The 115343-nt window shown below is 45.1% G+C and carries 109 protein-coding genes, 1 riboswitch and 1 other annotated feature (2 of these 111 cut by a window edge); of the genes, 35 read left to right on the top strand and 74 right to left on the bottom strand.

All coding sequences use genetic code 11. The features are described from left to right. Nucleotides 1-477: the 5' end (the start) of an aldehyde dehydrogenase gene (gene adh / locus ABE021_RS08470; RefSeq protein WP_430288190.1), read on the bottom strand. Its footprint begins 1044 nt before the window's first position; only the first 477 of its 1521 coding nucleotides appear in the window; its start codon is at nucleotides 475-477; its stop codon lies beyond the left edge, outside the window. Between the two features lie 315 nt (nucleotides 478-792). Between adh and ABE021_RS08465 the strand changes: the two genes are divergently transcribed. The 4 genes from ABE021_RS08465 (at nucleotide 793) to ABE021_RS08450 (ending at nucleotide 4718) form a co-directional block, all read left to right on the top strand. After that, nucleotides 793-1950 (top strand): S1C family serine protease, encoded by a 1158-nt coding sequence (locus ABE021_RS08465; protein ID WP_430288053.1) that lies wholly within the window; start codon nucleotides 793-795, stop codon nucleotides 1948-1950. A 120-nt stretch (nucleotides 1951-2070) separates the two neighbouring features. Continuing rightward, nucleotides 2071-2766: a winged helix-turn-helix domain-containing protein gene (locus ABE021_RS08460; RefSeq protein WP_430288051.1), complete on the top strand. Its 696-nt coding sequence runs from the start codon at nucleotides 2071-2073 to the stop codon at nucleotides 2764-2766. Continuing rightward, entirely contained in the window at nucleotides 2763-4175 is a 1413-nt protein-coding gene (locus tag ABE021_RS08455) for a sensor histidine kinase (RefSeq protein WP_430288049.1), read from the top strand. The genes ABE021_RS08460 and ABE021_RS08455 overlap by 4 nt, the downstream gene beginning before the upstream one ends. A gap of 81 nt (nucleotides 4176-4256) precedes the next feature. Then, nucleotides 4257-4718: a universal stress protein gene (locus ABE021_RS08450; RefSeq protein WP_430288047.1), complete on the top strand. Its 462-nt coding sequence runs from the start codon at nucleotides 4257-4259 to the stop codon at nucleotides 4716-4718. Nucleotides 4719-4770: 52 nt separating this feature from the next. On the opposite strand, the gene wrbA is transcribed toward ABE021_RS08450, so the two are convergent. Together wrbA and ABE021_RS08440 are read right to left on the bottom strand one after the other, a co-directional pair. Further along, on the bottom strand, nucleotides 4771-5382 hold the full coding sequence (wrbA, locus tag ABE021_RS08445) for an NAD(P)H:quinone oxidoreductase (RefSeq protein WP_430288045.1): 612 nt from the start codon (nucleotides 5380-5382) through the stop codon (nucleotides 4771-4773). Between the two features lie 58 nt (nucleotides 5383-5440). After that, the gene (locus ABE021_RS08440) at nucleotides 5441-6640 is read right to left on the bottom strand and encodes a DUF3238 domain-containing protein (protein ID WP_430288044.1); all 1200 of its coding nucleotides are present in this window, start codon (nucleotides 6638-6640) and stop codon (nucleotides 5441-5443) included. A gap of 91 nt (nucleotides 6641-6731) precedes the next feature. Next, nucleotides 6732-6839: riboswitch (TPP riboswitch) on the top strand. A gap of 117 nt (nucleotides 6840-6956) precedes the next feature. Here ABE021_RS08440 and tenA point away from each other — a divergent pair. The 5 genes from tenA to thiW are packed head-to-tail and all read left to right on the top strand — an operon-like array spanning nucleotide 6957 to nucleotide 10419. After that, nucleotides 6957-7643, top strand: a complete 687-nt coding sequence (tenA, locus tag ABE021_RS08435; protein ID WP_430288043.1) for a thiaminase II — start codon at nucleotides 6957-6959, stop codon at nucleotides 7641-7643. Next, complete coding sequence (gene thiM, locus ABE021_RS08430; RefSeq protein WP_430288042.1) at nucleotides 7640-8449, top strand: hydroxyethylthiazole kinase; 810 nt, start codon at nucleotides 7640-7642, stop codon at nucleotides 8447-8449. The genes tenA and thiM overlap by 4 nt, the downstream gene beginning before the upstream one ends. Continuing rightward, on the top strand, nucleotides 8446-9285 hold the full coding sequence (gene thiD, locus ABE021_RS08425; protein WP_430288041.1) for a bifunctional hydroxymethylpyrimidine kinase/phosphomethylpyrimidine kinase: 840 nt from the start codon (nucleotides 8446-8448) through the stop codon (nucleotides 9283-9285). The genes thiM and thiD overlap by 4 nt, the downstream gene beginning before the upstream one ends. Then, the gene (thiE, locus tag ABE021_RS08420; RefSeq protein WP_430288040.1) at nucleotides 9272-9925 is read left to right on the top strand and encodes a thiamine phosphate synthase; all 654 of its coding nucleotides are present in this window, start codon (nucleotides 9272-9274) and stop codon (nucleotides 9923-9925) included. The genes thiD and thiE overlap by 14 nt, the downstream gene beginning before the upstream one ends. After that, entirely contained in the window at nucleotides 9925-10419 is a 495-nt protein-coding gene (thiW, locus tag ABE021_RS08415; RefSeq protein WP_430288039.1) for an energy coupling factor transporter S component ThiW, read from the top strand. The genes thiE and thiW overlap by 1 nt, the downstream gene beginning before the upstream one ends. A 162-nt stretch (nucleotides 10420-10581) precedes the next feature. On the opposite strand, the gene ABE021_RS08410 is transcribed toward thiW, so the two are convergent. The 10 genes from ABE021_RS08410 to ABE021_RS08365 form a co-directional block, all read right to left on the bottom strand. Further along, entirely contained in the window at nucleotides 10582-11124 is a 543-nt protein-coding gene (locus ABE021_RS08410) for a histidine phosphatase family protein (RefSeq protein ID WP_430288038.1), read from the bottom strand. Between the two features lie 82 nt (nucleotides 11125-11206). Beyond that, the gene (locus ABE021_RS08405; RefSeq protein WP_430288189.1) at nucleotides 11207-12043 is read right to left on the bottom strand and encodes a dimethylarginine dimethylaminohydrolase family protein; all 837 of its coding nucleotides are present in this window, start codon (nucleotides 12041-12043) and stop codon (nucleotides 11207-11209) included. Nucleotides 12044-12257: 214 nt separating this feature from the next. After that, the gene (locus ABE021_RS08400; RefSeq protein ID WP_430288037.1) at nucleotides 12258-13592 is read right to left on the bottom strand and encodes a D-serine ammonia-lyase; all 1335 of its coding nucleotides are present in this window, start codon (nucleotides 13590-13592) and stop codon (nucleotides 12258-12260) included. A gap of 29 nt (nucleotides 13593-13621) precedes the next feature. Further along, nucleotides 13622-14239: a response regulator gene (locus ABE021_RS08395; protein WP_430288035.1), complete on the bottom strand. Its 618-nt coding sequence runs from the start codon at nucleotides 14237-14239 to the stop codon at nucleotides 13622-13624. 7 nt (nucleotides 14240-14246) lie between these two features. Further along, entirely contained in the window at nucleotides 14247-15380 is a 1134-nt protein-coding gene (locus ABE021_RS08390) for a sensor histidine kinase (protein ID WP_430288034.1), read from the bottom strand. A gap of 90 nt (nucleotides 15381-15470) precedes the next feature. Then, entirely contained in the window at nucleotides 15471-16523 is a 1053-nt protein-coding gene (locus ABE021_RS08385) for a fatty acid desaturase (RefSeq protein ID WP_430288033.1), read from the bottom strand. A 150-nt stretch (nucleotides 16524-16673) separates the two neighbouring features. Then, complete coding sequence (fabG, locus tag ABE021_RS08380; RefSeq protein ID WP_430288031.1) at nucleotides 16674-17423, bottom strand: 3-oxoacyl-ACP reductase FabG; 750 nt, start codon at nucleotides 17421-17423, stop codon at nucleotides 16674-16676. Nucleotides 17424-17510: 87 nt separating this feature from the next. Then, nucleotides 17511-17834 carry a bacillithiol system redox-active protein YtxJ gene (ytxJ, locus tag ABE021_RS08375; RefSeq protein WP_430288029.1) on the bottom strand — a complete coding sequence of 108 codons (324 nt, stop codon included), beginning with the start codon at nucleotides 17832-17834 and terminating at the stop codon, nucleotides 17511-17513. 16 nt (nucleotides 17835-17850) lie between these two features. Then, nucleotides 17851-19461: an aminotransferase class V-fold PLP-dependent enzyme gene (locus ABE021_RS08370; RefSeq protein ID WP_430288028.1), complete on the bottom strand. Its 1611-nt coding sequence runs from the start codon at nucleotides 19459-19461 to the stop codon at nucleotides 17851-17853. Next, on the bottom strand, nucleotides 19458-20024 hold the full coding sequence (locus ABE021_RS08365; RefSeq protein ID WP_430288027.1) for a glycerol-3-phosphate acyltransferase: 567 nt from the start codon (nucleotides 20022-20024) through the stop codon (nucleotides 19458-19460). Before ABE021_RS08365 ends, ABE021_RS08370 begins: the two co-directional genes overlap by 4 nt. A 103-nt stretch (nucleotides 20025-20127) precedes the next feature. On the opposite strand from ABE021_RS08365, the gene ABE021_RS08360 reads away from it, so the two are divergent. The 4 genes from ABE021_RS08360 (at nucleotide 20128) to ABE021_RS08345 (ending at nucleotide 22335) form a co-directional block, all read left to right on the top strand. Continuing rightward, a complete protein-coding gene (locus tag ABE021_RS08360; RefSeq protein ID WP_430288026.1) occupies nucleotides 20128-20796 on the top strand; it encodes a phosphatase PAP2 family protein in 669 nt (222 codons plus the stop codon). 16 nt (nucleotides 20797-20812) lie between these two features. Then, nucleotides 20813-21142, top strand: coding sequence for an MGMT family protein (locus ABE021_RS08355; protein WP_430288025.1), 330 nt, complete (start codon nucleotides 20813-20815; stop codon nucleotides 21140-21142). A gap of 43 nt (nucleotides 21143-21185) precedes the next feature. Then, on the top strand, nucleotides 21186-21629 hold the full coding sequence (gene mscL / locus ABE021_RS08350; protein ID WP_430288024.1) for a large conductance mechanosensitive channel protein MscL: 444 nt from the start codon (nucleotides 21186-21188) through the stop codon (nucleotides 21627-21629). A 337-nt stretch (nucleotides 21630-21966) separates the two neighbouring features. Then, nucleotides 21967-22335 carry a VOC family protein gene (locus tag ABE021_RS08345; RefSeq protein WP_430288023.1) on the top strand — a complete coding sequence of 123 codons (369 nt, stop codon included), beginning with the start codon at nucleotides 21967-21969 and terminating at the stop codon, nucleotides 22333-22335. 23 nt (nucleotides 22336-22358) lie between these two features. On the opposite strand, the gene ABE021_RS08340 is transcribed toward ABE021_RS08345, so the two are convergent. The 11 genes from ABE021_RS08340 to ABE021_RS08290 form a co-directional block, all read right to left on the bottom strand. Then, entirely contained in the window at nucleotides 22359-23309 is a 951-nt protein-coding gene (locus tag ABE021_RS08340; RefSeq protein WP_430288022.1) for a hypothetical protein, read from the bottom strand. Between the two features lie 118 nt (nucleotides 23310-23427). After that, nucleotides 23428-23904, bottom strand: a complete 477-nt coding sequence (locus ABE021_RS08335; RefSeq protein ID WP_430288021.1) for an acyl-CoA thioesterase — start codon at nucleotides 23902-23904, stop codon at nucleotides 23428-23430. Between the two features lie 80 nt (nucleotides 23905-23984). After that, entirely contained in the window at nucleotides 23985-24929 is a 945-nt protein-coding gene (locus ABE021_RS08330; protein WP_430288020.1) for an NlpC/P60 family protein, read from the bottom strand. Nucleotides 24930-24941: 12 nt separating this feature from the next. Then, on the bottom strand, nucleotides 24942-25862 hold the full coding sequence (locus ABE021_RS08325) for a S66 peptidase family protein (protein ID WP_430288019.1): 921 nt from the start codon (nucleotides 25860-25862) through the stop codon (nucleotides 24942-24944). Nucleotides 25863-26004: 142 nt separating this feature from the next. Beyond that, a complete protein-coding gene (locus ABE021_RS08320) occupies nucleotides 26005-26961 on the bottom strand; it encodes a DUF4003 family protein (RefSeq protein ID WP_430288017.1) in 957 nt (318 codons plus the stop codon). A 98-nt stretch (nucleotides 26962-27059) separates the two neighbouring features. Further along, a complete protein-coding gene (gene trpA / locus ABE021_RS08315) occupies nucleotides 27060-27842 on the bottom strand; it encodes a tryptophan synthase subunit alpha (RefSeq protein WP_430288016.1) in 783 nt (260 codons plus the stop codon). Beyond that, nucleotides 27839-29035, bottom strand: coding sequence for a tryptophan synthase subunit beta (trpB, locus tag ABE021_RS08310; protein WP_430288015.1), 1197 nt, complete (start codon nucleotides 29033-29035; stop codon nucleotides 27839-27841). Before trpB ends, trpA begins: the two co-directional genes overlap by 4 nt. A 2-nt stretch (nucleotides 29036-29037) precedes the next feature. Beyond that, nucleotides 29038-29655, bottom strand: a complete 618-nt coding sequence (locus ABE021_RS08305; RefSeq protein WP_430288014.1) for a phosphoribosylanthranilate isomerase — start codon at nucleotides 29653-29655, stop codon at nucleotides 29038-29040. Then, nucleotides 29648-30448: an indole-3-glycerol phosphate synthase TrpC gene (gene trpC / locus ABE021_RS08300; protein WP_430288013.1), complete on the bottom strand. Its 801-nt coding sequence runs from the start codon at nucleotides 30446-30448 to the stop codon at nucleotides 29648-29650. Before trpC ends, ABE021_RS08305 begins: the two co-directional genes overlap by 8 nt. Then, entirely contained in the window at nucleotides 30445-31476 is a 1032-nt protein-coding gene (trpD, locus tag ABE021_RS08295; protein ID WP_430288011.1) for an anthranilate phosphoribosyltransferase, read from the bottom strand. Before trpD ends, trpC begins: the two co-directional genes overlap by 4 nt. 43 nt (nucleotides 31477-31519) lie before the next feature. Next, nucleotides 31520-32896: an anthranilate synthase component I family protein gene (locus ABE021_RS08290; RefSeq protein WP_430288010.1), complete on the bottom strand. Its 1377-nt coding sequence runs from the start codon at nucleotides 32894-32896 to the stop codon at nucleotides 31520-31522. A gap of 75 nt (nucleotides 32897-32971) precedes the next feature. Further along, nucleotides 32972-33209 (bottom strand) — a binding site (T-box leader). A 209-nt stretch (nucleotides 33210-33418) separates the two neighbouring features. On the opposite strand from ABE021_RS08290, the gene rluF reads away from it, so the two are divergent. Then, entirely contained in the window at nucleotides 33419-34123 is a 705-nt protein-coding gene (rluF, locus tag ABE021_RS08285) for a 23S rRNA pseudouridine(2604) synthase RluF (RefSeq protein ID WP_430288009.1), read from the top strand. A 179-nt stretch (nucleotides 34124-34302) separates the two neighbouring features. Here rluF and ABE021_RS08280 read toward each other — a convergent pair whose 3' ends face one another. From ABE021_RS08280 to ABE021_RS08270, 3 genes are all read right to left on the bottom strand, one after another. Further along, nucleotides 34303-35028 (bottom strand): amino acid ABC transporter ATP-binding protein, encoded by a 726-nt coding sequence (locus ABE021_RS08280; protein WP_430288008.1) that lies wholly within the window; start codon nucleotides 35026-35028, stop codon nucleotides 34303-34305. Nucleotides 35029-35042: 14 nt separating this feature from the next. Continuing rightward, the gene (locus ABE021_RS08275; protein ID WP_430288007.1) at nucleotides 35043-35672 is read right to left on the bottom strand and encodes an amino acid ABC transporter permease; all 630 of its coding nucleotides are present in this window, start codon (nucleotides 35670-35672) and stop codon (nucleotides 35043-35045) included. 75 nt (nucleotides 35673-35747) lie between these two features. Then, nucleotides 35748-36584 (bottom strand): transporter substrate-binding domain-containing protein, encoded by an 837-nt coding sequence (locus ABE021_RS08270; RefSeq protein ID WP_430288006.1) that lies wholly within the window; start codon nucleotides 36582-36584, stop codon nucleotides 35748-35750. A 316-nt stretch (nucleotides 36585-36900) separates the two neighbouring features. Here ABE021_RS08270 and mgtE point away from each other — a divergent pair, with 316 nt between their 5' ends. Next, entirely contained in the window at nucleotides 36901-38283 is a 1383-nt protein-coding gene (gene mgtE, locus ABE021_RS08265; protein ID WP_430288005.1) for a magnesium transporter, read from the top strand. A 64-nt stretch (nucleotides 38284-38347) separates the two neighbouring features. Here mgtE and ABE021_RS08260 read toward each other — a convergent pair whose 3' ends face one another. Together ABE021_RS08260 and ABE021_RS08255 are read right to left on the bottom strand one after the other, a co-directional pair. Beyond that, on the bottom strand, nucleotides 38348-38965 hold the full coding sequence (locus tag ABE021_RS08260; RefSeq protein WP_430288004.1) for an NAD(P)-dependent oxidoreductase: 618 nt from the start codon (nucleotides 38963-38965) through the stop codon (nucleotides 38348-38350). Then, nucleotides 38962-40482, bottom strand: a complete 1521-nt coding sequence (locus ABE021_RS08255; RefSeq protein ID WP_430288003.1) for a succinate CoA transferase — start codon at nucleotides 40480-40482, stop codon at nucleotides 38962-38964. The genes ABE021_RS08260 and ABE021_RS08255 overlap by 4 nt, the downstream gene beginning before the upstream one ends. A 355-nt stretch (nucleotides 40483-40837) precedes the next feature. Between ABE021_RS08255 and ABE021_RS08250 the strand changes: the two genes are divergently transcribed. Continuing rightward, on the top strand, nucleotides 40838-43258 hold the full coding sequence (locus ABE021_RS08250; protein ID WP_430288002.1) for a sensor domain-containing protein: 2421 nt from the start codon (nucleotides 40838-40840) through the stop codon (nucleotides 43256-43258). 37 nt (nucleotides 43259-43295) lie between these two features. Here ABE021_RS08250 and ABE021_RS08245 read toward each other — a convergent pair whose 3' ends face one another. Beyond that, a complete protein-coding gene (locus ABE021_RS08245) occupies nucleotides 43296-43901 on the bottom strand; it encodes an SAM-dependent methyltransferase (protein ID WP_430288001.1) in 606 nt (201 codons plus the stop codon). A gap of 19 nt (nucleotides 43902-43920) precedes the next feature. Continuing rightward, nucleotides 43921-44859, bottom strand: coding sequence for a magnesium transporter CorA family protein (locus ABE021_RS08240; protein WP_430288000.1), 939 nt, complete (start codon nucleotides 44857-44859; stop codon nucleotides 43921-43923). Nucleotides 44860-45130: 271 nt separating this feature from the next. Between ABE021_RS08240 and ABE021_RS08235 the strand changes: the two genes are divergently transcribed. After that, on the top strand, nucleotides 45131-45763 hold the full coding sequence (locus tag ABE021_RS08235) for a CBS domain-containing protein (RefSeq protein ID WP_430287999.1): 633 nt from the start codon (nucleotides 45131-45133) through the stop codon (nucleotides 45761-45763). Between the two features lie 50 nt (nucleotides 45764-45813). On the opposite strand, the gene ABE021_RS08230 is transcribed toward ABE021_RS08235, so the two are convergent. Together ABE021_RS08230 and ABE021_RS08225 are read right to left on the bottom strand one after the other, a co-directional pair. Beyond that, nucleotides 45814-46995, bottom strand: coding sequence for an MFS transporter (locus tag ABE021_RS08230; protein WP_430287997.1), 1182 nt, complete (start codon nucleotides 46993-46995; stop codon nucleotides 45814-45816). Then, nucleotides 46992-47612, bottom strand: coding sequence for a TetR/AcrR family transcriptional regulator (locus ABE021_RS08225; protein ID WP_430287996.1), 621 nt, complete (start codon nucleotides 47610-47612; stop codon nucleotides 46992-46994). The genes ABE021_RS08230 and ABE021_RS08225 overlap by 4 nt, the downstream gene beginning before the upstream one ends. A gap of 178 nt (nucleotides 47613-47790) precedes the next feature. On the opposite strand from ABE021_RS08225, the gene ABE021_RS08220 reads away from it, so the two are divergent. From ABE021_RS08220 to ABE021_RS08210, 3 genes are all read left to right on the top strand, one after another. Beyond that, on the top strand, nucleotides 47791-49464 hold the full coding sequence (locus tag ABE021_RS08220) for an ABC1 kinase family protein (RefSeq protein ID WP_430287995.1): 1674 nt from the start codon (nucleotides 47791-47793) through the stop codon (nucleotides 49462-49464). Between the two features lie 156 nt (nucleotides 49465-49620). Continuing rightward, nucleotides 49621-50733, top strand: coding sequence for an ABC transporter ATP-binding protein (locus tag ABE021_RS08215; protein ID WP_430287994.1), 1113 nt, complete (start codon nucleotides 49621-49623; stop codon nucleotides 50731-50733). 177 nt (nucleotides 50734-50910) lie between these two features. Next, nucleotides 50911-52323: a glycine betaine ABC transporter substrate-binding protein gene (locus ABE021_RS08210; protein ID WP_430287993.1), complete on the top strand. Its 1413-nt coding sequence runs from the start codon at nucleotides 50911-50913 to the stop codon at nucleotides 52321-52323. Nucleotides 52324-52386: 63 nt separating this feature from the next. Here ABE021_RS08210 and ABE021_RS08205 read toward each other — a convergent pair whose 3' ends face one another. Further along, nucleotides 52387-53415 carry a YeiH family protein gene (locus tag ABE021_RS08205; RefSeq protein WP_430287992.1) on the bottom strand — a complete coding sequence of 343 codons (1029 nt, stop codon included), beginning with the start codon at nucleotides 53413-53415 and terminating at the stop codon, nucleotides 52387-52389. Nucleotides 53416-53522: 107 nt separating this feature from the next. Between ABE021_RS08205 and ABE021_RS08200 the strand changes: the two genes are divergently transcribed. Further along, nucleotides 53523-54431 carry a LysR family transcriptional regulator gene (locus tag ABE021_RS08200; protein ID WP_430287991.1) on the top strand — a complete coding sequence of 303 codons (909 nt, stop codon included), beginning with the start codon at nucleotides 53523-53525 and terminating at the stop codon, nucleotides 54429-54431. Between the two features lie 522 nt (nucleotides 54432-54953). On the opposite strand, the gene ABE021_RS08195 is transcribed toward ABE021_RS08200, so the two are convergent. Then, the gene (locus tag ABE021_RS08195; protein ID WP_430287990.1) at nucleotides 54954-56330 is read right to left on the bottom strand and encodes an FAD-binding oxidoreductase; all 1377 of its coding nucleotides are present in this window, start codon (nucleotides 56328-56330) and stop codon (nucleotides 54954-54956) included. 124 nt (nucleotides 56331-56454) lie between these two features. On the opposite strand from ABE021_RS08195, the gene ABE021_RS08190 reads away from it, so the two are divergent. Beyond that, entirely contained in the window at nucleotides 56455-57000 is a 546-nt protein-coding gene (locus tag ABE021_RS08190) for a YusW family protein (protein WP_430287989.1), read from the top strand. A 39-nt stretch (nucleotides 57001-57039) separates the two neighbouring features. Here the strand turns inward: ABE021_RS08190 and ptsP are convergent, their stop codons facing one another. The 8 genes from ptsP to ABE021_RS08150 form a co-directional block, all read right to left on the bottom strand. Next, on the bottom strand, nucleotides 57040-58749 hold the full coding sequence (ptsP, locus tag ABE021_RS08185) for a phosphoenolpyruvate--protein phosphotransferase (protein ID WP_430287988.1): 1710 nt from the start codon (nucleotides 58747-58749) through the stop codon (nucleotides 57040-57042). Continuing rightward, a complete protein-coding gene (locus ABE021_RS08180) occupies nucleotides 58746-59012 on the bottom strand; it encodes a phosphocarrier protein HPr (protein ID WP_191688761.1) in 267 nt (88 codons plus the stop codon). The genes ptsP and ABE021_RS08180 overlap by 4 nt, the downstream gene beginning before the upstream one ends. A gap of 21 nt (nucleotides 59013-59033) precedes the next feature. Continuing rightward, nucleotides 59034-59756, bottom strand: a complete 723-nt coding sequence (locus ABE021_RS08175) for an SIS domain-containing protein (RefSeq protein WP_430287986.1) — start codon at nucleotides 59754-59756, stop codon at nucleotides 59034-59036. Nucleotides 59757-59761: 5 nt separating this feature from the next. Further along, entirely contained in the window at nucleotides 59762-60484 is a 723-nt protein-coding gene (locus ABE021_RS08170; protein ID WP_430288188.1) for a GntR family transcriptional regulator, read from the bottom strand. A gap of 32 nt (nucleotides 60485-60516) precedes the next feature. Continuing rightward, nucleotides 60517-61680, bottom strand: coding sequence for an N-acetylglucosamine-6-phosphate deacetylase (gene nagA / locus ABE021_RS08165; RefSeq protein WP_430287985.1), 1164 nt, complete (start codon nucleotides 61678-61680; stop codon nucleotides 60517-60519). A 69-nt stretch (nucleotides 61681-61749) separates the two neighbouring features. Continuing rightward, complete coding sequence (gene nagE / locus ABE021_RS08160) at nucleotides 61750-63660, bottom strand: N-acetylglucosamine-specific PTS transporter subunit IIBC (RefSeq protein ID WP_430287984.1); 1911 nt, start codon at nucleotides 63658-63660, stop codon at nucleotides 61750-61752. A gap of 206 nt (nucleotides 63661-63866) precedes the next feature. After that, nucleotides 63867-64424, bottom strand: coding sequence for a PTS sugar transporter subunit IIA (locus ABE021_RS08155; RefSeq protein ID WP_430288187.1), 558 nt, complete (start codon nucleotides 64422-64424; stop codon nucleotides 63867-63869). 73 nt (nucleotides 64425-64497) lie between these two features. Continuing rightward, nucleotides 64498-66120, bottom strand: a complete 1623-nt coding sequence (locus ABE021_RS08150; protein ID WP_430287983.1) for a M20/M25/M40 family metallo-hydrolase — start codon at nucleotides 66118-66120, stop codon at nucleotides 64498-64500. 185 nt (nucleotides 66121-66305) lie between these two features. Between ABE021_RS08150 and ABE021_RS08145 the strand changes: the two genes are divergently transcribed. Together ABE021_RS08145 and ABE021_RS08140 are read left to right on the top strand one after the other, a co-directional pair. Next, the gene (locus ABE021_RS08145; RefSeq protein ID WP_430287982.1) at nucleotides 66306-67406 is read left to right on the top strand and encodes a carbohydrate kinase; all 1101 of its coding nucleotides are present in this window, start codon (nucleotides 66306-66308) and stop codon (nucleotides 67404-67406) included. Further along, nucleotides 67403-68317: a pseudouridine-5'-phosphate glycosidase gene (locus tag ABE021_RS08140; RefSeq protein ID WP_430287981.1), complete on the top strand. Its 915-nt coding sequence runs from the start codon at nucleotides 67403-67405 to the stop codon at nucleotides 68315-68317. Before ABE021_RS08145 ends, ABE021_RS08140 begins: the two co-directional genes overlap by 4 nt. A gap of 56 nt (nucleotides 68318-68373) precedes the next feature. Here the strand turns inward: ABE021_RS08140 and ABE021_RS08135 are convergent, their stop codons facing one another. Further along, the gene (locus ABE021_RS08135; RefSeq protein ID WP_430287980.1) at nucleotides 68374-71418 is read right to left on the bottom strand and encodes an efflux RND transporter permease subunit; all 3045 of its coding nucleotides are present in this window, start codon (nucleotides 71416-71418) and stop codon (nucleotides 68374-68376) included. Between the two features lie 213 nt (nucleotides 71419-71631). Between ABE021_RS08135 and guaC the strand changes: the two genes are divergently transcribed. After that, entirely contained in the window at nucleotides 71632-72615 is a 984-nt protein-coding gene (guaC, locus tag ABE021_RS08130; RefSeq protein WP_430287979.1) for a GMP reductase, read from the top strand. A gap of 220 nt (nucleotides 72616-72835) precedes the next feature. Here guaC and ABE021_RS08125 read toward each other — a convergent pair whose 3' ends face one another. After that, the gene (locus ABE021_RS08125; protein WP_430287977.1) at nucleotides 72836-73474 is read right to left on the bottom strand and encodes a YIP1 family protein; all 639 of its coding nucleotides are present in this window, start codon (nucleotides 73472-73474) and stop codon (nucleotides 72836-72838) included. A gap of 76 nt (nucleotides 73475-73550) precedes the next feature. Here ABE021_RS08125 and ABE021_RS08120 point away from each other — a divergent pair, with 76 nt between their 5' ends. The 4 genes from ABE021_RS08120 (at nucleotide 73551) to ABE021_RS08105 (ending at nucleotide 76320) form a co-directional block, all read left to right on the top strand. Further along, on the top strand, nucleotides 73551-74504 hold the full coding sequence (locus tag ABE021_RS08120) for an alpha/beta hydrolase (protein WP_430287976.1): 954 nt from the start codon (nucleotides 73551-73553) through the stop codon (nucleotides 74502-74504). Nucleotides 74505-74755: 251 nt separating this feature from the next. Continuing rightward, nucleotides 74756-75379 carry a DUF421 domain-containing protein gene (locus ABE021_RS08115; RefSeq protein ID WP_430287975.1) on the top strand — a complete coding sequence of 208 codons (624 nt, stop codon included), beginning with the start codon at nucleotides 74756-74758 and terminating at the stop codon, nucleotides 75377-75379. Between the two features lie 24 nt (nucleotides 75380-75403). Beyond that, entirely contained in the window at nucleotides 75404-75901 is a 498-nt protein-coding gene (locus ABE021_RS08110; RefSeq protein ID WP_430287974.1) for a metallophosphoesterase family protein, read from the top strand. A gap of 71 nt (nucleotides 75902-75972) precedes the next feature. Next, nucleotides 75973-76320, top strand: coding sequence for a carboxymuconolactone decarboxylase family protein (locus ABE021_RS08105; RefSeq protein WP_430287973.1), 348 nt, complete (start codon nucleotides 75973-75975; stop codon nucleotides 76318-76320). A 237-nt stretch (nucleotides 76321-76557) separates the two neighbouring features. On the opposite strand, the gene ABE021_RS08100 is transcribed toward ABE021_RS08105, so the two are convergent. After that, nucleotides 76558-77316, bottom strand: a complete 759-nt coding sequence (locus ABE021_RS08100; RefSeq protein WP_430287972.1) for an ABC transporter permease — start codon at nucleotides 77314-77316, stop codon at nucleotides 76558-76560. Continuing rightward, nucleotides 77313-78062 (bottom strand): ABC transporter ATP-binding protein, encoded by a 750-nt coding sequence (locus tag ABE021_RS08095; RefSeq protein WP_430287971.1) that lies wholly within the window; start codon nucleotides 78060-78062, stop codon nucleotides 77313-77315. The genes ABE021_RS08100 and ABE021_RS08095 overlap by 4 nt, the downstream gene beginning before the upstream one ends. 130 nt (nucleotides 78063-78192) lie before the next feature. On the opposite strand from ABE021_RS08095, the gene ABE021_RS08090 reads away from it, so the two are divergent. Beyond that, a complete protein-coding gene (locus tag ABE021_RS08090) occupies nucleotides 78193-79524 on the top strand; it encodes a TrkH family potassium uptake protein (protein ID WP_430287970.1) in 1332 nt (443 codons plus the stop codon). A gap of 198 nt (nucleotides 79525-79722) precedes the next feature. Here ABE021_RS08090 and ABE021_RS08085 read toward each other — a convergent pair whose 3' ends face one another. The 14 genes from ABE021_RS08085 to ABE021_RS08020 form a co-directional block, all read right to left on the bottom strand. Further along, nucleotides 79723-80427, bottom strand: a complete 705-nt coding sequence (locus ABE021_RS08085; protein ID WP_430287969.1) for a CBS domain-containing protein — start codon at nucleotides 80425-80427, stop codon at nucleotides 79723-79725. A 94-nt stretch (nucleotides 80428-80521) separates the two neighbouring features. After that, the gene (gene opp4A, locus ABE021_RS08080; RefSeq protein ID WP_430287968.1) at nucleotides 80522-82336 is read right to left on the bottom strand and encodes an oligopeptide ABC transporter substrate-binding protein; all 1815 of its coding nucleotides are present in this window, start codon (nucleotides 82334-82336) and stop codon (nucleotides 80522-80524) included. A gap of 21 nt (nucleotides 82337-82357) precedes the next feature. Beyond that, nucleotides 82358-83263: an ABC transporter permease gene (locus tag ABE021_RS08075; protein WP_430287967.1), complete on the bottom strand. Its 906-nt coding sequence runs from the start codon at nucleotides 83261-83263 to the stop codon at nucleotides 82358-82360. Between the two features lie 27 nt (nucleotides 83264-83290). Continuing rightward, on the bottom strand, nucleotides 83291-84259 hold the full coding sequence (gene opp4B, locus ABE021_RS08070) for an oligopeptide ABC transporter permease (RefSeq protein ID WP_430287965.1): 969 nt from the start codon (nucleotides 84257-84259) through the stop codon (nucleotides 83291-83293). A gap of 1 nt (nucleotide 84260) precedes the next feature. Then, nucleotides 84261-85199, bottom strand: coding sequence for an ABC transporter ATP-binding protein (locus ABE021_RS08065; protein WP_430287963.1), 939 nt, complete (start codon nucleotides 85197-85199; stop codon nucleotides 84261-84263). Beyond that, entirely contained in the window at nucleotides 85186-86205 is a 1020-nt protein-coding gene (locus ABE021_RS08060; protein WP_430287961.1) for an ABC transporter ATP-binding protein, read from the bottom strand. The genes ABE021_RS08065 and ABE021_RS08060 overlap by 14 nt, the downstream gene beginning before the upstream one ends. Before the next feature lie 416 nt (nucleotides 86206-86621). Further along, nucleotides 86622-87233: a pyroglutamyl-peptidase I gene (gene pcp, locus ABE021_RS08055; RefSeq protein WP_430287960.1), complete on the bottom strand. Its 612-nt coding sequence runs from the start codon at nucleotides 87231-87233 to the stop codon at nucleotides 86622-86624. A gap of 14 nt (nucleotides 87234-87247) precedes the next feature. Beyond that, nucleotides 87248-88264, bottom strand: a complete 1017-nt coding sequence (locus ABE021_RS08050) for an ABC transporter ATP-binding protein (RefSeq protein ID WP_430287958.1) — start codon at nucleotides 88262-88264, stop codon at nucleotides 87248-87250. Beyond that, nucleotides 88261-89385, bottom strand: a complete 1125-nt coding sequence (locus ABE021_RS08045) for a mandelate racemase/muconate lactonizing enzyme family protein (RefSeq protein WP_430287957.1) — start codon at nucleotides 89383-89385, stop codon at nucleotides 88261-88263. The genes ABE021_RS08050 and ABE021_RS08045 overlap by 4 nt, the downstream gene beginning before the upstream one ends. A 76-nt stretch (nucleotides 89386-89461) precedes the next feature. Beyond that, nucleotides 89462-91105, bottom strand: coding sequence for a peptide ABC transporter substrate-binding protein (locus ABE021_RS08040; RefSeq protein ID WP_430287956.1), 1644 nt, complete (start codon nucleotides 91103-91105; stop codon nucleotides 89462-89464). Between the two features lie 123 nt (nucleotides 91106-91228). Beyond that, on the bottom strand, nucleotides 91229-92209 hold the full coding sequence (locus ABE021_RS08035) for an ABC transporter ATP-binding protein (RefSeq protein WP_430288186.1): 981 nt from the start codon (nucleotides 92207-92209) through the stop codon (nucleotides 91229-91231). A gap of 134 nt (nucleotides 92210-92343) precedes the next feature. Next, a complete protein-coding gene (locus ABE021_RS08030) occupies nucleotides 92344-93282 on the bottom strand; it encodes an ABC transporter permease (protein ID WP_191688787.1) in 939 nt (312 codons plus the stop codon). Beyond that, the gene (locus ABE021_RS08025; RefSeq protein WP_430287955.1) at nucleotides 93282-94217 is read right to left on the bottom strand and encodes an ABC transporter permease; all 936 of its coding nucleotides are present in this window, start codon (nucleotides 94215-94217) and stop codon (nucleotides 93282-93284) included. The genes ABE021_RS08030 and ABE021_RS08025 overlap by 1 nt, the downstream gene beginning before the upstream one ends. Nucleotides 94218-94229: 12 nt before the next feature. Then, nucleotides 94230-95054, bottom strand: coding sequence for a M55 family metallopeptidase (locus tag ABE021_RS08020; protein WP_430287954.1), 825 nt, complete (start codon nucleotides 95052-95054; stop codon nucleotides 94230-94232). 211 nt (nucleotides 95055-95265) lie between these two features. Between ABE021_RS08020 and ABE021_RS08015 the strand changes: the two genes are divergently transcribed. Next, entirely contained in the window at nucleotides 95266-96216 is a 951-nt protein-coding gene (locus ABE021_RS08015; RefSeq protein ID WP_430287953.1) for an MJ1477/TM1410 family putative glycoside hydrolase, read from the top strand. Between the two features lie 302 nt (nucleotides 96217-96518). Continuing rightward, on the top strand, nucleotides 96519-97787 hold the full coding sequence (locus tag ABE021_RS08010; protein ID WP_430287952.1) for an MFS transporter: 1269 nt from the start codon (nucleotides 96519-96521) through the stop codon (nucleotides 97785-97787). A gap of 114 nt (nucleotides 97788-97901) precedes the next feature. Here ABE021_RS08010 and ABE021_RS08005 read toward each other — a convergent pair whose 3' ends face one another. Next, on the bottom strand, nucleotides 97902-98966 hold the full coding sequence (locus ABE021_RS08005) for a P1 family peptidase (protein ID WP_430287951.1): 1065 nt from the start codon (nucleotides 98964-98966) through the stop codon (nucleotides 97902-97904). Nucleotides 98967-99035: 69 nt separating this feature from the next. Between ABE021_RS08005 and ABE021_RS08000 the strand changes: the two genes are divergently transcribed. Further along, on the top strand, nucleotides 99036-99314 hold the full coding sequence (locus tag ABE021_RS08000; RefSeq protein WP_430287950.1) for a hypothetical protein: 279 nt from the start codon (nucleotides 99036-99038) through the stop codon (nucleotides 99312-99314). Between the two features lie 8 nt (nucleotides 99315-99322). Here ABE021_RS08000 and ABE021_RS07995 read toward each other — a convergent pair whose 3' ends face one another. From ABE021_RS07995 to fdrA, 8 genes are all read right to left on the bottom strand, one after another. Beyond that, nucleotides 99323-100033: a hypothetical protein gene (locus tag ABE021_RS07995; RefSeq protein ID WP_430287949.1), complete on the bottom strand. Its 711-nt coding sequence runs from the start codon at nucleotides 100031-100033 to the stop codon at nucleotides 99323-99325. Between the two features lie 73 nt (nucleotides 100034-100106). Beyond that, on the bottom strand, nucleotides 100107-101363 hold the full coding sequence (locus ABE021_RS07990) for an MFS transporter (RefSeq protein ID WP_430287948.1): 1257 nt from the start codon (nucleotides 101361-101363) through the stop codon (nucleotides 100107-100109). 250 nt (nucleotides 101364-101613) lie between these two features. Further along, a complete protein-coding gene (locus ABE021_RS07985) occupies nucleotides 101614-102330 on the bottom strand; it encodes a response regulator transcription factor (protein WP_430287947.1) in 717 nt (238 codons plus the stop codon). 3 nt (nucleotides 102331-102333) lie between these two features. After that, a complete protein-coding gene (locus ABE021_RS07980; protein WP_430287946.1) occupies nucleotides 102334-104955 on the bottom strand; it encodes an ATP-binding protein in 2622 nt (873 codons plus the stop codon). 118 nt (nucleotides 104956-105073) lie between these two features. Next, on the bottom strand, nucleotides 105074-106012 hold the full coding sequence (arcC, locus tag ABE021_RS07975; protein WP_430287945.1) for a carbamate kinase: 939 nt from the start codon (nucleotides 106010-106012) through the stop codon (nucleotides 105074-105076). Then, a complete protein-coding gene (locus ABE021_RS07970) occupies nucleotides 106009-106929 on the bottom strand; it encodes a DUF2877 domain-containing protein (protein WP_430287944.1) in 921 nt (306 codons plus the stop codon). The genes arcC and ABE021_RS07970 overlap by 4 nt, the downstream gene beginning before the upstream one ends. Continuing rightward, nucleotides 106929-108191, bottom strand: coding sequence for a DUF1116 domain-containing protein (locus ABE021_RS07965; protein WP_430287942.1), 1263 nt, complete (start codon nucleotides 108189-108191; stop codon nucleotides 106929-106931). The genes ABE021_RS07970 and ABE021_RS07965 overlap by 1 nt, the downstream gene beginning before the upstream one ends. Nucleotides 108192-108292: 101 nt before the next feature. Next, entirely contained in the window at nucleotides 108293-110041 is a 1749-nt protein-coding gene (fdrA, locus tag ABE021_RS07960) for an acyl-CoA synthetase FdrA (RefSeq protein WP_430287940.1), read from the bottom strand. 327 nt (nucleotides 110042-110368) lie between these two features. Between fdrA and ABE021_RS07955 the strand changes: the two genes are divergently transcribed. Together ABE021_RS07955 and allD are read left to right on the top strand one after the other, a co-directional pair. After that, nucleotides 110369-111247, top strand: a complete 879-nt coding sequence (locus ABE021_RS07955) for an alpha/beta hydrolase (protein ID WP_430287938.1) — start codon at nucleotides 110369-110371, stop codon at nucleotides 111245-111247. 31 nt (nucleotides 111248-111278) lie between these two features. Then, nucleotides 111279-112328 carry an ureidoglycolate dehydrogenase gene (allD, locus tag ABE021_RS07950; RefSeq protein ID WP_430287937.1) on the top strand — a complete coding sequence of 350 codons (1050 nt, stop codon included), beginning with the start codon at nucleotides 111279-111281 and terminating at the stop codon, nucleotides 112326-112328. A gap of 326 nt (nucleotides 112329-112654) precedes the next feature. On the opposite strand, the gene ABE021_RS07945 is transcribed toward allD, so the two are convergent. The 4 genes from ABE021_RS07945 to ABE021_RS07930 all read right to left on the bottom strand — a co-directional run. Continuing rightward, nucleotides 112655-113887, bottom strand: coding sequence for a Zn-dependent hydrolase (locus ABE021_RS07945; protein ID WP_430287935.1), 1233 nt, complete (start codon nucleotides 113885-113887; stop codon nucleotides 112655-112657). 293 nt (nucleotides 113888-114180) lie between these two features. Next, entirely contained in the window at nucleotides 114181-114426 is a 246-nt protein-coding gene (locus tag ABE021_RS07940) for a glutaredoxin family protein (protein WP_430287933.1), read from the bottom strand. Between the two features lie 20 nt (nucleotides 114427-114446). Beyond that, complete coding sequence (locus ABE021_RS07935) at nucleotides 114447-114629, bottom strand: hypothetical protein (protein ID WP_430287931.1); 183 nt, start codon at nucleotides 114627-114629, stop codon at nucleotides 114447-114449. Between the two features lie 39 nt (nucleotides 114630-114668). Continuing rightward, nucleotides 114669-115343: the 3' portion of a dicarboxylate/amino acid:cation symporter gene (locus tag ABE021_RS07930; protein ID WP_430287929.1), read on the bottom strand. The gene runs 582 nt beyond the window's last position; only the last 675 of its 1257 coding nucleotides appear in the window; the start codon falls outside the window, past its right edge — the gene reads right to left on this strand; its stop codon occupies nucleotides 114669-114671.

Genomic DNA, 115343 nt, shown 5'->3' with positions numbered 1-115343 from the left:
CCCAACGACACCAATAGGCTCATGAAAATGATAGGCAACCGTATCATTATCAATTTGGCTAACGCCGCCTTCTTGAGCTCGTATTGCAGATGCGAAATAGCGGAAGTGGTCAATTGCCAATGGCAAGTCCGCATTCAGCGTCTCACGAACGGCTTTGCCGTTCTCCCACGTTTCCGCTACAGCAAGCATTTCCAGATTATCTTCTATCCGATCTGCAATTTTCAATAGAATGTTTGAGCGTTCAGTTACAGAAGTCTTCCCCCAAGCGTCCTTTGCTGCATGTGCTGCATCGAGTGCCAATTCAATATCCTCCGCAGTGGAGCGTGCAACTTGAGTAAACACTTTCCCAGTGACCGGAGTCGGATTGTCAAAGTACTCGCCATTGACAGGGGCTGTCCATTTACCATTTATGAAATTATCGTATCGTTCCTTGAAATTCACCTTAGCACCTTCTGTGTTCGGGTTTGCGTAAACCAGGTTTTCAACTTGTTGTACCATTTCCATTCCTCCCATTTCTGCAAGTTTAGTAGAAAATTGGTGCATGTACATTGCACACTGCTCCATTCTATGCCGGCTTACCCATAGGCATGAGTGATGTATGCGCTTTCAATTGAAATTTTAAAAATTCGTGTTCACTATCACTATATCTGACTAGTTAGATTATTACAATTTTATTTTAAGATAGTGATCATTTCCCGAACGTTTAGTAGTGTATTAACAACTTGGTAATAAGTTGTTCATAATTCCGATTTACACTTATATTATCAACAGTAGACAAAGGAGAAATGGACAATGAATAATTCAAAAAGCAAATGGCTTCTATCCACAGTAGGTGCAGGTGTTCTTGGCTCTGCTTTAACACTCGGTGCAGTGGCGAATACGGACATCTTGAAGATGGACAGCGGACTTCAATCCGCTGCACAACCTGAAACGACAACTCCTTACAACGTGCAGAATACCAGCACTCAATCTCAAAACTCCCTATCTGATATGGTGGCAGATGCCTCTAAAGCGATTGTTGGAATCGACAATTATCAATCCGCTGGCAATCGATTTGCTGGTTCTTCCGAATCTCAAAGCGTCGGAACGGGTTCAGGGGTTGTTTTCAAAACGGAAGGGCACAATGCATACATTATTACAAATAATCATGTAATTGAGGGTGCGACAAAACTCGGAATCACAACAGCAAGCGGCGACAAAACGGAGGCTGTGCTAGTCGGTACTGATCCTCTTACGGATTTAGCAGTCCTTAAGATGGATAAAAAATATGCAGAAGGTACCTTAACATTTGGAGATTCTGAGAAACTTCGTGCAGGTGATTCGGTGGTTGCAATCGGTAATCCGCTCGGTCTCGACTTTTCCGGTACTGTGACACAAGGGATTGTCAGTGCGCCGACACGTTCAATAAACGTGGACACATCCGCCGGGAAGTGGGAGCTGAATGTCATTCAGACAGACGCTGCTATCAATCCTGGCAATAGCGGTGGCGCGTTAGTAAATGGGACTGGGGAATTGATCGGTATCAACAGCTTGAAAATTGCTCAAAATGGTGTTGAAGGATTGGGGTTCGCCATTCCTAGTAATGATGTGAAGCCGTTAGCAGAGAAGCTCCTGAAAGACGGTGAAATCCAGCGCCCTTATATCGGAGTGGGTCTCATCGATCTTGCAGATGTCCCTGAAATGTACGTGCGGGACATCCCGGACAGTGTGAAAGGCGGCGTCATGGTCGGGAATGTGGACGCAACTTCCCCTGCTGGAAAAGCTGGATTCAAAGAACAGGATGTCATCACTGAAGTGAATGGAAAAGCAATCGACTCTTCTACAGCTTTACGGAAAATCCTCTACACAGATCTGAAAGTGGGAGACCAAGCGAAATTCACCATTTATCGCGGTGGCAAACAGCAAGTGATAAACGTAACCCTCTCGAGTAATGCAGATGTAGAGAAGTAAGTCGAAAAGCAGCTGTTCGGGTACCTGCAAGTTGGGGCTGGACAGCTTTTTCCTATTGGACAAATGAGTTGCATGAACAAGCATTTCCCGATAGCTTTAAACTAAAGGAGGCGAATATCGTTGAAGATTCTTGTCATTGAAGATAATGAAAGTGTGTCTCAGATGATCGGTTTGTTTTTTGAAAAAGAAGGCATTCACGGCGAGTTCGTCTTGGACGGAAAAAAGGGGTTTGAAAGAGCCCAGCAGGATTCATGGGATTGCCTGATCATTGACTGGATGCTCCCCTCAATGGATGGTGTGTCGATTTGCAAATCGATTCGAAAAGCAGGAAACGATGTCCCGATCATTATGCTTACAGCGAAAGATGGTGAGTCCGATCAGGTGCTTGGTCTGGAAATGGGAGCAGACGATTATGTGACGAAACCATTCAGTCCACTTGCGTTAATGGCGCGCATTAAAGCCGTGACACGCAGACGGCCTGCAAAAGAGGCGGTAACGAATTCCATGCTTGAAACGGTACATTTCCGTGTGGATGAAAATGCACGCGAAGTCTACGCAGACGGTATGGCTATTGAAAACCTCACTCCAAAAGAATATGACTTGCTCGTTTTTTTCATCCGCCATCCGAAACAGGTTTTCTCACGGGACCAGTTGCTTGAACGCGTCTGGGGATTCGATTTTTATGGAGATGACCGGACAGTGGATGTCCACATGAAACGTCTGCGAACGAAAATTTCCTGCATTGGCAGGCCAGTGCTGCACACCGTTTGGGGAGTCGGTTACAAGTTTGACGAGTCGGAAGAGGCTTCTTCATGAAAGTGAATTACTTCACCCAACAGTTAGTCAGTCACGTGAGTGTGATTGTGGCCGCAGTTCTTCTGGTCGGATTGCTGTTTTCCCACTTCTTCGAGCAATATGTGTACGATACGAAAACCGACGAGCTCACACAGTATGGACATGCCCTGCTGACTGATATCGATAGAAGTGCGAATCCATCACAGCAAACGCTTCAATCGTTCGGTCAAGTTCTGAATAGCCGGGACATCCAGTATAGTTTGTTCGATGAAGACTCGAAAATCATCTACTCAACCGGGCTCAAGACTCCATTAATTGAACTCAATGGGTCTGAGTGGGCGCAGCTTCAAAGCGGGAGAGCCGTTTCTGTGCGGCAGGAGCGAAGCCGTTTCGACCAGGCAGTTACATTTGTACTGCTCCCTTATTTCCAAGGCCGGCAGTTCGTCGGCGGCGTCCTTCTCACCTCTCCAATTGAAGGCCCTCGCGCGATCATTTCACAGATGAATCGATATTTAGTCTACGCTGCGCTCACTGCATTTGTGGTTGCTGTCATTCTAAGCGGCTTGCTGTCCATCTATCACGGGCGCCGTATTAAGCGGCTTCGACTAGCAACCGCAGCAGTCTCTGCAGGTGACTACGCCATTCGGATTCCTGAAAAGGGACGGGATGAAATTGATGCACTGGCGACTGATTTCAATGCTATGGTGAGTGATCTGCACACTTCTCATGAAGAGATTGAAAACCTGGAAAACCGCCGCCGCCAGTTCATGGCAGACGTCTCCCATGAACTGCGGACGCCGCTAACTACAATCCGCGGCACAATTGAAGGGTTACGGAGTGATCTGATTTCCGAAAGTGAAAAAGACAAAGCGCTGCAGCTTGCGAGCGGAGAGACGAAACGTTTGTTACGGCTCGTTAACGAAAATCTCGATTATGAAAAAATCCGATCGAACCAAATCACATTATGCAAGCAACCCATCCGGATTTTGGAATTGTACGAAGTCATTCGAGAGCAGTTGCAACCTGCAGCTGAACAACGCGGTACGACAATTGACGTGAAATCACCTGAAGCATTGACCGTCTTCGCCGATTATGACCGTCTCACTCAAATCTTGCTGAACATTACGAAGAATAGTATCCAATTCACGGAAGAAGGAGAAATTTCGTTATTGGCGAAAACAGATAATCATCATGTAGTTTTAGAAATTCGCGATACTGGCATCGGTATGGATTCGGAAGAAGTGGAAAAGATCTGGAGTCGTTTTTATAAAGCCATCGACTCACGGGCATCCAATCCCTACGGAGAATTCGGCCTTGGTCTCTCCATTGTGCGTCAGCTTGTAACACTGCACGGCGGCACTATTGACGTCACAAGCAGCAAAGGTGAAGGATCGCTGTTTACCATTCGTCTTCCTAAGGAACCTGTATGATTCAGTGGCAGCCGCCGCTATAACATATGGAACTGCAGAACTTGCCCAAGTTGACGGCACCATCCAGCAGGCGTCTGCTCAATGAGCTCATGGTCTGACTCTTTGGTAATTGAGGTGATAACGATGTACCAGAATATCATGCTGGCTGCAGATGGATCAGATAACTCCATTCGGGCAGCCCGTGAAGCTGCGAGGCTTGCTAATTGTTCAGATGACTCCACCATCACCATCGTTTTCGTCACGGACTTTGACAGAGTGAAAGAATCCGTACTGTACAAAGGGACGCAGGATTCACCAGACCGGACTTACAGAAAGCAGCTGAAACCTATAGAAATGGTCTTGCGGGAATACGACGTGCCTTACAACGTACAAATTCTTCATGGCGAACCGGCATCCGTCCTGATTGACTATGCGCATACAGAGTTGTTTGACCTTGTCGTCATCGGGAGTCGAGGGCTGAACTCTTTTCAGGAAATGATTCTTGGCAGCGTTAGCCATAAAGTGATAAAGCGCCTTAGCTGTCCTGCATTACTCGTGAAATGACAAAACCGTCACCCGGGACTAGGGTGACGGTTTTGCAGCATTATTGACTTGGTCACTCCAAATGCTGAAGCGCTTTTGCAACTGAAATCGTTCTTTTCGTCTGATAATCGACCGCAGCCTGAATCGCTTTTCGATCGGTCTTCATTTCACCATCTGGTCCTACTGCGACACTCGTTCCGTATGGGTTGCCCCCAGCTTCAAAAAGAACGGGATCTGTATAGCCTGGTGCTACAACAATCGCTCCCCAATGGTACATCGTGGTATAGAAGGATAGTAGTGTAGCCTCTTGACCTCCATGTTCGTTTTGTGCCGACGTCATGGCACTCACCGCCTTGTTAGCAAGTTTTCCTTGAGCCCATAGACCTCCAACCGTATCGATGAAACTTTGCACTTGACCAGGAATATTACCAAAGCGAGTCGGGACGCTAAAAATGATTGCATCTGCCCATTCCAAATCTTCTGGCGTCACTTCGGGGATATCCTGCGTTGCATCATGATGCTTCTTCCACAATGCATTTGACTCAATTGCTGCAGCAGGTGCCGTTTCTTTCACTTTCAATAACTTCACTTCAGACCCAACTTCCTCAGCCGCCGCAACTGCCCATTCAGCTAGCTGATGGTTAGTTCCCGTTGAACTGTAATATACGATTGCCGTTTTCGTCATATTTGCCGCACTCCTTTTTTATGTCAATTTCAGGTTGAAAGTCGTTACTCCACTATCTTTATTCGATATTGGAAAAAAGCCAATACTGATAAGCCGTAACTCCACTCATATAAGCAAGGCCCTCACTTCGGCTTTGATGAACAGGAATCCAATCTGATCCTTTACCCGAACGCAGATAGATTTCATGATTGGGGGACTGATCGTGATAACCGGTAAGATTGAAAATACCATTTTTCCTGAAGACTGCTTGAACTTCATAATTTATCTCCGGGGCAGTTGTCAGGGGGTTGCCCACCGCGTGCTCCAGTTGGAATCCTGTTTCGCCTTTCTTAGGATCTAAGCGTTTCATGGTGATTCCGTCATCAGATGCAGTTTGACGCTCACGTACTTTCTTATCCAGCCCCAAAGCAATACTTTCTCCTACTTCTTTTGTGAATGTAAGCGGATTATCCGGATCTTCATAATCAAGTTCAATGTCTACACAAGTGCGATATGCATCTGATTCGGGGTCGAATTCCCGATTATCCCCTTTAAAATATCGATTAGGTGAAATCACATTCGGATTTTCCAAAATATCATCTTCTAGAAATGTTTTATAGCGAAACTCCCACTTTCCAATAGACGAGGAAGTTCTGTACTCAGCATAGGGAACCAACAACTTTGACGGAACTCCTATAGATTTCATCATTGTAAAGCCTTCCACCGAGGCTTCTTTTTCAGTCGTTTTCGGATATAGGAAACCAAATGCTTTAGCAATGAATGACCTTGCATTATTGAAAGTTTCCTCTGATTTTGCAATGGAACGTTCACAATACACTGCGTATGTCAGTGGTTCGTCCATCGGAAAGTCTCTATCGATGTAACGGTTAGACTCGACCTGAGCCAATTCCTTCCCATTCCGATAGATTGTATACATCTCTGTATCCTTTAAGCGCTCCCACGATAACGCTACTTGTGTCTTGGCTACAATCGTAGTGATAACCAATGATTGGAGAGGATTGTCCGCATTTTTCTCAACACTTAAAGCAGACGTTTGCATGACGATCACATCTTTCACTTCGTCATTTGCATGCCGTTCAATTGTATATTTATAATACGTGTCCGCTAAAAGATCCGTATCTTGAAAATCCGGGGAAGTCCCTTCATAAATGTGCTCGCCGTCTTTATACACATGGTACGTTCCACCTGCGTCGTCCCATTCAAAAGCAATTCTTCCAACTTCATGGGTAACGGAAGTGATTTCAAAGCGCTGCGGCATGTACTTGGCCTCCTTTTCACGTAGTAGTTGTATTTTGCCCTAATTGCCAATTTTTAAAACTATGGTATAGTGGTGAGGAAAACTGAAAACGATTGCCCACTGGGGGAGTCTTTGTAAAAGACTGAGACGCGTATAGATATGCGGACCCTTGGAACCTGATCTGGCTCATACCAGCGGAGGGAAGTGGATCGCATATGGATGAGTCTATTCCCAGATAGATTCCTTTGAAAATTCCTATTACGCGAGCCGCTCCTTCGACTGACGAGTCGACAGGGGCGGCTTTTTTCGGTTCATTCATCGAAAGGGGCGTTTTAAAATGACATTTTGTGAAGAGGTTCGTGCACGTTGTGATGAAAGCTGGGAGGCAAGTTTTAACCATCCGTTTATTCAACATTTGGCGGCTGGGACACTGCCTGAAGACATTTTCAGATTTTACGTTCTTCAGGACTCGTATTACTTGAAGCATTTTGCTAAAGTCCATGCACTGGCTGCTGTGCAAGCCAAAGACTTAGCGACGACTCAACGCTTTGCACAGCATGCAGAGGAGACTTGTGGAGCTGAGATTTCATTGCACGAAGGATTCTTTGAACTGCTTGCCGTGACAGATAAGGATCTAACATCTTTTACAGCTGCGCCTACTGCGTACGCCTACACTTCCCATCTCTACCGGGCAGCGATGCACGGCGACCTTGCGGATACGTTAGCGGCACTCCTCCCTTGCTATTGGTTATATTACGAAATTGGTGAACGGTTAAAACATGCCACGCCGAATCATCCGATTTACGATAAGTGGATTGCAACCTACGGATCGGAATGGTTTGAACAAGCGACCCGTGAACAAATTAATCGAATGAATGATCTAGCAGAGTCTGTTTCTTTAGAACGCCGTGAAGAACTAATGGCGCACTTCGTTAAAAGTAGTCATTACGAATTGCAATTCTGGGAAATGGCTTGGACTCAACAACAATGGGAATCCGATTCTAAGATGGAGGTCCAGATATGATGCGGCAGCATACCATTCTCACAGACTTACGTCATACCAATCCACTAGTTCACTGCATTACGAATATTGTGGTGGCTAACTTCCAGGCGAATGGCTTATTGGCTCTTGGAGCTTCTCCTATCATGGCGGATTCCTTGGAAGAGGCTGCGGATGTTGCCGCAATTTCTTCTTGCACCTTACTGAATATAGGAACACTGGATCCGTCAACTGTCGATTCGATGATTGTTGCTGGAAAGAGTGCCGTACAACATGGACGTCCCCTTATACTTGACCCGGTAGGTGCGGGTGCAACTAGGTTTCGCCAGCAAACAGTCGATCATCTTCTGGATGCCTTGGAATTCACATTAATTCGCGGGAATGCTGGTGAAATTGCCGCCATCGCTGGTGTTTCGTGGAACGCCAGAGGCGTTGACGCGGGAAGTGGTGATTCTGATATAACTGACGCCGCGAAGAGAGTTGCCCGATTGAATAGCTGTTTAGTTGCAGTCACAGGTGAAACAGATCTGGTCACCGATGGAGAAAGGGTGATTCGAATAACAGGCGGACATGAGTTCATGTCGCTAGTGACTGGTTCCGGTTGTCTTCTTAGTGCAGTGATGGGAGCATTTTTAGCAACTAGTGATGGGGATTCCCTTCAAACAGCAGCTGAAAGTCTTGCATTCTATAAGAAGTCTGGAGAAATTGCAGCAGAGCAGTCCTTCGGTCCTGGTGATTTTGCTATGAATTTTTTGAATACACTTCACTCCCTTGAACCTCAGGATATTACTGATGAACAGTTCCAGTATGAACAGGGGGCGATTTCATGACATCAGTAGCTTTAACGATTGCCGGTTCCGATAGTGGCGGCGGGGCTGGTATTCAAGCGGATTTGAAAACATTTCAAGAACTCGGAGTTTTTGGCACTTCCGTACTGACAGCGATTACTGCACAAAACACGCTCGGCGTACATGCTGTCCAATCCGTTGATGTGAAGATGGTTACAGCGCAACTACAGGCGGTGCTCGATGATTTACCCGTGAAAGCCATTAAAACCGGCATGTTATTCTCTTCTGAAATCATTGAAGCCGTCGCGAACGAATTAACAGCTTATTCTGCGGTCCCTTTAGTCATTGACCCCGTCATGATTGCAAAAGGAGGAGCTGCTTTGTTGCAGAACGAAGCAGTCATTGCGCTCCGAAGTCACTTGCTTCCAGCAGCGACACTCATTACACCGAACATCCCTGAAGCGGAAGTATTGACGGGTCAACCGATTCTTTCAGAAAGGGACATGACCCATGCAGCAACTGTTTTATTATCTATGGGAGCTTCTGCAGTTCTATTAAAAGGGGGGCATCGCCAAGATGTTCCCTATGCGGAGGACTTATTCATGACCGCAAGTGGTGAGCACTTTTTGATGCGCTCAAAACGGATTGCAACTCAACATACACACGGCACCGGCTGTACATTTGCTGCGGCGGTTACGGCGGAATTAGCAAAGGGTCATTCTTTGGAAGAATCCGTTGTGACAGCCAAGAACTTCATCCAACTAGCTATTGAAGATGGAATTGAACTTGGACATGGAAATGGACCCACCAACCATGCTGCATTCAGGAAGAGCGATCAGTTGAAAACCGGGGAGGTGGAACTCATTGAGAGATGTTGACTTGCGTGTGTATTTCATTATGGGTTCGTTTAATGCACCTAACGGCGACCCCTTAAGCGTGTTAGAAAAAGCGCTAAAGGGTGGAATTACGTGCTTTCAGTTACGTGAAAAAGGACCGGATGCATTGTCAGGTAAAGAGAAACTGGCTTTCGCCAAAAGTTGTCAACGATTATGTAAGGCATATGACGTTCCATTCATTGTGAATGATGATGTGGAGCTCGCAGTTCTGATTGGTGCAGATGGGGTGCATGTTGGCCAAGACGACTTATCTGCATCTGTGGTACGTCACAAAATCGGGGAACAGAAACTGTTGGGGGTTTCAGTACACTCCGTTATAGAAGCGACTATCGCTCTGGCTGCTGGTGCCGATTACATAGGAATGGGACCCGTGTATCAAACAGTTTCCAAACCGGATGCGAAACCAGTGGCGGGTACTGCAAGAATATCAGAAGTGGCGGCTATCTTTCCGGAACTCCCGATTGTCGGGATTGGGGGGATTACTGCTAGTAATTTGGATATCGTGATGAACAGCGGAGCGTCAGGGGTTTCTATCATCTCAGCAATATCAGGTGAGGAAAACCCCGAAGCGGCTGCCCGTTCAATATTTGACGCTGTTCAGCGGGTTAAGGTGGGAATCTAATGGGGACTCGTAAGCTGGCCATTATGGCCTTGCTTGTTGCGATTGGGGTTGCTGGTTCTGCCTTCGTTTCCTTCCCGGCAGGCATTGCACGTGCATACCCGGTTCAGCACGCTGTTAACGTCGCTTCGGCTATATTTTTGGGTCCTGTTCCTGCCATTATGATTGCATTCGTCACTGCGATCATTCGAATTCTGACGGGAACAGGTTCGTTGCTGGCTTTTCCGGGCGGGATGATTGGCGCTGCTCTTGCCGGTATGCTGTTTCAAAGAACAGGGCGAGTTTGGGCCGCAGCGCTAGGAGAAATGATGGGTACAGGGGTCATCGCCTCTCTGTTGTCGGTGCCCTACGCGGCAATTTTGATGGGATCCTCTGTAGGAGCGTTCTTCTTCTTGCCGCCTTTTCTCATTTCGAGCGTGAGTGGGGCCATAATAGGCGCTGTTCTAGCAGCTCGTTTGCTGAATCACCCTATAGGAAGACGATTGCAGCATTTGTGAAAAAGACTGCTGGACTGTGGGCTATCAATGCTTCTGTCCAGCTGGCCATTTTTGAGGGGGGCGGCATGGTGGGTTTATGAGCGTTTTTCTGCTTTTATGAACAGTACCCATTGTTTTATGAGCACTTCCCCCAACTTTCCAGCAACTCTTTTAGTTATTTTTTCACTCATGTTCCCACAAATGGGTTATCTGCGCACCCGCATCCGCCAACCGCATCTCATAAACGTCAGGATGCTTGATCGCTTGCCAATCTTCAAATCCAATACGCTGATCGAAACAGCGCATGAGCAACACGAGCAGCAAACTGTGTGTGACCAATACCGAATGACTGTTATCTGGAAGTTCATCGACGACATCACACACGCGCTGCATGGCATCATTCGATGTTTCACCGTCTTCATAAGAAAGATTCAAATCTAAAAAAGTGCCTTCCACTTTCACTAACCAATCATCAAAGACTCGCGTGCTCATTTGACGCTCCGCTAACCTGCTGTCATCTTCGATACGAATTCCAAGTTTGTCACCAATTTCGTTTGCAGTCTGCCGGGCCCGCATCAAAGGACTTGTGATCACTCGTTCAATGGGATAACCCTCTAAAAATTGTGCAAGTTCACTGCCGTGTAAAATCCCTTCCGCTGTTAACGGGTCCTGCGCGGCAGAACCTTCTGCTTCTCCATGATTCACAAGATAAATCACTTTTTCCATTACATAACCGCCTCATTGTAAAATGGGAATCGCAATCATAATAAAAAAACCGCCCCTCAGATACAAGAAGCGGCTTTACCATTTAATCGTTTCGTACTACTGGCATGGAACAGCAACGGAATGAGCCTCCGGATTTAATAATTTCTGAGAAGTCCACTTCAATCACTTCGAAGCCCTTACTCCGCATCGCTGAATTGACATGGGGGTTCTGAGGTAAACTGAACAGCTGACCGCTTCCAATCGACAAGACATTTGTACCCATCGAAAATTGCTCGTCTTTGTTGACTTCGATAAGATTGTACATCGACTCTAGTTTTTTTCGTGTTTCTTCATCGAATGCTTCTGGAAAATATAATCCGACTTCGGGAGAAATCACATTAAATACACAGTCCAAGTGTAAATACTTTTCATTGAACGGTACACGGATGACTTCGTGATCAGGTAGGCTTTGTTCTAAATGCTGAACAGACTCTTCACTCGTACGGCTGCTAATTCCAACAAACACACGATTGCGGTCGACAATCACATCGCCGCCTTCCACCCTGCTTTCTGAAACCCGGAAAGGTATGTTCTCTTGAAGGAGCCAGTTTTGCAGAGCTGCCTCCTCACCTTTTCGGATATCACTTGCCATATCCGCAAGGAATAGACGATCTCCAACTGTAAATCCGATATCCCTAGTGAAAACCTGCTCAGGATAACGTTCAGAAGATGGTAACTTAATGACTTCTACATTATGCTCTTTCAGTTTCCTTTCAAACTCTTCATGCTGATCCATCGCCTTAACGCGATCGATATTTTCATCTTTATATTTCTTCTGCACATCATTAATGATATCTTTAATGGCCATATATTTAGGTTCACACAAAACGACCCGCCGTAATGTATCATATTCGGTTACACATTTTGCTGACGGCATCATTCGACGAGGCTGATCTTTTTGGTTATCCATTGCTTGGGTAACAGGGGAGTTCATAGTTATTCATCCTCCAGTTATAGTTGTTAAGTATCTTCTTTAAATATTCCCCTTGTGTGTGTTTTTCAAACGGATATGGACTCCTAATAACCATCCATTTCGATGTATAAAAAACAGTTACCGTTTCAAATGAACGATAACTGCAAATGAATTATTCCACCTATTTTGTCGATTTCCCGGGAAATAATTCGACATTTCCGCCTTCTTCGTAATACTCATTCATTACAACTTCCGGAACCATCCCCCCGCCTGTAGACCAGACGAGATGCCGTGCACGCTCACTTTCCGCAAGCTTTACACCTGATGAAACTGTGTGAATAACTCCCATCATTCCTGCAAGAGCTGATGGTTCGGCTTGAATTGACTCTGTATCCGAGAGCATTCGTAACAAACCAAATAGAGTTGGGTCTTTTACTGTGTATATACCATCTAGCAAAGTTTTCATGACAGTACCAACAAAGCCTGAGGGACGCCCCACAGCCAGTCCATCTGCTGCTGTTTTATTGTCCAATCCTATGTCTTGTACGCTGATTTCATTCTGCAGCTCCGTCATCATACCCAACAACATACATGGCGCATTGACAGGCTCTGCAAAATAACAATGCACGGCATTGCCAAAGGCCAATTTCAATCCAAATGCAACGCCGCCAGGTCCTCCGCCTACACCACATGGTAAGTAGACGAAAAGTGGATGCATTTCATCGACTACGATTCCCTGTTCTGCGAACTGCGCGGCAACTCGTTCACCTGCAACTGCATAGCCCAAAAACAAATCACGGGAGTTTTCATCGTCTACAAAATGACACATCGGATCTAGTTCAGCTTCCCGTCGCCCTTCTTCTACAGCTCTGCTGTAGTCATCCTCATATTCAATGACGGTCACGCCTTTACTCCGAAGTAATTCCTTTTTCCAATGTTTTGCGTCCGCAGACATATGAACTGTCACTTCAAAACCGAGTGCAGCGCTCAAGATGCCGATGCTCAACCCCAGGTTTCCTGTCGATCCGACCGCAATTTTGTGGGAAGCGAATAACTCTTTGAAGCGGTGCTCTGTAAATTGACGATAGTCCCGCTGTTGTTGAATCATGCCATGCTCCATCGCCAACACTTCTGCATGCTTTAGCACTTCATGGAAACCACCGCGCGCTTTTATCGAACCGGATACTGGCAGCACGTTGTCTTGTTTAATAAGTAGAGTACCTTTCAGGTCTATGCCGGTCTCATCGATCAGCATTTGTTTCATAAGGGGAATTTCAGTTAGGGGAGATTCAATGAGTCCTCCTGCAGCTTTCGTTTCTGGAAATACTTCTGCGAAAAATGGTGCAAATCGTTTTAGACGGTCGGAAGCAACTTTCACATCGGCTGCCGTCAAACCTGAAGAACGGATACCGGCAGTCGCATCTCCGAGATGTGGATTCATCCATAAAACTTCTTCCTTGTTCCTCATCTCCCCTATTAGTGGAAAGTCAGCAATCAATCTCTCCATTTTCTGCATGAAAACCCCTCCTAGTTAAATTGACCTTTCTACGATCTCTTGGACCAGCCTTTTTCCTGGAATCTTTTCACTGCTTCAATTCGGCTGCCTGCAGACATTTTGTCTAAGATAATGGAAATATAATTCCTTACAGTACCCGGAGTCAGATGTAAGACATTCGCAATTTGTTTCGTAGTTTGCCCTTCTGCAATCAGTTCAAGGACCTGCGCTTCCCTATCGGTCAAAGGGCTTTCGGTTTCCCGATCGTCGCCATAAGCGATATCTACAAGTTCAGGCGCATAAATGCGACGTCCTGCCATAATGGAGCGAATTGAACTGACAAGTTCTTCAATTGGACTATCTTTTAGCAAATATCCACGCACCCCTGATTTACGGGCACGCTCAAAATAGCCTGCACGGGCAAAAGTTGTCAAAATCACTATCTTACAAGCTTCTGCTTGTAGCTCCTCGGCTGCCTCAAGACCAGTCATTACCGGCATTTCGATGTCCATAATACAAATATCAGGCTGTAATTCCTTTACAAGCTTTACCGCCTCATCTCCGTTTCTTGCTTGCCCGACGACTTCCATATCATCCTCCAGACCAAGCAAGGATCCTAGGGCTCCCAGTAGCATGCCCTGATCTTCAGCTAGCACAATCCGTATCATGTACCACTCACTCCTTTACAATATTTTTCAATATAGACGGGATCATGAACGTCATTGCTGTGCCGCCATCCTGTCCCTTTTGGATTTCAAGATTACCGTTCACAAAGTCCAATCGCTCTCGCATGCCATTTAGACCGTTTCCAGGCAAAGCCTCTTTTCCTTCCAAAAGTCCGATTCCATTATCTGAAACGGTAATCGCAAAATGATCAGATACGGGATGAAAGGTAATCACACATCTGGAAGCGAAGCTATGTTTGACCACGTTTGTCACCGCCTCTTTTAGGCACATACTTAGTACATTTTCCGCGATGGGGGTTATGTCTTGATACTTAGCCTCGCCAATGATTGTGAGGTCAATTTCCGCAGCCCGAAAAACTTGCTGCACTCTCGCCAATTCTTCTGTAAGACGCACTGCTTTCATATTGGAAACCAACTCACGAACTTCATTGAGTGCAACACTCGCGGTTTGTCGAATATCCTGTAATTCTCTGGCAGCCCGTTCAGGGTCTCGGGTAATCAGTTTTCCTACCAAATCACTTTTAAGGCCAATTAGAGAGAGTTTTTGACCGAGAGTATCATGGAGATCCCTTGCAATTCGTTGTCGCTCTGCTACTACTGTCAATTCAGAAATCCGTTCCTGCGCATAGACTAGCTGACCTTCCAGCTTTTCTTGGTTGTTCCGATTGTATAAATTGAAAGGCAGCAGGACCACGCCGATCAGTGTCAAGATCAGGAAGTGGACTTGCGGTAAAAACAACTCTATTTCGATGAAAAATCCTGCAACGATAGCCCCGATTGTGAGCGCTATATGAATGCCATACATAATGAAAAAACCAACTGGCCGTCTGATATTGCCGATGAAGAACGCGGTAAATAAAGCTAGATAAACATAACCAAACAACAAAGTCAGCCCGATAGTAATCGCCATTTCAAATGCAAGCCACATATAGACCAATCCGCTTTGCGATTTGAAGGAAAAACGATAGCAAAGAAGAAACAAAAAAACCATGACGATTCCGATTCCGATATTGATCGGCTCGGACGTCCTGAAGATAAAGAAAAAGGGCAGGACACAAAAAATTACCCAGATGTAGATACTTAACCATGGATATCGGGGAAATAAATTATACCAGCTGCTCACATTCACTCCTCCCATTCCATTCCATATCTCTCTAGTGTACCGGTTCAAAAGTAAAAAAGCCATCTCTCATTGAGATGGCCCTGACCTAACTTATTCCGAGTCGAATGATGTCTTTTTCGGTTTCAAATCGATAGAAATATTTTTTAATTTTGCTGCTTTTTGAATGCCGCGAAATGTTACAAATGTCTTATGCTCAGGATCATAAAGCTTATAGCGCAATGATTCGAAGCTCTTCTTCATATCGATTGTTGTCGCTTGTTGAAGTGGTGGCGTCAATTCATGGGCCATTTCCAAGTTATAGTTTGGTACGCGCGGTGCCAAGTGATGCACGTGGTGGAAACCGATGTTGCCCGTTGCCCATTGAAGGACTTTCGGTAATTTGTAGTATGAGCTTCCTTCAACCGCCGCTTTCACATAGTCCCATTCCGTTTCTTCTTCGAAATAGGAATCTTCAAATGTATGCTGGATGTAGAACAACCAGATGCCGAGTGCACCCGCTGTAAACATAATCGTGCCTTGGATCAGAACAAATGCCTGCCAGCCCACAACTAAAATGATTCCTGTATAAAGAACAACTAGACAAACATTGATAAGATATGTGTTCATCCGCTCTTTTTTACGTGCATCTTTTCTATTGAATCTGCTTGTGATGAGAACGAGATACAATGGTCCGATTCCAAACATAACAAGTGGATTACGGTAAATACGATACGCTAGACGCCTCCATGAAGATGCTTCTTGGTACTCCTGTACCGTCATGACCCAAATGTCACCAACACCACGTTTATCAAGGTTTGAACTTGTTGCGTGATGGATGGCATGCTCGCGTTTCCACTTTTCATAAGCGAACAATGTGAGAATCCCTGTAATCGTCCCTACAATATCATTTGCTTTTTTGTTTTTAAAGAAAGAGCCATGTGTGCAATCATGGAAAATAATGAATGTCCGAACGACAAATCCAGATGCTACCACACAAATCGCTAGTGTCAGCCATATGGACACAGACAGCGCTTGATACGCTGCGAACCATAGAATCAGTAGCGGCGGTACGGTATTGACAAGTTGAATAACGCTTTTCTTTAAATCCGACTTTGCAAATGGAGCAACATTTTTGTGTAGCTGCTTTGTTTTTTCTTTACTCATGACAGCCTCCTGATAAGCGGTCCGATTACTCGGCCGTTACTTAGTAAATTCATCTTACAAGGAAATTGCAAGATGAAATAGGCATGAATGTCATGACTTTTGATGTGATAAGTGTCATATTATGTGAAGATTTTCACAAGAACGGATACATCACTTCAACATTCCACCATCTACTTCCAGGACTGTTCCGTTGATGAACGATGCTTCATCGGACGCTAAAAACAAATAGGCATTCGCAATATCTTCAGGTTTACCGAATCGGGGATATGGAATCAGATGTTGAATCTGTGCAATCACCTTATCCGGAATCGTCTTAATCATTTCGGTTTCGATGAAGCCTGGAGCCACTGCATTTACTGTAATCCCTTTTGGTCCAAACTCTTTTGCCCAAGTTTTTGTCATGCCGATGATGGCTGCTTTAGAAGCCGCGTAATTCGCTTGCCCTACATTGCCGCCTGTTCCTGCTATGGAGGATGTGCTGATGATGCGCCCTGCACCGGCTTCCACCATGCTCGGTAAAAATGCTTTCGTACAGTTGAATACCCCTGTAACATTCACATCGAGTACGTGTCGGAACGCGCTTGTTTCCATTTTCAATGTCATCGCATCCAATGTAATGCCCGCATTGTTGACTAGAATATCCACTTTACCAAATTGCTCATTGATGAGGAGAGCTGCATGGTTCACATCGGCCTCATCTGACACATCTGCTTTGAAAAAAGCTGCATCATAGCCTTCAGCGTGTAATTGCTGAGCCAGTGCCTCACCGGCCTGTTCATCAAAATCGATAATGGCAACCTGAGCCCCTTGTTCACAGAAAGTACGAGCAGCTGTCGCTCCTATTCCTTTTGCCCCGCCAGTGATTACAGCCGTTTTTCCGGAAATTCGCAAACACAACACCTTCTTCCTTTTAGACTATCTGATAATCACATCGTATCACAGTTAAACAAAACAGGCACCGCTATTTACGAGTGCCTGTTCGTTGTTTTAATTCGTATTCACTGCTTGTTCCAGAGCGGATTGCTGGATATCATAGTGGGCAGCGTGCCAAACAACTTCGCCATTTTTCAGCAACAATGCTTGAGGGGATTCGTGCCTTACCCCGGTATCCACAGCAATCTTCTGAGATATGTCCCTACTTGTCTGTACAATCACGCAGTATTTCGGAGTCTCTGTATCAAAGGATTGAAATTCCCGATATCCTGCTGCGCTGATCGGACATGTCGTACTGTGCTTGATGACGAGAACGGGTTCGGTATTCGACATTTCGACTACACGATGCCAATCGTCTACTGTATGAATTTCTTGCATGTAAATCCTCTCCTTATTAATTGTATATGTTCAATTCCCTTATTGGTTCCCGATTAAACGATGTCAAACGCTCTAGCACCTGTAAGAAACGTGTGACTTCGATGTCACTCATCTCATTCATTGCAGCAAGCTGCAGCCAGTTTCTTTTACGTAAATAATTACTTTCATAGTGTGTTCTATACCCATTCAAAAATAAGTCTTCTCCCAAGTGCACTGCAGATTCGTCCTTTTTCAGAACAATTGTGAGAATACCAGGACTTGCATCAGGTTCCTGGGCTAGAATTTGGTAACCCATTTGTTCAATAGCTGTTCGCAGCATGAGTGATCGTTTCTGAATGGCCAAGAAATGGCTTTCTGGATTGTGCATTACCTGAAGCACCGCTTTATCGAGCGCTAGAAGAAGATTTGAGGATTGCGTAAAAGGGATCCCCTCTGCACTGATATAATTCCCAAGGTCCAGATAGCGCGGAATTTTCGAGTCTGGTTGTATGTCCTGTTTATGGAATACGAGTGCCAGCCCTGAATAACTTCCCAGGCCTTTTCCGCTTCCAGACGTCCCAAAGTCAACCGCCTCCAAATTGACTGGCACAGTTCCGAGTGAACTGGCACAATCTACGGCAATCCGGATATTGCGCTCTGAACATAGTTTATTTATCCTATCCAAATTGTTCAATACACCTGTGGAGGTCTCGCAATGAACGAACCATACCCAGCAGATTTTTTCAGAGTCCAGCACGGCTTCCAATCTCCTCATGTCGAACGTCTCCCCCCATCCTACTTCCAGGGAGTCATAGTGCAAACCGAATCGTGAACCATGATCACAAAGGCGAGCACCAAATTCTCCATTGACTAGAATGAGCCCCTTTCCAGAAAGACGACCAAGCTGTGCAGCTACTACATCATTAGCTAGTGTTCCCGTACCTTGCAGCACTTGTACGTGGCGGGCTTTTGTTAACAGCTTCAGCTGCTTCTGTACGGATTGCATGGTACGGGCATGGGCTGACGACCGGTGAGAGATTGGATTTGCCGATAAGGCTTTCCGCACATCATCTGTTATTGCCGTCGGTCCTGGAAGAAAATTCAACATCGGTTTTGTGATACGACCTGATATCCCGGTTTCATATGTTTCATGTGTTAAGATCATGGGGACAAAACTCGCTTCTTCGGTTCCTGTCGGTTCAGCAAAAGGTACAAAACCTAGTTGGCGATATAATTTCAATTCACGAACCGTACCGGAAATGACTGCGGCGTCATATCCTGCTTTCAAACACCAATTCACCAGTGCTTGCAACATACCTAGAAATGGACGTCCAGTACGGTACTGCGCTTCTATCGAAAGTAATCTGATTTCAACTGGATCTCGAGGAGGATTTGAGAGTTTCTTCTCCACGGGGCCAAGTTTCTTATCGAGTGAGAACGGCCGGTTTGAGCGTACTGCAATCATTCCAATAACTTTCGAATCTTTCATGCATAGTAAATACGTATTCTCTTTATGAAAGGGATCCATCAATCGTCTGTCGTCGTTTGGACAATGTTGAGGGATTTCTTCAACGAAGGTTTTGTAATTCAGCTCATGAATTTGTTCTTCATCCCGTTTCGTCCTTGCTATTCTGTAAAAGTAGGTCATCGCTTTCGCTTCCCTTCTATTGAAATATGAAGATCTGATCGATGGGTCCATAGCAACAGTCCAACTATGGATATCGACATCACAGCGACCTTCCCGTCATATAACCACATGCTCCAAGGGACAATTGCGATTGTCGCTAGCACACTGGCGGCTGTGAATTTCTTGACAACTGGATACAAAAGGACAAAACCTAATAGGATAGGAAGGATCCCCAAGGGATTAAAGATAAGGAAACCTCCGATGAACGCAGCAGCTCCTTTGCCTCCTTTAAAACGATGAACAATAGGATAACAATGGCCAAACATGACAGCCGCTAATGCCAGCAATTCGACAGCAGGGCGGCCATCAAGTGAACCCGTTATGTAAACAACTAATGCACCTTTACCGCCGTCCAGTAAGAAGACGAGCAAGAATGCCTTTTTACCGTATACTCTTCCTGCATTTCTTGCTCCGGGATTTCCACTCCCTTCACTTGAAATGGTCTTCCCTGAACGTTTCCCAATGAATAATGCAGGCAGAAAATTCCCTAGCATATATGCCATCAGTGTTAGTAATAAAACCATTTCTCAACTCCATTTCCAGTATTTCAGCTATATTACTTGCATTTCATAATCAGCTTCGTGAAAATTGATGAGAACGCACTTACTATAGAAAGGTTTGAATTCAATGCGTGAATTATCGGGCCGATTGCTCACAGCCTTTGTATCCTGTCTCATTCTGGCTGCAGTCTTTGGATATGTCGCTTCCTCTATAGGAAATGGAAACATCGTCCAATTTGATACACCAATTATTCACTTCGTTCAAGGTGCAGAAACCCCGTGGCTAACTGAAGTGATGAAAGTCTTTACTGCCATCGGCTCAACTAACGGAGTTCTCGCCATCTCTGCTATCACGTTAAGTCTGTTACTATACTTTCGACAAAAAGCACTTACAATCCTGTTTGTGATTGTGGTTGGAGGCACCGCTGCTCTGAACTTGGTGCTTAAGCTATTCTTCCATCGTGCACGTCCAGACTTGAACCGACTCATTGAAATCAGCGGTTACTCCTTCCCTAGCGGACATACGATGATGGCTACAAGTCTATACGTCATTCTAGCTTTCATTCTATGGAGAAACGCGAGAAATTCCAGTCGTATTATTTACGTTATCGGTGCGATTTTCATGATCGGCATGATTTGTATCAGCCGTATATACCTTGGTGTCCATTATCCAAGTGATATTGTTGGCGGAATTATATCGAGCGCATTTTGGTTACTGCTTGCAATAAGTGTCTACAACGTTTCTTTGAACAAAAGATACTCCAAATCCCCTTTACCAACGCGCCGATCATCCTAAGCTAGGAGGACAAGTAGTGAACCCATTTACCGGAAAAGCGATACAAGCCATTCAATCCATTCCTCCAGGGTACGTCATGACGTATGGTCAAGTTGCTGCGGCTGCAGGCAATCGTCGGGCAGCGCGTCAAGTCGTACGCGTCCTTCACTCTATGAGTGCAAGTCATCATCTTCCTTGGCACCGGATTATCAACGCCAAAGGCGGGATTTCGACTCCCGTTGATGCCGAAGAGAAAGGGAATCGTCAGCGGCAGCTATTGGAAGCTGAAGGGGTTTCTTTTCTTCCGGACGGTACGATCGATTTGACCGTATATAGATGGCTTGGTTTCAATGGGGAAGAGGAATAAAAGCTTGTAAGAATTTATATCACTATAGAAAGAGGTATCTCCTATGTGGAAAGACTTTAAAGAATTTGCTTTCAAAGGAAATATCTTTGACTTAGCAATTGCGGTCGTAATTGGTGCCGCTTTCGGAAAGATTGTAACCTCTCTGGTTGCAAACATCATTACGCCTTTAATCGGATTAATCTCTGGAGGCATCGATTTGTCTGATAAGGCATACCTTATCCCGGGAACAGAAACGATTGTTCCATATGGCGTCTTCATTCAATCTATTATCGATTTCCTGATTGTGGCATTTTCAATCTTCATGGTCATCCGGTTACTTGCGAAGTTCAAGAAGAAGGAAGTCGATCAGCCTGCTGAAACGCCTTCCATCGATGCAAAAGAGGAGCTTCTGAAAGAGATCCGCGACTTACTGCAAGCTCAGCAATCGGCAACAACTGATATGCCCTCTGTAAACAGGAACGTCCCCCCAAGGGATCACTCTGAGTAGTTTGAAAAGATTCTCTACCGACGCACTAGTATATATGGCATTGCTGTAAGCTACCTAGCATGGTACAGTAATGGCATGACATGGTAAAGGAGGGGCTTCTTCATGTGGTTCATATATATTATGTTTGCGCTGTTTGCATTTGTACTAGTTGGCAGTGTTGCAGGAGTAGCGCTATCATACAAAAATCATAAATAACTTCTTCCAAACCACTTCCTAATGTGAAGTGGTTTTTTTAACTATACGCTCGGTCATTGGAGAAACTTAAGATAAGTCATCGAATAATCCAACTATTCAACTTGAATGTGGAACAGTATAGTGAAGCAAAGGAGATGTTATGATGAAACCCGTATTCAAAGGAATCGACCATATCCAAATCGCCGCACCTCCGGAATCTGAAGAAAAAGCAAGAGCGTTTTACGGAAAGCTGCTAGGCATGCAAGAAATCGAGAAGCCCGAAAACTTGAAAACGCGCGGTGGCTGCTGGTTTCAATGTGGCGCCCAGGAAGTTCATATTGGTATTCAGTCCGATTTCGTACCAGCAAAAAAAGCACATCCCGGCTTTATGGTAGATAACCTTACTTCGCTGAAACGTCAGTTGCAAGATGCAGCATACCTGATTAGTGAAGAGCCTCCCATTGAAGGGCGCGCTCGCTTTTTCATCACTGATCCATTTGGCAATCGAATCGAATTTTTAGAATACATTTGACTGTTTTGCTAGTCCAACAGCGTTCATGACATGAGAATGCGCTTCTCTTCCGCTTCAAGCGAACCGAGTTCGGCATCTGCTTCCTCCAACTTCCGTTTCAACTGGGCTTGTGTCTGGCGAACGTCTTGGAGTACTGCATTCAACTTTCTTTTCCCTTCAGTAATCCGCGAGTGTACGGTAAAATCCGAAAAGATGTTATCGAAAAACAGATCAGTAAATGTGAAGATATCATTTTTATTCACCTGATAAGACTCCGTTGCAGCTTCTTGGATGTCCGATAACTCAGTCTCATAGTGACGCAGTGCACGCTGCGCTCTATGAACAAGATCATCGGAGCTATTCACCTCAGAATACTTGAGTGCAGAGACGAGCAGCCCGCCGCCAAGAAATGTATCCCACATCGATAAGCCTTCCGCATTATTCAGCTTATCGATTGCCCGATCAAGTGCACGTATCGCCTTTTCTCCGGCTTCATATGCTTCCTTCACCTCGCGGCTCATTGAACGGACACGGACTCTGTCATCTGCGATTTTTCGTAAAGTGGCGCTGGCTATGGAAACATTCTGCCGAATCCAATATTCTTTTTCTTGCAAAAATTCAGCCCAATCATCTTGGATGTGTATATACTCCGGATTGAGGGAGGCTGCTTTTAACAAACCCACTTCCTCTGTTAAATCCTCGACATGCTTCCGGGATTCGTTGAATGCGACTTCCGCTGTCGCAGCTTCAGCAATTTCTCTTTCCATTTGCTGATCCCATGATCCTGTCAGTTCTTTAAGTTTGTTCAGAAACGAAAACTTGCCGAGTCTCATGACATCCTGTTGCTCTTTTGTCAGCTGACGTTCCAGTCGATCCCTTTCTGCAGTCGCTTTTTCCAAGCGGTTTTCAGCCTCTGTCAGTCTACGTATGATCCGGTTCGACTCATTTTTCAATAGAGTGAGCGCCATTTGACGCTCTTGCATTGTTTCCTTCATCTGTCATACGCCCCCTTTTTCTGTATATACGGTTGAGTTTCAAGGAAGGTTTCATTGCAATACACTCCCCTGCTTGAAGACACAAAAAAACGGCCGCTGGTTTTAGCGGCCGCTCTCTTTAATGTGTCATTTCAATGCGTTGCTTCCGGTGAAGTCGACGAGCAGGAGCAGTTTCAAACAACCGTTTCTCCCCTTCGCTCTCTGGGACTACGCTCGGCACAGGAGCAGGACGATTATCAGGTCCGATTGCCACCATCGTCAAAAATGATTCTGTTGTGAGTTTGCGTTCGTTCGTCAATAAGTTCGACGAATGCACCATGACGAACACTTCCATCGACGTACGTCCTGTTGAAGTGATATTCGCTTCCAGTTCCAACACATCCCCTACGACTGCGGAAGACAAGAAGTCCACAGAGTCTATGGATGCTGTTACAACCGGCATCTGCGCATGCTTCATCGCAGTAATTGCTGCAATTTCATCTATATAAGCGAGAACCTTACCCCCAAAAATAGTTTCCATGTGATTGGCATCTGGAGGAAGTACCAGCTTTGTCTGAATCGTTCTCGATTCGCTCATTTTCCGTGTTTCGATCATGTCCATCTTCCTTCCTTGGCTGCTGTCAGTTATTACGTACCCATTATACACTTCCGGAACGCACCTCACAGGATTCCCGCTTATTCAGTGTACCGCCGGACTGCATATAATCTTTTTGCATAAGAAGTTTCAGTGAGGACGCATACTTCTACGGCGCCGCTTTTGGAAGAAGTTGCATGGACCATCTGACCCTCTCCGTAGTAGAATCCCACGTGATCCACATTGCCCGATTGTTCATCCGCAAAAAATAACAGATCTCCGCGCTCCCAAACATTCGGGTCACCCTTTGGAATCTCTTCACCTTCCGCCGCCTGATCACTCGCATCCCTTGAGATGAACAGCCCGCATGCTTTGAACATGTTATATGTCAATCCGGAACAATCATACCCATAGGAAGACATACCTCCCCAGAAATACGGTAAATCAAGAAACTCTATAGCTCGCTCTGCCGCAGTCGCTGCTGAGTATTTTTCGAAATGATGGACAGATGGTGCTATACATACATCCTGTTTCCTAATAAGCCGTTCGCCTTCAGGTGTGAAAACAACAACCCAGTCCCCATCCTTTTTGACCATGGGCAAAACCGTATTGAACGGTACAACTATCGATGCGGGAGTTCCATCTGAATGCCAAAGCTGACACTTCGGAACATCAACCCGTATCACGCCCTCGGTATCATCCAATGGTTGCGATTCCTTTAGCTGTGCAAGTGGAACCCATCCCGGATATCCGCGCTCATCTTGCTCCGTGCGCTGCCACACCGCGAGGATTCTCGCCCACCCGTTTTGGATAGACTCCACTATCACGGGCTCTCCATAAATGAGCTGACTTTGAATCCGCTTTTCTTTACACAATGCAAAGCGTTCTTCTAGTGTCATCGCTGCAATCCATCTGTTCATACTTACCGGATTCCCGATTCCGGCTTCGTCCAGTTCCCTTACTGAATCAGGTGATGTCCAAATTGTTGCTACCGGCACTGCACAAGAATACATCAACTGCATCTGCTCATCGATCCCCTTTCCCATTGGTCGTACTGCTTACTCCACGCCCGGTAAAATCGTCAATGTTTTCTGGTCCGCGTCCAGTCTGGCTTTCGTACCGAATGGAATTGCAAAATGCGGCTCACAATGGCCGATTTTAAAACCGCTTACAACCGGTTTTCCAAGATCCGCTGTATAGTGGCGCAATACTTCGTCAAGCGTTAAGGAGGTTTCCTTTTTGGGCTCCGCCTTTGCAAAGTCCCCGATTACGATACCTGCAGCATCCGAAAACTTCCCCGCCAACCGCAGCTGGTTCAACAAATTATCAACACGGTAAGGTTCTTCTCCAACGTCTTCAATGAGGAGCAATTTGTCTTTTGTATTCACTTCAAACTTCGTACCGATTCCACTAGCAAGTAACGATAAATTCCCACCCGTCAGCTCACCCGACACAACTCCGGCTGAAAGGGTCTCCAGCGGGCTGATTGCTTCGGAATAATGCAATTCCATCGGCTCGAAAAGCTGGCGGAACATTTTAGCCGATAATTCATGAAACGTCTCTTTTCCTACACATGACGCCAGCATCGGACCGTGGAACGTGACAAGATCGGTATAGTTGGCAATAGCGGTATGAAGGAAGGTGATGTCACTGAAGCCCCAGAACACTTTAGGATTTTCTTGAATGAGCTGGTAATCCAGCCGATCAGCAAAGCGCGCAGATCCATAGCCCCCACCAGCACAGATGATGCCTGCGATTTCAGGATCTGCGAACATCTCTTCTAAGTCCGATAGACGGTCGTCATCCGTTCCTGCCAGATACCCATTGAGGTCTTTCACATGTTTTCCGATTTTCCACTTCAGACCCATACTTTCTAAAAACGCAAAGGACCGGGTCAAACTTTCCTGATCCGGTGGACTGGCTGGAGCAACAATGCCAATCGTATCTCCTGCCTTCAATCGTTTAGGTACTAGTTTCAACAGATTTCCTCCTCGGAATACGTACTATTTCTTTAAGTCTATCACACAACGCCCTATAGGAAGTAAGAGATTTATCCTCCCATAAATCGCATATGAAAAGCCCAGCAAACCAGGCTGCCGGGTCTGTTAGCTATGTAGTGAATCATGAGAGAGCTGAAGTCGTTGTGGAGGCAATCGTTGCGATCGTTGCAGCCATGATAGCTTGCTGGATAAGACCATTCAACTCTTTTGAAAAGCCGCAGACTTCATTACCTTCCATCAGTTGCTGCAAAAAATAACCAGAAGCAAATGAAAACGCCAACGTTTTATGCCATTTAAACATTTCTCCTTTTGCAATGAAGTTCGTGAGTCCGATCAGCTCTTCCACTTGGCTATCTTCACATTCAAGTATGGCTAAAAATCCTATTACAGGATAATGCATCGGTTTAAAATTCACACGCTTACGTATATGGGACATCAATTGTTCTGCACGGATCACTTTCCCCTGATCAAATGAACAACAATCGATCGTTAGTACTTGAGATAACCATTGCAACTCAGCACCGGATTTAAATCCTGCTTTGATCAATTCGTCAAAGTACTGGCGCATGAGCGCGGCTTGTTCGACTGGATCGTTGTTTGCTTTTCCTAACAGCATTGAATATGAATAATCCTCATCCGAAGTGAGCAGGAAGTGCTGCTTTTTCATAGCATCATATAACCGTTTGGCTTGTTGTGCTTCAACTTTGGAGTATGCGGGATCAGATGTCATTAACATAGCCGCTAAATACGAGTGCACAGTATTTTTAAACCCGGTTTTACGGATTATCTGCTGCTTAGTGAATAATAACTGGACTGCCTCATCAGCTGAAAGTTCAGGACTGTCCAAAAAAGAAGCAAGTAGCGGTAAAAAATCCCCGCGCACTGGCGATAACCAGCCTGCACGATTTCTCAATGCATCCATCGTACGTAAAAAACTTTCCGAACTGAAGTCTTTTTGAGAGAGCACATAGTACACTGCAATGGTCAGCACTGTTTTTTCGTCCACAGACCACCCTGCTAAGGATGTCACTTTTTCATGTGTCCATTCCATCTCTGTTTTCACGGTTTCCCATTCCATCCCGCATCCCCCCTTCCTAAGTTGTACGTTTTCTAGAGGTAAAAGTTTCAATTTAATGCACAATTGACTAATTTCCCCTATCCACTCATTGGGTCATGTCACGGCCTTACGACTGTTCGATCCGCTTGAATGAGAGTCTTCACTTTTTCAAGATTCCCTTCATGAAATGCTGTCACGATCGCACTTCCAACAATTACACCATCCGCAACCGGACTGAAAGCACGGACTTGCTCAGGCGCAGAAATTCCAAACCCCGCTAGTACCGGTACATTCGATACACGCTTCAAGTTGGTTAAATGATCCATCAAATCCGAACCAAAGCCGCTTCTCACACCGGTTATCCCATTTACCGTCACTGCATAGATGAACCCTTCCGCAGTCCTTGCAATTTTTTCAATACGCTCCGCCGAACTTGTTAACGAAATGAGGGGGACGAGCGCGATATCCTTTCCAACGAGGGCACCTGATAGCAAGCGACGCTCTTCGTGAGGCAAATCCGGTATGATCAAGCCCTTGACGCCAGCTTCTTCACAGTTCTCGGCAAATTCTGATACCCCATAAGCGAGTACCGGATTCAAATACGTCATGACAACCAAAGGAACAGAGTGCTTCTGCGCCTGTAATTCGCTCATCACTTTCCGCAACGTAACACCGTTTCTTAACGCTCGGCTTCCTGCTTCTTGAATCACTTCTCCATCTGCAACAGGATCAGAAAAAGGAATTCCAATCTCAATTGCATCGGCTCCCGCCTCTTCGAGGAAAGAGATGCGTTCGTGCAGCACATCCAATCCTCCATCTCCTGCCATCATGTAAGGGACGAATGCCGACTGTCCTTCTGCATTTCTCTTAAGGATGGACGCAGTCAACGTAAACTCGCTCATTGAACACCGCCTCCTAACGCTTCGCGAACCGTATGCACATCTTTGTCTCCTCTGCCTGACAGACAAATGATTAGAATTTCATCCGATTGCATCCCTTTCGCTAAACCGAACGCAAAGTGAATCGCATGCGCACTTTCAAGGGCAGGGATGATCCCCTCTTTTTGAGCAAGTAACTTTACACCTTCTAGCGCCTCCGCATCGGTTGCAGATTCATAGTGCACACGTCCGATATCATGGAGATGACAATGCTCTGGACCGACCGCTGGATAATCGAGCCCCGCAGAAATCGAATGCGCTTCTTGGATAAACCCATCCTCATCTTGCAGCACGTACATATACGCACCGTGCAATACGCCTTCTTTCGCTTCAGCAATCGCGGCTGCATGCTGCCCAGTTGAAGTGCCGCCACCCGCTGCCTCTACACCATACAAAGCCACATTCTCATGCTCTATAAATGGGTGGAACATCCCAATCGCATTACTTCCACCACCGATACAGGCAACAACTGCATCCGGCAGACGACCTTCCTTCTCAACAATCTGACGCTTCGTCTCTTGGCCGATCACTTGCTGAAAATCCCGGACGATTTTAGGGAATGGATGGGGCCCAAGGGCGGAACCGAGAATGTAATGCGTGTCTTCCACATGTGCAACCCAGTACCGCAATGCCTCATTAACCGCATCTTTCAGCGTACCTGCACCTTTATCGACCGATTCCACCCGGGCACCAAGCAGCTCCATACGGAAAACATTCAGCTCTTGACGACGGATATCTTCTCTCCCCATGAAGACGACACAATCCAATCCGAGTAATGCACATGCGGTAGCTGTCGCAACACCATGCTGACCCGCTCCTGTTTCCGCTACGATTTTACGCTTTCCCATACGCTTCGCGAGCAGAGCTTGACCGAGCGCGTTATTGATCTTGTGGGCTCCTGTATGATTCAGGTCTTCACGTTTCAAGTATATTTTCGCACCGCCTGCAGCTTCTGATAGACGCTCTGCGAAATAGAGAGGATTTTCTCTTCCGACGAAGTCTTTCAAATAGCCGTTCAGTTCTTCCGTAAACGCTGAATCGGCTAATGCAGCCTCATGAGCTTCTTCGAGTTCCGTCAAAGCCCCCATCAATGTCTCAGGGACGTACTGTCCGCCGAATCTTCCATACCTTCCTTTACCCTCTACTGTCTGAATCATGCTCATCTCTCCTCACTTTTCTGCTTAACCGTTCCGATGAATTCACGGATCAGCTGCTCGTCTTTTCTCTTCTCAATCTCCACACCACTCGAAACATCGACCATTACCGGATTGACTTGTGCTATCGCTTTCCCTACATTTCCAGCATTCAAGCCTCCCGCCAATACGAAGGGGCGCTCCTGAAATCCTGCCGCCTTCAAGATGTCCCAGTTAAACGTAGTTCCACTTCCCCCATTGAATTCAACCCCAGGTGCATCAAACAATGGAGTTACATGATAGGCAGCTGCCCTATGTACATCCTCTGCATCCTTAATTGAAAATGCCTTAAAAGCAGGCAACCCTACCTTCTCGATGAACTCCGGGGTTTCATCCCCATGGTATTGCACAATGTCCAGTGGCACCGCCTCATAGATTTCATGAATTTCAGACGCGGTTGCATTGACAAACACGCCCACTTTCAGCACCCATTGTGGGATGTGGATTGCCAATTGTGCAGCATGGTCTGCAGATACTTGTCTGCGCGACGGAGCGAACACAAAACCAATCGCGTCTGCACCTGCGTCCACTGCCGCTTGCACATGCCTCGCTTCCGTCAGTCCGCATATCTTCACCTTAGTCATTGGCCGCTCCCCCAAGTTCGACTTGCAGGGAGCGGATTGTCTGTTCAGTTGATTCACTTCTCATTAGTGTTTCTCCGACCAGCACAGCTCCTGAACCTGCTGCTGCCACTCGCCGTGCATCAGCAGAGCCGCCGATTCCACTTTCACTAATGAGTACGTGCCCTGAGCCGAACGGGAAAACTGAAGCAACTTCTTCGGTCTTTGCAAGGTCCACTTGAAACGTCCGTAAATCCCTGTTGTTCACGCCAATCAGCTGTGCACCTATCTCTAAAGCACGCTTCAACTCTTCCTTATCATGTACTTCGACCAACACTTCCAATCCAAGCGCAGTTGCATATACATACAATGCTTTCAGCTCTGCATCGGGCAGTGCTGCAACAATCAGCAATACTACGGAAGCCCCTGCTGTTCGTGCACGATCGATTTGAATGGGATGAATGATGAAATCTTTACACAGAACAGGAATACGAACTGCCTCGGCTACTGCCTTTAAATCCTCAAATGATCCCTTGAAAAATGGTGTATCCGTCAATACAGAAACACACGCTGCCCCGGCACGTTCGTATATTTCTGCTTGTTGAACAGGATTTACAGTCTCATGAAGAATTCCTTTCGATGGCGAAGCGCGCTTGATTTCCGCGATTATTTGCAGCTGCTTTGCATTCTGAATGGAGTCAAACAACGAAGGACGAGCAACGATTGTTTGAGAAGTTTGAGCAGCAGGTTCTGGTTCTGCTGTCAATCTTGAGATTTCTTGTTCTTTCTCCCGTAGTATTTCATCCAGAATGGTCATGATGTCACCGCCTTATTGGAACACTGTGCACTAAACGCAGTCACCTCTTCTAATTTACGCTTCGCCCGCCCTGTAAGAATGCTATCTTCGGCAAGCCGGACCCCTTCTTGAACGGTCTTTACAATCCCATCTGTAAATAATCCAATCCCTGCATTGAAGACCACTGTATCGAATTTCGGACTGCGCTCACCATCCATGATTGAACGGATAATGGACGCATTCCGGACGGCATCGCCACCTCTGATCGCTTCAAGGCTAGCTGGTTTCAGCCCAACGTCTTCCGCCGTTAGCGTAAACGGAATCAGATCTCCGCGATCCGCGAGGACGAGTGTATTGCGTCCGGCCAGCGTCGCCTCATCAGGTCCTCCGGCACCCGCCACGACCACCGCACGCTTCCGGTCAAGGATCGTCAGAACAGAAGCATATTCCATCACGAAATCCTTACGATTGATGCCCGTGTATTGTGCATGGAGCGGTACTGGATTCGTTAGTGGACCGACTAGGTTAAAAATCGTCGTACTGCCAATTCGCCTGCGAATCTCTCCAATCCGTTTCATCTTCGGGTGGACGTTCGGAGCGAATAGAAATGAAATGCCCGTTAGTTCCATCATGGCCGCCGTTTCCGATCGTGTAAGATCATTCCGTATGCCTAGCTCTTCCAGTACATCATGACTTCCTGCAGCACTTGAAATCTTCCGGTTGCCGTGTTTCGCGACACGGACACCCGAAGCTGCCATGACAAAAGCAGACGCCGTACTGATATTAAAACTGTTCGAACCATCTCCGCCGGTACCACAGTTATCTATATAAGTATCTTCAGGAAATTCAGGACGAACTGCATTTGCTGACATCACAGAAGCAAGGGCTGCCACTTCGTCTGAAGTTTCTCCTTTTATCGCAAGCAGCGTTAGAAATTCCGCAATTTCCTTCTCGTTTGTTCGATCGTCGAACAGCAGCCCTGCAGCCTCTTCCATCTCTTGAAACGTCAAGTTACAATTTGCTTGAATGGCTTCTATATAACTCTTCATATCTCATCTCTCCTCTTCTCTACTATTCTCTGTTTCTTCCACCTTATTGGCTGTTCTTTGTCAATCCGGTGAGCGATTTGGCTTTATTTACCGTCTCCATGAATTCCGAGTGTGGATTTGACGCTTCAACTATTCCAGCGCCTGACTGCACACTCACCTGACCATCTTTCACGACCATTGTCCGTATCGTCAGGGCAAAGTCGATATTACCGTTTAGACCGATGTATCCGATTGCCCCGCCGTAAATACCTCTTGGTTCTGTCTCGATCTCATCAATCATCGCCATCGCTACAGGTTTCGGGCTCCCAGTGACCGTCCCTGCCGGCAAACTCGTTTTTAGTGCATCCAGTGCGTGCAAGCCCGGTGCAAGAGTCCCCGTCACTTCAGACACAAGGTGCATGACATGCTCATATCTCACGGTTTCTTGGTATCCAGTAACTTCTACACTCGTTGAGTCACAGAACTGTTTCATTTCACTTTGGCTCAACTCAACGAGCATGTCATGTTCCGATAACTCTTTCGGATCTGCACGCAGTGATTGTTCCAGTTCTTCATCTTCTAGCACAGTCAATCCGCGTTTGCGTGTTCCTGCTATCGGATTCGTTTGGACGCGATTGCCATGAACCTGCACGAGACTTTCCGGAGATGCTCCAATGACAATATGATTATCAAACTCCATGTAATACATATACGGTGAAGGATTCCGCTCCCTCAACAGCCGATACAGTTGGAAAGGATCCCCTTCAATATCAGCAATCATCTTTCGGGACAGGACCACTTGCTCTGCCTTTCCTGCCTTGATGTCATCGATTACTCGCTGTACGTTCGCTTCAAACGTCTGTTGGGATACAGCACTTCGGTAATCCGATACCCTCATGTCTGTTTCCGCATCCGCATCACCGGTTAAAAGGATTGCGGAAAGCTCATCCAGATCAGGAGCCTGATGGGTAGGTTGAATTTCCGTATGCAATAATGTTACTTCGCTTTCCTGGTGGTCATAAATGACGATCGTGTCGTACACATTAAAATAAGCACTTGGGAATTCTGCGGTTGTCTTTTTCTTGTCTGTGCTCCCCGCTTCATAACCGACATAGCCTACGGCTCCTCCAGTAAACGGAAATTCGCTGTGATCCGTCACCCGTGGCATTAGCCGTTTCAGCAAGGTGAATAATTCCCCTTCATGAACAAACGACTCGCCTCCGGAATAATTCGTTTCTTCCACACCATCCGGATGTCCTTTGTACGCTTTCAGAGGATTGGCACCTACGAACGAAAACCGTCCATTGTGCGTATGGCCAGAAGAACTTTCCAATAAAAACTTATGTGTACCTTGCAATCTCTGAAAGATCAAAAGGGGCGTCAATGTTTCTCCATTAAACCGGTTAGCTGTGACTCGTAATCCCATTTTTTCGATTGTCAATTGACTCTCTCCCATCTCGTATAAGTTCTAAAAAACGACAAAAAGCCCCCTGCATCCAGACAGTTAAGTCCGGTTGCAGAGGACGGAAAATCCGCGTTGCCACCTCAATTGGAATGCAAATGCATCCCCACTTCATGTGCTTTCGATCAGCACTTCCCATAACGCGGGAATGACGTCCTTGAAAAAACCTGCGGAGGTTTTCACTAGGCTCTCATAAGTCCATTCACACCGCAAGACAGGTCGGTTTTCACCAGCCACCGACTCTCTGGATCCGTCTGATGCGATGCTACTCTTCTTATTTCAATGATTTCTCAGCTATGCTCTTCTCGTCTCTGCTCTCCGTGGGCGGTGTCGCTCCCGACACCAACTACCCATCTGAAAGTTGTAACCAATACTACATTCTATCGGAGTCTCTGTCAATCATTATCTTTTCTGAATACTATATTTTAAATTTCAAGCTTTGATTGATAGCTAAAAAGAAGCTACAATAAGAGAAACGGTAATCAGACAAGGTGGGACCTTATGCGTATAAACAAATTTCTAAGTGAAGCAGGCATCACTTCTCGGCGGGGTGCAGATAAATGGATAGAAGCAGGACGCGTCGTCATTAATGGCGAAACTGCTGAACTTGGCAGCAAAGTCGAAGACGGCGATCTCGTGGAAGTGGACGGTAAGCCTGTATCTGTCGAAGAACAACTCGTTTACCTGATGCTGAACAAACCGGTAGGGATCACGAGCACCACAGAACGGCATGTTGCAGGAAACGTCGTCGATTTCATCAATCATCCCCTTCGTATTTTCCACATCGGCCGGTTGGACAAAGACTCGGATGGTTTGCTGCTGCTTACGAATGATGGAGACATTGTGAATGAAATCTTGAGGGAAGAACACGGTCACGAAAAAGAATACATCGTCACGGTCGATCGTCCCATCACTGATCAGTTCATACAAGAGATGGAACAAGGAGTCCCCATACTTGATACAATGACTAAGCCGTGTAAGGTGCGGAAGCTAGGGTCTCGAAAGTTCAATATCACGCTTACACAAGGATTGAATCGCCAAATCCGTCGTATGTGTACGGCTCTCGGCTATAATGTCGTCAGCTTACGAAGAATGCGCATTATGAACTTGACGCTGGGCAACCTACCCGTTGGTCAGTGGCGTGATTTAACAGATTCAGAACGAAATGGTCTGTTCAAGGCATTAAACTATACACCCAAACGATAGAAAACCTCTATCCCGTCGGCGGGATAGAGGTTTTTCATGATGTCTAGACAGTATCGGTTTGCGCTTCAGACGGACGCGTTCCGAAGGGGCTCGATTTCCTCATAGGATTACCCGTCTTACCATTCAGTCAATCGTCATGATATGTCCGGAATCTTGCAATCATAAAGTCTCTACGCCCACTAAACATTCACCATTTCAAGGAATTGGCGGGTTCTTTCGTTTTTGGAGTGATTGAAGAACGTGTCGGGATCCGCATCTTCGATGATGATGCCTTCGTTCAGCATGATGACCCGATCTGCAACTTCTTTGGCGAACTTCATCTCATGGGTAACGACTACCATCGTCATCCCTTCATCCGCCAAAGCTTTCATAACTTGCAGCACTTCCCCGACCAGTTCGGGGTCAAGCGCGGACGTCGGCTCGTCGAACAGCAAGGCTTTCGGTTCCATCGCAAGGGCCCGAGCAATCGCCACGCGCTGTTTTTGACCGCCCGATAACTTATTTGGATAGACATCTGCCTTATCAGACAGACCCACTTTTTCAAGAATTTCAAGAGCTCTTGTTTTGGCTGTGGTTTTGGCTACCTTTTTGACCATGATCGGTGCTTCCATCACATTTTCAAGCACCGTCTTATGAGGAAATAAGTTGAAATGCTGAAATACCATTCCGACTTCAGCCCTCACTTTTGCAAGATCATCTTTCTTTTGATTCACCCGTTTTCCGTCAATCGTTATGACACCTTCATTAGTAAGTTCCAAGAAATTGAGGCACCGGAGGAGCGTACTCTTCCCCGAACCGCTGACGCCGACGAGAACGACCACTTCGCCTGGCCGAACTTCCATATCGATCCCTTTCAGCACTTCAAGTTTTCCAAATGACTTATGAACGTTTTCCGCTTTAATCATCGTATCTGCCTCCATTATTTATCCACATCCAGTTTGTTCTCATACCACTTCAGTAATGCAGTGAAAATCAGGACAAGAATAAGGTAGTACAGCCCGACTACGAGAAACGTTTCAAATTGCTTGAAGTTGGATGCAGCGACCCGGTTGGCAACACCGAATAATTCAGATACACCGATTACATAGACTAACGAGGAGTCTTTCAACGTAATGATGAACTGGTTGCCTAGCGGCGGAATGGCACGTCGCAATGCTTGAGGGAACACAATGCGTCTCATTGTCTGAGAGCGGTTCATCCCCAAAGCAAGACTCGCTTCCCGCTGCCCCCGGTCGATCCCTTGAATGGATCCGCGGAAGATTTCAGCAATATAAGCTCCATTATGGACACCTAGAGCAATTGCACCCGCCCAGAAGTTTTCCAGTATAATGATTGATGTGATTCCAAAGTAGAGGAACATGATCTGTACAATCAAAGGGGTTCCGCGAATCAGAGTAATATATAGGTTCGCAATAGTCTGTAATATTTTGGAATTGGAGATCTTCATGAGTGCAAAGATGACTCCAAGAATAGTACCTATCACTACTGCAATCGCTGTAATTTCAATGGTTAATAGACCTGCTTCTAAAAAACCTTTATAGGTTTCCATAAAAACATTTTTAAAGGTTATAAATAACTCAGGCACCGGCACACCAACTTTCCATTATACGGGTTGGGAGTTCATTCATTCTAACAACTCGACGCCTTCCAAATCAATGTCAAGAAGGTTGCGACCAAACCACTTCTCCGAGATTTCTTTGTACGTTCCATCATCTATCAATTCCTGAAGTGCCTTGTCCAGTGCTTTTGTCAATTCAGGATTTTCCTTATTGACTGCAATCGATGGCTGTTCCACCCACATCGGTTTTCCAACTTCCTTCACTTCAAATCCATTATCAATCGCTTCAAATCCTACGATATCTGCAGTAATAACCGCATCGAGACGACCTTTCACTGTCAAATCTTTAAGCGCTACCACATCACTGCTGTAATACTGAATGTTATCGGATAGTTCTTTTGCGGGTGCTTCGTACGTGGACTGTGCAACGACTCCTATTTTCTTACCATCAAGATCATCCGGACCTTTGACCTCGTCATTGTCTTTAGCAACAAAGATCATCCCTCCAGAGTAATAGTATGGTTCAGTGAAATCCGCTTGTTTTGCACGCTCTTTTGTATAGGCCATCGAACCGATAATTGCGTCGAACTTTTTACCAACCAGCCCCTGTAAAATCGTTTCAAATGGATTGGTTACAGGATTCGGTTCAAGGTCCATCTTTTCAGCAAGCGCATTTCCAATTTCAATATCGAAACCAGTTAGCTTCCCATCTTCTTCAAAACTGAACGGCTTGTATACACCACTTGCTGCAAATGTGAATTTCCCTTTTTTCACCAAGTCATAGCCGGTATCCCCAGATTCGCCAGCACTTCCAGATGACTTGCCGTCTTCCTCTTTACCGCATGCCGCAAGTAACAATAGCGAAGCAGCCAGCATGATTACTAACATCTTCATTTTTCCCATTCTATGAAACTCCCCTTTTGTATTAGCCCATCGGCTATTTTTTGTACTCCTTATTGCACTTTCCCCTATAGAATTCATTTAAACATGAATATTGCAAAAACTGTAATGAAACTGTAATATTAGTTTACAATTTTTAAACCAGCTCCCTCAACGTATTGGTTGTTCTATTAAAGCACAAGCAGACCGAAAAGTGAATTTTTATTTCTTTAAATGTATAATTATTCACACACTGGATGATTTCATCATTATTTGTTTCTGATTCCTTTAGACAGGGCATAAGGGGGAATAAGACATGAACAATAGTTGAGGTGATGACATGGGTTTGTTTCAGAAAGAAGACAAGAAAGAAACGTTGGATCAAGTACAGTTGGAGAGGGCAATCATCCGAGTTCTCAATGAAGGGAAGAAAGAGAAGTTCCAGGAAATCATCCAGGCACTAGAAAAATACGAGATCGCCTCCCAATACAAGGAACTTCCAAGAAAACGAAGGTCATTGTTTCTGGAATGGCTTACCATTCAAGATCTAACTGATTTGCTGCGTTATCTAAGTAAGGACGAACAGCTCTCTGTATTAGAAAGGATTGGATCGGATCGTTCTACTGAACTATTGCATAAGATGCAAAATAATGATTTAGCTTTTTTATTGACGGGACTTTCCAGGAGTAAAATTGATGACTTAATTGCTGAAATGCGGCGGGAAGAGATGGAGTCCATTCTGCATATCATGGACTATCCTCCGAAAACTGCAGGTCGCGTCATGACGAACCGATACATACCCATCTCTCCGCAAATTTCAGTCATCGAGGCGGAACAAAAATTGAAAACGTTCGAAAACCTTGCCCACTTTATCAATTACCTATATGTAGTGGATGACGAGCAGCGGCTCATCGGAGTGGTGACCTTCCGGGATTTACTGCTGGCAGACGATCATCAGCTTGTCTCTGACATTATGAGGACGGAACCTATCCAAGTCGATGTCCTCACGAAACAAGAAGACGTTGCCAAACTGATTGGAAGATACGATTTCGAAGCGGTCCCTGTCACAACAGATGACCATGTTTTGGTCGGGACCATTTCCGGTGATCAAGTGCTCGACATCGTCGTACGTGAAGCGGACGAAGACATCGAGATGCTGCTGGCTTCAGGTAAATCGATAGACTTCCGGACGAAACCCTTTGTAGCGGCGCGGCGCAGATTGCCATGGCTGATTTTACTTTTGTTTATAGGACTGGTATCCGGAAGTATTATTTCGAAATTTGAAGAGACATTGAATGCAGTTGTCGCCCTCGCCTTTTTCATGCCGATGATTGCAGGGATGACAGGGAATACGGGTACGCAGTCGTTAGCAGTTGTCGTACGCGGATTGGCATCTGAAGAAATGACGTGGAAAAAAACACTTAAGTTAGTGGTTCGGGAAATGGTTGTTGGGGTTACTATCGGGATAACGTGCGGCTCTCTGATCGCCATCATTGCGTACTTCTGGCAAGGAAGTATGGTACTTGGCTTTGTTGTCGGGATCTCCCTGCTGGCAACACTTATTATCGGGACTATCGCTGGTACAATAATCCCTCTGCTTCTCAACAAATTCAATGTCGATCCGGCTGTCGCTTCCGGCCCTCTTATTACTACACTGAACGATATACTTTCCTTGCTGATCTACTTCGGCATCGCAACGATGTTCCTAGAACATTTGAGTTAACGGTAAAACCCCACGCAGCCCTTTTACTTATGGGATGCGCGGGGTTTTCGTCGTGCTAGGAGCCTTAGTATGCAATTCCTACACGCGTATGCAGATGATTGCATGCAATCAGCTCATGTGCTGCAAATTGTGCGGTATCTCCGGTGGAAATTTCTTTCCCCTCCACAGGCAACCGGTTCTCTTCTGTCCGGTAGGTGCCTGTAGGTTCTCCTTCCGGTAAATAGGTCGGACAGACAATAGTCCAGTCCAAGTCGGAAGTGGACAGAGCACGATAGGCTGCATCGTGTTCTTCTGCGGCTGCAGTCAATTTACGATTGGAATCTCCCGCTTCGTAACGAAGTTGCTCAGGGTCAATCCGGCTTTGCAAAATTCCAGCAGTACCTATCGTAAGGATCCGCTTGACCTTTTCATCATTCATTGCCTGGATCATATGAGGGATTGCATCACTCAAAGTAGTTGTTTTATCTGTCCCGAGAGCACTCACCACTGCCTCACTTCCTAGGATTGTCGTGGCGATTGCAGCTAACTCTTTTGCGTCTCCCTGAATGACGGTCAGGTTAGGGTGGGCAGGCAACTTTTCAGGGTTTCTGGCCAAGGCTGTAACATGATGTCCGTCATCTAGAAACTTCGTCAATAGAAGTGAACCAACACGACCTGTTCCTCCGAATAGTGAAATCCTCATGATTGCGTCACTTCTTCCTTTGACTCCCGCATTGTTCCGGTTTCCGATAACCGAATGTGCCAGCTCAATGCTTTCTCAAGAATATGGGGGGTATGACCGCCACGAAGTGCTGCTTCTTCATAATAGGCCCATAACTCCTGACGATAGGAAGGATGTGCGCACCGGTTAATAATCAGTTCCACCCGTTCTTTCGGTGCGAGTCCGCGTAAATCTGCATAACCTTGTTCCGTGACTAGGATATCCACGTCGTGCTCCGTATGATCGACATGCGAAACGAAAGGTACACAGCTTGATATCGCACCCTTTTTCGCAAGAGACTTCGTTACAAAGATCGCCAAGCGAGCATTACGAGCGAAATCCCCTGATCCGCCAATTCCATTCATCATTTTAGTTCCAGTCACATGTGTCGAGTTGACGTTTCCATAAATATCGAATTCAAGAGCCGTGTTAATGGAAATCGTACCGAGTCGGCGAATGAGTTCCGGGTGATTCGAAATTTCTTGTGGCCGCATAACAATTTTCTCTTTATAAAAAGAGAGATTATTTCTTAAAATATCCATACGTTCTTCCGTTACAGTAATCGACGTACACGACGCCGATTTCACTTTCCCGGCATCAATGAGTTCGAACACAGAGTCTTGAAGCACCTCTGAGTAGACTTCCAAATTTTCAAATTCTGAATCCAACAATCCATGAAGGACTGCATTCGCTTGGGAACCGATCCCCGATTGTAATGGAGCTAACTCTTTCGTTAACCGGCCGGCTGTAATTTCCGATCTTAAAAATTGAAGCAAATGTCCCGCCATTACTTCGGTTTCTTCATCTGGCTGGTCGATTGTCGAGAACGAATCGTATTCTTCCGTTAACACAATCCCGATGATCTTGTCAGGGTCTACAGGAATTCCATACGTCCCAATGCGTTCATCCGGATGCTTCAAAGGAATTGGCTCGCGATCCCCTAACACTCCAGGATCGTAAATATCGTGCACGCCTTCCCATTCTTCGGAGTGCGCCACATTGATTTCCACAATAATAGACTGCGCATGTTCTGCAAAAATCAACGAGTTTCCGATAGAAGTAGAAGGGATAATAGACCCGTCTTCTGCAATCGCAACGGCCTCCAAAACAGCAATGTCCACTTGTGGCAAAACGCCTCCGCGTATCAGTTCAGACGTATTCGACAAATGGTGATCGACAAATAGCAGCTCTCCATTATTGATGCCTTTCCGCATTGTAGCATCAGCCTGAAACGGGAGCCGCTTATTTACAATTCCAGCTTCCGTAAATAGCTTGTCAATATCATGACCTAAAGAAGCCCCCGTGAATACATTCACTTTGAAAGATTCTTTTTGGGCTCTCTTCACCAGGGCTTCCGGGATTGCCTTCGCATCGCCTGCACGTGTAAAACCACTTAATCCGAGTGTCATTCCATCCTGGATCCAGGATGCAGCCTCTTCTGCTGTAACCACTTTCTGTTTCAAAGATTCCCGTCTAATTCTGTCTAACTGTCCGTTCATATTGACAGCTCCTTAATCTAATAGTTATAAAACACTTTCTGATCTTTCTGTTTAAATAGTTTTATGTAGGCCGATATAACTCTTGTATGAATGTTCTTCATCTTAATGATACCTTCGCCGCCAATACACTGCAACCTGCCTGAAGTTGTGTCTAAAAACGAAGAACTATTCGTATATTCCAATGTGCAAGATAAGTTTATTTCTAAAAGACTAGAAGGTCTAAAGGTACAGTGTTATAATCAAACCATTAGAACTAGGTAGTTTTACTCACTCCAACTACACGTATCCACCAAGTCAAGCAAATTAGTACCTACCAATATGGGAATTTACATATTGCAAGAAAGGATACTGTCCTATGGTGTTAACAGAAGCTAAAAACCTACAGTCACTCTCCCGATTATTAGACGAAAAGTTTTGTGTATCCATTGCTGATACAAATGGAACAATCCTCTACGTCAACGATCGCTTTTGCGAGCTGACTCAATTCAGCGCAGACGAATTGGTTGGAAATTCCTATCAATTATTATCTCCAAATTATAATCCCAAACACGTATTCGAAGAAATGAATCAGAACAAAAGTCCGCAAGTTATTCAGCAACGAGTCGTTAAGAGCACCGCCAAGGACGGCACCCCTTACTGGGTACGAGCTACCGTGGTTCCCGTCATCGACGAAGAAGGTATTCCAACCCATTATATTTCTATCGATTTGGATATCACGGACGACCAGCTCGCCTCCGCAAAATATGAAGCAACGTTAAAAGAGCTGAATAATCTAGAATCCGCTTTGGATCACGCCTCTGTAATTGCGGCCACAGATTCAGCAGGTGTCATTAAGTACGTGAATCCTAAGTTTTGCGAGTTATCCAAGTATCCTGAACAAGAGCTATTAGGCAAAACACATCGACTTATCAATTCGGGACATCATCCGAAGTCATTTTTTGAAAACATGTGGAGAACCATTAAAAGCGGCAACGTCTGGCGGGGGGAAGTGAAAAACCGTGCCAAAGATGGATCTTTCTATTGGATGAACACTACGATTGTTCCATTTTCAGACGATCGCGGAACGCCTTATGAATACATCTCCATCCGGACGGATATCACTGCGAGAATCGAAGCGGAACAAGCTCTTGAATCTGCACTCAAGAACGATTTTCGCACCACCGTGAGGAATCTGCAAAATGCCATCTTCAAATATGAAGCAGATGAAAGCGGACGGATTTTCGTTACCTTATTGGAGGGGCAGATTTGTGACAAGTTAGGGCTGACGAGTACTCTTATCAATACTAGAGGAGAATCCAATCCTTTCAGTCGCATAGAGCTCCAAGAGCTCCGTTCCTATGCATATGCGGCTCTAGGCGGAGAGCCTTGTCAGTTTGAGCTCGATTACTTGGACCATTCCTTTATCATTTATTTGTCTCCCATACTTGAAAATGAGGCTGTAATCGAAGTTGTAGGAACGTGCGTCGAGATTACGGAACGGAAAAAGGCTGAGAAACTGGTAGAACACATGGCTTTCTATGACGCGCTAACCGGACTTCCGAATCGGAGATTATTTAAATCGGAAGTTATTGAAACCATTCAGCAAGCTGAAAATGACTTTTCGATTATGTATTTAGATTTGGATCGGTTCAAAAATATAAATGATTCCCTTGGTCACTTTATCGGCGATGAAGTGTTGAAAGCTGTAGCGGACCGGCTCACCCATTGCCTAGGACCGAACGATTTAGCATGTCGCATCGCTGGTGACGAATTCGTCCTCATGATCAGAGAGACGGATGAAAACCTTGTAAACGATATCTCACTTCGCATCATCGAAGAGATTTCGAATTCCTATACATTTAAATCGATTGAAGTATACATTACACCAAGCATAGGAATCAGCCGCTTTCCATTTGACGGTGAGGATTATGATACATTGCTGCGTAACGCAGATACGGCGTTATTTCTTGCAAAGGATCAAGGAAAGAGCACCCATCGTTTCTTCACTCGAGAGTTGAATAATGACATGATTGAAAAAACATTACTGGAAATGGATCTACGCCAAGCAATCAGTCGCAACGAAATGGAAATCCATTACCAGCCTCAGTATGATATGAAGACCGGGGCTATGACAGGTGTTGAAGCGTTGGCTCGATGGAATCACACCCAGAAAGGATTGATCTCTCCCGGACAATTCATCCCTATTGCAGAAGAAAGCGGCCTGATTCTGCCCATCGGATTATGGGTGTTGGAAACTGCATGTGCTCAAGCAAAGCAGTGGCAAGAACAGGGATTTCCGGCCATACGTATGAGCGTGAACGTTTCGATTCGCCAATTCAAGCAGCCTACATTCATCACCCATGTACTGCGAGTTCTACAAAAGACTGGTTTAGACCCTTCATATTTAAACATTGAAATCACCGAGAGCATGACGACGGATGTGGATTATTCACAAAAGGTTTTGCAGCGATTGCATGAAGAGGGGATCCACGTCAGTATTGATGATTTTGGTACAGGGTATTCCTCCCTTAGTTATTTAAGCAAATTTCCGATCACCCATTTAAAGATCGATCAAATCTTTCTGCAAGACCTGAGCAGCAGCAATACTGCCATTATTAAAACCATTATCGACCTTGCTAAAAATCTAAGCATCGACGTCATCGCGGAAGGCGTTGAAACAGATGAGCAAGCATCGTTTTTAAGTACACTTCGCTGTGATGAGGTTCAAGGATTTTTATACTCCCGCCCTTTACCGAAGCGAGAAATTGAGATGCTTCTGCAAACAGTTACTGCTTAACAAGCCAGGCCGTTTAGTAATGGCGGCCTGGCAATCATTATTCATATCGGTAGATCAAAATACGTTCATCCTCATTGTCGATTGATAGAGTTGGAATCGGCAGCTCTTCAATTCTCTCAAAAGGAGTCTGTTCTTCCAAAAAACAGACGAATGCCGTTGTCGGATAATAAAGGATGACATCTACCTGGCGCTTATGAAGTTCAACAGATTCCAACACATTGGCAATGACTGTCTGAAAAACTTCAACTGAAAACGGGTTGAAAAAGTAGAAGACATTCTGTCTAGCTTGAATTCCATACGTTTCTGCAGTATTCTGTTCAAATTCAATCGAGCCGCGGAAACGTTTCTGGGAAGCTCGAAAATCTGCAAGATTGATAAATGCTTCTTGCAGCAAACGACCATTCAAGTCGACGCCTGTGACTATACATCCATAACGATACGCGCTATAGATCGGAACCCGTCCTTTGCCGCATCCGAAATCCACTAGATGATCAGTCGGACGAAGCGGATAGATTTCAAATAAGGCATCCAAGACACTGTACGGTGTTGCTTCATAGCGGTTATAATGCGCTGAGCTCTGTAAGATTTCAATTGTCCCTTCTGTACGAATACGAAGGATCTTATCCATTTCTTGGTCAGTCATTCTTCAGTCTCCTCTGCATTCACTTGAAAATGGATTTGTTCGACTTAGTTTTAAGAATTTCACCCATCCATCCTTTCTTTTTTAAATAAAAGTAAAGTCCCAATGTAGTGGACAGAATGACGGTGAGTCCAAAGGCGTAACCATGGGCCCACTTAAACTCCGGAATAGATTCAAAGTTCATTCCCCAGATTGCTCCGAATACCGCAGCAGGGGTGAAAATTGTCGTGATTACTGTAAGCGTCTTGATAATTTCGTTTCCCCGCTGATTCGATACAAGGCTTTCCATATCTGTCAGAGCTTCCACTTCTTGACTGTACTCCCTAATGAGCATACGGATCCGTTTTATTCTTGTGCACAACCTCTTGTATTCAAGTTCCCCGAGTTGGTCTTCTTCAAAAGTCTCTTCTAGCGTCATTTGAATCTCGACTACCGGGATGACGAGATTATTCCAAACTATCAACTCATGCCTGCTTTGAGCGATTCGTTCTAGCAACTCCATGTTATTATTGTCTTTAATTCCCCAGATCATCTCCCTTAGCCGATATTCAAACTGATCAATTTGTTCCAGGAATTTGTGCAGCACCGCGTTAAGAAGCACGATAAACGCCTGAGGTGCATTTTCTGACTTGACCAGTTTCCGCTCCATTTCTTCACGCGCTTCTTTCGGGAACAACTCATGATTTAACTCTGACGTCAACAGGGTATCTTTCGTAAGGAAAAAAGAAAATGTGTTATTGTCATTTTTACTCTGCATGCTTTGTTCGTATGTCAGCCTACCCCATAGTGCCTCTTCGTCTAGGACAGCGGTAAAGTTTCCGATGACGTCCTGTTTGTTTTTTTCAAGAGTTTTCAACCATTTACTGCTCATATGTGATTGGTTGGTGAGTTCCGCTTTCAAATCAGTTTGCTGTTCAACCTCAATCCATTCCCAGTTGTCGTGCTTATATGAAAAATACAAGGTGAGCCCTCTCTTCCCCACAGTTCTTTTCTATAGTTTACCTGTTCTTCCTAGTGAAGCAAATTTGGGATGGAAGATTCACTTCCCAAAAACGGGAAGAACTAATTATCGTGTGGCGACTTCGTCACTAGCAAGACTTTCCGGTCTCCGTCCTATACAATAGAAGGTGGACGACGCAATTGAAAATACCTTGCTCAATGCTTTCCGTTTCACTTATAATGAGATTGACAAAACATTTTGAAATGATTGAAAACTACTGGAGGGATTATGAATGCGCGTACGAGACTTACTTGTTTCAAGAAATTATGTAACTACAGTAAATGACAAAGATACTGTAACGGAAGCACTCGATAAAATCAGGAAAAGCGGTTTTCGTTCCGTCCCTGTCGTGGATGCTAATGACCACTACAAAGGCATGATCTACAAGATCCACCTCATTGAATATTTGTATGAACAGAACGGGGATGCAGACGCTACGTTGGATACCATTGTCAAACACAAAGATGACTGCATAGAAGAGACTTCCTCATTCTTGGATGCACTGTTAAAAATCAAAGCACTTCCTTTCATTTCTGTCACCGATCACGGAAAACTTGTCGGAATTCTGACGCACAACAAAATCGAAAGTGTATTCCAAGATGCGTTCGGTGTTAAAACAGGCGGGCTGAATCTAACGATCTCTTCTACAGAAGCTCGGGGAATGATTGAAAAACTGGCTCGAACACTTCGTGGGGAAAATATTGAAGGCATGCTGACACTCGATAACGGTTCCGTTCTTGTCAGGCGTGTCGTTCTGACTCTCGAAGGGGAAAAAACAGAAGATGAAATTGAAACACTCAAGGTAAAACTTGAAAAATCAGGTTTCCGTATTCTTCAAATGGAACGTCTAGAAAAACAGCTTTAATAGGACAAACGGACAGGTCACCTCAATGGCCATGTCCGTTTTTATGCATGTTATACAGGCTCTTCTTTTTTAAGTGAAGGACCATTTTTTGAATTCATGATAATTGCAACTACTCCTATGATGACTACACTTACTACCAATACTGAGCCAATGAAGAAATATTGGAAACGGATTGTAGGGTGTCCCATAGTGCGTGCGATGGAATCCAGCACGAGTGGCGAACTGAACTGACCGATATAAATACAGCTAGACACGACTGCAATGACCCGGTCACTGTTCAATGGGTTGACCAGACCGAGTGCTTTGACATTAATGAGCGGGAACAGAATACCTTGCCCTAGACCAACGAAACATACTGCTGCTAGAATCACGGGAATGGAAGATGTTAACGCGAGAGTCCCGAACGCCAAGCCCATAAACAACAGACTTAAAGGAATAAGAAACTTCTTTAACGCATCCTGCAGCTGCGCAAGCGTTAAGCTTGTAATCATCCCGCCAATTGTCGTAAATGATATGACAGCGCCGGCCACACTAGACCCTCCCAGCTTTCCTTGCTCCAGGAAGAGCGCCATATTGGTCGCAATTCCATAGTAGACGAGCATAATACCTCCTGAGGCAAGTGCGTATCCATAAACCGAAAGAGGCAATTTCTTTTTAGGACCCGATCCGTGGGGCTGCACAGGTTCATTCTTCGGCAAGAAGAAGTAGACGAGTACGAAGATGATTGCGCCCATCCAATAGACGTTGAAAGGAACCTTCCAGCCAAATGTCGCTAGGAACCCGGCAAGCGTCATTGTGACGATCCCTCCCAGGTTACTGAATGCAGAACTGTATCCCATCATTTTCACTTGTTCTCTTCCTGCAAAGTGATCGCTAATAAGAGAAATGGATAGAGGCATGACAAGACCTACCCCTGCGCCAAGGACAAATCGGAAAGCGAGTAACGTTTCAATCGTATTTGTGAATTGAGCGCCTACACCACTGACGATATAGATCGTCAAACCAATCATGACAATCGCACGTTTGGAAATTTTGGTCGTTAAATAACTGGATACAAACGAAAACGGAATAATGATTAACGAAGGTGCCGTTAATATGAGCTTGATCAGTATCGGATCGGCATCCGGAAAGTTCGAAGCGATCAGACCTACCGCTGGTGAGATTGCAGCGCCTGCCATCACAGTTGCCATTGCAATCGAAATAATCGTTGGTGCCAACATTCTTTTGTTCATAGACAGACTCCTCCATCCCCTGTTTTTTTTAGCTGTCTTAACACTTTGTCAGTGGATAGCTCCACGGGGTTTTCTGTTCGTGCATTCCATAATAATAGACCATGAGCTAACGCCAAATGATAGGTTGCCAATTCTTCAGGATCTCCTTCTATGAATTGCCCTTCTTCTTGGCCTGTCTTAATAATGCTGCTAATCCCATCCACCGCTTCTTTATACAATGAAACAATTTCTTGTTTGACGAGCTCATTCAAATGATCGGAATACAAAGCTTGCAGCACAAGAATATGTCGGTAAACCCCTTCCCGAATAGAACCCGAATGCGTCGCTTCCGTCAGCCACTCCATTTTGCCAAGTGCTGTCATTTCAAACCGAGCTGCCTCTTCTACCAAGTCGATGAAGTCGTAAAGGATATCTCGGATGACCTCTATATACAATTCTTCTTTTGAAGTAAAGTAATGATAAAAAAGACCGTGACTGAGTTTTGCATTTGAAGTGATATCACTAATCTTCGCAGCAGCAAACCCTTTTTGGCTGAACATCTGAATGGCGGAGCGTCTTAATTCTTGTTGACGCTGGTCGCGGATTTCCTTAAACTGTTCCTTATTTCTTGGACTCATTTCATGCATTCTCCGTCTCTTTTTTATTGGTTGACTGACAAGTCAATGTGGAACAGTATATGTTTTTTGGTACTTCTTGTCAAGATGAGTTGAAGCGATTTCCATAATAATGTTCCACATTTAGTGTTTAACCGGATGCTTAATTGGGTACATGTATTAGTTGAATGGAGGTGTTGGTTTGATTAAAATTTCCATCCGCAGAACGTATAGATATCAGGAAATAGTAAATACTTTCTTAAAAAATGGATTTAGCCACATACTCTTCCGTCTAGGAATTACAGAACGAAGAGCTGCAGCAAAGATGAAGAACGAACCTCTGGATATGAACCTACAGAATATAGGGCAAAAATTGAACAGAACTTTGCAAGAACTCGGCCCGACATTTATCAAGTTAGGTCAAATCGCTAGCACACGACGTGACTTGATCCCCATTGAAATTATACGTGAACTTGAAAAACTACAAGACCATGCCGAGCCATTTTCGTTTGAGGAAGTCCAGCAAATTATAGAAAAAGAGCTCGGAAAACCATTGGATGAACTATTTGAATCTTTCAACGACAAGCCACTTGCAACCGCATCAATCGGCCAAGTCCATGCTGCCTTCTTATACAATGGTGAAAAAGTGGCCGTAAAGGTTCAACGGCCCGACATCCGACAAACCGTGGATACCGATTTGTCCATCCTTAAGGAAATCGCGACCATGATTGAGAATAATACGGATTGGGGTAAGTTATATGGCGTACGGGCCATTATTAACGAATTTGCGGAATCACTGCTCTGTGAGCTCGATTACGGAACGGAGGGAAGGAATGCTGAACGAATCTCGCGACAAGCGAAAAATGATTCTTCTGTATACATCCCTAAGATCCACTGGGACTTTTCCTCTAAAAAAGTATTGACGATGGAAATGATTGAGGGGATAAAGTCCAATCATATCGATGAGCTCGATGAACAAGGATATGATCGGAAACTACTCGCTAGGAAACTTGTGAATACCATGTTCAGTCAAGTACTTGATCATGGATTCTTCCATGGGGATCCCCATCCTGGAAATATATACATAATGCCTGGGAATGTCATTTCATTTATCGACTTCGGAATGATCGGATTCATGGACGATCATCTCAAACTCCAGTTTGCAAAGCTGATTATGGAATTGGAACAGGGCAGTACGAAGGGCATCATCAAAGTATTGGATGCTATGGGGATATTACATGACGAAACGGATATCAAGAGCCTGCAAAAAGATTTAGGATTGCTCAAAACAAAGTATTACGATGTACCTTTGCAAAACATGAGTCTCGGTGACATTTTCGTGGAGCTGTTCGGCATTGCCTACCGTCACCAAATTAAAATACCGAGTGAAATTACAGTTTTAGGAAAAACGATATTAACCTTGGAAGGACTGATTTCCAAGCTGGATCCCACTATGAGTATCATGGAAGGTGTAGAACCTTTCGGAAAGAAACTTATCAGAGAATACTATAGTCCCACTTCCCTACTGAAATCAGCTTGGGAGAGTGTGAGTGAAAACGCAGAGATTCTCGCTAATATCCCTCGCGATTTCAAAGACATCAGTACAGCCGCCAAAAAAGGGAAGTTGAAGCTGGATATTAATCTACGGCAGACCAGTTTTATTCTCCGGCGTATGGACATCATTAGTAATCGTCTTGCGTTCAGTGTCATCCTCCTGGCGTTCAGTATTCTGATGACAGGGCTGATCATCGGTTCTGCCATTGCTGGAGAAAATAATATGTTACTGAACCTTCCTGTTATTGAGGTCGGTGCGATTGTCGCATTTTTAATGTTTGTGTTTCTTCTCTTTTCCATTTTCAGATCAGGAAGAATGTAGCGACTAGTCCACTCTTTAGAGACTTAGTCGCTTTTTCACACCCTTTAGCAAGTAACCGATTTCACTAGGTAAAAGGGATCGGTTTTGCAATTCCGCTCCAATACGGCTAGTGTTAGTAGAGGAACAATTTCGAAAAACGAAAAAGGAGGAAGCTAATTGATAACATTCAAAAACGTGTCAAAAAAATATCCAGATGGATTTGAAGCGCTCAAAAATTTGACCTTCGATATCCAGCAAGGTGAATTATTCGTACTGATCGGTCCGAGTGGCAGCGGCAAAACAACTACTATGAAAATGATTAATCGGTTAATCGAGCCTACCGGTGGAGAGATTAAAATTGACGGAAAAAGTGTCTCATCTGTCAACCCTGTTGAGCTCCGCAGAAGTATCGGTTATGTCATTCAACATATCGGTCTGCTGCCACATATGACCATCCGCGAAAATGTCGGCCTCGTCCCTCAACTCAAAAAAATGGAGGAAAAAGACTACCACCATAAAGTGGATGAACTGATGATGATGGTCGGATTGGACCCAGTCACGTATGCAGATAGATATCCTCAAGAGCTGAGCGGCGGGCAGCAGCAGCGGATCGGTGTAATCCGTGCGATGGCCGCAGAACCTCAAATCATATTAATGGATGAGCCGTTCAGTGCGCTTGACCCCATAAGCCGTGAACAGTTACAAGATGAATTAGTCAAACTCCAGCGAGATGTGAAAAAAACCATCGTATTCGTAACACACGATATGGACGAAGCTCTCAAAATTGCCGATCGTGTGTGTATTATGAAAGACGGGGAAATCGTTCAAGTCGACTCTCCCGAAGCGATTTTACGTCGTCCAGCAAATGAATTTGTACGAAATTTCATCGGAGAAGATCGCTTAAACGAAGCGGTTGTACTTCCCTCACTAGAATCACTTCTTATTAAACCCATCTCTACTCTTTATAAAAGAGGTTTAGCAGAATCACTGAAAACGATGCAGAAAAAACGTGTCGACACCTTGATTGTCGTTGACGAAAAAGATCATTATCTTGGCGTGGCATCTATCTGGGATGTGCAAAAGCATTTTAGTGACGAAACGCTTACGTTAAACGATATCAAAAAAACAGATCATCAGAAGTTCTATATCGATGAACCCGTCGGAGAAATTTTCACGAAGTTAAATGAATCAGGTTATTGGTTTGTCCCTGTAGTGGATCGAGATGAAAAGCTATTGGGTCTCGTCAGCCGATCAAGTCTCGTTGAGTACATCGTTGATGAACTGCTTTAATCTGAAGAAAACACATGTTGACAGGAGGTCTTTACCATTAACGAAATATGGAATGATACAGTAGATGTCTTTACAAATCGATGGCCCACTATCTGGAGCCTATTTCTTGAACACGCGACCCTTTCTTTAATTTCCATCGGAATTGCAATCCTCATCTCAGTTCCCCTAGGTATCATTTTGACACGCAACACCAAAATAGCTGAGCCGATCATCGGGGTCGCTTCTGTGCTTCAAACCATCCCCAGCCTGGCCTTGCTTGTATTCCTTGTCCCATTTATGGGGACCGGCAAAGCACCTGCCATTATTGCGCTCACCATTTACGGCTTACTCCCAATTTTGCGCAATACATATATCGGTATTCGCGGTGTTGACCGCGCCACTGTAGAAGCAGGGATCGGTATGGGTATGACGAGCCGGCAAGTGCTTACGATGGTGGAATTACCGCTTTCGTTAGGTGTCATCATGGCCGGTGTACGAACAGCAACTGTTTTAATTGTCGGTGTCGCTACTATTGCCGGGTTAATAGGAGCTGGCGGACTTGGAGATCTCATATTCCGCGGTCTGCAAACATATAATTCAGGTCTCATCCTTGCAGGGGCAATTCCATCTGCCTTACTAGCAATCGTACTTGACTTCATCTTAAAAAAGGTAGAAGGAATGGCACAACCGGGTAAACTTTCCCGGACAGCGAAAAAGAATATTACACGCGGTGCAATTGCCGTCGTAGCAGCCATTGTCCTAGTATTTGCTGTTACCTCATTCACAGGAGATACAAAGGACACGATTACGATTACCGGTAAAAACTTTACTGAACAAGAAATCATGGTCTTTGTGCTAGGGCATCTGATTGAAGAGAAAACGGATTTGGACGTGAAATACGAATCATTCCTCGGCGGTTCCACTCTCGCTTTTGAAGGACTTCAACAAGGCAGTTATGACGTCTATGTAGAGTACACAGGTACGGGTTTGATGAACTATTTGAAGGAAGATGCTATTAACGACCCAGACAAGGCTTATGATTACGTAAAGAAAGTATTCAAAGAAAAGTATGATCTCGTTTGGCTCGATCCGATCGGCTTTAACAATACGTATACACTCACTGTGCGGCAAGAAGATGCAAAGAAATACGGTCTTGAAAAAATGTCCGACTTGAAAAAGACTGCCGATTCCATGGTACTTGGCACAGAGCCAGAGTTCCAAGAGCGAAAAGATGGATATCCAGGCTTCCAAGAACTTTACGGATTTTCGTTTAAAGAAGCAAAAACAATGGATACAGGCATTATGTATAGCGCTATTAAAAACGGAGATGTCGATGTCATCGATGCATTCGGTACCGATGGACGCATTCCAGCTTTCAACTTAAAAGTATTGGAAGATGACAAAAAACTGTTCCCTCCTTATTACGCAGCTCCACTCATCCGTCAAGATGTACTGGACAAGCATCCTGAATTGGAAGAAGTTCTGAATATGCTAGCTGGCCGAATCGACGATGAACGCATGCAAGAGCTGAATGCTCGAGTCGATATTGACAAAGAGGAATATGAAACGGTTGCCGTCGACTTCTTGAAAGAAGAAGGATTGATCGAGTAATGCTCAAAAAACCACGTAGAAGGGAAATTCCTTTCTACGTGGTTTTTTTGGAAAAGCCATCGATTAGACGATGAAATATGCAATGACTGAAAGCAAAATCGATGTGACGGTCATTGCAGCAAGCGGGCGAAGTGCTCGAGCGCGCAAATCGCGCAGGCTTACATTCAATCCCAAACCAACCATAGCTGCGGTTAAGAGCCAAGTCGTCAAGACTGAGATGAAGTCATACACTCCATCAGACACTGGGATGATTGGCCCGAACACATAACTTCCGAGGACACTTAAAATGATGAAACCGACTAGGAACCATGGGAACTCGATTTTCGAGTCCGCTTCGTCGGTTCCTTTACTTTTCCGTTTCATAATTGCGATGAAGATGAAGCAAAGCGGTACAAGCAGGAATACGCGTCCGAGTTTCGCAAGGAGTGCGATGGCAAGCCCATCTTCACCTGCGGGGGCTCCTGCTAGCGCGACGTGTGCCACTTCATGCAAGCTGATGCCTGACCACATACCGTACTGGATTGCATCGATTGGCAAAAATGGCCGTAAAATCGTATAACCGATGGCAAACACTGTACCCATCAATGCAATGATTCCGACACCGATTGCTGTATCTTCATCCTTTGCCTTCACAATCGGTGCAACTGCCGCAATCGCAGCGGCCCCACAAACTCCTGTACCCACTCCAAGTAAGAGCGAAATATTCTTATCCGCTTTAAACATTTTAGCGAGCCAGAGTGTCATGAAAATGGCAAATATGATGACACCGACATCACGTGCAAGCAATCCAAGTCCGTCGCTCAGTACGGTATCGATATTCAGTTTCAGACCGTACAGAATGATGGCTGTCCGCAATAATCGTTTAGACGAAAATGCGATTCCCGGCCGGATCGCTTCCGGATATCCGAAGAATTGTCGGAAGACAACGGCGATGATAATGGCAGAAGCGAGTTGACCAATATGGTCAAAACCTGGTAACTTGGCTAGCAAGTAGCCTAAAAATGCGATAAAAAATGTAAATGCAACCCCGCCGATCCAAGCACTCGATTTTGAAAGCTTTTTGGGTGATGGGGATAATGATGATGAATTCATGCGTAACACCTCCTGTGGTTAAGTATACGCTCACATTTTTCATAAGGAAAATAACAATATATAATAGCTATCATAAGTAATTACATATATGAGAACGAGGTGGGTATATGGATCAAAGTTTAAATGTATTTGTCACCGTTGCTGAAAAGAAAAATTTTTCACGCGCAGCTGAGGACCTCCACATGACACAACCCGCTGTGAGCCAGTATATCCGTTCTTTGGAAGAGACGATGGATGTACGTTTGCTGGAAAGAACGAATAAATATGTCCGACTGACAAAGGCCGGCGAGATCGTCTATCATCATGCGAAAGAAATTGTGGGTTTATATGGGCGCATGCACCATTTGGTCAATGACCTATCGCATGAGGCGAGCGGAAAACTTTCAATCGGGGCCAGTTACACATTTGGTGAATACGTGCTACCTCATATATTGGCTCGTTTGTTGGTGGATTATCCTCGTATTCAACCTGAGGTGACAATTGGCAATACGGCAGAGATCGCAGACCAAATCATGAGCCGGCAACTTGATGTAGGAATTGTTGAAGGTCGATTCAAAGAGAATCGAACACTGACATCGCAAGATTTTGCAGAAGACCGGATGATCATCGTCGCTTCGTCAGACCATCCGCTTGCTGTAAGGACAAAGATGATTGAATGGAAGGAATTGGCTGACCTCACTTGGATAATCCGTGAAGAAGGCTCGGGTACTCGAGAAGCTGTGGAATCTGTCTTCGAACGTTTCTCAATCACTCCCTCCCGAACGATGCAGTTCAGCAGCACTCAGCCTATCAAGGAAGCCGTCGAAGCAGGTCTGGGAGTCAGCTTATTGTCAGAGTGGGCTGTACAAAAGGAAATCCGTTATGGCGATTTAGTGCAGCTATCCGTGAAAGGCTTCCCATTTGTCAGACAGTTTTCGATTGTAACCAGTTCTCCATACCAGACAAAAGCGCTGCAAGTCTTTTTGGAGCTGTTGCTCAATAATCATGAGCTGACGTTGGTTCGAGGAAAGGAATAGAGTCGCTGTCTGTTTTTGGATGTCAATCGACTTCTTAAGGTTTAGAGATTTAATTGGCAGCGCTTCGCTTGTTTAGGTATAGGATATTTCGCTGTAGAGCTAATTCTGTAGATTGAATGATGTTTTCTTCAGGGACGAAGGTGGATTGTGGGGATTTATGAGCGCTTTTACTGGGTTATGATCACTTTTCTGGCTTTATGAGCGCTTTCCCTTCGTTATGATCATTTTCCTGGCTTTATGAGCGCTTTCCCTTCGTTATGATCATTTTCCTGAGTTTATGAGCGCTTCCTCTCCGTTATGATCATTCTCCTGAGTTTATGAGCGGCTTTCACTCCATTATGATCACTTTCCTGAGTTTATGAGCGTTTTCTCTCCGTTATGATCACTTTCCTGAGTTTATGAGCGGCTTTCTCTCCGTTATGATCACTTTCCTGGATTTATGAGCGCTTATTAACTTCTACCAGCATTATGACTTTTCACTTCACGCAAAAAAGGGCTTTGCAAAAGCCCTCTCCACTTGCATCACTTGATTAATTTTCCTGGGTTCATGACATTCTCCGGATCCAGCACTTGCTTGATCTTCAGCATGACGTCATACGCAGCACCGTGTTCATCGCGCTGGTATTTCTGTTTGCCTACACCGACACCATGCTCGCCTGTGCATGTCCCGCCACAGTCGAGCGCACGACGGACGATGGTTTCATTGTACTCATCAGCGATCTTGAGTTCTTCCGCATTTTCATGATCGATCATTAGCAACACGTGGAAATTACCATCCCCTACGTGCCCTACGATTCCGCCTTCGAGTCCTGTTCTGTCGAGTTCCTCGCGAGCAAAGACGACGGCTTCCGCTAATTTGGAAATCGGAACACAGACATCCGTAAGCATCATTTGTTTACCTGGGAAGCCATGTGTATAGGCATATGCGGCATTATGACGTGCTTCCCATAAGCGATTGCGACTTGCTGTTTCCGTTTCGAACAAGATTTCTTTGCAGCCGAAGTCTGTGACAATTTCTTTCGTGAAGGCTACATCTTGGGCGAGACCTGCTTCGTTTCCATGAAACTCCAAAAAGAGGGTGGGCAGTTCTGCATAATCTGTTTCACTATACGCATTCACTTGGCGAATGGATTCCGTGTCGACGAGTTCCACTCGGGCAATGGGAATCCCAGCTTGCAAAATTGCAGGCACCGCCTCAATAGCGTTCGTAATGGACGTAAATGTCGCACGTGCTGCTGTAGTCATTTCCGGAATTCCAAAAACACGGAGTGTCAGTTCCGTAAAACAACCAAGAGTACCTTCTGAACCGACAAATAATCCATTCAAATGATAGCCTGAGGAAGATTTGGCTGCTTTGTTCCCAGTGTGAATCACTGTTCCGTCTGCTAAAACCACTTCCAGATCCCTCACTTGATCACGCATGACTCCGTATTTCACGGAGGTTGTTCCGCTCGCATTCGTTGCTGCCATGCCACCAAGTGTAGCATCTGCTCCTGGGTCGACGGAGAAGAACAGCCCGTGCTTTTTCAACTCTTTGTTCAATACAGAACGAGTCACGCCAGGCTGTACAGTCACCAGCATGTCTGAAGGATTCACTTCAAGTATTCGATTCATCTCAGTGAAATCTATTGTAATCCCATGCTCATAAGGGATGACATGACCTTCCAGACTGGAACCGACTCCAAACGGAATTACAGGGATGTTCAAATTCCCTGCCGATTTCACTATGCGGCTCACCTCTTCAGTACATCTAGGGTACACCACAAGATCGGGTAAACTTGGCGTATGATACGATTCGTCCTTGCTATGTAAGTCACGTACTGTCTCATTCCTCGATACTTGCTCCTGTTCTAAAAAACCAATCAACTCGACAAACAGCTCGTCAACTGAAGAGTTCATCCAATCAAATCCTCTCGCTCAAATTTTTTAAGTAGTCATTCAATTATAACTCATTCTGAGCTGTTTGTATTTTGATAAATAGGGCACACTATAAGTAATGCATATACATTAGGAGGAATTCATCATGAAGAAATCTACATCAATCGCAGGAAGTGTACTTGCGACAGCTTTACTTCTAGGCGCGTGTGGCAACAATGACACGACTCCAAAAAAGGATACGACAACTGAATCTGGAACCGTCACTGATGAGTCCGCTAACAACAACACCTCTTCCGGTACAGGCGAATCCACGGACACCACTAACTCCACAGTCTCAGACAGCGACCAAGCCTACATGAAAGAAAAAATGGACAAACTGACCTATGACGAATTTGAATTGGAAGTCGATTATGGAAAAAACAAGGAATATGAAATTGAAATCGAACAAGACAATGGTAAGGTGGAAGCAACCGTTGACGATGAACTTACTAATACCGCTTTAAAAGGCAAGGAAGCATTTGACGAGATCTATCCTAAGCTGGAAAAGCTCGATATCACAGAAACCACGACAAAAGAACAAGTCATCCAACAAGCATTGGATGCATTCGGTTTAAAAGATGATTACGTAAAATTCGATATTAAAGTGACGATGCCTGATGGACAAAAAATCGAGTACGAAGAAAAGAAATAAGTAAAAGCGGAACCGTCAACCGGTTCCGCTTTTTCCTTTTCAGCTATGTGCTTTCACAAATTCAACAATCTTTTCAGACGTTTCCATCTGTAGAATTTCCGGGATATACCCTTCCCATTCCGCTTTGGAAAGGTCTGCGAATTGTGCCCGTGCTTTCAGAATGCTCGATGGGCTCATGGAGAACTCGTCCAGTCCCATACCGAGTAAAACCGGGATGGACAGTGGATCTCCTGCTACTTCACCGCACATACCTACCCACTTTCCTTCTTTATGAGCGGCTTGAATCACATTGTGAATCAGGCGTAAGACAGAAGGATGATTCGGCTGATACAAATACGAAACCGTTTCATTCATGCGGTCTGCCGCCATCGTGTATTGAATCAGATCATTCGTGCCGATTGAGAAGAAGTCGACTTCTTTTGCAAACAAATCTGCAATGACCGCTGCGGCAGGGATTTCCAGCATCATCCCTACTTCATACGAATCACTGACTTCGATGCCTTCAGCCTGCAGCTTCTCCTGTTCCTCCAGTAACATGCCTTTTGCACGCCGGAATTCTTCCAGCGTTGCAATCATCGGGAACATGATTTTCAAGTTGCCGTGAACACTTGCGCGTACCAATGCACGCAACTGTGTACGGAACATCTCTTCATGTTCAAAGCAAAGACGGATGGCACGCTGTCCAAGGAATGGGTTCATCTCTTCAGGTGTGCTGAAATAGCTCAGTTCCTTGTCGCCGCCAATATCGAGCGTCCGGACAACTGTTGGACGTTCTCCCATGGAAGTCAGAACGGTTTTGTAAGCATCGTACTGCTCCTCTTCCGTAGGGAAATCGCTTTTACCCATGTAAAGGAACTCAGTACGGAACAATCCGACACCTTCCGCTCCGTTTTTATCCGCTAACGGCAAGTCTTCGGTTGACGCAATATTCGCCCCTACTTCAACATGATGACCGTCACTCGTGACAGTCGATTCAGAAACAAAACGTTTCAACAGTTCCTTATCTTGCTCGAATGTCACTTTTTTCGCTTCATAAGCTTGTGTTTCTTCGTCAGTCGGCTCGAGTAATACTGTTCCGTCTGTACCATCGACAATCAGAGAGGTTCCCTGTTCAATCGACTCCATTGCAGTTTTCGTTCCGACAACCGCCGGAATTTCAAGCATTCTGCCGAGAATCGCAGAGTGAGACGTGCGCCCTCCGATGTCGGTGACAAATCCTTTGACGAATTGTTTGTTCAACTGTGCCGTGGCAGAAGGAGTCAAGTCGTCTGCAATGATGATCACTTCTTCATTAATCGTAGAAGGATCGGACACATGGACGCCTAACAGTTTAGCCAGGAGACGCTTTGTCACGTCGCGTACGTCTGCAGCACGTTCTCTCATATATTCGTTGTCCATCGCTTCAAACATAGCGGTGAAGGTATCTGCAGCCTGTTGCAAGGCATATTCTGCGTTGATGCCTTTTTCGATGCTGCCTTTCACGCTGCTCTCCAGCTCAGGGTCGTTCAATACGAGTAAATGCGCGCTGAAAATTGCCGCTTTGTCTTCCCCGAAGTTTTCCGCAGCTTTTGCCCGGATTGCTTCCAGTTCAGCTGCCGCTTCCGCTTTGGCAGCATCAAAACGTGCAATTTCAAGATCCGGCTGTTCGATAGTGAGTTTTTCGACTGTAAGGTCCGGTGCTTCCAAACGGTATGCTTTGGCGATCGCTATGCCGTCGGATACTCCGATGCCTGTTATCGTCTGTTTCACTCGCCGATGCTTTCTTTTTTCATAATGTCATCCACTTTTGCGATCGCCTCTGACTCGTCAGCGCCGTCTGCTGTAATTTCAACTTGTGCACCGGATTCAATCCCCATGCCCATAACGCCCATGATGGACTTTAAATTGGCAGTGCGCTCATTGTACGTAATTGTGACATCTGACTTGAATGGGGTGACTGCTGATACGAGCATAGAGCACGGACGTGCGTGCAACCCTTCGCTGCTAGTAATTGTGTACGTTTTCTTTTCCATAACTGAATCTCTCCTTTTAAGTCAAAACTGGATGCGGTCGCTGTAGTGCGCGACGAGTGCATCATTATGTGATTCGTTTCCTTCTAAATTACCGCTCTTGAAGACTGGCGGTTCCATTCCATTCGCACTCATTTGTACGACAACCTCACAGAACAAAGCGTGCAGCAATGCATTCCCAACTACTGAGGACGCAGGACCGCACTGGATAGTGTCAATGTGCATGATACCGTCACCTGGAGGGACTTTCGTATCCAGCACAGCTGACACGCACGCTTCCAGTCGCTTGCCCGAAGTATGATGAGATGGATGTTCTTTTTCAGTATACAATAAAGACTGAATGGAAACCGTATAAGCGCCTTGTGAATTCGCAAATTCCGCCATATCGATCGGCACAGGGTTACGGCCTGAATTCGAAATGATAATCACCGCATCATTGGGCCGAATATCGAGGCTTGGTAAAAAGGTTTTGCTGAATTCAGGATCTTTTTCGTTTGTGGAAGACAACAACGCCCCTTCGTGCAACATCAGAGGACCGATGGATATGGGCTGAACACATGCTAGACTTCCAGCCCTGAAAAAGCCTTCCTGCGCAAGCAACTGGGAATGCCCCGAGCCGAAAAGATGAATGATTCCACCTTGTGCAATTCGATGGGCCAGTTGGACAGCAGCCCGTTCCAACGGCTCTTTTGCTTCACGTCCTGCTTCTGTTAAACGTGCAGTGATTTCACTGATATATGAATTCATGATATTCACCTTCCGATTTCACTAATGAATTTATAACGATCTGCCCGATACGTACTGCGAACGACTTCGAAAATGCGACCATCCTCCAGCGTACTGACACGTTCGATGAGCACAACTGCAGCAGGAAGTGCAATTTGCAAATATCCGGCATCTTCCGTTTTTGCAAGGGCTGCTTCCATCCGTTGCGTCGCTTGTCCAATCACCAATTTCTCTTGGGTTTCGATGAACGCGTATAAGGATCCTCGCAGCGCATCCTCAGAAAGTGAAGGGAACAAATCCATTGGCAGATAGGAGCGTTCAATCGCCATCGGAGTGTTATCCGCATAGCGGATGCGGACTACTTTATGAACGTACGCTTCTGCAGATAATCCGAGCCGGGCAGCAAGTTGAGGGTCCGGATGGATTTGGCTGAAGCTGATCAGTTTCGTTCCTGGAACGAAACCTCGAGCTTTCATGTCTTCTGTAAAACTCGTCAATCCGTTAAGCGGCTGCTCCATCTTCTCTTCCGCCACAAACGTACCACGACCTTTTTCACGATATAGTAACCCATCCTTCACTAAATTCGTAAGTGATTGGCGGACTGTCATGCGACTCACTCCAAACATGTCCGCCAATTCCCGTTCAGATGGAATGAGAGATTTTACAGGGTAAACGCCTTGAGCGATCTGCTCTTTTAAATAATCTTCAATTTGAACGTAAATCGGAATAGCTGATTGCTTATCTAACATGATGCCACCGCCAATCCGTTCTTTCAAACACGTCACAACACTCCATTACGGTCATACCCGATTACACCGCCACAAATCGTATGCATCACCGTCCACTCTTTATCGAGTATGACGACATCTGCATCATTCCCGGCAGCCAGGCTTCCTTTTTTCGTTAGACCCAATTGTCGTGCTGCATTCCCTGAAGAAATCTTCGCAACTTCAAGTGGGCCGATCCCTAATGTACGGACGGCATTTTTAACGGCATGTTCCATCGTCAAAATGCTCCCCGCAAGTGTACCATCCGAGAGACGTGCATCCGTTTCTGTAACATGGACCGGTTGTCCGCCAAGCTCATATTCACCCGGTTCCAGTCCTTTTGCACGCATGGCATCCGTTATGAGAATCAGTCTATCCGCACCTTTGACCCGGTATGCCAGTTCAACTGCTTTCGGATGACTGTGGATGAAGTCCGCGATCACTTCCGTATAAATGTCATCAATAAGGAGCGCCCCGCCAATCGCTCCCGGCTCTCTGTGATGGAACGGGGACATCTGGTTGTACAGATGCGTGGCTTGCACAGCTCCCGCTTGCGCTGCCTCTTCCATCTGAGCGATCGTTGCATCCGTATGACCCATCGAAGCAACAATGCCTTCCGCAGCCAGCTTTTGAATGAATGACAATCCATTCGGCTCTTCCGGCGCGAGTGTAACCATGCGGATTTTACCTTCAGCTGCTTGCTGCCAGGCATCGAACTGTTCCGCATCAGGCGGGCAGATATGTTCAATAGGCTGGGCACCGGCACGCTTCGGCGAAACGAACGGCCCTTCCAAGTGAACGCCTAGCATGTGTGCTTGTCCGGCACTGGTAGTGAATGCCGCCGCATTTTTCAGCGCAGCTTCAATCGCTTCAGGGGATTGCGTCATGGAAGTCGCTAAAAACGATGTTGTCCCTTCTTTAGGAAGGACATCAGCCATCGTTTCCAAAGCTTCTTCTGTCGCATCCATGACATCCGCTCCAGATGCTCCATGAATGTGCATGTCGATGTATCCCGGCAATACATAACCGCCATGTGCGTCGATCTGTTGGTCAGCTTGTCGGTTTATAGAGGTTCCAACTTCCTGAATCACACCATTCTCTATGAACAGTTCACCTTTCTCAATGATTCCCTCTGGTGTCACTACGGTTCCGTTTGTCAGTAAAATTGTGTGTGTCATTGCTGTCCGCTCCTTAAGAAAATACGCCGGAAGAGTGACTGTCGTCTCTCCCGCCGGCGTAATCAGTTATTATTCATCAACCTTGACGATTGAATCCGTTCCTTTACGTTGGAACCCTTTTTTCAAGATGTGCAGGTTGGCTTTTTCCACGTTTGTGAAAATAACCGGTGTTACAACGGATGGGGCGTTTGCTTTGATGTAGTCCAAGTCAATATTCAACAGGGCATCGCCTCGCTGAATGAGCTGACCATTTTCCACAAGCAATTCGAATCCTTCGCCTTTTAACTTAACTGTATCAAGTCCCACGTGAATGAGAATTTCTACACCTGTATCTGTTTCAAGACCGATTGCGTGTTTTGTCGGGAAGACACTGACGACTTTGCCGTCAATTGGTGAATGAATCGTTTTCCCTTTCGGCATGATACCGAAACCAGGCCCCATCATTTCTTTTGCAAATACGTCATCTGGAACTTCCGACAACTCGATGATGTCTCCATCGATCGGCATATGGAAATCAGATGCTGGTAATACTTTCACATTGTGCGGCTGTGTATCCAGTTCCATGGACTCTTCAGTCTTTGGAGCCGGGTTACCGTTCTTCATACGTCGTTTCATCGCTTCAGCTAAGAATTCAACAGCTGTCCCGATTACCACTTGAACGTTTGTTTTACTGATTTTCATGTACCCCATGGCACCATAACGTTTCAATTCTTTTTCATCGACAACATCAGAGTTTTTGACTGTTAAGCGTAAGCGGGTTGTACAGTAGTCGATGGCTTGAATGTTATCAAGACCACCAAGCGCTTCAATTGTATGATACGCCTTCACTTCAACAATATCATCGCTGTAGACTGCTGTATCTTCCACCATATCTTCATCGTCTTCACGACCTGGTGTTTTCAAGTCCAGTTTCACGATGAGGAAGTAGAAAATTACAAAGTATAGCGCACCAATTACGAGACCTATCGGAATAAGGAGCAGCGGATTTTGAGCTAATCCAAAGTTCAGGACATAGTCAATCGCACCTGCTGAGAATCCAAAACCATGATGGACGTCAAACATATACGATATCATCATGGATGCACCGGTCAGCAATGCGTGAACGATGTATAGAACTGGTGAAAGGAACATGAACGCAAATTCGATTGGCTCTGTAATACCTGTAAGGAAAGAAGTGAATGCGATACTGAATAGCATTCCGCCGACAATCGCTTTCTTTTCCTTTTTAGCTGCGGCATACATTGCAAGACACGCTGCCGGAAGACCGAACATCATAATCGGGAAGAAACCGGACAAGAATGGTCCTGCTGTTGGATCTCCCTTTAGGAAACGGTTGATTTCCCCTTTGACCACTGCACCGCTTGCATCTGTGAACGTTCCAAAGTCGAACCAAACCACTGTATTGATCACGTGGTGAAGGCCCGTTGGAATCAGTAGACGGTTCAAGAACCCGTAAGCGCCTACTCCAAGAGTCCCTGCTCCAAGTACCCAGTTACCAATACCGTCAATTCCACTTTGGATCGGTGGCCAAGCGTAGATTAAGATTCCTGCAAGTGCAGTCATTGCAGCTGCTGTGACAATTGGAACAAATCGTCTCCCACCAAAGAAGGCGAGGAAATCTGGAAGTTTAATGTTATAAAAACGGTTGTAAAGCAGTCCTGCTACGATACCGGAGATAATACCTCCGAATACACCCATATTCGATGCATCACCTAGGATGGCTTTCATAGAGCTCGTTAGCACTAAATAACCGACTGCACCGGCTAAAGCCGCTCCACCACTATTATCGTGCGCAAATCCCATTGCGATACCAATTGCGAAAATAAGTGCTAAGTTACCAATGATTCCATCTCCTGCTGCCGCAATGAATGGAATGCCAAGCATGTCGTCCTGCCCAAGTCGCAAAAGCAATGCAGCTGCGGGCAAGGTCGCAATCGGAAACATCAAGGATTTCCCGATGCGCTGAATAAAGTTCATCATGTTCTTCTCACTCCTTTTAAGTTATCTTACTATTCACTATACCGGTAGACCGGTCTAGTTGTCTATACCAATTAAACCAAAATACCAGAAAGAATGTAAGCGTTTTTACGAATTTATGTTTAAAAGTTTGAAAGTATGCATGAAAAAGCGAGTGCAGAGAGATCTGCACTCGCTTTTTCTTGTAAGTTTCCAACTGGGTTTATGGCTCAAGGATCTACACGGATGATTCCGCTCGTACCTTTAGTTTGTTTACCTTCTTTTAACAAATGGATATTCCCTTTTTCGGTATTCGTGAAAATAACAGGCGTCACTGCTGAAGGTGCATGTGCTTTAATATAGTCCACATCGATCTTAAGCAGCGCTTCTCCCCGGCGGATTGTCTGCTCATTTTCAACCAATAGATCGAAGCCTTCGCCATTCAACTTCACTGTGTCGAGACCCACGTGTATCAGGATTTCAACACCTGATGACGACTGGAGTCCAATTGCATGTTTCGTCGGAAACACGCTCACGACTTTACCATCAACAGGTGAACAAATGGTATCCCCCGTCGGGTCAATCGCAAATCCAGGCCCCATCATTTCTTGCGCAAAGACGGGATCAGGCACTTCAGACAAAGGAAGAACAGTTCCATCGACCGGCATGATAAAGTCCTCTTCTCTCATTCCCTTTTCTGCACTGGCTTGCGATGCAGGCGCCTGTTTTTCTTCAGCTGGATTTTCCCCTTTTAACGACTGTGCCACCTTTTTAAAGAAATTCGCCATTTCTTTCACTCTCCTTCTTCCTATTCACGTATATTGTTCACTGAAAATCGTCACACTATCCTAATCCCCTCTGTTACTTCCCGCAAAAGTGTTTGGTAAGTGTCTCCAACATTTGAGGAAGCCGGACAAAAGCACTCTCGATGTGCAGTCTCTCTGTACGTTGATGGGCATCCTTACCGAACGGACCGACATTCAAAACAGGTGCATCGAGTGCTTTCATTTCTTCAAACGGCATCCAATAAGTCGCACCCCATACTGGTGTATTCCGCTCAAATGACTTCCAGCCTGTCCCTTCGTCTTCATAATGGACATAGCTTAAATCGCTTATCCCATTGAAATAGTGAATCTGCGATACTTCTGTTCCAAGTACAATTGCTTTATCTTGCATCAGTGTGACGAGCTCCTGGACGAGCGCATCCTCCGAAGTATTCACTGCTGGGTAATACGGAGGGGCGAATAATAGGACGGTTGCTGGCGCAAGTTCTTGACATTCTATCATGAGAACATCCACGATTTTAAATGATTTGTCCCGATCGTCGAGTTCCCCATCTCCAGATACTTCCGTAATGATCCGCTTCACTTCTGATTCGCCTAACTTTTTGTTAGCGTAATCCATCAATTCTTCAAACTTAAGCAGCTTGATCTTTCCGACTTTAGGTACGTCTGCACGCTCACAAATTTCGGTATACGCGGATTCACATGCCTCAACTGAATCTTTGGCGATGCCTTCAAACAGCTCCATCACCTCTGCTGCAGTCCTCTTCATAGTAAAGACATTATAAAGTGCAGTGGAGCGGTAGGGGGTTTGCACGGAATAATGTGCTTTTAAATCTTTTTGCTGCAACGTCACCGGCAGCGGCGTCGTTTCTCCGTGGTTGGTTTCTTCAAATACATGATTCCATTCCATCCGCTGCGTTAAAAAGGAGGCCATGAATGTCGATGTAATCCCTTTTAACGGTTCTCCAACATGCGTTTCTTTTCCGTAGAATAATGCAGCGGGCATAATTTTACCAATGGATCCTGTGTAAAGATATTCTTTTGGATCGCCCGGTTCCTGAGAGAAAACAGGTTCGCCATTTAAAAACAATGTATACGTCAGGTCGTGTTCCTGTTTCATCCGAACGAGTGACTTAACTGCCGTACGCATACCGGCAGAACTTACCTCTTCATCTGGAACAGCGAGTAACACTAAGTTCACCGGCCATTGTTCCGATGATGCCTTTTCGATCAAAGACATATGTAATGCAAGTCCCATCTTCATGTCCATCGTTCCACGGCCAAACAAGTACTCCCCTGATTCCAAATCAGCCACTGCCTCTTCAGGGAGTTCCTCTTTATATTCGTGTAATTTTACGGTTAGCTCTTCAGGATGGAACGCGAATGGTTCTAGTGCACCATATTCTTCTGTCCATACGGTGTCGTAGTGGCTGATGAGCACGATTGTATCTTGTGCTTCATGGTTTTTATACAGCGCAGTGACTGAATTACGGCCCAGACCTGCATCATGCAATTCCAACTGTTCGGGATGTGCTTCAAAGTAAGGGATACTTTTCATCTTTTCAGCGAGTCTGTGCGGAAAAGCTTTTTCCCCTTCTGTGGTGGTCCGACTCTCCCAATTGACAAGCTCGCATAATAACGCTCGTAATGTTTCCGGGGTATCCCATTGCAGTTCTGTTCCAGTATGTTGGTTTGACATAAAAAACCCTCCTTTTTAATACGTGCCGGCATCCTGACAGCAACAACCTGTCTGCTTTTGAGTGTACGCTTTTTGTCGAAAAGAGTCATCCCCTACAGGTTAAACATTTAACTTGCAACAACGAAAACTTTTGTTTATAATTTAAACATAAGTTTACAAAGTAGCAAAGAACGGAGGTGATTAAGATGAACGAAAAAGAACAGCAGCTGCTGTCGTTGATCCGTCAAAATCCTTACTGTTCCCAACAGGAACTGGCAGATGACCTGGGTCTTTCCCGCCCTGCTGTGGCAAATCTGATCTCCGCACTTACGAAACGTGGATATATTACGGGCAGAGCCTATGTGTTAGCACCGGAAGATGAAATTATTTGCATCGGGGGTGCGAACGTCGATCGGAAGTTCCACGTCACAGGTCCGGTTGCGTCTGGTACTTCGAATCCTGCCGAATTGTCCGTTACGATTGGCGGTGTTGCTCGCAACATCGCTGAAAACCTCGGTCGCCTGGACCATCCGGTTCGATTGATCACTACAGCAGGCAAAGACGCAGACTGGGACTTGATTGCTACGCATTCAGCTCCCTTCATGGACCTGACATCCGTCCGGTTATTACCCGACGCTTCAACGGGCTCCTATTCTGCGGTGTTAGACAGTCACGGCGAACTTGTGATCGCCATGGCAGTCATGGATGTGTACGAATCACTTAATGCAGACTACATTGCTTCGCTCGAACGACACCTGGCTCGTGCCAAGATGATTGTCATAGACCTCAATGTAACAAAAGAAACGGCAGAAGCGATTCGGGCTGCAGCGATCCGTCACCAAGTTCCACTTGCGATCGTCCCTGTCTCCGGACCTAAAATGGATCACTTGCCTGACACACTTGAGGGATTGACATGGTTCATCTGCAATGAGGACGAAGCGGAAACACTGACTGGTGTCATGATACAAAGTGATGAGGACTGGAAAACAGCTGTTTCTGCACTTCTGGACTCTGGAGCGGAACACGCCATCATCACTCGCGGCAAAAACGGAATCATGGCAGGCAGCCGTGCAGCAGGAACAATTCAGCATCATGCTGCGATCCCTGACATCTCTGTAGAAGATGTGACTGGAGCCGGAGATGCATTCGTGTCAGGAGTTCTCCATGCTGCGGTAATGGAACGGACACTTAATGACGCGATTTCCTATGGTCTTGTGAATGCAGCAAAAACACTAGCTTCCACCTATACAGTCAGACCGGAACTAACAGCCAATGGATTAGAAAATGAACTGGAGGAATACAAATGAAATCATATATCGTCTTCTCAGAAGAAGTTTTAAACGCTAAAGCAGCTGGTCAACCAATCGTGGCACTCGAGTCGACCATCATTTCTCATGGAATGCCCTATCCACAAAACGTGGAAACTGCTCGTGCTGTAGAACAAATCATTCGCGACAACGGCGCAGTGCCTGCAACGATTGCATTGATCGACGGAAAGATTAAGATCGGCTTGTCTTACGATGAACTGGAGATGTTCGGAAAAAGTGATAATGTGGCAAAAGTTTCACGCCGTGATATCGGGTACTTACTTGCAACAAAGCAACTCGGAGCAACAACGGTTGCAGCGACTATGATTTGTGCAGACCTTGCTGAAATCCGCATGTTCGTGACGGGCGGAATTGGCGGAGTACATCGCGGTGCTGAAACGACGATGGACATCTCTGCAGACCTGGAAGAACTCGCAAAAACTGATGTAGCGGTCGTTTGTGCAGGAGCAAAATCCATTCTTGATATCGGTCTTACTATGGAATACTTAGAAACAAAAGGCGTACCTGTCATCGGATATGAAACGGACGAACTGCCTGCATTCTATACACGTAAGAGCGGATTCCCTGTTAACTTCCGCGCTGACAATCCAGAAGTGGTTGCTGAAACACTTGCAGTGAAGTGGAATCTAGGACTTGCAGGGGGAGCCGTTGTGGCAAATCCGATTCCTGTGGCAGACGAACTCGATCCGGAAATGATTAACGGAATCATCGATCAAGCTCTTGCGGAAGCAAAAGAAAAAGGAATTAAAGGGAAAGACGTCACCCCATTCATGCTCGGAAAAGTGAAAGATCTCACAGAAGGCAAGAGCCTCGTAGCTAACATTGCCCTCGTAAAACATAACGCTGTCGTCGGTGCGAAGATTGCTGTCGCGTTAAGCAAAACAAAATAATCCTTTAATTAAAAGAAATCCACAGAAAATCTCTCTGTGGATTTCTTTTTGTGCTATTAAACACGTTCGGCACGATGTCCGATAAGTTTGTAGTAAACCAAGTACAACGATGGAATCATCACCAGTGTAAACAAACTTGAGAATGTGAGTCCCGCGATGATGGTAATCGCTAATGCTTCAAACAACGGATCACCCGATACCGCAACCGGGATCAGTGCAACGATTGACGTTAGTGAGGTAAGAATGATCGGTTTGATACGCGCGTAGCCTGATTCAACAATCGCTTCGATCACATCCATATTGCCTAGCAGACGGCGTGCTTCCACAAAATCGATCAACACGACTGCGTTTCTCACAACTATACCGGTCAGTGAAACAATTCCCATGACACCTAGGAAACTTAGCGGCGTCTGTGTGATGAACAATCCAAGTATCGCACCGGAAATACCGAGGTAGACCGCAAATAATACGAGGAAAGGCAGACTGAACGATTTGAATTGGAACGCAATGACCAAGTATACAAGTAACAACACAACCAGGAATAGAATACCGATCTCCGCAAAGAATGCCTGCTGATCCGAATTCTCCCCTCCCGTTGAGATGGTATAGCCTTCCGGCAAGTCTTTCTTTTCTGTGTCAACAGCAGCTAACATGTTGTCTTTGAATCCCTCGGCATCGCCATATGCCTTTAATGTAATAGCACGTTCCCCTTTTTCATGAGGGACTTGTGCTAGTAAAGACGTTTCCTCTGTAGTGAGTAATTCATCCAATGGGACGAGTTTCGGCGGACCTTGAGTAGTCATGGAAGGCACGACGCTTTCCGACAGATCGACAGGCTCGCCTTCATTCACACCTTTTTCTTTTAACACGACTTGTTTTGAAATGTCCCCTTCATACAACTTGAATAAGGGTACACCTTGCGTCAGTAACTGCAGCTGATTCGTTACTAAGTTCAACGAGATTCCATTGTCTTCGAGTGCTTGACGATCCGGGATGTACTGGACAGCCGGAACAGGTTCCCCTAAGTTATCCGTCACGATGTCTGCACCCTTTTCAAGTAAACGGGTTTTCAACCCATCGCGTAACTGAGCAAGCTCGCCAATCTCATCTCCCTTGATCGTAACGGTGACCGGCGCTCCAACAGGCGGCCCTTGGACAATTGTATCCAGGAAGATTTCTGCATCACGATAACGTTTCCGTAATTCCGTTTCCCATTTGCTGATGAATTCAGAAGCGCTCATGTTGTCTTTATCAATACGGAACACCGCTTGCCCTGTATTTCCACCGGTATTATCCATGGAAGCGGCAAATAGATTCGGCAAACCGCTGCCTGTGAAAATGGCAGTCTCTTTTACGTTCTTATCTTCCGATGAAACTTCGTCAATGATCTTTTGGATTTCGTTATTCGTTTCGTCAATTGTCGTTCCAGCCGGAAGTCTGACATTCATTGTCACTTCTTCTTTGTCAGCAGCCGGGAAGAATTCAAACGGTGTAAGGAATGCCAAGAATAGCAGTCCGGTCGCGATGACAAGCCCCCCGATTCCGACGAGTAACGGCCGCTTCAACACAGTTCGTAAAACTTTTTCCGAATAGAATACTGCGATTTTCTCTAACGGTTTCCCTAAAAATCCTGGCGTATCCGATATGTTCTTATTGCGTCTTTTCGTCTTGATGAATTGGAGCATCGGGACGAGCGTAACTGATAATACGGTTGAGGCAATAATTGTGGTGATCAAGATACTCGGGAGTGCTTTGATGAATGCACCATTGCCGCCCGACAACAGAAGTAACGGTGAGAACGTTACAACAATCGCTAGACTGGAAGAAATAATTGAGGTGTAGACTTCTTTGACACCATTAATCGCACCGTCTAACGGTGAATCTCCAAGCTTATAGCGCCGCTGAATGTTGTCATTCACGACGATACTATCATCTACGAGAATCCCGATTGCGATGATGAGCCCAATGACGGAAATCTGGTTCAAATCGACACCCATGTACGGAATCGGAATGAGACCCACGAGGACAGAAGCAAGGACAGTCAATGCAACTACAAACGAACCGAACAGCGTCAATCCGGCAGTTGTCACCACAAGTACCGCAATGACTGCAATAAGTAATGAAATATACAGGCTATTGAATATCGAGTTGACATTGTCGGCTTGTGATTCATATGTGTGAGCCGTTATCTCCTCAGGAAGCTCTTCTATATACCGATCCATCTTTTTCGCGATGGTTTGATCCATTGATGGGATGTCTTGCCCTGGCTGCAGGAAAACTGTATACGAAATAGCGGATTGTCCGTCAAAAGTGACGATGTCCTTCGCTTCGTTTGCTACTTCTCCGATATCGGCTACTTTAGCCAATGGTACAGCGGCATCTCCAATTTGTAATTGCTTCAGTTTTTCAATTCCCTCGTCCTGTTTCACAGTCAAGACGACCCGTTCTTTACCGTCGTCATGAGTCCCAAGTGAGAGGGGCTGATTCGCTTGCTGCAGCACACTGAGCACATCATACGGCTGCAATCGATTTTCAGCCAACTTTACAGGATCGAGCGTAATCATAAGCTGCTTCTCTTTAAAGCCCTTGGCAGTTGTGCCAGCCACTCCTTCTATAGACTGTATGTCATCTGACAGTGCAGCGAACGAAGTCTCCAATTCTGCAAGTGCCGATTCGTCGCCTGTAAACATGTAAGAGACGAGTGGAAATGCCAAATCGAGTTTTTTCACTTCAGGTGATTGCGCGTTCTCCGGCAATTCACTTGCGGAGCGCTGCACTTCTTGCTGCAATTTGCTGATTGTCTGCTCGGAATCGATTCCATCCTTTAGCGATAATGTGATTATCGATGCAGAATTCGCAGAAACAGACTTCATTGTATCGATACCGTCCACTTTTTTCACAGCTCTCTCAAGTGGGTTCGTTATCGTCCTTTCCACTTCTTCCGGTTCTGCCCCTGGAAGAATAGAAGATACCATGACTAGATCGACCGGAGTTTCAGGAATTTCACGCTTCGGCAATGTTAAAAAGGTATAGACTCCAATAAGCATGAGGATGAAAATCAGGAAGATAAATAATTTACTTCGTTTTAATAAATAGGCCATAGGTGTCCTTCCTTTCTCAAACTGATAACGCTTTCAACTCACTAACACTTCTGTCTTTTATCATGCCATAGCCACCTATCAATCACAATTTTGGAAACCCGAACTAGAGATTAATAATAGTTTGACAACGGAGAAGGAATCTTGTACATTACATAAGGACGAACAATTATGTATCGTCCCAAACAAATTATTCGCTTTTAGGAGTGTTCAATAATGGATGTAGTATTCGATTATGAAGATATTCAACTAATTCCCGCAAAATGTATCGTTGACAGCCGTTCCGAGTGTGATACTTCAGTCAAATTAGGCAAGCATACATTCCGCTTACCTGTTGTACCTGCAAATATGCAGACAATTATTGATGAAAAGATTGCCATTCAACTTGCTGAAGGCGGTTACTTCTATATTATGCATCGGTTTGACCCTGCATCACGTCCAGCCTTCATCCGTGATATGCAAGGCCGTGGATTGATCGCTTCGATTAGCGTTGGTGTTAAGGAAGACGAATATGGGTTTGTAGAACAGCTCGCTCAAGATTCCCTTATCCCTGATTACATTACAATCGATATCGCGCATGGTCATTCTAATGCTGTGATTCGAATGATCCAACATATTAAAAAGCATTTACCTGAGAGCTTCGTAATTGCAGGTAATGTGGGAACACCAGAAGCTGTACGTGAACTTGAGAATGCCGGTGCCGACGCAACAAAGGTCGGAATTGGTCCCGGTAAAGTTTGTATCACTAAAATCAAGACCGGTTTTGGTACAGGCGGCTGGCAGCTCGCAGCACTTCGCTGGTGTGCAAAAGCAGCTTCAAAACCGATTATTGCCGATGGCGGTATCCGTACACACGGCGACATCGCGAAGTCTGTACGTTTCGGCGCAAGCATGGTCATGATCGGTTCCCTATTTGCCGGTCACGAGGAGTCACCTGGTCAAACAGTCGAACGCGACGGTGAACAGTTCAAGGAATACTTCGGTTCCGCTTCAGAGTTCCAAAAAGGTGAGAAGAAAAACGTCGAAGGCAAGAAGATGTATGTTGAGTACAAAGGTCCACTTCAAGATACGTTGACGGAGATGGAACAAGATTTGCAGTCATCGATCTCTTATGCAGGCGGTAAGAAGTTGGAAGCAATCCGTACAGTGGATTATGCAATTGTGAAGAACTCCATCTTTAATGGGGATAAAGTCTATTAATAAATGATTACTGTGTTGATTGACACTTCAGGTGGCCGCTTTCCGAGGGGCTTGATTTCAGCCTCCTCAGTCGCGTTGCTCCTTGCGGGGTCTTCCATCTGCGCTGATCCCTCCGGAGTCGCCACCTTACGTTTCAATCAGAATTGTATCTTAATAGGTTAATCTTTTGAATAGCTAACAAAACCGGAATCCCTTAAATGGGATTCCGGTTTTGTTGTGGTTATAGAGAAAAGATGGAGACAAAAATGATTCCTATTGTTAGTGAAATCACGATGGATAAGATGATGGCGATGACGACTGTAACGAGAACCACGCCAAGACCACGCCATGCGGAAAATCCATGTACTAGGCCGATCCCTTTACAAGAGATGACTGTGCTATAAATTCCGACTGCAAATGTCAGGAACATGGAAATCAGATACACTCCCATGGGTAAGTTTGTAATCGCTAAGGTTTCCGCAGGCGGTGCTTCGAATGCTAACTTCCCATATCCTAAGATGACTAAATAGTTGACGGGTGCGAGCCAAATCGTTGGCAAAGTCGTGCCAGGGACGACCCGAAGCATTTCAGAGAAGGTGCCGGTCCCGCCAAACATCCCTTTTCCAATCCAATGATAGATTGCTGCGCCGATCACCCATGAAATGAGTGCCCCCACAAATGTTAGTAAAATGAACAGCGGAATAAGTGCACCTAAAGGCAAGTTACTGAATAGCCCTGAACTTCCCGCTTGGTACCCTCCCGAGGCAAGAGCAGCGATGGCAAAAATAAGGATAGCATAACTTGTAGTCGTCTCGTTCTTCAAATACCGCAAAGTTTCAGTCGGTCGGCTCCAGATAGTGAGCAATGGTTTTAAATTCATGAATTGTCCTCCTTAGAACTTGTCACTCCCCTTTAATAGAAAAAATGGTACACTGATTTTCAGGGGGTGGAATTTTTTGAAAAGAAAAATTGCAATTGCACTCGGTCTGCTTATCGTCTCACTGCTAGTTGCACTTGTTCTTGCTGGCAATTACTTTTATAACCAAGGAATTAAGCGTGGCACGGAGGTAAAACTGCATAGTGAATCTGAAGCCGTTAATGATATCGCCAGTGATGCAGATCAGGCGCTACTAAAAGAGGCTAAAATCTGGTATGCAGAACAGCCAAAAAACACCATTACTATGCAATCTTATGATAACTTGAAGCTCAAAGCACAATTCATTAAAAACAATAAAAATGAGACACACCGAGCAGTCATTCTTGCCCATGGTTTCCGCAACACCGGAGAAGACATGGGTAAGTATGCCAAGTTTTACTATGACCGAGGATTTGACATCCTGCTCCCTGACGCACGGGGGCACGGAGATAGTGAGGGCGACTATATCGGTTATGGCTGGCACGAACGCCTCGATTACAAAGACTGGATCAAGTACCTCATTCAACAGCATGACGCTGAACAAATCATTTTGCAAGGGAATTCAATGGGCGCTGCTACTGTTCTAATGACGAGCGGTGAGAAATTACCCAAGCAAGTGAAAGGGATTATTGCAGACAGTTCTTATAGTACGGTTAAAAAAGAACTGGCGCATCAGCTGAAGTCCATTTACGGTTTACCCGCATTTCCATTACTCGACGTTACAAGTATCATTGCTAAGATTCGCGCAGGCTACACGCTGCAAGAAGCATCCGCTGTGGATCAAGTAAGGAAGAATAAGGTCCCTTTACTCCTGATTCATGGGGATGCAGACGACTTGGTCCCTACTGAAATGGCGACTGAACTGAACAAAGCAGCCAGCGGAGATAACGAGTTGTGGATCGTTCCAGATGCCGGGCATACAAAAGCATATGATAACATCACAGGCGAGTATGAAGAAAAGCTGTCCCGGTTCCTGGACAAAGTACTCGATTGAATGCCGGATCGCTCTTCTTACGAGAAGAGCGATCTTTCATTTTAATTATATTTGTATACCATGTATTACGTTACTAAAGACAAAAGGTTTCATCGATAGTAAGCACACTTTTGTTTCCTTACCATTCAGGGTACGTGATGAGTAAAGAAAGAATTACAGACCCTATGGCCAATAGTGATCTTTGGATCTGTAACAAACGAGGATAATTTCGGGACGTTATTCTCATACTGGTTTAAAAACGAGGTGTCGTGGTGGATTGGCATTTATTGTGGAAAGCGATATTTGTAGCACTTGTCGGAACGTTTCTATTACGGTTAGCCGGACGCAAGTCGATTTCGCAAATGACACTCCCCCAAACCGTTATCGTTATTGGATTAGGGTCACTGATTGTCCAGCCGATTGTGGGTCATGACATCTGGTCGACGTTCACAGTAGGTCTTGTGCTGGTCTTAACACTTATTATGATGGAGTATTCACAAGTAAAATTGGACAAAATGGAACACCTTATTACGGGACGTGCAAAACTGATTATTAAAGACGGTGTCATTCAAGAGAAGACATTGCACAAGTTACGATTTACAGTCGACCAACTGGAAATGAAGCTCCGCGAGCAAGGCATTTCACGGGTCAGTGATATAAAATGGGCAACGTTGGAGCCGAACGGGCAAGTGGGTTGCGAGTTTATGGAAAGCGCAAAACCTGTCACGAAGCAAGATCTTCACGTACTGCGTCTAGAAATCGAATCCTTAAGAAGCTTACTCTCCGACAAATCCGGCTTGACGAGTTCGCCGCAAAATCCATCTTCAGACAATAGTCTTTTCACAGAAGTTGCAAACAAACGTGATAACGCCGATCGGCCGAAACATTTGAAATAGAGGAAACTGGAAGGATGGATACTTATGAAAGTTATCATCACGGGTGACACTCACATACCAGGAAGAGGAAGCAAACTGCCAAATCGTTTAACAGATGCATGCAGCGATGCAGACCTCATTATCCATACCGGTGATTGGCGCTCTCCTGAAGTATTTGAAACGCTCTCTAGTTTAGCAGAAGTGAGAGGGGTCTATGGAAATGTGGACGGCGAAGAGATGCGTGCTCTTGTTCCTGCCAGACAGGTCATCGATATCAGAGGACTGCGGATCGGTATAGTTCACGGTCATGGCGACAAGAAAACAACCGAGCAGCGTGCGGTCGAAGCATTTGCCGATGAGCCAGTGGATGCCATTGTCTTTGGCCATTCACACATTCCGCTTATTAAGTATTTCAAAGGGATGCTTCTCCTGAACCCAGGTTCTCCTACGGACAAGCGTAAATTACCATTCTATTCATTCATCACATTGGAAATTGGAGAGGAAATTCACCCTGAACTCATTCTTTTTCGAGACAAATCTTAATGTGGTGGACCGTATGATTACCGTTAACATACATATGCTACTGCTGAATTGAATAGGAGGGCGTTTTAACAATGGAGGATTATTCAGCAGATAGCTTATTAAAAGGGTATAAAGAAGGGATGGGAGAGTTTACTGAACAATTGCCAGACATCAGCAGCGGATTCCACTCCTTTACGGAAAGTTGCTTTGCAGAGGGAGCTCTCGATGGCAAGCAGAAGCAGCTGATTGCACTCGCTCTCAGTGTCTATACGGACGATACAACCTGTATGTCCTTCCACACAAAGGGTTGTGTTGACGCGGGTTGCACGGAACAAGAAGTTCTGGAAGCATGCAGTATAGCCGCTGCATTAGGAAGTGGTGCCGTGATGAGCCGGACGGTTACTTGCTTGAGTGGGATGTTTAAGCAATTTCAGAAGTGACAGGAAAAGCTACCTAGTAAACACCTTTGCGGTTGTTGGCTAGGTAGTTTTTTGGGGTGGAGTGGATGGGTATCAGCTTCCTTCATGCTTTATGGGCACTCTCCTAAATTCACATCCATTATCAAAAGCTCCTCTATAACGTCCTAAAACAACCCTTCCAACACTTTGTTTCCTCTTCCATTCAAAGTACCGGCATCCGACCGTAATTGAAAAAGTCGGGATGTCACTGGTTCTCGCTTAATCCAAGTCTACCTTCAACAATTGCATCCTTTCCGTAAACAAACTTCGATAGGACAAAAAGCCGAGCAACACACTCGTCATCGCTGCAGTGGCAAGCAATAAAAACACAACAAGTAATTGAAACTGAACCGCCTGGATCGGATCCGCTCCCGCGATGATTTGTCCACTCATCATTCCCGGAAGTTGTACGAGTCCAATGGTCTTCTGGCTTTCAATAGTTGGGATCATGCTGGCCTGAATCGCTTTCAGTAACTGCCGATTAATGGACTGCTTCGGTGTTCCACCAAGGGAAAGGATCAATTCGCTTTCATCACGATGCGCTTCCACTTCTGCTGTAAAACGGTTTAAAAACAAAATTGCAAGGACCATTGAATTCCCGATAACCATTCCACTTAATGAGATAATGTATTGAGCAGTTGCAGGAATAATATGTAACCCCAGTAAAACAGTTTGCGTTAACACTTCAATCGCAACAAAAGTGATAAATAACTTCCAGGTGATGCCTTTAATTGCCTTTCCTTTATGGCGAGCATTTTGTACAGCGGCGACAATCATCAACAGTACCATTAAGATGATAAAAATCGGATGCTCTGAGTCGAATACAAACTTCAATACGAATCCCACCGCTATGAGTTGAACAGTTGAACGCAATGTGGCAGCAATCGTATCTCGTTCCAGCCCCAAACTCAGTGCTTTAGATAACAATAAAGGGATAAATACAAATATTAACGTTAAACTCAATGTCATCCAACTCACGAGTACACTCCTCTTACAAACCGCTTTACATCTTCATCCTCTGTTGCATTAATATCTTCTTTGGTGCCCATTTCACGCAACTCTCCATCCACCATTACCCAGAAGTACCCCCCTAATCGTTTTGCCTGTTCCAAATTATGAGTAATCCAAACGATTGTTATCTTCTCGGTTTCCTTCAATTTAACGATCAAGTCTTCAATCTCTTGAAGGGAAGAGGGATCCAGAGATGCGGTGATTTCGTCTAACAACAGAATTTTCGAGTCATTTAATAACGTACGTGCGATGGATACTTTTTGTTTTTGCCCTCCTGATAGTTCCCGGGCATCCCTTGTGAGAAGAGACGTAGGAAGTCCAACGCGTTCCAAAGTAGCGATTGCTTCTGCTTTGGACAATGTTTTTCCGCGTAGCTGTAATGGAAGTGCTAAATTATCCTGTACCGTACCTTGTACCATTGGCGAACTTTGCATCACAATTCCAACATGTCTCCTGACAGACAGTGGGGATTGTTCTTCAATCCGCTCCCCCTCTATGTAAATTCCACCTTGTTTAGGACTGATGAGACCATTGCATAACTTTAACAGTGTCGTTTTCCCCGCTCCCGAAGGCCCGATCAATGCAGTAATGTTACCCGTTGGAAAATGACCACTTACATTTTTAATAATATCGGTATGATTTGCACGATAACTCACACGATCTAGCCAAATGGCGGGTGATGGAGATGCGGTAGCGCTAGTTTGCTGATTCATATCATACAGCCTCCTATCGTATAGAACTTATTATTTTTTCCGAATCATTCCACCTATTGACCTATTGTAATTTTTCCATTTCGATCAATAATCAAACCATACCACATCCCTTTCATAAGGAGGTCCAGCAATGCACAAATCGTCCCCCCGTAAGAAAAGGAGGATCACTCCCCCCATTCTTTTAGCAAGCAGTTTTTTAGTGACGATACTCATCGGAACCGTTTTGCTGAAGCTTCCCTTTGCAACAACTGCTCCGATTACTTGGACAGATGCATTATTTACTGCAACATCTGCGACAACCGTGACAGGACTTAGCGTTTTCGATATCGCTTCAACGCTCACCCTTTTTGGTGAAATCGTGTTACTATCTCTCATTCAAATTGGCGGAGTGGGATTAATGGCTTTCGCTGTAGCAGTTCTTATAGTACTTGGGCGGAAAGTAGGTATGAAAAACCGGATATTCCTTCAAGAATCCTTTAGTCAACAATCGATTGGAGGTACCGTTAAATTTCTAAGGAGTATTTTGATATTCGTATTCTTAACTGAAGGAATCGCGTTCATATTCTTATCACTTTTCTGGGTGCCTGAGTTCGGTTGGAAGCATGGTCTCTATTACAGCCTGTTCCATGTAGTCTCAGCATTTAATAACGCAGGTTTCTCCTTATTCCCTGACAACTTGATGGGGTTTGCAGGTAATCTGCCTGTGACTCTCATTCTCTCCTTACTCTTCATCATCGGAGGGCTTGGTTTTACGGTCGTCATAGAAGTTATCGCGAAACGGTCCCCTAAGAAATGGTCACTTCATACGAAAATGATGATAGCCGGCACCCTGATCATCAACCTGATTGCTACTTTCTTATTGTTTGCACTGGAGTATCATAATATGAAAACGATTGGTAACCTATCTTTCGGGGATAAGTTGTTGACTTCTTACTTTCAAGCCGTCACTCCAAGGACAGCTGGTTTTAATATGGTCCCCATCGGTGACATGGAGGACAGTTCACTCTTGCTGACATTGTTGCTAATGTTCATCGGCGGAGGGAGTGCATCCACAGCGTCAGGGATTAAACTGACGACGTTCATGGTCATTGTAATCGCAACTCTGGCATACTTTAGAGGCGGAACGGAGCCTCACCTATTCAAAAGGACGATTAAATCAGAAATCATTTTTCGCTCTCTAGCTATTGCAGCAGTTAGCTCCATGCTTGTATTCACCGCATTCTTCTTGCTGACTGTCACAGAAAAATTCCCATTCCTTCCTTTGTTAATGGAGACGATGTCTGCTTTCGGGACCGTAGGACTGTCCGTTGGAATCACGGGAGATTTAAGCCCGGTTGGCGAATGGATTCTTTGCGCAGTCATGTTTTTAGGAAGAATCGGCCCGCTGACACTATTTTTCCTACTGATTCGGCCTAAAAAAGAAACGTTCAAGTATTCATATGATCGCGTTCATACAGGATGATAAAAAGAGGCCTCATACACCACATTGTACAGGTGTAAGGAGGCCTCATTTCGATGTTACGGACACTATTCTTCCTACGAGTCTGAATTGGGAATTGCATTTGCAGATTCCTGATCATTTTTCAACGTATACGAGCGTTCATCCCTATTTATGAGCACTTCTCCAAAATGGGACCTTCTACAAAAATTCCTCATGACGTTAGTCAATTTTCAATAAATCATAAGGAGTGATAATCCCGATCAATTCTTCGTCATGTCCCGCAGTCTCAGTGATGAGAAGGGCTTCAAGACGCGTCCCTTTTGAAATTGCTCGCTTGAAATAATCTTCGGCTTCGTACACAGAAAGATCTCTTCTGACAAATTCAAACGATTGTTTACGTTTTTCAAAGTTGTAGACCTCAGATAATGTCGGTATTTCCCGGGAAATAGAATCTTCTGTCGATTGTCCTGCCAGCCAATAGGTAATTCCTGCAGCTGTAATGAGTCCTTTGAAATGCCCTTGTTCATAGATAGGCACTTGGCTGAACTTATTCTCTTGCATCAGTCTTAGAGCCATCGGCAGTGAATCTGCTGCTTGTAGCGTATGCACCTTACAACCAAACAACGCTCCTACATTGAGAGGATTGTTCACTTTCTTTTCAATCAGTTCAATACGTTCCACAATATCATCATGCGGTTCGGCGATAACATAATCCACGCCTGTCCGATGGTGAATAATGGCGTTACGCAAGTCACCAAACTCGCGTAAATCTTCTTCATAATTCCGGACAACAGAGTTTTTTATTTTAGCTTTTTCGATCAATTTATAAAACGGTAAGAAGCCAGTTTCCTCCACTTTTTTCCCAAGCGCTTTTTCGATTCGATTGTAGGCAATGATGAAACGATCCGAATTTTCAACAGACATGAAATGCTTCAGCTCCTTTCCGAAAGTATACCCATAATCTAAAATTAAATAGCAAAAAATCCGTCTCTAGAAAAGAGACGGACAGTTGTGCTGCTTACTCAGATACTCCCCACTTGTAACGTTCAGCTTCTTTACCTGGTTCTATCGTATAGTTAACTACACGATTATTAGCAGCTTCAAGAGCATAACGGTAAACCGTTGGTGCGACTGGAACATCTTCAAACATAAGTTCCTGCCATTGGTTGTAGATATCTTTACGGTATTCCAAGTCAAATGCCTTTTCAGAAGTACCCGCCTTCAACAACTCATCATTCTTTTCGCTTGTGTAGCGAGTGTAGTTGAATGATGCTGTACGGCCGTATAGTCCAGACGGATCCGGGTCAGAACCAGTTCCCCAAGCACCTTGGTAAATATCGATTTTCGGATCATCGTTTTCAACCATGTCATAGAATGCGTTGAAATCATGAAGACGACCATCAACTAGCTCGACTTTCAGTCCAACGTCAGCCCAGTTTTGCATGTAAGCTTTTGCAATCGGCTCAGCTGTTTCTCCACCTGACATTGTAGCGAAGTTAATGACTAATTTTTCACCTTTTTGGTCTTCACGGAATCCATCACCGTCTGTATCTTTGAATCCTGCTTCTTCAAGAAGCTCTTTTGCTTTTTCCGGATCATATGCGCGTCCTTCGATACTCTCATCGTGGAAGCTATCAAATACAGGAATAATCAAAGATGTTGCAGGGAAACGGAGACCGTGGTAAAGTTTTTCACCGATTGTCTTGTTATCCATTGCATGCCACATTGCTTGGCGAAGCTCTTTGCTAGCCATTTTCGCCTTAGGATCTGTTACGTTCTCTTTCTTTGTTGCATCCCATTTACCTTGTTTGAAACCGATATACGTATATGCAAGATCCACTTTTGCTAACAACTCGATATTGTCAACATCTTTAACAGTTTCGTACTGATCAGCTGGAATACTTGCTAAGTCAACATCGCCTTTTTTCATTGATTCAACGATTGTTGCAGAACTAACCACTTTTTGAACGATTGACTTAAGAGCCGGCTTTCCTCTCCAGTAGTCATCATTGCGTGCATATAGTACAGATTCACCTGGTACGATTTTTTCAATCTTGTAAGGTCCGAAACCGATTGGATTTACACGGATTTTGTCTGAAGACTCAAGTTCTTTAATGGTTGTTTCGCCAGTCATGATATCACCTACGTAGTGACGAGGTGTTGCATAGGACCAAAATCCTGAAAGGATAGATGGAGATGCTTCAGTAAAAGTGAATTCCATGTTCTTGTCGTCAATAATTTTAATACCTGAGATTTCTTTAGTTTTACCTTCGTGATATGCCGGCATACCTTCAACATTTTCAATTATGAAATCATAACGGTTCCCAGCGTAGTCAGGATGCCCCAATAACTCGTATGAATAAAGAAGATCAGTTGTTTTGACCGGCTCTCCATCATGCCAATTTACGTTGTCTTTAATCGTTAACTTCATTTTCTTGTTATCTTCAGAAAGTTCGTATGTTGCCGCTCCCTCATTTGTAATTATATAGTCCCCATCAGTATCAAGAAGTCCTTCATCAAAGAAGTCGAGGATTTCAGCGTCATACGTACCTGAGTAGAAGTTACGGTTCAATGTTCCTTCGAATGGCTCATCTGCAACCATCGCGATTGTCATTTCCCCATCTTCGATTGCTTCTTTGTCGTTACTAGTTTCTAGAGGGAAATCAAGGTCTGCTTTAGCATCTTCCCCACCTTTTTCAGTATTAGTATCTTTCCCGTTATCTTTGCCATTGTCTTTTCCGCCATCTGCACTATTGCCTCCATTACAAGCAGCCAGGAACACACTGAGGACGAGCATCAGACTTGCCAGCAACATTAAACTTCTTTTCTTCAATTGTCTTACCTCCCCTTTTTTTTAAGCCAATCTTTGTCTCGCATCCGACGCGCGTTTCACCGCTTGCCCGATGTAATTTATACACAGCATCATTACTAATATCAGTAATGCTGCAGGTAACCAAACCCACCATTTGTTTTGGACGATATCCGGATTTGTCGCAAATGCGATCAGCGTCCCGAGAGACGGTGTATCCGCTGGAAGTCCAAAGCCTAGGAATGTCAAACTGGTCTCAAGACCGATGTTGCCCGCGAGTGTCAATGTCATATTTACAATGACAAGTGAGCTCAAATTCGGGAACATTTCAAAAAACATGATTTTCCAACTCGGAGTCCCAAGTGTTTTGGATGCATTAATGTAATCGAGATCTCGTTCTGCAAGACCTTTCGACCGGATCAGCCTGGCTTTTCCAAACCAGGCAAACGCACTCATGATTAACACAAATGTGAAAACCGTATATTCCGGGACGATGACAACAAAAACGATGATGAACATCAAACTTGGCAGGACCATTAAGAAGTCGATGATTCTCATAATTACATTGTCGACCATGCCACCGAAAAATCCGGCTATTAATCCTATCGTTAAACCGAACAGACCGGCAATTACCGTTACACTTAGACCAATCGTGAATGAGTTTCGCGTTCCGATCAGCAACTGTCCAAATACGTCCCGCCCTCCATCGTCTGTTCCAAGCAGATGAGTTTCTGAAGGTGCTTCCCATGTTTCAAGGAAATTCACTCGTTGAAGCTGTTCCTGGTCAATGAATAACGGTGATCCATATGCAGTAATCAGCATACCAAGTAGCAAAACTAACGAAATCAGCGCCATTTTATCGTGTCTGATTTCCCGCCATATCGTTTTTGCTAATGACGGATTATTTGCTTTTTCTTTAGCAATCAATTCTTTTTGATTTACTGTAACCATATCTCGATTCCCTCCTCATCTGCTTTTCTATTCAATTCGGATACGCGGATCAATCGCACTCAAAATAATATCTGAGAGCATCGTTCCGACAATAACAGCTGTCCCTGAAATCATGACAATAGCTGTTACAACGGTGAAATCGCGTCCTGTAATCGATTGAATGAAGAGCTGACCGAGACCTGGGTAACTAAAGATCGTTTCCAAGAAAATCGAACCGCCAATCAATCCTGTAATTTCATATCCTAGGAATGCAGCGATCGGCAACAACGAGTTACGTAAAATGTGTCGCGTATAGACTTTACCTTCAGGCACCCCTTTTGAGCGTGCTGTTTTAACAAAGTCTTTCAATTTCGTATCGATAATATCGTTCCTCAAATATTGGATTGTTCCGAAAGTTGCAAGCAGAGCTCCGGACATTCCTGGAAGTATTAAGTGCTTTATTTTACTGACGTAGTATTCCCATGATCCAGTTTCTATTCGGATATCCACACTTCCCCCAGTAGGGAACCAGCCGAGTATGAAACTGAATAAGAACAGCATGAGTAAAGCGAAAACGAATAGAGGCGTTGCAAATGAAAAATAATTATACGTGACAATCAGTTTATCCGCCCAGGTGTCCGTCCACCTGCCGGCTATGATCCCGAGCGGTATGGCAATGGCATAGGAGACAATCAAAATGAAGAGTGACAGTGTAACTGTATTCGCTACCCGGCCTGCAAGCAGTGAAGTTACAGGCTGCTTATGGGTGTAAGAACTCCCTAAATCTCCTTTGATCGCCTTGCCTACCCAAGCGCCATACTGGACATACCATGGGTCGTTGAGGCCATATTGTTCGCGGATCTTTTCTACTTGTTCCGGTGTTACGTTAGGATTTCCCATGAACGCACCCGTTACAGCATCCCCTGGCATTTGTTTTGCCAACACGAAAATAATGAGACTTAGCAAAAAGAGTTGCGGAATCATGACGAGCAGTCGCCGAATGATAAATTTAACCATTTTACAGCCCCCCCTGGTTCACAGCAACTGAATGCGTTGAGGTAAGCGGTTTCAAGTCAAACATTCTGCCGTCTTTGTCGAAATAACTGTCATACTCTGTCCGGTAAGCGGCATTGATTTCCTGACGCAAATCCATTTTCTCGAATCGTTTTGCTGGATCCATCTCAGGAATTGCGGCAATCAATCGTTTTGTATAGAGATGCTGAGGATTCGTGTAAACATCTTCTGCAGTACCCTCTTCGACAAAACGGCCTTTGTACATAATGCCGATTCTGTCACAGATATGTTTGATGACCCCGAGATCGTGGGATATGAATAAGTAAGTCAATCCAAAGTCTTTCTGGATTTCACGCATGAAGTTCAAGACCTGAGCCTGCACGGATACGTCCAATGCGGACACAGGTTCATCGGCAATGATCAGTTTAGGATTGAGCATAAGCGCACGGGCAATCCCGATCCTTTGCCGCTGACCACCAGAAAACTGGTGAGGGTACTTATAAATGGATTCTGGGCTTAAGCCTACACGTTCTATCATATTCTGAACGCGAGTCAGCTCTTCTTTTGGCGAAAGCCGCTCAAAGTTGCGTAGAGGTTCAGCAATTATATTCAAGACGTTCTTTCTTCCGTTTAATGAAGAGTAAGGATCCTGGAAAATCATTTGGATATCACGGATATGTTTCCTGCGATCGTGTCCATTCATAGTGGCGAGGTTTTCTCCATTAAAGAGGACTTCCCCACCAGTTGCTTTGTTGAGTCCGATAATCGCGCGGCCTGTAGTGGTCTTTCCGCAACCTGACTCCCCAACTAGACCGTACGTTTCACCAGGCTGCAGTTCAAAACTGACTCCATCCACTGCACGGACTTGGTCGACAACCCGTCGGAAGAAACCTCCACGGATTGGAAAGTGTACTTGCAAGTCTTTTACATTAAGTAGTGACATAGTTTTCATCCTCCACTCGTTCTTCAGGGAAGTGGAAGTCTTTGTAACACGTACAGCGTACAAAGTGACCCGGTTCCACTTCATGGAGCGTCGGATTGTCTTCATGTGCTTCCTTTAAAAGCCAAGGAATTCGGGGAGCAAAGCGGCATCCTTCGCGATCCAATTTTTGAATCGATGGCACAATCCCCTCAATGACATGCAGTTCTTCCTTATCTGTCATGTTGGAAGGAATCGAGCTTAATAGTGAGCGTGTATAGGGATGCAGGGGATTAGCAAATAATGTATTGACGTCTGCAATCTCTACAAATTCTCCGGCATACATAACGGCCACTCGATCTGCCATCTCGGCAACTACCCCTAGGTCATGGGTGATGAGGATAATACCAGAATCCGTAATACGTTGAAGCTCTTTCATCAGATCCATAATCTGTGCTTGGATTGTAACGTCTAATGCCGTTGTCGGCTCGTCCGCTATCAGCATCACCGGATTACAGGCAAGTGCGATGGCAATAACAACCCGTTGCCTCATACCTCCTGATAATTCGTGTGGATATTGTTTGTAGATTCGATTGGCATCTTTAATGCCGACCTGTTGCAGTAATTCCAAGACCCGCTTTTTCTTGGCGGACTTGGAAAGTTTCATATGGTAGTCCATCGGCTCTTCGATTTGGCGGCCGATTGTTGCGAGCGGATTAAGAGCTGTCATCGGATCTTGAAAGATCATGCCCAAGTCTTTCCCGCGAATCTTATTCAACTTCTCCACCGGCAGGCTTAGTAGATTCTGCCCTTTCAAATTCACTTGACCTTCCAGTTTTGTCGTCTTCGCATTATGAAGACCTATGATGGAGAGCGCCAAGGCACTCTTCCCACATCCGGATTCACCGACAATCGCCACGACCTCATTTTTATGAACAGTTAATGAAACACCGTCCACAGCTGCGTAATAGTTTCCCTTGATGTTGAATGATGTTCGCAGATTCTCAATTTCCAAAACTGTCTCAGCCAACGCAGTTCCTCCTTGCCTATGGTGATATGTACAAAAAAGGTTAATCAAATTTTCTGACTTTATAAGCTTTTTCAACTATACTACACAATTTTTCCGTTGGCAATACTATTTTTTCAGAATACCAAATACATAGAATATTTCATACATAACAATTTCATGACAAACTCTGTAACAAAGGGAACGTAGATCATATTCTCCCTGAAAAATTTTGCAGGGATTTTTTATTTACAGGTTAAAACCCCTTTGCATCACTATTTTTCAAATCCAGTGCATGAATATTATTTGATTCTACAACACTAGGAATTGCCACATTGCTTTAGAAGGATCTACTCACCGAACTAATCCATCCAGTTCTATCGTTCCCTGTTTTACGACATTTCGCGACACGAAAATCCACTCTACAATAATAAATCCAGTTAAATTTCATCTGAAAGAGTCTGAATACATATGGTGACCCCTTTAACTAGCTCATCCAACGACCAACCCGCAATTTTGCCATGCTGGATTGCTAACTCAAACGAAGCGGGTATATGCAAAAAGCCTGATGACATTTCCGGTTTATGTTTGGCCGCCCAGTGAAGCCCTGCATACATCACGTTATTACACAAATAGGTTCCCGCAGAATTGGAAATTGCTGCGGGTAATCCCGTTGCATTCAAACGGTTCACCATCTCACGGATGGGAAGCGTAGAAAAGTAGGCAGGCGGGCCATCTGGATCTATCGTTTCATCAATCGGCTGATGCCCTTCATTGTCCGGTTCTCCATCTTTCACATTGAGTGCAACCCGTTCTGGAGTCATTTTATAACGTCCGCCCGCAAGACCTAATGATAGGACGGCGTCCGGGTTCTCCTTATTGATATGCTCCAGCAACTCTTCACCGGAAGCATTAAAATTCACCGGTAGGATTTTGCCGCAAATCATATAGTCTCCAATTATAGTCCCCTCCAGTTTTTCAACGACTTGCATCGTCGGGTTCACAGGAAATGAGAGAAAAGGTTCAAAGCCAGTAAGCAGTAATTTCTTCAACTTGAAAATCCCCTTTATACGTGCATCGGTTTTGCTTGTTCTTTGACTTTTTTCATTAAAGATTCATCATGTAAGTGACATGCGACAAAATGGCCTTCTTCTTTTTCAAGCCAAGCCGGCTTCTGAGTGGCACAAACTTCCATTGCGTACGGACATCTAGTTCTGAATACACAACCGGATGGAGGATCTATAGGACTTGGCAGTTCACCTTCCAAAAGAATCCGTTCTCTCGATTCCTCGATGTCAGGGTCCGGAATCGGAATGGCCGAGAGCAAGGCTTCTGTATAAGGATGCAAAGGTTTTCCATAGAGCTGATCACTTGTCGTCAATTCTACTAAATGACCTAAATACATGACGCCAATCCGATCGGATAGGTATTTCACCATCGAAAGATCATGTGCGATGAAGAGGTAGGTCAATCCTTTTTCGCGCTGCAGCCGCTGAAATAACATGACAACCTGCGCTTGAACTGATACATCCAAAGCAGAAATGGGTTCATCTGCTATGATGAATTCAGGATCGAGTGCGAGCGCACGAGCAATACCAATTCGTTGTCGTTGTCCGCCAGAAAATTCGTGGGGGTAGCGGTTCGCATGATCGCGATTTAACCCGACATCTTCCAGAAGCTCGTTCACGCGTGCACGCAATTCCTTTTTCGATTTATACATATTATGGATCTCCATCGGCTCTGCAATGATTTCATAGACTGTTGAGCGAGGGTTAAGAGACGCGTAAGGATCTTGGAAGACCATCTGCATCTTTTTAAGAAACTGGTGACGCTCTTTATCATTCATGTCGTGGACATTTTGCCCTTCAAATACAACGTCTCCGTCCGTCTTGTTATACAGCCCTAAAATCGTACGTCCCGCTGTGGACTTCCCACAGCCGGATTCTCCTACGAGACCGAACGTCTCCCCTTTATAAATTTCAAAACTGAGACCATCCACCGCTTTCAACGTCTTTCCTTTCCCTACATCAAAGTGCCGTTTCAAGTCTTTTACAGATAACAATACTGATTGGGAATCTGTCATCGTTGTCTCTCCTCGTTTTCAGATTTTCTATGATGAGTAAGCCATGTTGGGTCAATCTGTACGCCGAGCCCTGCCGCGTCAGGTAGGTGAACGGTTTGACCGGAGTACGTGACGCCTCCGATAACGGGATCCCCATTTAGCATGAGGGGTGCGTCAAAATCACAACGGGTAATATTCGGATGGCTCGCAGCAAAGTGTGCGGCTGCCGTGATCCCCAGTTTCGTTTCAATCATACTGCCTGTCATACATTGGACTCCGTAACTTTCAGCAAGCGCATTGATCTTCAATGCCTCATGGATTCCACCTGACTTCATCAACTTGATGTTGATCAAATCAGCAGCTCCGCATTGTAGGACACGCAGCGCATCACGCGGTGAAAAAACGCTTTCGTCTGCCATAATAGGCGTTAATGTATTCTTTGTAACATACCGTAGCCCATCTAAATCTCCAGCATGTACAGGTTGTTCTACTAGTTCAATCATGAGACCGGCATCTTCCATCGCAATAATTGTCCGGATCGCTTCTTTAGGCTGCCAGCCTTGGTTGGCATCGAGACGAATCTTGACTGTATTTCCGACCCGGTTCCGAATTGCTCTGACACGCTGTATATCTAATTCAGAAGAACCGGTTCCTACCTTCACTTTCAATGTAGTGAATCCATCTTCTATGTACTGAAACGCATCGTCTGCCATTTCAGCAGGATCATTCACACTTACCGTAAAGTTTGAGTCAAGCTGATTTTTGTGACCTCCTAGGAATTGATAAAGCGGGAGCTCCGCAAGTTGGCCAATCAGATCATGTATTGCCATGTCGACTGCGGCTTTAGCGCTTGTATTTCCAATCATTGTTTTATGTAGAACGGTGAAAAGTTCGGTTCGGTTCCGAATATCCATTCCAACCAGTTTGGGTGCCATCACTTCTTCAATCGCATAAGCAATGCTCCCCATGGAGTCGCCTGTAATCACATGAGTGGGTGGGGCTTCACCCCAACCGGACTTGCCGTCTTCTGTGGTGACCTTTACATACGTGGAGTAGGCCATATGAACGGTGCGCAATGCCGTTTTGAATGGTTTTTGCAATGGAACAGCAACTGTAGCAAGTTCAATCGAGTGGATTTTCATGGACAACTTCTCCTTTCTCCCTTTGAACGAACAAAACTGTGTGCGTCGAACACTCGGCGCACACAGTCCCTCCAACTTATTTTTTGCCAGCGTATTTCAAGTCGAGATAGCCGACTGGGTGACGGAGAATCCCTGTAACACCAGGCTTTTCTAATATTGACTGATTGTAGTAATAAAGTGGAATTACCGGCATTTCGTCCATAAGCATCTTGTCAGCCTGTTGCAATAATGTCCAACGCTTATTCTCATCCGTTTCATTTTTAATGGCTTCAATCAGCTTGTCATAATCAGGATTTGACCATGTCGTACGGTTCATCGATGACTCTGAAATGAAGCTCTCTAACGCATTGACAGGGTCTGCATAATCATGCAAGAAAGAAGAACGTGAAAACTGGTATTTGAGTTCTTTCTGATCTGCAAGGAAAACTCCAGCTTCTACGTTTTGTAACTCAATGTCCACACCAAGATTTTCTTTAAACATCGATTGCAATGCGACTGCAATCTTTTGGTGCGATTCGCTTGTCGAATATGTTAATGTTACTTTCGGCAGTTCCGTATATCCTTCTTCCTTCATGCCCTCTTCAAGTAGTTTCTTCGCTTCTTCGGGATTAAACGATATGAAATCTCCCGCAGTCTCACGGAACTCCTTACCATCCGGACCGATAAATCCATAAGAAACAAAACCATGAGCCGGTTTTTCACCGTTTTTCGTAACAAACTCTACAATGTCTTCCTGGTTAACCGCTTCACCAAACGCTCTGCGGATTTTCTTGTTCGTGAACGGTTCCATGGATGTGTTGAATCGGAAGAAGTACAATCCTGCTTGGTCTTCTACTTTCACTTCAGGATTATCCTTCAAGTCTTCTGCGATTTCTGAAGGGACATCTGTACTATCCAACTCATCGGATTGGTACATCTGGTAAGCGGTTGTAGACTCACTCACCATTTCCCAGTTCACTTTGTCGAGATTGACTTTGTCTGCATCCCAGTAATTTTCGTTCTTTTCAAAGACAAATTTCACATCATGGTCCCATGAAGCTAATTTGAATGGACCGTTGGAAACGAATGAGTCCGCTTCTGTAAACCATTTCGGATTGTCTGTCGCTACTTTTTCATTGATCGGGAAGAAGCTTGGGTTCGTAATGATGTTCAAGAAGGCTTCGTTTGGAGCAGTCAGCTTCACGACGAATGTCTTTTCGTCGGGTGCTTCGATTCCGATATCTTCCACTGTGCCTTCACCGTTGTTGTAGTCTTCAGCACCTTCTATGAAATATGCAAGGAATGCTGCAGGAGATGCAGTTTCAGGGTCTAGCATATGCTGCCATGCGAACAAGAAGTCATTTGCTGTAAGAGGGTCCCCATTTGACCATTTGGCACCTTCACGGATTGTGAAGGTGTACGTCAATCCATCTTCAGATACATCGATTTTTTCTGCAGATGCTTCCTCTGCCAAGTGATCTTCCGACAAGCGAGTGAGTCCTTCCATCAAGTTGTTAAGGGCACTCCAAGAGACTGCGTTAAAACCTACTGACGGGTCAAATGACGTAGGTTCTTCGCCGTTGTTCAAGTAGAGTACTTTTTCTGCAGCAGGTTTGTTATCTTTGGCATCTTTTCCTCCTGCATCGGTTTCCGGCTTCTTGCCCGCTTCTTCGTTTGCCGTACAGGCTGCGAGTACTACGAGCAGCGCAGTAAATAATACAAACTTGATCCACTTCTTCAATGTGACTTCCCCCTTTTTTATAATGAATCCTTTGGTACCTAGTGAATATAGTCAGAACAGATAGCGTTAGATTCCACTACTGACAGACGCTTGCTGCGGGGCATCCCGCTTCGCTCATCCCACTTAAGTAACGACCACTTGCGCTCTTTCATCTTGAAGCCAGCAGTCTACAGTATGTTGGGCAGTAAGCTTTGTAGTTGCTGGATAGACGCGATCACACACTTTCATAGCAAAAGGACATCTTGCTGCAAATGGACAGCCTTCTGGCGGAGCGAATAAGTCGGGTGGTGTACCTTCAATCGGTTTCAACTCTTCTTCTTGCAAGTCGAGCCGAGGTACTGAGTTAAGCAGCCCTTGCGTATATGGATGCTGCGGGTCGTAGAAAATCTCCCGCTTATTCCCGATTTCAATGATTTTCCCTGCATACATGACCGCAATTCGATCTGCAATTTTTGCGACAACACCGAGGTCGTGTGTAATTAGAATGACCCCTACTCCAGTTTTACGTTGAATTTCATCGAACAATTCCAGAATTTGTGCTTGTATGGTGACATCCAATGCAGTCGTCGGTTCGTCGGCGATGAGCAATTCAGGTTCGCAGATCAAAGCGATCGCGATCACGATCCGCTGGCGCATTCCACCCGAAAACTGGTGAGGGTATTGTTTAAGTCGTTCTTCCGGATTGGAGATGCCCACAAGGCTAAGCATTTCAACCGCTTTCCTTTTCGCTTCTGCACGCGACACTTTATGATGTGTTCGTAATCCTTCTATTAACTGTTCTCCAATTTTTAATGTAGGGTTCAGTGCGGTCATTGGGTCTTGGAAGATCATCGAGATATCCACACCTTGGATTTCACGCAGCGCTTTTTTGTTCAGTTTGGTCAAGTCCCGATTTTTGAAAAGTACTTCTCCATTCCGAATTCTGCCTGGCGGTTGTGGAATGAGCCCCATTATCGTATTCGCCGTCACACTTTTCCCGCATCCTGATTCTCCAACTACTGCGAGAGTCTCTCCTTTATACAGATCGAACGAAACACCCCGGATTGCTTGCACTTCTCCTCCAAACGTTTTAAAGGAAACTTCCAAGTCACGTACTGAGAGCATTACCTCTTGTGAAATGGTCTTCTTCTGTTTTCTTTTCTCTTCTGCAATAATCCCTGAACCCGGCAGATGCTCCCTTTTTACTGGTGCATTTCCCACGATGGACGCATTTGCCAACTGTTGTCCTATCACATCCATTACCCCCTCAATTTCGGATCGAGCGCATCCTGCATGCCATCACCTAATACGTTAAAAGCAAACATCGTGATGGAGATGAAGAACGCCGGGAAGAATAAGCGCCACCAGTCACCGGATAGAATGACCGGAAGAGCATCGTTCGCCATTACGCCCCAACTTGCATACGGCGCCTGAATACCGAGACCGAGGAAACTTAAAAAGGCTTCCGCAAAAATAGCACTCGGGACAGTAAGTGTCATTTGAACAATGATTGGTCCCATTGTGTTCGGAATCAGGTTTTTCCGGATGATCCGCGGAGTTCCAGCACCAAATGATTTCGATGCAGTCACAAATTCAAAGTTTTTTATTTGCAGAACTTGCCCCCTGACGATACGGGCCATCCCTACCCATCCTGTGATCGTCAGTGCAACAATGATGGTCGTTAGACTTGGACCCATCACGACCATCAATAAGATGACTACGAGTAAATGAGGGAGGCCGTAAAGAATTTCAATGATCCGCATCATAATCGAATCTGTGCGTCCTCCCTTGTATCCGCTAACCCCCCCATAAATAATTCCGATGAAAAAGTCGATGAGCGCAGCCATGACACCTACGAATAACGAAATGCGTGCGCCATACCACGTTCTTGTGAAAACATCCCTGCCCATTTCGTCTGTCCCGAACCAATGGGCTGCGCTTGGGGCTGTATTTTGGTTTCGCAAATCAGTTGCAGTGACTTCGTATGGAGAAAATACAGGACCGAATATCGCAAGAAGCGTAAGAATAACTAGGAATACCAAACCGGCCATTGCCAGCTTATTCTTTCGTAACCGGCGCCACGCATCTTTCCAATAGGACAGCGATGGACGAACGACTGCTTCGGCGCGTTCGTGGTCCTCTCCTTTTTTCCGGAACCACTCATCAGGAACGGAAACTCTTGGGTCTTTGGCCACCATTACACTTCACCTTCCTTTTTGTGAAGCTTAATACGGGGATCCAAGAATCCGTATATAATATCCACTAAAAACAGCATGAACACTAGAAATGCACTATAAAAGACGGTAGATCCCATAATGACCGGATAGTCTCGATTGTTAATGCTATCAACAAAGTATTTTCCCATACCAGGAATTGCAAAAATCTTTTCAATAACGAATGTTCCAGTCAAAATTCCAGCAAGCATCGTCCCCATTAAGGTTACCACCGGCATAAGTGCATTGCGTAATGCATGCCTTGTTACAATACGAAAAGGACTTAACCCTTTTGCTCGTGCCATCTTAATATAATCTTGCGTTAACACTTCCAACATACTGGCACGAGTAAGACGTGCAATAATGGCAGTCGGACCGGTTGCTAGTGCAATAACGGGTAAAATCATATGCTTCGGACTGCTCCAAGTAGCAGGAGGCAGTAAATGCCAATTCACTGCTACTTGCTGAATCAGAAGCGTTGCAAGAACAAAGTTCGGAATTGAAATTCCGATTACCGCAAAAGTCATAGCCCCGTAATCGACAATTCCGTTATGCCGAAGTGCAGCAAATGTACCGAGAATAATTCCTGAAATGACAGCGACGATAATCGTTGCCATTCCTAGTTCAAAAGAGATCGGGAACCCCCGTGCAAGCAGTGTGTTTACTGACTCATTCGGTTTTTTTATGGATGGTCCATAGTCGAACGTCACGATCGACTTCAAGTAGTTCAAGTATTGAATCGGCATTGGCTGATCCAACTTATAAAACTTCTCCAAGTTCGCCTGGATGGTCGGATTGGACGTACGCTCTTCGTCAAACGGTGAACCCGGAATCGCCCGCATGAGTACAAATGTAAGCGTGGCAATAATTAGTACGGTGACAATCATCATGATGAAACGCTTCAATATGTATAGCGGCACTTTGCTTCCTCCTCAACAAAACTTCGTTTGCATTGCTAGCTCCGTCATCACGAGCATGGCACGATAGGCTTCAACAATATCTTTTGCCTCATAACGGACGATTGTTGTTCCTTCCTCTATCACACATCCCGGCATCATCGCAGCCCACTCCGCCTCTCCATAATTCGTAAATTCGATACGCATAACGGGATGATCCGGTGCTTTAAGCGGTTTGATTTCATTTCTTTTTTCAAGTGCTTCCGCCATTTTCACCTTCAGCAAGGTTTGTGCTTTCGTTGGGTGCAGCGTCCGTACAGATGAACGGGAAATGGACTGCTTCACTGCAGCTGTTACAACTCCCGGAATGAGTTCTTCCGCTTCCCTGCATGCTCCGTCATCCCCCGCTACCATCAGGACAGGCACATCATAATGGCCAGCAACGTAAGCATTGAACCCAAGTTCTCCCACAACTACATCATTGATGAAAATATTGCGGACACCGAAAATCATTGTGTGGCTCATGACACCAGGTTGTCCTGCCCGTGCGTGATAACCCGCGAACACCGCGCCTGTATAGGTTTCATCCAACGACTGCACCATTGAAAGCGGTTTCACTTCACCGGTTATCAACTCTGCATCGGGGTGCATCTCTTCAACTAGTAAGTTATTCATTTTTGAGTGGCTGTCATTCACAAGCACTTCTTTTACACCCGTTTCAAATGCCGCTGACGCGATGGCATTCGCTTCCCCGGTCATAATTCGGCGAGCCCGTTCATAATTATGGCGTTGTGAATCTACGAACGTCTCATCTGGCAACCCTGCTATACCTTCCATATCTACGGATACAAATAGTTTCATATGAGCCTCCACATAGTGAACAGAAGAGATATCTGTCTGATTTAATAGTCAATTAACAATACCAAAATATATTCATAATAACAAGATAATTTTGTGAAATGAAATTACATTTACTTATTTCTTTACGTTTGGACAATACCAATATTCCAAAAATGAGAATTATCTAATTTAATAGTATACTATGTACACGTTATGAAAGAGGTGGTATCCCATGAAAACCTGGTTAATTATCAGCGGTATCTTTACACTTTCAATCCTTCTTCTGTTTGCCTCATATTTTCAAATTGACGAAGGACAACCAACTTGGGTTTATCAGCTACAAGACGCTTCAATCGAGAAAATCGCTCCACTTCCTGTCGATTATGCTGTGATCGATCCCACGAAAAATGGCAGTGACCCATACAGTAAAAAGGACATCACCATTCTTCAAGATAAAGGTATACGCCCCATCGCCTACATTAGTATTGGGGAAGCTAGCAGCTATCATTCCTATTGGGAAGCCGGGTGGGGCACGACCCATAAAGGCGTGTTGGAAGTGACCGACTCTGCACCTGAATGGGTAGGAAAGATCGCCAATCCCGAGTGGCCGGAGAGTGTCAAAGTCCGTTATTGGAATCCAGAGTGGCAACAAAATGTGATAGAAGAACTTAACAAAATTCAAGATGTTGGATTTAGCGGGGTTTACTTGGACATCATAGATGCTTATGAGTATTGGGGAAATCCTGAAACTTATACTGAAGGTGGCGAAGCCGCGGTTCCTTTCGATCCCAAGTCAGAAGACGAAGCAGCTGAACGGATGATTTCCTTTGTTAGAATGCTCTCTGCCGTTGCCAAAGAACGGGATCCAGGATTTATGATCATTCCTCAGAACGGTGAGGGGTTATTAGAGTTCGATAACGGATTATATTTAAATGCTGTTGACGGAATCGGAGTTGAAGATATTTGGTTCAATGGTTCCATTAAGAACGATGAGAATGTGATTGAGCAGCGCCTCAAGTGGCTTGCGCAATTTAAAAAAGCGAATAAGCCGGTATTTTCAGTAGACTATGTTGAAGGGCGTTACACCATAAACCGATACTATCGACTCTGCAGAAACGAAAAGTTCTACTGCTTCGCTGCTGATCCGGATCGGTCACTTTCTTCCATTAAAGCATTTGACTAATTACGAAGCGCTATATGACTGCCTTCTTAATGTCAACCAATTGTACAATCTAATCTGAAGGTTTAATCTTAAATGATTTCTATTGACACATAACTGTCGATTAAGTATGCTCGATTGGTGATTGATTTTCTCAAAGGACTCTGCTAGTCGATTACCCATAAATAACTGTTCTTCATAGAAACCTCCTGTGTACAGGTGGTTATTTTAGCTTGAAGAGATTATATAAACGTTCATGAATCGTCATGACAGAGACCCACAAGATATTAATTGCAAAAATATAATAAAGAAAGCAGTGGGACATGATGGCGACAGCTAAGAAGAAAATCCACTATGCTTGGTGGACACTTGTAGCACTCTGTATTATTGTCGGGCTTGCAAAGGGCGCATTAAATAACTCCTCAGGACTATTCATTCCGGGAGCTACAAAAGAGTTAGACATTCTAACTGGTAACTTGACATTATACTTCAGTATTTCTTCAATCGTGACTATGATTTTCCTTCCCATCGGCGGTAAAATTCTTGCGAAATACGATATCCGTTCAGTATTAGTCATCGCAATTATTTTGCAAGCAGGTGCATTCGTCGCTTTCGGTTTCAGTAACTCTGTGTGGGGTTGGTATATCTTCTCTATTCCACTTGCAGTGGGTGGCGTTTTCACAACAGTGATCATAGGACCTGTCCTAGTGAACCAATGGTTTAAGAAGAAAAACGGAATGGCTTTAGGTATTATCGGAGCATCCGGAGGTTTACTTGGAGCGATCGCTCAGCCGATCGTAGCTCATACGATTGCAAACGAAGGATGGCGTACAGGGTATATCTCATTAGGAATAGCAATCATCGTTATCGTTGTTCCTACTGTGCTTCTGCTTATCCGTAAATCTCCACAAGCTATCGGCATTATGCCATATGGCGCGGACGAAGTCGCAACTGAAGGGAACCAAGGGACTAAAAATGAGGCTGACAAAGGAATTACGCTCGCTATCGCACGTAAATCATCGGCATTTTACTCATTGTTCTTGTTCTTCCTGCTCATAACGTCTATCGCAAGTTTCTCTATCCATATCCCTTCTTACATTCAAACACGCGGATACGACGTAGTATTTGCAGGTAACGCGATGGGTGCTTACATGGTTGGTGTGCTTTTAGGAGCATTGGTTCTGGGTTATCTTGTCGATAAGATCGGTTCGCGTAATACTGTATATTTGGCAATGGTACTCGCAATGGTCGCTGTTTTAGCACTCTTGTTTGCTACGAATAGTAAATTGGTGATTACTCTTGCAACAGCATTATTTGGATTTACTGTATCCAACTCAGTTGGTACTCTCGCTCCAGCACTTACAACAAGCCTTTTCGGTAGTCGTGAATATAGCCAAATATACTCGACCGCTTCTCTAGGACTTGCAATTGCAGGGATTATAGCACTTCCAGCATACGGGTACGTCTTTGACTTCACTGGCAGTTACACTCCGGTACTCTATGTAGTATTAGTTTTACTCATATTAAATATCATCCTCGTGACGTTTGCATTTGAAGGTAAAAAGAAACTTCTATCAAATGGTCATTGGAATTGATTTTATGAAATAGAAAAGCTGTACCACTGCCGGTATTTCTGGCAGTGGTACAGCTTTTTTGATGAGTGGGTTACATATGTCGAATACAATCGAAAATTGTTTCACATGGAACAGTCAAGAAAATGGTGCAGGATACACAGTCAACCCATTCCTGCCCGTTGTTTCAAGCGCTTGTGACAATGAATTTAATATCGCTTCCTCCGTTACTTCCGCTGCTGCTTGAAAGAGGTCATTCATGACGGGATGATCGTCCCGGAGTATGCTTACGTTTTCTGAAACAGCTGATTGGTCATGCTTGAACTTGTGTGAAGTTGAAAATGCAATCACTATATCTCCGCTGCCGTTACTGTAATGACTGCCAGTTCTTGCGAGCCCGATCCCAGCGCGTTTTGAGATTCGCTTTAACTGGCGACTGTCGAGAGGTGCATCTGTTGCCAGCACGATCATTATGGATCCGTCAGCAGGCTTAGGCGCATTAGGCTGTGTTTCAGGAGATACTTTACTATATCGAGCGCTTTGGAATTCTTCCCTCTTACCAAAATTGCTGAGCACCAAACAGCCTATTGTAAATGGTTGGTTAGATTGTGTTGTATTAACCACTCGGGATGATGTCCCGATTCCGCCTTTATAGCCAAAGCAGACCATTCCTTTTCCAGCACCCACTGCACCTTCAGATGAGGGGGTTGTGGATGCGGCTTCAATTGCTTGCATGGCATGAGCAGATGTGACAGATAGCGCTCTGATCGAGTTGAGCCGGCTGTCATTGCACTCCCCCGTCACGATATTAACCGTTCCTGTCGTGTCTCCGATTTCAGGTGTGGATTCGAGCAGCCATCGAAGCGCTCCTTCAGTTACTGCTGGGACACTGAACGTGTTGGTCAACATGATCGGTGACTCCAGTACACCAAGTTCATCTAACTGGACAAGTCCTGTCGTCTTACCGAAGCCGTTAATGACGTAACTTGCTGCTGCTACTTTTTCTCGAAAAGGATTTCCAGCGTGTGGCAAGATTGCGGTAACGCCCGTTGCTGTATATTCGCCTTCAGCAAGTGGTCTGTCGAGCGTGACATGCCCGACCAATACATCCGTCACGTCAGTAATACAGTTATTTTCCCCTGTGGGAAGACTCCCGATTCGAATACCGCGCTCTCTAATTTTCATGGGGATTTGTTTTGACATAACTATGTCTCCTATCTATGTATAGTCTTTCACAAATGTTTCCACACTAAGAGAAAAGGAGTGATTTGGATGCTGACGGAATTCCCTACGATTCATACAAATGTTTGGGATGCTCTTTGGGCGGTCCCTGCGACACTTGCAGTGGTCCTAATTGCAAAATGGGTATTCCATGTCCGACCCGCATGGCTTTCTACAGTTTCAACGATCATTGCTCTGATTTTGTCAATCTTCATCAGCCATCCGCATAATATTTCAGCGGGTATCTTTATGGGGATTTTTTATAGCGGTGCTGCCATGGGATTGCTCTATTCGCTGCAGCAATCTTATCATGCCTATCGGAAAAAATGATTGTCTCCTTACGGTTTCAAGGGACAAAAACCACATTGTATTAGTCCAGGGACGTCTTTTGAAAGGCAGCAGGTTTTCCTTACCGTCGTGTTCAGCAACTCGGTTGGTTCACTTCCATTTAAATAGGATGAAAACCGGGAATGCGAAGAAATCCCTTTCCAGCACCCATCTTCTTTTAGCTGTTTGTATACGATTCTTGCTTCTTCTGAACAGATCGGATCATTCAGCATGACATGAAACTGCCATAGCCAGAAACCGAAGACGTTCTCCCATAACACATTTGCAGAAATCGGAACCGCTGTACGCAATGACTCGATCACTGTCTCTATCTGGATAAGAAGATGTCGAATGACTTCCGAAGAAGCCTCGATTGAAGTCTTTATCCACCCAGCTGCCTCGGGATATGTACTGACCGTCATATTGCCATACTCTCGAACGGCGCCAAACGTCAATTCGTTGGGCTCCCCCTTCCAATATTCCTCATATTGAATGAATTGAACAAGCTGCATAGCCGTGAACATCCCATAGCGACGCATGAAAAAAGAGGCAGCCACAGTCGTATTCGGACTTTGGCTCACTGTTTTCAGAAGCGTTAACAGATCTTCTCCATTGGTTTTTGACATTAAGGTTGCTAATGTGAAGAGTGGATGTTCCGGCGATTTTGTATAGACGCCATTGCTATGAAGTTGGCTGATTTGGTTCGCTGTTAGTGTTGTCATGCTTCTATTATAGCAGATTATCAGCTGCAAAAAAACAGACTGTTCCGCCAAAGGGACAGTCTGTCTTGTTCACTTATTCAGTTACTGCTTTGCTGTCTGTTAATTTCGGGTTGTTCTCTTCCTTGATCAACGATGCAGCAATCGTACCGATGACAAGGAGGAAACCTGCAAAGTAGAAGCCCATATCCAGATTACCAGTTATATCCGCCAGGAAACCTGTAATGTAAGGTGCAAGGATGGAACCACACATTCCGATGAAGTTGTAGATACCGAAAGACGTACCATAAGCATTCTTAGGAGCGTTGTCTGCCACAACAGCAACCAACACAGGGTTCGTACTGATTTTACCAAAGATACCGTAACCGATCAGTGCTGCGTAAAGGACATACATGTTGTCGAATGCAACGATGGAAACGAGTGAAATCAATGAAAGTGGAAGCATGACGAGTAGTACAGGACGACGTTTCCCCATACGGTCTGCAACCCAGCTGAAGAAAATTGAACCTGGTATCGCTGCCCATGGTACTAGTGAAGAAACGGTTGCAATGGCACTGCCTTCAATTCCACGTGCGTGCTGCAAGTAATAAGGCATCCATGTTACGACTACGAAGAATCCATAAATCGCACAGAAGATGACGATATAAGACATGAGCAAGTTGCGGTTTTTGAATAGCAAGCTTATCTTGAATGGTTCTTGACTGTCAATTTCAGCTTTAGTTTTCTTACCATATGGGTTTTCTTTAACAAGCCACCACATTAACAAACCAATTAATACTACCGGAATCGCAACGATATAGAATGGAGCTCTCCACGACATACCCGCTTCAAGTGTCCAACTTGATAAGAAATAACCAGCAGATAGACCGAACGCCATACCACTGTTAATAATCGCTGATCCTACTGTAATGTGTTTCTTTGGAATCGCTTCAGAAGATAATCCGTATTGTGGCCCATAATAGAATCCTTGGAACACACCAACCATTAACCACATAAGTATAAATAAGAAGAACGTCGGCATCGAGCCTGCAATTGCTGCAAAGATACCAAAGAGGATAATCCCTGGTACAAGCACTTTCTTTTTACCGATTTTATCGCCGAGAATACCGGATGGGATGTTCAATCCCGCATAACCGATGAAGAAGATACTACTGATCATACCAAGTTGACCAGCGGATAGGCTGAACTCAGTTTGAATATCATCCATGACAGGGTTTAAGATTGCACGCGTTCCGTAGATTGCAACCCATCCTAAGAAGAAGACGATAACAGCTTTGATCCAATAAGGAATGAGTTCTTTTTTCTGGCCATTATCTTGTATATGTTTCGCCATCTTTTGTTCCTCCTCAATTTTTTTATAGTAGTTACTTAAGTAAAATGATCATTTACCTTACACCTGTATGATACTTCAGCTAGCATTGCAGACGAATAAAATCAAAACAGCTAACATTGCTAAAACATTAAATATCTAAAAGAATGTTCCACCGCACATACTAACAAGGGGGATCGTCGCAACTTCCATCCATACTCCCTGTATTTCTATTCCATACGGAGGAAGTGTCCGGCATACTGGAGTTTCCCTCCTATTCGTCCTGTGCGGAGACACTTTTCAACATATACCCGAGTCCGGGATATGTCACAATGTACTCTTCAGGCTCCTTCAAGCGCTCTTTGATCTTGCGGCGGATCCTAGCAATCCCAACACGCAAATACTCGACATCGTCTCGGTACTGCGGCCCCCACACTTCTGAAAGCAGGGATTCGTGTTGTACGACTTTGTCGAGATTCAAAGCCAGGATTTCCAACAAAGAAAACTCCGTTTGAGTCAATTTCAACTCTTCTTCGTCTATCCAGATCCGTTTTCCGCCAACATCCACTTGTAAAGATCCTGTTTGGATTACAGACGATGTTCCTGCCGCCCCATCAGCAAGACTCGGCTGACTCCTGCGAAGGACTGCATTGACGCGTGCAAACAGCTCATCCAACGAAAATGGTTTCGTTAAGTAATCGTCCGCACCGAGGTTCAACCCATTCACTTTATCTTTAGGATTGCTTCTGGCTGTAAGCATGATAATGGGCGTGTGGGAAAACTTCCGGAGTTCTTCCAATACGTAGAACCCATCTTTTCCTGGCATCATAATATCGAGCAATATTAGATCTGGTGAAATCAGATCATACTTTTCCAGCAGTTCTTCCCCTGAATCCGCGGTCACGACTTCGTATCCAACAGAACGTAAATTCGCCGAGATGAAACGCAGAATCTTCGCCTCATCGTCTACCACACATATTTTTTGCTTCATCTCTTAAGATCCCTCTCTCATTGGAAAGTAAAGTGTAAATGTACTGCCTTCTCCCGGTTTACTATCGACTTCGATTTTGCCTTCATGGGCTTCCATGATTCCTTCGCAAATGGATAACCCTAAGCCGGTCCCGCCTGAACGTCGAGTAGCAGTAACATCCACTTGATAGAACCGATTGAAGATCTTTTGTAAATGCTCTTTTGAAATACCAATTCCATTGTCCGTTACAGAGATTGTTAAGTACTCGTCCTTTTTTTCCAAGGTAATGTCGATCCGCTTTTGAGGATGATCGTTATACCGTAAAGCATTCGTAAAGAGATTCACCAGCACTTGCTGCACCCTGGTTTTGTCTGCATAGAAGAATAGATAATCCTCGGCTTTGTTGTGGAACGAAAGAGTCGCTCCTTCTTTCAGTGCAAGGGGGACGAGTTCAATAGACTTCTCGATCACATGATCTGCCCGGACCATATTCCGTTCAATGTACATGGAACCGGATTCGATTTTCGAAATATCCATCCAATCGTCCACTAAGTGCTGAATGCGCTCAATATCTTCATGGACTCCTTCTAGTAATTCAACTTGGAAGTCCTGTTCCCACTCCACATCGTCCCGCAGCAACGTTTCTACACTACCTCTTATGTTGGTGATCGGTGTTTTGAACTCATGTGAAGTTAACGAAATCAAATTGTTTTTTAATGTATCAATCTCTTCCTCTTTTGTTATGTCACGAATTAGCAAACCCTCACCGATTTTTTTCTCATCCGATATGACAGAAAATTTGTGGAGCATGTAAAAATCCGCATTGCCTGATTTCGTTTTGTACTCCAGTTTCAATTCGCTTGCTTCGTTTTCAAAAAATGAAAAGAGTTCTTCTTTGGAAATCTCAAACAAGACGTGAATACGTTCGAAAACGTCGGATAAATGCACAAGTGGTCCATTCGTGCCATCTCCGTCAGTAACATTCAAAAAGAATTCGTTCACATAATCGATCTGCTGGTTATTATTGAGGAGCATAATTCCTTCCGACATACTTTCAAGAACCGCATCAAGTTCAGCGTGCTTGTTACGGTAGCGCTCAAACAATAACTTATTCTGCAGCATAATCGCGAGGGAGCGGGAAAACGTTTGAAGAAACGCCTGTTCCCTGGGCTCAATTATCTGCCCATCCAGTAAATCGATTATCAGGTAACCATTCGGTAACCCATCCAATACAATCGGTTCCATATGATGATTAGCACCTTGTACATTTTTCTCTAAATAACTCTGCAAACTTTTGTCCACGTAAATCGCTTTGCTCGTAACCGCCAGTTCACGAAACCATATATGCACATTAAAAGGTACTGATTGTTTGATATTCTGAAGGCACAATTGTATGAAATGAGACAGATCCATTTTTGAAGACACAGGCGTAATCAATTGGTTTACAGCCTGCAACTCCGCATTCCGCTGTTCCAAGTTAGCAGTACGTTCTTGTACACGTCCTTCAAGTTGTGTATTGAGTTCAATGAGTTCGTTTCGGTTTTCTTCAATTTCAGATATCATTTCATTGAAATGAGTCAGCAAATCCGTCATTTCTTGCGGTCCTTCAATCCGTTCTGATAATTGAACAGGTCGGTTCGTCTTATAGCTCACCGAATAATGCTTAATGGTGTCAAGGAGATTGCGAATCGTCCGTTCCAGACGATTCGTTAAAAACAGGCTGGCCAGCACGACAAATAATGCCGTAACCGGGATGAACCATAAAATTGTGTTTGCCGCATTTCTGAGTGGCTTTGTGATCGTAGTGGAGGGATTTGCAATCCATACGGTCCAATCGAGATTCCGGATTTTCGCATACGTAATGAATTCTTTCTCTCTGCCCTCTTCTTCGATCGTCAAGCTGTTTAAGGACTTTTCCGACTGATTATTGATGGTCTGAACTATTTTGGAATCCGTCAAATTGACCATTTCCGTTTTTGTGTTTACATCCGGATGGACAATCACATTGTTATCTTGGTCCAGTAAAACCGCATAACTTGCCTCGCCTGAAATCCGTGTGGATACGTATTTCTCCAAAGCATTTAAATCGATAGCTCCCAAAATATACCCTTGCATATTCCCTTGGCTATCAAAAATAGGCGAAACTATCGCAACCAAAAGGATATCCGTCCCTCCCCTTCCATAAAAGACCGGAGAGACGACTTGTTTGTTCGTCTCAAGAAGTTCCTTGTAATAGGATCTATCACTAAAATTCAAATGCTCCCGTCTCACCCCGTCCGTGTATACAGAGGGATAAAACACAAGTGATTTTCCGTTTGCGTCTCCTACGTACAAGTTCACAAATCCAGGGTAGTTCAGTTTGATATCACGCAACTTTTCCTCTATTTGAGATGTCCGTCCCTCTTCTAGTAATGGTGCAATATTAGAAGACATGGTTTCAATGATTCTGCCATGCTGCTCCATATAACTTTCTATATTGTCTTCTAGAAATCCGGTAACTTTCTTTTGGCTTTCCTGATTGCCTTCGATTAACGAGGAGAGCTGGAAAAACTGAAAAATTCCGAGGACAATAATGGAGGTCAAGCCTATTGTCAGAAACGAGTAAATGAGTTCTTTTTTGAAAGAACGCGCTCGTCTATTTTTCACCCGCACTCTCTCCTTTCTCTTTGAAGAGGACCTCAATGGGATCTTCTAAAACATTATGTACATACCAAAAGGGTATTGGCCCGTGTCATGATGACTATGGCCAATACCATTGGTAAACTTAGTTTTTAATTTGTGTGCCAGCTTTACCTTCTACTGCAAGGTCTGCTTGTCCAAGAGAACAAATAATAGCACGTCCACCCATTTCAGCGAACTTCATAGCTGCTTCCATTTTAGGACCCATGCTGCCTGCAGAGAACTGACCTTCATCTGCATAAACTTTCGCTTCTTCCAGCGTAATGGTACCAAGTGCTTTTTGATCAGGCTTGCCGTAGTTCACATAGACGTTATCGACGTCAGTCAAGATCATGAGCACATCCGCTTTCGCCTCTTCAGCTAGACGGAAAGCACTGCGGTCTTTATCTATCACTGCTTCAATTCCTGTAAGGCTGCCATCCGCTTCACGTACAACCGGAATACCGCCACCGCCCGAAGCGATGACAATAACGTCATTATCCGTTAGCATTTTAATAGTTTGAGAGCTGAGAATCGACTTCGGATTCGGAGATGCAACAACTCGTCTCCAACCACGTCCTGCATCCTCTTTAACATCCCAGCCTTTTTCCTCTGCCAATTGTTTCGCTTCCTCTTCTGAATAGAAGACACCGATCGGTTTGGATGGATCTGAAAATGCCGGATCATTACGATCGACTTCTGTTTGTGTCAGCATACTGACCACTTGGTTGTGGAGACCCAGTTTATTGAGTTCGTTCTTCAATGTCTGTTCCATCATGTACCCAATGAATCCTTGTGACTCCGCGCTGCAAACGTCAAGTGGAAGTGCAGGAACAACGTCTTTAGCTTCTTCGTTCTGACGAAGAATGTTACCTACTTGCGGACCGTTACCATGTGTAACAATGACCTCATGACCATTCTTGACAATTTTCGCAATAATTTCGGTACTGATCCGAACGTTTTCACGCTGATTCTCATAAGTCGCTTCCTGCTTAGGTTGCAGGATTGCGTTTCCCCCAAGTGCAATAACTACTTTTTCTGTCATTCTAGTTTCCTCCTTAGTGCTAGTAAGCCGAGTAACATGCCAAAAACTGTATCGTTTCCAGAACTATGCCCCATATCGAGCAATTCTAAAAGCAGTGGTTTTAGCATATAAATATCCGTCTTCCGTGTCAATTCTGAAGCCGATTGTACAACTGTCGAGCTGAATTTTCCGTCCAGTGCATAGAGTAAATACTCCCTACCTATATCAGTCGTCAAATGTTCCTTCTCGATAAGCCGTCTTAACGTCTCCACAAAGGGTTCGGATACAACATCTGCCGCTTCATGAATGGCGAGCAGACCGACCAAATGATCGTCACCGGATGGAGTCAGCCCTTGTCCCCGACCTATGAAGAACCTGAGTTGCTCTTCGATTTCGCTCGTATCGGAAGAATGCAAAGTATCTAACAAGTCAAAGAGATGCTGCTCTGTCAGACCATTAGCTGGGTGCCTCTGCAACTGTCTGGTCAACCATGATTCGATATCGATGTCCAAACCAGTCCCCCTTGGCTCTTCAAGTAAGATAGATGCAAACATCGTCAAATTATCCGTTAACAACTCGCTCGTTACAAGTTCACTAGAAATTCTCCAGTCAAAGGGATCTGCACCTACAATGCTCACGATGGGTCCTGTCTCTCCGAACGATAGACGGCGCTCGTTCGGTTCCCAAGAGACGGAGGAATTATCATTTACCCCATTTAATACCTGTTGTAAATACTCCGGTGTCAGATGAATTCCGAATGGCAACCGACCGTTTTTTAACGTTCCGATGAAGAATAGCCGATTACCGCTTTTGATGTTCAATCCATTCTGAAATGTACTATGGATCTGACAAACGGGATGCTTTGCCAAATGGAACGGGATTTGTTGCTGGTATTCCGACGCATGCAAGATGGTTAACCTAGCTTGCGGCCAATCCATTAGATCAATCCTAGCTTTACGGCATACGCTTCTAATGCTTTTTCGAAACATTCTTTAGGAGCACGGACTGTACCTGCTCCGACTTGACCCATCCCAGCTTTTTTATGTGCAATTCCTGTGTTGATAATCGGCTCGATACCTGTTTCGACTACTTTGCGAGCATCGATTCCAAGACACGCTCCTTGGAAGTCCCAAGTAGGAATTGTAAAGTTACTATTTTGCGAGACACAGATCTCTGTCATTTCATTACTCGTTGCAAGTGCGTCATCAAAACCGCCTGCACCTACGAAACGAGTAACACCAGGTGCTGCGATCATTGCCATACCGCCGACACCGAATGTTTCAGTGATTGCACTGTCCCCGATATCCGGATTGGCATCCTCTTGGGAATACCCCGTGAAGAAGAGACCTTGCGGCGTGTTAACTGGCGCTGTGAACCACTCATCACCCATTCCGCTAATACGAATTCCGAAGTCTTTACCATTACGGCACATTGCTGTGACGACAGTTCCGTCTTGAATAGTACGAGCTCCATCCATTACGGCTTTTCCTGTCGCCATTGCGATATTGAGGAAGAATTGGTCAGTGTCAGCCAAGAATTGAATGACGTCTTTACGGTCGTTTTCATCCATATCCAACTGTACGATGTATGGGCTCATCTCTTTCAAGAAGATTAAAGATGCCGCAATGTTACGCTGATGGAATTCATCGCCCATTGTGATTGCTTTAGCAATAATAACGTTCAAATTCAATCCATCTTCAGTAAGTGCAAGCGCTTTTGCAATCGTTGGTCCAAGAACGTTTTGCATCCATTTCAACCGATCGATGACTTCTTGTGAATTGGCACCGAAACGAAGAACTTTACCGATTCCTTCGTTCATGATGCAATAGGCTTCGTTACCATCTGTCCGGTTTTCCACAACGAATACGGGCATATTAGCAGATGTGATACCACCCATCGGGCCAACCGCATTCACGTGGTGACATGGGATGAATTTCACTTCGCCGCTTGCTAGTTGCTTTTCCGCTTCTTCTTCGTTAGATGCCCAGCCCTCATAGATCGATGCACCAATACAAGATCCTTGCATCGGACCAGTCATGTCGTTCCACTCGATTGGCGGACCTGCATGCAGCAATACTTTTCCGTCATTCAGTTCTTTAATTTTCTCTTTTGCCGGTACAACATCCACTAGAAATGGAGCCGATCCAGTAATTTTATCAATAACCGCTTTGTTCGCTTCATCCATTGACTTGTAGTTCATAACGTACACACCTCATTCGTCATATTTACAGATGTCTCCATCTGCATGGAGAAGGCCCAGTCCAGAGCGGATCTGGACCTTCTATCTTTATCATTCCGAAATTATTTCAGCAAGCTCAAGATTTTGGCCATACGTGCATTACCGCCAGCAACTGGACGCCAGTCGTATTGGACGAACTGCGTGCCTGTGTCCGATAGTGCACCAGTAAAGCCTTTCAAGCCGACGTTAATGACGCGGGGGCGCTCCGAAACGAGTGACGCAATGTCATCTGATACAGAGAGGTCGAATTTCTTTTCGGACTTGGTTCCTTCTACATACTTCTTCTGGTTGTCTTCTACGTGGAGGCCCACTATGTTAAGCGCAGTACGAACGGCTTCATTGTTTGTCTCTTTGACGATGACGCCAGCTTGTTTCAACTGTTTCACGTGACCGTCATAGCTTTGCGGGTCGTTTTTAGTACCACAAACAGTTGCCACAACATGCAAGGTGCGCCCGCCTTCTTTTGCTTTTGCTACTGCTTTATTGATAGATGGAAGTAACGCGCTTGCCATATCGTCATGTGAGCCATATCCAAGAACGAAGTCGAGCAAGATAACAGCCGTTGTTTCATCGTCCCCAGCTTGTTCAATGAATTTCGAACGAGTTTCAGGATCGATCATCGGGTGTGGCTTCCCTTGTGTATAGTTATCGTCACCAAGGTCAACAATTTCCTGGCCTTCGTGCTTCAGGACATGGCCTTCTTCGTTTTTAATGTGTGTGTCAAGACCTAACGCATCAGAGATCAGAACAGCGGCTTCAGAAGCGAGTGTACCACCAGAGTACAAGCCTTTAAGCGTCTTCTGACCTTCTTTCAAGCTTGCATTTTCCACAGTGAAGTCGCCTGTGTTGTAATCAGTTTTCACTTCGTTACCGCGAGCGAGGTCCACTGCAATGTGTGCAGTTTCCGCGAGTGTATATGCTTGGTAGACATTCCCTTCGTATTGCTCAGGTTTTTCTCCAAGGAATACAGCAACAACCGGTTTCGTCAAGCTTTGAAGAAGTTCCATCACTTCGTTACGCACGTGTTCTGCAGGCGGCTTGGAAATGATTGTGATAATTTCTGTTGCGCTATGGTTTTCAAGTGCACGGATTCCATCCATCATCGTGATCGCACCGATCGGATCTTTCAGGTCACGACCGCCCGTACCGATAGCATGGCTTACACCTTCTCCTAAGCGATCGATGATTGTGGAAACTTCCTGGATTCCTGTTCCTGATGCACCGACAAGTCCGATACGCCCTTTATTCACGACGTTTGCGAATGCCAAAGGCACCCCGTCAAGAATTCCTGTTCCGCAGTCGGGTCCCATTACAAGCAAACCTTTGTCGTGTGCTTTTTGCTTTAAACGGAGCTCGTCTTCCACTGTGACGTTATCACTAAACATGAACACGTGAAGACCGCGGTCCAATGCCTTGTCCGCTTCATCCGCTGCATATTCACCTGGTACTGAAATCATGGCAACGTTTGCATTCGGCAGCGCATCCATTGCTTTGTCCCACGTACGCACTGTTTCAAATCCTTGCTTTTTGTTGCTGATGGACTGGTCGTTCAAATATTGTTCCACTTTTTCAAGGACCGTATCCATCATGTCTGCATTGTCTGTATCGACAACGATTGCCATATCGTTCGATTCTGCTGCTTCGAGTTCTTCTGTATGCAATCCTGCATCTTTAAAGATATCTTTGTTAGCTGGCGTTGCCATCATAATTTGTACTTTGTTGAGACCTTCCATAGTTGCTACCGCGTTTGTCAGCAACATGAGGTTAATGGAGTCTTGGTACGAGTTCTTCTTGATAATCGTATGAAGCACAAAAATCACCCCTGTAAGTATTTTTTTAAATCAGCGAGCTTGCAATAGCATGTGTCTCCACAAAACGGTAAACACAAAACTTGTGCGAAAGCCGGTTTTGTTTTATCCAAACCAATTGTAACGCAATTTGCATTGCAGACGAATAAAATACAGGAGTGTAACATTACAAAAACATAAAATTGTGAATTGAAAGCTGTATTCTTGGTGTTTCGTGTCGTAAGATAGTGGCAGAAACGGTTTTACATGAGCGTCTCCTTGACTGTAAACAGGATCAATCGATACTTTCAACGAAAAGACAGGCAGATGGAAGGGAAAGAGGATGCGATTATGGCAGATACTTTTGTATATAAACGAGTGAACGATTGCGATATTCACGGAGTGTTTCATGAAACTTGCGCCGAGCAGGCACCTTTACTAATCTACATTCATGGCGGAGGTCTGATTTGGGGAACCCGGAATGACATGAATTCCGAACAGATCCGTCTGTATAATGAGGCTGGATTCAACGTGTGTTCTGTAGATTACCGACTTGCTCCTGAGTCCAAGCTTTCCGAAATCCGGGATGATGTAAAGGACTTGCTGGTCTGGATTAAGACACAAGCATCCGTTCAATTCGATTTCGATCGTGAACGGGTAGCTGTAGTTGGCAGTTCAGCAGGAGGCTATCTAGCATTGTTATCGGGAACGTTTGATGTGAAGCCCGACGCGATTGTGGCGTTTTACGGGTACGGACAAGTTACGGGTGATTGGTACCAGAATCCGAGTCCACACTTTACTTCCATGCCGAAGGTGCCGGAAATGTTGGCGACACAACTGATTCAGCCTCATCCCATTTCATCCTCTCCAATTGAACGGAGGTATGCAATTTACTTGTATTGCCGTCAGCAAGGGACATGGCTCGATTGGGTTGCGGGTTCAGACGCTGTGGATGAGGGTCAGCTTGCACACTATGCTCCTCTTGAATTAGCGGATTCAGACTATCCGCCAACTCTTCTGATACATGGGGATGATGACGAGGATGTCCCGTACGCGGAATCTGTTGCAATGAAAGAAAAACTGGACGCAGCAGGCGTACCAAACGAACTGATGACCATCGCCCGCGGTAAGCACAACTTCGATGCCAATATGGATGATCCGGACTCTGTGCGTGCTGTGAACCATGGGATTGCATTTTTACAAGAACGATTTCAGATGAAGACCATCTAAATTATTGGCCGAGCCAAAAGGAGTGCTGGAGATGAATGTATCGATTGAGGAATTGAAAGAACTGATGGCAAATAAGCTTACACAAGCTGGGCTTCAACGTGATGACGCGGAGGTAGTCGCTGATGTACTCGCACATGCTGATGCTCGAGGGATCTTTTCACACGGAGCGATGCGGACGGAGTATTACGCTGAACGTATTGCAAAAGGCGGCATTACTGTGAATCCTGATATCCAATTTAAGCAGACTGGACCAGGAACTGCTGTACTGGACGCAGATAACGGCGTGGGGCACGCAGCGGCAAAAGAAGCGATGACCCGTGCGATTGAAATGGCTAAGGAAAATGGGACGGCCATCGTCGGAATTCGTCGGATGAGTCATAGTGGAGCCATGTCCTACTTCGTCCAACAAGCAGCGGAAGCTGGAATGATTGGAATTTCAATGTGCCAATCAGATCCAATGGTCGTCCCTTTTGGCGGAGCTGAGCCGTATTTCGGGACAAACCCGATTGCTTTTGCTGCACCTGGTGTGGGTGATGACAAAATCATTTTCGATATGGCGACAAGCATTCAAGCATGGGGAAAGATTTTACATGCCCGATCGAAAGGTGAATCCATTCCGGATACGTGGGCCGTGGACAAAGACGGCGTGCCGACGACAGACCCTTTTAAGGTGACAGGATTGCTTCCGATTGCCGGACCTAAAGGCTATGGACTTATGATGATGGTGGATATCTTGTCAGGTGTATTACTCGGTCTTCCTTTCGGAAAACACGTGTCGTCGATGTATCATGATTTGACCAAAGGAAGAGAACTTGGACAGCTCCACATTGTAATCGATCCCGGTGCATTCACAAGTTCCGAACTGTTCCGAACCAACATTTCCGGTATGATGAGGGAATTGAATGAAGTGAAGCCGGCGTCAGGGTTTGACCACGTTCTGTACCCCGGTCAAAACACAACCCTTCAGGAAAAAGAATCGTTGAAGAACGGCGTGGAGATTGTCGATGAAATCCTTGAGTACTTACGCAGTGATGTCGTTCATACTAACCAATATGATCATAAGGATCCTTTTGCAAAATGATTTTGGTGGCCGGCCCGTGTATTCGGGCCGGCTTTTTTCTCGTTTTTACTCGTTGTCGATCAGTTAGGTGTGCTTGCCGTTCACTTGTAAGGATTTCTCCATCACTGGAGTGATTTCTCCGACACTTGAGGAAAATTTCCGATAACGGGACACAATTAAAGTGAGTTAATGGCTTTAATCGGTAGATCCTATCTTGACCTTATGTGATCCAATTCATCAGCCGATGTCATTTGGAGTGAATTGGCAAAACCACTCATTTCAAAAATGAACACTTACAAAAAACAGCACAGCGAGACAACTGCCGTCTCACCGTACTGTTTTAACAATTACACAACATTCGCTTGTTTTAGCATGAATGCACGCAGCACTTCTGCGCCTTCCAGCAATTCTTCCATAGAGGTATACTCTGCCGGGTTATGACTAAGCCCGTCTTTGGATGGTACGAAAATCATGCCAGTCGGACAGAACGCCGCCATATTCATGGCGTCATGGCCTGCACCGCTAGGCATTTCAAGCCAATTCACACCGCGCTCTTCACACACGGCTTTGAGTTCATTCACCACTCCGACGTCCATTTGAACCGGCTCTTCACTCGAGATGGCATCCATCCAAACGTCTAAGCCACGTGCTTCGGCCACTTCTTTGACCGCTGTTTCCAGTGCATCCACGACACGCTGCCGTGATTCGACATTCGTTCCTCGGATGTCGACGTCCATCTCGGCTGCACTTGGTACGACATTCATAGCACCCGGTTCTACGGTGAACACACCGACCGTCCCAACTGTACCGTACTCGATCTCTGCAACGGCAGCCCGTTCAACAGCGAGTGCAATTTCAGCACCTCCAAGTAACGCGTCATGTCGATAGTCCATCGGAGTAGTCCCCGAGTGATCCGCTGTTCCTCCGACGTGGACATGGAAACGGACAGGTGCCGCAATAGCAGAGACAACCCCAATGGCCGCTTGCTGTTTCTCCAGCACCGGCCCTTGCTCAATGTGCAGTTCTACAAACGCTTTGAATTCATCTTGAAAGCGCATAGCTAAGTGGACTTCTTCCAAATCGAGTCCGTTTTCCTCAAACGCTTGCATGAGTGTTACGCTGTTACGATCAGTTAGCGAGCGAGTATACGCGGGATCCAATCGTCCTGACATTGCTTTACTGCCAAGTGTCGAGGCACCAAAACGTGACGATTCCTCACACGCGAAGATAATGACTTCCATAGGGTGCTGTGTTTCAATGTCATCGTCCGCTAGTGAGCGCATCACTTCAAGTGCAACGAGTACACCAGCGGATCCGTCAAATTCCCCTGCTGCGTAGACCGAGTCAATATGGGAACCGGTTGCTACTACAGGCAATTCAGCTGTTGCCCCCTCACGCCGCGCGATGACGTTACCCGCGTAATCTGTGCGTACAGTGAGACCTGCACCTTCGAACTGCCGGATCATATATTCCCGCGCTTTCCGCTCCGTTTCCGTATAAGCAAGCCGGTTGATCCCTTCTCCTTTGTCTGTAAACTCCGCAAGTTCTTCAAATGACCGACGCAATCGATCCAGCTTCATGACAATTCCCCTTTTCATATAGGTGCATAATGCAAATGAATTCACATAACATTCGTTCACTCCTATTGTAAAGTATCGCAAGTTCCTCAAAAAAAATCAAACCGGCTATCCCTTTTGACACTAGGGATAGCCGGTCTGTCAGTTCATCCATTCCATAATCACGAGAAAAATGCCGGTAGCAAACAGTGCAACGTGTCCGATGCAAAACTTCGGAAATAGTTTCCGTGTCATATCCTTTTCCACATCTGGTTGAACCGAACACGTCATACAGCGGAACTTGTCAACAATATGCTTCACTGAGCTTCTCCGTGAAGGGCTTTTTGGACACCGTCAGGGTCAAATCCTAAAATCCAAACGTCATTCAATTTGGTTTGTGGCACACCCATTTGTCCAGTCGTTTTTACGAGACGCTTACCAGCTTCTTGATCTAATGAAACGTTAACTGTTTCATATGGGATTTTTTGTTCATCCAAATAATTTGTCATCATCGTGCAGTAAGGGCATGTGGAAGATACATAAACGGTTGCTTGAGGTGTCATAACCTACACTCCTTTTGATTTTAATTGACTCCATCATATACCCCTCTAGGTATCATGTCAATCTGTTCGCTCTCTTCGTTAGCACCCTCTGTAACGACAATTGCAAGAAGGCAGTAGGACCCGTGTATTTCCACTTCTTCCAATGTGTCAGTACGCATTGTTCCGCACGAAAAGTCAGCTTTCGGAGACGCACATCGCATCATCGAAAGCTGACTTTTGCCAGTCTATTTCACGGGTAACCTTTAAGAATGTGGTGCAATTTCTTCTGCTTGTTCTTTTGAAGCACTTTTTTGTTTTTCTGTCCGGCTAATGAGCGTCGTCCCTACGAGGTCGCCTGTAACGTTCAGTGCCGTTGCCCCCATTCCAATCAGCGCATCAATCGATGTAAGCAAAGCGACTGCTTCAATCGGCAAACCGAGCTGTACAAAAACCGTTGCAATCATGACAATCCCTGCCCCTGGAACGCCTGCAGTGCCAATAGAGGCCAGCGTTCCGATCAAGACCACCATTAACATATCCGTCAACGACAGCGGATTACCAGAAATATTGGCAGCAAACACTGCGGACACGGCGATTCGTATTGCTGCCCCATCCATATTAACCGTAGCACCTAACGGCAAACTAAAACCATACAAACTGCGTGGTAATCCTAAATCATGGGCTGCAGTCAACGACAATGGTAATGTGCCTGCACTGCTCTGCGTCACAAAAGCTGTCGCAATCGGAGTCCGTGTATGTTTGAAAAACGTGAGCGGATTCACTTTGAATAGCAACATCGCAACAATGTACAATACGACTTGTGCAAGCAATGCCGCATAGAGCACACCAATCATGCCACCGAGTGAAAGAAGTGTATCGACCCCTTGGCTTCCCACCGTTTTCGCCATAATTGCAAATACACCAATCGGTACGAATTG

The sequence above is a fragment of the Sporosarcina gallistercoris genome (genome assembly GCF_050459885.1).
Taxonomy (GTDB): domain Bacteria; phylum Bacillota; class Bacilli; order Bacillales_A; family Planococcaceae; genus Sporosarcina; species Sporosarcina gallistercoris_A.
This window is presented reverse-complemented; position numbering and strand designations above follow the sequence as displayed.

What these genes read in the sequence shown, in the direction of transcription:
- ABE021_RS08465 (WP_430288053.1), top strand. Translation starts at nt 793, where the DNA reads ATGAATAATTCAAAAAGCAAATGGCTTCTATCCACAGTAGGTGCAGGT.
- ABE021_RS08455 (WP_430288049.1), top strand. Translation starts at nt 2,763, where the DNA reads ATGAAAGTGAATTACTTCACCCAACAGTTAGTCAGTCACGTGAGTGTG.
- ABE021_RS08450 (WP_430288047.1), top strand. Translation starts at nt 4,257, where the DNA reads ATGAGCTCATGGTCTGACTCTTTGGTAATTGAGGTGATAACGATGTAC.
- wrbA (WP_430288045.1), bottom strand. Translation starts at nt 5,382, where the DNA reads ATGACGAAAACGGCAATCGTATATTACAGTTCAACGGGAACTAACCAT.
- ABE021_RS08440 (WP_430288044.1), bottom strand. Translation starts at nt 6,640, where the DNA reads ATGCCGCAGCGCTTTGAAATCACTTCCGTTACCCATGAAGTTGGAAGA.
- tenA (WP_430288043.1), top strand. Translation starts at nt 6,957, where the DNA reads ATGACATTTTGTGAAGAGGTTCGTGCACGTTGTGATGAAAGCTGGGAG.
- thiM (WP_430288042.1), top strand. Translation starts at nt 7,640, where the DNA reads ATGATGCGGCAGCATACCATTCTCACAGACTTACGTCATACCAATCCA.
- thiD (WP_430288041.1), top strand. Translation starts at nt 8,446, where the DNA reads ATGACATCAGTAGCTTTAACGATTGCCGGTTCCGATAGTGGCGGCGGG.
- thiW (WP_430288039.1), top strand. Translation starts at nt 9,925, where the DNA reads ATGGGGACTCGTAAGCTGGCCATTATGGCCTTGCTTGTTGCGATTGGG.
- ABE021_RS08410 (WP_430288038.1), bottom strand. Translation starts at nt 11,124, where the DNA reads ATGGAAAAAGTGATTTATCTTGTGAATCATGGAGAAGCAGAAGGTTCT.
- ABE021_RS08405 (WP_430288189.1), bottom strand. Translation starts at nt 12,043, where the DNA reads ATGATGCCGTCAGCAAAATGTGTAACCGAATATGATACATTACGGCGG.
- ABE021_RS08400 (WP_430288037.1), bottom strand. Translation starts at nt 13,592, where the DNA reads ATGCAGAAAATGGAGAGATTGATTGCTGACTTTCCACTAATAGGGGAG.
- ABE021_RS08395 (WP_430288035.1), bottom strand. Translation starts at nt 14,239, where the DNA reads ATGATACGGATTGTGCTAGCTGAAGATCAGGGCATGCTACTGGGAGCC.
- ABE021_RS08385 (WP_430288033.1), bottom strand. Translation starts at nt 16,523, where the DNA reads ATGAGTAAAGAAAAAACAAAGCAGCTACACAAAAATGTTGCTCCATTT.
- ytxJ (WP_430288029.1), bottom strand. Translation starts at nt 17,834, where the DNA reads ATGCAAGAAATTCATACAGTAGACGATTGGCATCGTGTAGTCGAAATG.
- ABE021_RS08370 (WP_430288028.1), bottom strand. Translation starts at nt 19,461, where the DNA reads ATGACCTACTTTTACAGAATAGCAAGGACGAAACGGGATGAAGAACAA.
- ABE021_RS08365 (WP_430288027.1), bottom strand. Translation starts at nt 20,024, where the DNA reads ATGGTTTTATTACTAACACTGATGGCATATATGCTAGGGAATTTTCTG.
- ABE021_RS08360 (WP_430288026.1), top strand. Translation starts at nt 20,128, where the DNA reads ATGCGTGAATTATCGGGCCGATTGCTCACAGCCTTTGTATCCTGTCTC.
- mscL (WP_430288024.1), top strand. Translation starts at nt 21,186, where the DNA reads ATGTGGAAAGACTTTAAAGAATTTGCTTTCAAAGGAAATATCTTTGAC.
- ABE021_RS08345 (WP_430288023.1), top strand. Translation starts at nt 21,967, where the DNA reads ATGAAACCCGTATTCAAAGGAATCGACCATATCCAAATCGCCGCACCT.
- ABE021_RS08340 (WP_430288022.1), bottom strand. Translation starts at nt 23,309, where the DNA reads ATGAAGGAAACAATGCAAGAGCGTCAAATGGCGCTCACTCTATTGAAA.
- ABE021_RS08335 (WP_430288021.1), bottom strand. Translation starts at nt 23,904, where the DNA reads ATGATCGAAACACGGAAAATGAGCGAATCGAGAACGATTCAGACAAAG.
- ABE021_RS08330 (WP_430288020.1), bottom strand. Translation starts at nt 24,929, where the DNA reads ATGGGAAAGGGGATCGATGAGCAGATGCAGTTGATGTATTCTTGTGCA.
- ABE021_RS08320 (WP_430288017.1), bottom strand. Translation starts at nt 26,961, where the DNA reads ATGGAATGGGAAACCGTGAAAACAGAGATGGAATGGACACATGAAAAA.
- trpA (WP_430288016.1), bottom strand. Translation starts at nt 27,842, where the DNA reads ATGAGCGAGTTTACGTTGACTGCGTCCATCCTTAAGAGAAATGCAGAA.
- trpB (WP_430288015.1), bottom strand. Translation starts at nt 29,035, where the DNA reads ATGATTCAGACAGTAGAGGGTAAAGGAAGGTATGGAAGATTCGGCGGA.
- ABE021_RS08305 (WP_430288014.1), bottom strand. Translation starts at nt 29,655, where the DNA reads ATGACTAAGGTGAAGATATGCGGACTGACGGAAGCGAGGCATGTGCAA.
- trpC (WP_430288013.1), bottom strand. Translation starts at nt 30,448, where the DNA reads ATGACCATTCTGGATGAAATACTACGGGAGAAAGAACAAGAAATCTCA.
- trpD (WP_430288011.1), bottom strand. Translation starts at nt 31,476, where the DNA reads ATGAAGAGTTATATAGAAGCCATTCAAGCAAATTGTAACTTGACGTTT.
- rluF (WP_430288009.1), top strand. Translation starts at nt 33,419, where the DNA reads ATGCGTATAAACAAATTTCTAAGTGAAGCAGGCATCACTTCTCGGCGG.
- ABE021_RS08280 (WP_430288008.1), bottom strand. Translation starts at nt 35,028, where the DNA reads ATGATTAAAGCGGAAAACGTTCATAAGTCATTTGGAAAACTTGAAGTG.
- ABE021_RS08275 (WP_430288007.1), bottom strand. Translation starts at nt 35,672, where the DNA reads ATGGAAACCTATAAAGGTTTTTTAGAAGCAGGTCTATTAACCATTGAA.
- ABE021_RS08270 (WP_430288006.1), bottom strand. Translation starts at nt 36,584, where the DNA reads ATGGGAAAAATGAAGATGTTAGTAATCATGCTGGCTGCTTCGCTATTG.
- mgtE (WP_430288005.1), top strand. Translation starts at nt 36,901, where the DNA reads ATGGGTTTGTTTCAGAAAGAAGACAAGAAAGAAACGTTGGATCAAGTA.
- ABE021_RS08260 (WP_430288004.1), bottom strand. Translation starts at nt 38,965, where the DNA reads ATGAGGATTTCACTATTCGGAGGAACAGGTCGTGTTGGTTCACTTCTA.
- ABE021_RS08255 (WP_430288003.1), bottom strand. Translation starts at nt 40,482, where the DNA reads ATGAACGGACAGTTAGACAGAATTAGACGGGAATCTTTGAAACAGAAA.
- ABE021_RS08250 (WP_430288002.1), top strand. Translation starts at nt 40,838, where the DNA reads ATGGTGTTAACAGAAGCTAAAAACCTACAGTCACTCTCCCGATTATTA.
- ABE021_RS08245 (WP_430288001.1), bottom strand. Translation starts at nt 43,901, where the DNA reads ATGACTGACCAAGAAATGGATAAGATCCTTCGTATTCGTACAGAAGGG.
- ABE021_RS08235 (WP_430287999.1), top strand. Translation starts at nt 45,131, where the DNA reads ATGCGCGTACGAGACTTACTTGTTTCAAGAAATTATGTAACTACAGTA.
- ABE021_RS08230 (WP_430287997.1), bottom strand. Translation starts at nt 46,995, where the DNA reads ATGAACAAAAGAATGTTGGCACCAACGATTATTTCGATTGCAATGGCA.
- ABE021_RS08225 (WP_430287996.1), bottom strand. Translation starts at nt 47,612, where the DNA reads ATGAGTCCAAGAAATAAGGAACAGTTTAAGGAAATCCGCGACCAGCGT.
- ABE021_RS08205 (WP_430287992.1), bottom strand. Translation starts at nt 53,415, where the DNA reads ATGAATTCATCATCATTATCCCCATCACCCAAAAAGCTTTCAAAATCG.
- ABE021_RS08200 (WP_430287991.1), top strand. Translation starts at nt 53,523, where the DNA reads ATGGATCAAAGTTTAAATGTATTTGTCACCGTTGCTGAAAAGAAAAAT.
- ABE021_RS08195 (WP_430287990.1), bottom strand. Translation starts at nt 56,330, where the DNA reads ATGAACTCTTCAGTTGACGAGCTGTTTGTCGAGTTGATTGGTTTTTTA.
- ABE021_RS08190 (WP_430287989.1), top strand. Translation starts at nt 56,455, where the DNA reads ATGAAGAAATCTACATCAATCGCAGGAAGTGTACTTGCGACAGCTTTA.
- ABE021_RS08180 (WP_191688761.1), bottom strand. Translation starts at nt 59,012, where the DNA reads ATGGAAAAGAAAACGTACACAATTACTAGCAGCGAAGGGTTGCACGCA.
- ABE021_RS08175 (WP_430287986.1), bottom strand. Translation starts at nt 59,756, where the DNA reads ATGAATTCATATATCAGTGAAATCACTGCACGTTTAACAGAAGCAGGA.
- ABE021_RS08170 (WP_430288188.1), bottom strand. Translation starts at nt 60,484, where the DNA reads ATGTTAGATAAGCAATCAGCTATTCCGATTTACGTTCAAATTGAAGAT.
- nagA (WP_430287985.1), bottom strand. Translation starts at nt 61,680, where the DNA reads ATGACACACACAATTTTACTGACAAACGGAACCGTAGTGACACCAGAG.
- nagE (WP_430287984.1), bottom strand. Translation starts at nt 63,660, where the DNA reads ATGATGAACTTTATTCAGCGCATCGGGAAATCCTTGATGTTTCCGATT.
- ABE021_RS08155 (WP_430288187.1), bottom strand. Translation starts at nt 64,424, where the DNA reads ATGGCGAATTTCTTTAAAAAGGTGGCACAGTCGTTAAAAGGGGAAAAT.
- ABE021_RS08150 (WP_430287983.1), bottom strand. Translation starts at nt 66,120, where the DNA reads ATGTCAAACCAACATACTGGAACAGAACTGCAATGGGATACCCCGGAA.
- ABE021_RS08145 (WP_430287982.1), top strand. Translation starts at nt 66,306, where the DNA reads ATGAACGAAAAAGAACAGCAGCTGCTGTCGTTGATCCGTCAAAATCCT.
- ABE021_RS08140 (WP_430287981.1), top strand. Translation starts at nt 67,403, where the DNA reads ATGAAATCATATATCGTCTTCTCAGAAGAAGTTTTAAACGCTAAAGCA.
- ABE021_RS08135 (WP_430287980.1), bottom strand. Translation starts at nt 71,418, where the DNA reads ATGGCCTATTTATTAAAACGAAGTAAATTATTTATCTTCCTGATTTTC.
- guaC (WP_430287979.1), top strand. Translation starts at nt 71,632, where the DNA reads ATGGATGTAGTATTCGATTATGAAGATATTCAACTAATTCCCGCAAAA.
- ABE021_RS08125 (WP_430287977.1), bottom strand. Translation starts at nt 73,474, where the DNA reads ATGAATTTAAAACCATTGCTCACTATCTGGAGCCGACCGACTGAAACT.
- ABE021_RS08110 (WP_430287974.1), top strand. Translation starts at nt 75,404, where the DNA reads ATGAAAGTTATCATCACGGGTGACACTCACATACCAGGAAGAGGAAGC.
- ABE021_RS08105 (WP_430287973.1), top strand. Translation starts at nt 75,973, where the DNA reads ATGGAGGATTATTCAGCAGATAGCTTATTAAAAGGGTATAAAGAAGGG.
- ABE021_RS08095 (WP_430287971.1), bottom strand. Translation starts at nt 78,062, where the DNA reads ATGAATCAGCAAACTAGCGCTACCGCATCTCCATCACCCGCCATTTGG.
- ABE021_RS08090 (WP_430287970.1), top strand. Translation starts at nt 78,193, where the DNA reads ATGCACAAATCGTCCCCCCGTAAGAAAAGGAGGATCACTCCCCCCATT.
- ABE021_RS08085 (WP_430287969.1), bottom strand. Translation starts at nt 80,427, where the DNA reads ATGTCTGTTGAAAATTCGGATCGTTTCATCATTGCCTACAATCGAATC.
- ABE021_RS08075 (WP_430287967.1), bottom strand. Translation starts at nt 83,263, where the DNA reads ATGGTTACAGTAAATCAAAAAGAATTGATTGCTAAAGAAAAAGCAAAT.
- opp4B (WP_430287965.1), bottom strand. Translation starts at nt 84,259, where the DNA reads ATGGTTAAATTTATCATTCGGCGACTGCTCGTCATGATTCCGCAACTC.
- ABE021_RS08065 (WP_430287963.1), bottom strand. Translation starts at nt 85,199, where the DNA reads ATGTCACTACTTAATGTAAAAGACTTGCAAGTACACTTTCCAATCCGT.
- ABE021_RS08050 (WP_430287958.1), bottom strand. Translation starts at nt 88,264, where the DNA reads ATGACAGATTCCCAATCAGTATTGTTATCTGTAAAAGACTTGAAACGG.
- ABE021_RS08045 (WP_430287957.1), bottom strand. Translation starts at nt 89,385, where the DNA reads ATGAAAATCCACTCGATTGAACTTGCTACAGTTGCTGTTCCATTGCAA.
- ABE021_RS08035 (WP_430288186.1), bottom strand. Translation starts at nt 92,209, where the DNA reads ATGCTCTCAGTACGTGACTTGGAAGTTTCCTTTAAAACGTTTGGAGGA.
- ABE021_RS08030 (WP_191688787.1), bottom strand. Translation starts at nt 93,282, where the DNA reads ATGGTGGCCAAAGACCCAAGAGTTTCCGTTCCTGATGAGTGGTTCCGG.
- ABE021_RS08020 (WP_430287954.1), bottom strand. Translation starts at nt 95,054, where the DNA reads ATGAAACTATTTGTATCCGTAGATATGGAAGGTATAGCAGGGTTGCCA.
- ABE021_RS08015 (WP_430287953.1), top strand. Translation starts at nt 95,266, where the DNA reads ATGAAAACCTGGTTAATTATCAGCGGTATCTTTACACTTTCAATCCTT.
- ABE021_RS08010 (WP_430287952.1), top strand. Translation starts at nt 96,519, where the DNA reads ATGGCGACAGCTAAGAAGAAAATCCACTATGCTTGGTGGACACTTGTA.
- ABE021_RS08005 (WP_430287951.1), bottom strand. Translation starts at nt 98,966, where the DNA reads ATGTCAAAACAAATCCCCATGAAAATTAGAGAGCGCGGTATTCGAATC.
- ABE021_RS08000 (WP_430287950.1), top strand. Translation starts at nt 99,036, where the DNA reads ATGCTGACGGAATTCCCTACGATTCATACAAATGTTTGGGATGCTCTT.
- ABE021_RS07995 (WP_430287949.1), bottom strand. Translation starts at nt 100,033, where the DNA reads ATGACAACACTAACAGCGAACCAAATCAGCCAACTTCATAGCAATGGC.
- ABE021_RS07990 (WP_430287948.1), bottom strand. Translation starts at nt 101,363, where the DNA reads ATGGCGAAACATATACAAGATAATGGCCAGAAAAAAGAACTCATTCCT.
- ABE021_RS07985 (WP_430287947.1), bottom strand. Translation starts at nt 102,330, where the DNA reads ATGAAGCAAAAAATATGTGTGGTAGACGATGAGGCGAAGATTCTGCGT.
- arcC (WP_430287945.1), bottom strand. Translation starts at nt 106,012, where the DNA reads ATGACAGAAAAAGTAGTTATTGCACTTGGGGGAAACGCAATCCTGCAA.
- ABE021_RS07970 (WP_430287944.1), bottom strand. Translation starts at nt 106,929, where the DNA reads ATGGATTGGCCGCAAGCTAGGTTAACCATCTTGCATGCGTCGGAATAC.
- ABE021_RS07965 (WP_430287942.1), bottom strand. Translation starts at nt 108,191, where the DNA reads ATGAACTACAAGTCAATGGATGAAGCGAACAAAGCGGTTATTGATAAA.
- ABE021_RS07955 (WP_430287938.1), top strand. Translation starts at nt 110,369, where the DNA reads ATGGCAGATACTTTTGTATATAAACGAGTGAACGATTGCGATATTCAC.
- allD (WP_430287937.1), top strand. Translation starts at nt 111,279, where the DNA reads ATGAATGTATCGATTGAGGAATTGAAAGAACTGATGGCAAATAAGCTT.
- ABE021_RS07945 (WP_430287935.1), bottom strand. Translation starts at nt 113,887, where the DNA reads ATGAAGCTGGATCGATTGCGTCGGTCATTTGAAGAACTTGCGGAGTTT.
- ABE021_RS07940 (WP_430287933.1), bottom strand. Translation starts at nt 114,426, where the DNA reads ATGACACCTCAAGCAACCGTTTATGTATCTTCCACATGCCCTTACTGC.
- ABE021_RS07935 (WP_430287931.1), bottom strand. Translation starts at nt 114,629, where the DNA reads ATGATGCGATGTGCGTCTCCGAAAGCTGACTTTTCGTGCGGAACAATG.